Consider the following 109,697-nt stretch of genomic DNA (forward strand, 5'->3'; position numbering starts at 1 on the left):
CTCTCGCATCTGGCGCCGAATTACCTGTCGCTGCTCGATGCGGAAATCCTGCGCGGGTCGCTGGCCCTGTACGACTGGACCGACGGCGAGCTGAATCGCCGCCGGATCGAGGCGATCCTCGACGTGAGGCATGGGCCGCTGCAAAAGCTCGTGAAGGGCGGGTTGATGCGCGGCGTCGAAATTGCCGTGACGATCGACAGCACACACTTCGCGGGTGACGGCGATCTCGAATTGTTTGGTGCCATGCTCAACCGGTTCCTGGGCCTGTATGCGACGGTACAACCTGTACACGAAGCTGGTGATCGTGTCGCAGCCGACCGGCCGGCGCCTCGAATGGCCCGATACGAAGGGTGAAGGAGCGCCGTTTTGAACACCCCCGCGAAAGCGCCCGAGCGCAGCCTGACGACCCTGCCGTCGCCCCGGGCGGACCGTACGTTGCTGCCGGCGCTGCTGAATCAGGCGCACCGGATGAATTTCTATCGCTTCTGCGCGCTGATCGAACTGGCCGCATCGGATGCCGCGCCGCTGGGTACCACCGATTCGCCTGCGACGGATCCGGTCCGCTTCCGGTCCCGTGCGCACGACGTTCCTCGGCCTGTACGGCGTCGATGCGCGCATGCCGGCGTATTTCATTGACGAGGTTGCACAGAACCGCGACGGCGCCGAGCCGCTGTCTGCGTTCCTGGACCTGTTCCACCATCGCCTTGCCACGCAGTTCTACCGGATCTGGCGCAAATACCGGTATCCGGCCGGCTTCCGGCCGGATGGCTTCGATACCGTCTCGCGCGGCGTGCTCAGCCTGGTGGGTCTCGGGTTCCGTTCGCCGGACACGCGTGCGCCGGACTGGGGGCTTCCGCCGGGTGTGGATGCGCGCACGCTGTTGTCGATGCTCGGACTGGCCGCTCAGAAGACGCGCACCGCGGAAGGGCTTGCCGGCGTGCTGCGCCCCGCGATTCCGGACGCCGCCATTGCGGTCGAGGAGTTTCATCCGGTGTGGCGTACCGTCAACGACTTCGAACCGGCGGCGCTCGGCGAGCAATGCTTGCTCGGACGCGGGTTTTACGATCGGGCGAACACGCTGCGTATCGTGATCGCGCCGCACACGCGCGACGCAGTCGCGGCGCTCGTGCCGGGACAACCGACGTACCGCCAGATCACCGCGTTGCTGCGCTTCTACCTCGGCTACGAAAGCGAAGCGCTGCTGGAGATGCGGGTGCCCCCGGACCTGATGCCCGAGCCGCTGTTGGCGTCCGGTCAGGCGAAGCTGGGCCTGACCACGCAACTGGGCTCTCCGCCCAGGGGGCAAAGCGGACGCCCATGCGTGACATCGGTACAGCTGGGCCGCTGGCACGGCGCGACGGAAGCCGTATAAGCCCGATACACCATTCGGCAGGATATGGAATATGGACAAGCACCCAAAGAACCCTTTCAGGACACCGACCGGGCGAAGCCTGGTCGGGGCAGCGGCCGCCTCGGTCATCCTTGCAACCGCTGGCTGCGGCGTCGGGCAAGTCGTGAAGGACAGCACGGTGGGCGCGGCGAAATGGGTCTTCACGACACAAGTGAAGACGATGAATGTAGACCTCGTTGCCCGATCGTCGTTAAACGCAAATGCCGCTGGGCAGCCTTTGTCGACGGTCGTGAGGCTCTACCAGTTGAAGGACGCGAAAACTTTCGACCAACTCGACTACACCCAGTTGCAAACCCATGACCTGGACGCGCTCAAGGCGGATCTGCTCGCCACCAAGGATGTGGTGCTTCGCCCCGGTGCGAATGCCAGCGTGAGCGAACCGATGCACCCGGACGCGCATGTGGTGGGCGTCGTGGCGTTCTTCCGTGAGCCGGGGGAGGGTGCGGTCTGGAAGCTGAGCATGCCGAAAAAGCAATGGAAGCAGATCGATCCGGTCAAGGTCGAAGTGCGCGACAACGTGCTTGTGCTGCTCGATGCCAAGGATCAGCCCGTCACTCGGGCCGAGCCTCGGCAGAGTGCGCCGGGCGTGCCGGCGCCGAAGCCGAAAGCGGTGAGCGCAACCGGGCACACCGGATGAAGGATTTGCGGCAGCGGCGTTTGGAGTGTCCGGAAAGCAACCGCCTGTAGTCGCGTCGAAGTAACGAGGTCCGTGCCCGGAGCATCGGGACGGTTTTATCCGCGCTCACCAGGAACGCAGCAAGTCGAGCGACGCTTGTTCTGGACGCGTTCCGCCAAGCGGGCTGCCCGACGGCTCAGTTCGTAAAATGCCAACATGCTGGCCAGCATCGCGAAAGCGACGCCGCTTGCGTCCCAGCGCAGGCCGAGACTGAACGCCGTTGCCTGGGTCGCGGCCATGCCGGCGGTCATGGCGAGCAGCATCGCTGCAATCTCGATTCCGATCCGGGCCAGGGCCTTGGCGGCAACACGTACCTTGTCGAGTCGAATCATGTCGAGGCGCCCTGCATGGTGCAGGAGCACCACGGCCAGCATCGCGGACGTCGACATCGGGAACCAGCGCAGATGCAGCGTCAGCGTATTCCACACGACGCCCGTATCAAGCGCCCCGCCGCATACATCGAGGATCGTATCGACGGGCGTGCGCATCGCATCGAGCGTCAACCCGACGCAGACGGCGGCAATACACCAGCGCATCGACCGGCGGGCGCACCGGCCGGACGGGCCGCTTCCCGACACATATCCCGCGATGGCGCATGCAATCGCGCCGGCGCAATTCCAGGTCCAGCTGGAATATGAATCATGTAGCCGGGTCGGCAAATCGCAGGCGGCATAACCGAGGAGTGCGAACGACATCATGTCGCGCAGCCGAGCGGATAGCGAAACGACGGCGATTCGCACGACCCGGCCTGCCGGTGGCGCAGTCGGAGGCATCATGGCCGTTCACGCAGGATCGTTCAGGACCGCATACCAGGAGCACACCACGCCGGCCGGCGAGACACCGCCGCCGCCGCTTGCGTGCGGGACGGCGCGCACGATCGAGCCGGTCAGCGCCGGACGCTGGTTGACGCCGTTCGGCCACGGCGCACTCAGGTATCCGACGTAGTCGTATACCCATTCCTCGCCGCTGACGACGCCCTGCCCCTGGAAGCGCACGGTCCAGGGGTCGCCATAGCCGATCGAGCCGCTGAGCTGCAGTTCCCATCCCGGTCCGAAGATGCGTCCCCTGAGTATGCCCATCGGCGCCGGCTCGAGCTCGATAGTGGCGCGGCCGAATTCAAGGTCATTGAATGACGTCGCCAGGTCAGGATCGTTCAGCAAACTGCGATAGGTCCACATGCCGACCAGACTGCCCGTTTCAGGTGCGTAGCTCATGCCAGCTTCTCCCGTCGCTTCGACTGCGCTGAAATCCCCCGCTGAACCGGCGCCGGACCGATGGCGCCGGTTCAGCGCATCACGCGGCTACCGGACCTCGACCCGGAACCGTTGCTGACCCGGCTTGGGCGCTGCGGCGGCGAAGGATTTCCCTTGGCCGAATACATCGTCACGGGTATGGACTTCGACCTCGTAGCTGGCATCCTTCACCGACTCTTCCTTGAATTGGTGCAGCGGGAAGAACGCTTTCACTTCGAGATGGGTCTGGCAGTTGGCGCAGTACTGGACGCTCCAGCGGCTCAGGACGGCCTCCGTGCCGAGGAGGTGCCGCTTGCCGTCCACGACGACGAAGGCGGCCACGACGAAAGACCCGCGGATCGGCGCACGGTTGATCCCGGAGACGCGAAGAACCTTGCTGCTGTTGCCGGCCGGCACGGCCGCCGCAAGCTGGGGTCTCGGCAGGTCTTCCAGCGAGCCGGGGCCATACGTGTAGCCCAGTTGCTCCTCGATGTTGATGCAGTCGAGCGACGTGTACGCGCGTTGCTTGCCGTTCTCGCTTTTCTTGAACGGATCGAGCGGCGACTCCAGCGTCAGCCACGAGTTGGGCACCGTTCCCGGCGTCGGCCCCTGGCTGTCCACGGAGTTGGTTCCGGGATATTCGGCGATGACGTCGAGGTGCTGGGTGAAGCCGTGACGCTTCTGCCACAGCCAGAACACGCGGTCCACGAAGCAGTGGTGGAAATAGAAGATCGGGTCGAGGCCCGCCGTGTCGTTTTCGCCCATGTCGCCGTTGGCGCCGCGGATCGGCGAGTCGTCGCCGGCGTTCGCGCCGGTGGGTACGTCGTAACCGCCGACCGCAAGGTGAATGTGGTTGTGCGGAGATTCGAGCGGAACGATTTGCTCGGTCCCTTTCGGAAGGTCCTCGTTCCACTGTGCCGCGGACGTCGTATTCGAAAACACCGTATAGTTGGGCGCATTCAGGCACGCCTCGTATTGGGCCTTCACGTGAGTCTCGATCTTCTTGCCGTGCACGACGATGAAGGACGTGAGCCAGTTCACCACGTTCCGGTCGAGCAGTTTCACGTTCTCCTGGTAGTGCGGGAATCGGGCGTTGTGCTTTTCGGTAGCGGCCCGGTCTTTTTCGGTGCCGACCAGCCCCGACAACGGATAGCGAACCGTTTCGTAGCCGAGGGGCTTGCTGTAGTTCGGATCGTCGCCGTTGATGTTGTCGGTGATGCCCTTGTTGAACACGAAGGAACGCAGCGGGTTGGGAATCGTTTGTCCGTCGAGCTCGACCTCCTTCTTGGTCAGCGCCCACGGAATGCCGTGCTTGAGCGACTCGTCGCTGGTTTCGTCCCAGTAGGGCAGCATCACTTGTTCGCAGCCCGGGATGCTCTGCAAGGCTTCTTCCAGCTTCAGCAGGTAAACGCGATGCCAGGTCGGGAACAGCACATTGCCGTGATTGCAATAGCCGCCCCAGTAAGAGGACGATCCCCAGCCTGCGCCGCGGAAAGGCTCGCCGTGGAAGCCGCCGATCAGGAAGAACGAGTGCGGATCGTCCGGCGGGAGTTCCTTGATGCCTTTCCACGCGCGCATCAGGTCCTCGAGCGGCTTCTTGTTGCCTTTCAAGTACTCGGCCTGCAGCGATTCGATCGACGGGCGGACCCGGACTCCAGTTGCGCTATTCATGACACGGCCTCTCTCTTTTGTAAGCAGCGTTGCGGTTTGACTGCCGGGGTTTGAGCGCGAGCGGACGATGCGCAGGGCAATCGGAGCTCACGTCCAATCAGATTCGTTTTTGTCAGGATGCCGGTAGGCGTTTTGAAACGTATTACCCGACAGGGCATAGGCGGGCCCTGGCGGTCTTCCACCACCTCCATGTGCAATGCGGACATGCGCGACGGCGCCGCGCGCCTTCGGAAAAAGGCGCGACGCATTCGAATCGCGGGGTAGGCCGCGGCGGATTGGCACCAATCCGCCGCGAGAAATTACAGTGGTAAGGTCTCCGTCATATCCCCGTAGCGTCTAATCATGATTTTGATATGAGTAAATAAAGCAAATCGGATTTGTTTCCGCAAGAAAAATATGGGGGCTTGCGGTGATGCACGGATTGCTCGATTTGTCGAAACGATCATGTCGATTGATGGCGCGGCGGTAACGGCGCGAGTGCATCGAGACGTTTTCGACGGCCGTCGCCGACAGATACGTTGCGGTCCTTGGCGGGAGCCGGCAGGGACCGTTCACGGTGTAGAGTGATGAATTGCAAGACGGCATCGTTTCGCCCTTCCTCGCCGATACGTCGATGAAAGTCGTTTTTTCCCGCAAGGGCTTCGATTCACAGTACGGCGGCATGCCCAGCCCGATCCTGCCGGACGGTCGCCTTCTTCCATTGCCGATTCCGAGCGCCCATGACAGTGCGACATTGGCGGACCTGGATTTCGCGGATGCAACGCTGGATCAGGTTCTTTGCGATCTGTCGGCCGGCAAGCATGGTTTGCAGACGCATGTCCACTTCGATCCGGACCTCGGCGGGAGGCACGTTGCCAACCTTGCGAACTGGCGACCGGCGCTCGGGCAGACGGGTTCCGCGCAAAGCCATCTGAGCCGTCACGGTATCGGGGCGGGCGATGTCTTCCTGTTCTTCGGCTGGTTTCGATCGATCGAGTGCACGGGCGGAAAGTGGCGGTTTGCGCCGGGTGCGCCCGATCTGCACGTGTTTTTCGGATGGCTGGAAATCGATGAGGTGCTGCCGATCGTGACGCAGCGCGCGGAAGCGTTGCGTCGCCATCCATGGATGGCGGCACATCCGCATGTCGCGGCGCCGGATCGGTACACGGATGCTCGGAATACGGTTTACATCGCCCGCCGGCGATCTGCCTATACGCGAACCACAGCGGTGGGAGGCGGCCGCTTTGTGTCGATGCGCCCCGAGTTGCAACTGACACATCCAGGCCATTCGCGCAGCGTCTGGTCGTTGCCTCGATGGTTCGCACCCGACGGACGAGCGCCGATGAGCTATCACGCGAAAGCGCATCGGTGGGAGGTGCGGGAGGATGGCGTCACGCTCCGATCGGTCGCCAAGGGGCAGGAGTTTGTCGTCGATGGCGCTTTCTACCCGGAGCTCGAAAGCTGGGTGGGCGATCTGATCAGAAGGAACGCATGAAACGACTCAAGTATGTGATGACGAGTGACTCGGGGCTGGCGCCGAATCCGTATTTCGGCATCTGCTCGCTCCGAAGAAATCCATTGCTTTTACGCTTGAACCTGACGTTACGTCATGATTTATTGTTCGTTCAAGCGGAGGAATGGCGATGGCATTGAAAATCGGAGCGCTCGCAAAACGGACGGGCCTGACCGTTCGGGCGCTGCACCACTATGACGCAATCGGATTGCTGTCCCCTTCCGCCCGCTCGGATGGCGGCTCCCGGCAATATAGCCATGACGATGTGATTCGCCTTCACCGGATTCAGGCGCTCAAGCATTTTGGCTGCTCGTTGTCGGACATCAAGGCATATCTGGATGGCTCCGGAATTGCACCGGTTGAAATCATCAATCGGCAAATCGGCGTGCTCGACGAACAGGCTCGGCGCGTACAGGCGCTGCGAGATGGTCTTCAGCATTTGGCAAACAAGATCACCAGCGGCAGCGAGACCGGGACGGCAGACTGGCTGAACCTACTGGAAATGATGACCATGTACGAAAGACACCTCACAAGTGAAGACCTCGATCATTTGCGGGCGCGGCAACAGCAATCAGGTGTGCACCTGGACGCATGCAGAAACGAATTGATTGCCGAGACGAGAAGGGCAATCGACATGGGGCTGCTTCCGGAAAATCCGGAAGCGCAGGCACTGGCCTGGCGCTGGATTCAGCATATGAAGGATGCGACAGGGGATAACGCCCGGCTGGCATCCAGCTTGAAGAGCATGCAGGAACAGGAGCCGAGAGCCCGGGAGATCATCGGCTTCACGCCGGACATGCATCGATGGATTTCACTATCGATTACGAACGCCAGGGCAAGACTCTTTGCCAGGTACCTGTCACCCGCTGAATTTGACGAAGTCCGGCAACGCATGATCGCCCATGCAGACGATTGGCCACCCCTTTTCGCGCAGGTGCGAGCCCGGATGGAGGCAGGTGCGGATGTCACCGATCCGGCTGTTCAGGCATTGGCGAGTCGCTGGCAAGATCTCTTTCGTGACTCATACTGCGGCGATGATGCCGCGCTTGAAAGCAAGATTCATATCGCATTCCGAACAGAACCCGATCTGTCGGTTGGCGTCGGCCTGGACATGCCGCTGATTTTGTTTATCCAGAAGGCGATCCTGGCTTTGAACGGGGCCAGGCAGAAATCAATCAACGCAGGCCCCAAGCCAAGCGCGCAGCGCGTCGCGACCTTGAGAGCGGCGCATCAGCTCCTTGATGACCCGTTGATTCTGGAAGACCGGCTTGCGCTGAAAATTCTGGGCAGCACGAATGAAGCTGCCGTCCGAAGCAACCCGGGCCTCTACGATGACCCCTTGTCCAAGGGACTCCGGATGTCCGTTGTGGTGCGTAGCCGCTTTGCCGAAGACGAGTGGCAAAAGGCTGCGCAAAACGACGTCCGTCAATATGTCATTCTGGGTGCCGGGCTGGACACTTATGCATATCGCGGGAATCATCCAACCGGACGAATCTTCGAGGTCGATCTTCCTGCGACACAGCAATGGAAGCGAGCGTGCTTGAGTGCCGCCGATATCGAGATTCCGGCATCCCTGACGTACGTGCCGATGGATTTTGAACACGACACCTTGACGCGAGCGTTATCCGAAGCTGGATTCAGGAAAGGCGAGCCCGCATTTTTCTCATGGCTTGGCGTCTCGGTGTATCTCGAGGAAGACGCGATCCTGGAGACCTTGCGGTTCATCGCATCGTGCGCGGCGGGAAGCGCCGTGGTCTTCGATTATGTCGTAACGCCATCATTGCTCCAACCAATGGAGCGGGTAGGCATGGAATTGGTGCGTGCGAGAGTTGCAGAAAATGGAGAGCCATGGAAATCGGATTTTGATCCGGCATCGCTGGCTGACAAAATTCGCTCGCTTGGATTCAGCGAAGCGATCAGCATCAGCCCGGAAAGCCTGAGCAATATTTACTTGGCAGGACGTAACGATGGTTTTCGGATGGGCGGCTCTTTGCGATTGATGCACGCCATTGTCTGAAAACCGTTATCGGGTGCTTGCGAGCCCCCGTGCGCCGCGCGAGTCCATTCATCTATGTGTGAGGCCGTGTCCGGGGCGACGGGGCAACTCCAGCTACTGACCAGGACGTGTCACACCGCCAGTGGTGCCGGGCGTAACCGTTGTCTCGGTGATTGCGGTGACGCCGGACGAATCAACCGAGCGTGTCGTCGTCACGGACGGAGTGGCCACACGCGCTGTGCCCTGTTGCACGATGGCTCCCGATTGCGCCGCCACTCCTGACGATTGAGTCGCCACACTCGGCCGCGCCTGCTGCGCACCCGGCTCCGTCACCACAACCGACGTCACACGCGGTTGCGCCGCTGCAGCCGGCGGCGCCATAGCGCCGGATTGAGCCGCGCCCGGCCGCGCTGCTGCGGCAGGCTGAGCCTTCGTCGCAGGCTGTTGCGCCTTCGCCACCTGCCCCGACTCCTGCCACCCACCCCCCAACGCCTTATAAAGCGTCACCCGACTCGTCAGCCCAGCGAGCTTATACGTGACGAGCAATTGCTGCGCCTGGAACAACTGCCGCTGCGCATCGAACACCCCGAAGTAATCATCGACCCCATTCTGAAACCGCATCTGCGCGAGCCGCTGGGTTTCGCTGATATCGTGGATCATCTTCTGCTGTGCGTTCACTTCGCGCTCGAAGGTCGTCCGCGCAGCCATGCTGTCCGCGACTTCCCGGAACGCGCTCTGAATCGTGCGCTCGTAATTCGCGACATTCACATCCTTCTCCACCGTCGCGAGATCGAGATTCGCGCTGTTGCGTCCTCCATCGAAGATCGGCATCGTCAGCTGCGGCGCGAACAGCCACGCCGCCCCGCCTGAAAACAACCCGGCGAGCGTCGCACTCGCAACCCCCAGCATCCCGGTCAGCGTGATCCTCGGGAAAAACGCCGCCCGCGCCGCGCCGATATTCGCATTGGCCGCGATCAATCGATGCTCGGCCGCCATGATGTCCGGCCGGCGTTCCAGCAACGTCGACGGCAGCCCCTCGGGAAACTCCGCCAGCACATGCTGGTTGCCGAGCGGCGTCGCATTCGTCACCCCGGCCGGCAGCGGGCCGCCGCCGATCAGCAGCGTCAACGCGTTCTCATCCTGCGCAACCTGCCGCGTGTACTGCTCGACCGCAACCTGCGCGGTTTGCACCTGCGTATCGGCGCGATGCTCGTCGAGCTGCGCCATCCCGCCGGCGAGCTTGCCGCGATGGATCATCGCGGCGACATCCTGCTGGTTCTTGAGCGTGTCCTGCGCGAGCTTGAGCAGCTCGCGATCGGCCATCAGCGTGAGATACGCATTCCCGACCTCGGCCACGAGGCTGATGTGAACGCTGCGCTGCGCTTCCACGGTCGCGAGATATTGCTCCTGCGCGGCGTGACTCATGCTGCGCACGCGCCCGAACAGGTCGATCTCGAAGTTGGTCAGCCCGACACCGGCACTAAACGTATTGATCAACGGCGACTGGCCCGGCGCACGCAACCCCGGGCTCAGACGCTGGCTGTTGAGCCCCAGGTTGGCGTCGATTTCCGGAAACTGGACCGCGCGTTGCAGCCTGTATTGCGCGCGCGCCGCATCGATATTGAGCGTCGCGATGCGCAGGTCGCGGTTATTGGCGAGCGCCCGCGCGATCAGCTGCTGCAGCTGCGGATCGACGAAGAACTGCCGCCAGCCGAGATCGGCCGCCGCCGGACCGCTCTGCTGACCCGCATTGGCGCCCGGCGTCGAATAGGCCGGCCCGCTCGGATAAGCGGACGGGATCGGCGCATCGGGCCGCTGGTATGTCGGCTCCATCGAGCAGGCCGCGAGCGCGACGATGAGCGCGAGCGGCAGCACGCGTATCGGCGGAGAGGGAAACGGAAGGCTACGCATCATCGACGATTCCAGAACGAGAAAAAGAAGGGCGAGGGCGCGGACTCAGTCCGACAGCGCGCGCTGCATGAGGCGCGAGATCGCCAGCTTCGGCTGGCCCTGCGCCGCGATGTTGTGGGGGGGATCGCCGAACAGCATGCGGATCAGTCCGTGGCGCGCCGCCGTATCGACGTGCAGCGCGATGCCGAGCAGGCGGCCCTGGCGGCGCACGATGCGGCACGGGATCCAGCCGATCGGCGCGAGCCACAGCGCACCTTCGGCATCGACCGGCAACGAGCCGGCCTGCGGCGTGAGCACGGCCGCGCCGTTGCACGACAGATCGTGCGTCGTCACCGCGTATTCCTGCTGGCCGATGCGCAGCCGCGCGGATGCGCGATAAGGAAAGCGCTCCTCCTTGCGAGGCCGGGGCAATTCCACGCACACCAGCATCGACGTCAGATAGAGCAGCAGCGATATCCCGGTCCACGCCGAATTGAACACGAGCCCCGGCGCGTCGGGGTCGCTCGACAGCGCATGCCCGAGCCCAAGCGCCGACAGCACGATCAGGCTGCCGTAGAACGCCGCGAACTTGCCGTGGACGATCAGCTTCGAGCGGTCCAGCCCCTTGTTCGTCACCTTGAACGGCCGCCCGAACGGCCGCAGGATCGCACTCGCGAGCGACGCGGTCACCGCCATCGCACAGACGATCTGCGTGACCTCGGTGAAGATCGGCAGCGCGCGCCGTCCGGTGATCCACATGCTGTAGGCCCAGTAGGCGATCAGCGACGGCACGCCGTACGCGAGAAACTGCATCGGCTCGCCGTACAGCGTCGGCACGTTGAAATACCAGTACAGCAGCGGCCCGAGCAGCAGCATCAGCGTGAACGGCCGGCTCAGCCAGTGCAGCAGCCCGTGCACGTAGTGCAGCCGCTGCGTGAACGTATAGCCGCGGCCGCGCAGCGGGCCGTCGGGCGTCAGCGCGACCTGGATCGTGCCGAGCCCCCAGCGGCTGCGCTGGCTGATGTATTCCGGCAGCCCTTCGGCCGACAGCCCGACCGACAGCCGTTCGTTGAGCCAGCGCGTCACATAGCCGTGCGGCATCAGCCGGTAGGTGAGGTGGATGTCCTCGGTGACGGTGCCGGTCGGAAACCCGCCGATGTGGTTGACGAGGTCGCGCCGCACGACGAACGACGTGCCGATGCAGAACGCCGAGCCCCACGCGTCTTTTGCCGGCTGCATGATGTCGAAGAACGCGCGCTGCTCGTCGACCCAGCATTCGGTCGAGCGCAGGTTGTACTGGATGGGATCGGCGTTGTAGTAGAACTGCGGGGTCTGCACGACGCCGACCGTCGGATCGGCGAACAGGCCGATCGTGCGCATCAGGATCTTGCGGTGCGGCGCGAAGTCGGCGTCGAGCACCATGATGTACGGCGCGCCGCCGTCCGGGCCCTGCGCGCTTTTGCGCAGGCCGTTGTTCAGGTTGCCGGCCTTCGCATGCGTGTTGTCGGGGCGGGTCGCGTAGTTCGCGCCGACCTGTTCGCAGAACGCCTTGAGCCAGTCGCGGCGCGTGTCGTCGAGCACCCAGACGCGGAAGTCCGGATAGTCGATCGCGAGCGCCGCGACGATCGTCTTCTCGAGAATCTCGAGCCCTTCGTTGTAGGTCGCGATGAAGATGTCGACGCGCGGCGCCTTCGCGGTGCGCCGCAGCCGGGCTTCGCCGGCGTCGGCGTCGGGCGAGTGATCGCTGGTGCGCGTGAGCACGACGATCGAGATCAGCGTATACGTCAGCGCGATGCACTCGAAGCCATAGAAGACGTGCGCCCACACGCTCGGAAAATCCATGCGCGGGTCGGGCAGCGTCTGGGTCGTGCGCCAATACAGGTACGTCAGCAGCAGCGTCGCGGCAACGCAGCCGAACAGGATGCGATCGACGGCGCGCTCGCGCTTGCCGAGCCGCGTGAGTACGAACACGATCAGCAGCACGCCGCCGTTGATGACGAGCAGGGATCGGCTTGCGAGAAAGAAATCGAACATCGTCACTCCAGAGCATGAGTGGTGCCGCTGCCGGGGCAGCCGCCGCCCGGCAGGCATCCCCCGGGACGGAACGGATTCCACCCGGCCGCCGCGAGCACGGCCCATGCGGTCGCGCCGAGGTGCGGCAGGTGGAAGTAAAAGAAGTCCTCGGTCGTGGACGTCGGCCCGATCGACAACCCGGTGCGAATGCGCGCGTCGGGCGTCGCATAGAGCAGGCCGTCCGGCGCGCGCTGCGCCAGCAGCAGCGCCCACAGCGGCTGGGCCTTGGCGTTCTGCCCGACCGCCTGCAGCGTGAGGGCCGCCTGGCCGGTGCCTTCGGTCCACACCCCGTCGGGATGCGCATTGAAGCCATAGCCGCCGTTGATCCGGTGCGCGCTGTCGACCCACGCGATGCTGCGGCGCCAGTCGGGCGGCGCGTCGGCAATCGCGAGCAGCGGCCACAGCGACGCGTCGAGCGCGGACGGGCCGACGTTCGGGCTATGCCCGTCATCGCGCGTGCCGATCAGGAAGCGGCCTTGCCGTGCATCCCACATCGCCGCGACGAAGCTGCGCGAGCGGTCCGCGGCCGTGCGCCAGCGCGCGTCGCCGGTGCGCTCGGCGAGCCAGCGGAACACCGCGTAGGTATCGACGTTGTGTTCGGTGGATTTCCATCCCTGATGGATCTGCTTCGGCTCGTACCCGAACTCGCCGCCGACGTAGCCGGCCGGCGCCGTCGCATCGAGCCGGCCCGGATCGACCCAGCCCATCAGCGCGGCGGCGCCATCGAGATAGCGTTGGTCGTGCGTCGCCTCGTGGACGGTCAGCAGCGCGAGCGCGGCCCACGCGACGTTGCCGGTTGCGGTGCCGTCCTGATACGCATCCTCGAACCACCGCTTGCTCGGTTCGTCCCACCAGCCCGGCAGCGGCGCGGGCCCGGCCGGCAGCCCGCCGGCGCGGTACGCATTGCGCAGCCGCATGTCGTGGTAATGGCGATCCCGTGCGCTCGCCTGCAGGAGCGCGTCGGCGATGCGGCGCGCGTCGTCGGTGCGGCGGCACGCGACCAGTGCGATGCCGGCGAGCGCGTTGTCGTAGACGAACGCCGCGTGCGTGAGCGCCGGCGCGAGCGGAGGGCCGCCCGGCGCCGCCTCGTAGCTGTCGAGGAAGACAGGCCCCGCGCCCGGCACGGCCGCGACACGCCCGGCCAGCGTCTTGCAGCCCGACGCGAGCAATTCCGCGCGCTGCGGAGATGCGCCGTCGGCGCCATGGGCAGCCGGGGCGGCGAGCATCAGCGGCGCGAGCGGCAGCATCACGAGCGAGGCGATCTTGCGCAGACGGTGCAGGAAGGGCGGCTTCATCGGCATCGGTCCCGGTGCGCGCGGCGTTACGCCAGCTGGCTGCGCAGCCAGTGCAGGCCGCGATCGGCGGCCGATCGCAGCGCATCGAACCACGGTTGCGCGCGATCGGCGATCGAGCGGAAGCCGCCCTGCGCGTTCACGTCGTCCGGAACCAGCCCGGACATGCCGCTGCCGAGCCAGCTCCGGTTGAGGCTGACCTTCGCCCAGCGGCCCATCGCGCAGCGGTCGGCCGGATCGGCGCGCGCGCTGACGGGCAGCGCGGACAGCGGCCGGTCGAGCTTCGCGATCACGTAGATCTCGTTCTTCTCGATCGGCGGGAACGGCACGAAGTAGCGGGCCTGCTCGCCTTCGGACGCGCGCGGCAGCACCTCGGACACGGACGCGGGCACCTTGAACGGCACGCCGTCCATCCGCACGTTCAGGCGCGTGCCGGGCAGCAGGTCGTCGCTCAGGCTGCGCGGGAACACCGCGACGACCCGCGACTGGCTGCAGTTGCTCGCGCGGATCAGCGTCGCGCCGGCCGCGACGCGCGTGCCCGGCGGCGCGAGCACGTCTTCGACGACGCCCGGTTCGCTGGCGCGGATCTCGAGATTGGACAGCCGATCGAGCCGCGCCTTCTCGGCGTCGATCATCTTGCCGACCGACTGGCCGTAAGCGTCGTACTGCGTCATCTGCGCCTTCAACTGCACGATGTCGGCGCCGAGCAGCCGGCTGCGTTGCTCGAGCGTGGAGGTGGCGCCGTCGCTGGCGGACGCGTAGACCTTGTTGCGCGACGCATTGCCGGCGGCCGTCGCGTGATCGAGCTCGGCGGCGGCCGCGGCCTTCGCGTTCGACAGGATCGACAACTGGTAGCGCGACGCATTGGTGTAGGCCTCGCTCACCGCGCCGGCCTCCTGCATCGCCTGGTTGCGGTTGACCACGTCGGCCTGCTGGTCGACCTGCGCCTTCGCGACGTCGAGCCGCGCCTGCAGCGCGCGGATGCTCGCCGAGTGTTCCTGCTGCGACGCGCTCTGATAGCGCTGCAGGTCGCGGCCGGTCGTGGCGAGCTGGCTCTCGTCGCCGGCGAGCTGCGCGCGCGCGGCATCGTAGTGCTGCTGGTTGTCGAGCGCCTTGCCGGTCAGGTCGATCAGCAGCGCGCGGTCGATGTTCGGATTCTGCACCGTCATCAGCGGCTGGTTCGCCGCGAACGGCTTGCCGATCCCCACTTGCTGCTGCGTGACGATCCCTTCGACCGGCGAAGTGACGAGCGTCACCTGGCTGTTGACCACGGCCCGCTCCGACGAACGCGTGAAGATGTTCGGGAACATCACGGTCAGCACGACCCAGGCGACGAACACCACGATGCCGTAGCCGATCGAGCGCACGGCAAAGTGCCACAGTGGCCGCCCCAGGGCGGACTGGCGGCGCGCGACGGGGTCATCGTGCGGCGCGGGCGCGTCGGGGACGGGCTCGGGCGGGCGGTGGTCGAGTCGTTGGTCGGACATTGGGCTCTCTCCTGCATGGCAAACGCACGAACGAGCGGACGAACGTCGTCGCACGCCCGGTGCCGGCGTCAGCTGTGGGCATCGTCGTCGAAGACAAGCCGGCGCCGTTGCGCACGAGCGCGCGCGCCGGTCCCGGCCTGCCTGTGTCGTTTGTTGTCCGCAGTGCACTCGCTCCAAGCTCGCGTTGGATCGACACACTGTCTGAACTGGCCGGCTTGACCGGCCGCCTGATCGGCCCCGCTTGCGCGGTGCCTCGTTGAACGTGGTCTTGCAACAACGTATTGACGACTCGCATTCGTCTGCGCGGCACGTCCGGCAGAGGCGCTGCGAGTCAATTCAGACTAGTGAAGTCGCCGCGGCGGTACTGTAAGTGTGTGTAAAAGATGATTTCTTTGAGACCCTAAAACGCGCGTGTTAAGTGACTGCCTGGTTAACCGTCGATCGTTGTCGGTCGTCTGTAATGCTCGTGACGCAAGCCGGCGCGCAATTGGACGGGGAGCGCGAATCATGGAATCCGACGATATCCGGGGCATTCGGGCCCGCTGCGACGCCCGGCCGAGACCGATGCGGCGCGGGCGTCATGCGTTGCCGCGATTGCGCGTCGATTCGACCGCACGATCCGTACCCGTCGAGCGGTCATTGTGCTGAGGATTGGCGCGGACGACTCGACATCCGCGCACGGATCGGCGACGATCGAGCAAACAACAGCCAGACGTCACGCACATGACCGTCGATCACCAACCGATCTGGATGCCCGTCGCGATGAGAGAGCGTGGCGTGCGTCGTTTCCCCGCGGGCGAGACGAATCCCCGCATCGTCGAGTACAACAACCACACGAACCTCGTCGGCTATGACGACAAGATTTCGTGGTGCTCGTCGTTCCTGAACTGGTGCATGGTGCACGCGGGCTTGCGCGGCACCGGCTCCGCGCTCGCGCGCTCGTGGCTCGCATGGGGCAGGGCGCTGGAGCGGCCGGTGTACGGCTGCGTTGCCGTGCTGACGCGCGACGATCCGGCGAGCTGGAAAGGGCACGTCGGGTTCTATTTGCGTCACGACGACGAGAACGTCTACCTGTTCGGCGGCAACCAGCTCGAAGAAGTACGCGAGCTCGCGTATCCGCTCGACACCGTGATCGGCTACCGGTGGCCCGCATAGCGGGCGTTCAGGTCGCCGACCGTCGCACGCGCTCGCCCGCTTGCTCCATCCGCTGGCTTTTCGCTTGCTCGGGCGCCGCGATCCTCTCCCGCGTCGCTCACTTCGCGGCCACGGCCTCGGCTTTCGAGCCGTCCGCCGCATCGTTCCGGCTCCACCCGCCGCCCAGCGACCGATACAGCGCGACCGCCGACAGCGCGTGCTCGCGCCGCAGCTGATTCAGCGCATCCGAATCGCGCAGATACACCTCCTGCGCCGACAGCACGTCCAGGAAATCCGTCGCGCCGCCCTTGTAAAGCTGGTTCGCGAGACCGAGCGCCTTGTCCGACGCGGCGAGCGCGCTGTTCAGGCGCTGCGTCGCGGCGGTCGTGCCGACGAGATCCGCGCGCGCATCCTCGACCTCGCGCAGCGCCTGCAGCATCGTCTGCCGCAAGCCGAGTTCCGATTCGCGCATGCGACTTTCGCTCTGCGCGATGTCGGCGGTGATGCGCCCGGCGTTGAAGATCGGGCTCGTCGCGCTCAGCGCCGCGCTGAACAGATTGTCGGTCAGCGTCGGCAGGCCGAGATAGGACGCGGCGAGGAGGCCGTCGGTCAGGTTCAGCGAGAACTTCGGATAGCGCTCGGCCTTCGCGACGCCGACCTGGGCCGCGCGCTGCTCGACGCGCGCGTAGGCGCTCAGCACGTCGGGGCGGCGCAGCAGCGCCTGCGACGGCAGCGTGGCGGGCGAGCCGTCCGGCGGCGCGGGGATGTCGCCGGCCTGCGAAAGCACGAGCTTGTCGACCGATTCGGGCGTGCGCCCCGAATACACGGCGATCAGGTTGAGCTGGTGCGAGATCTGCGCCTGCGTCGGCGGAATCCGCGCTTCGAGCGCATCGAGCTGGTTCTGCGCGCGCGTGACGTCGAGCTCGGTCGACAGCCCGAACGCCTGGCGCTTGCGCGTGAGGTCGAGCGCGCGCTGGCGGATTTGCGCGTTGTCCCGCAGGATGCGCAGCTCCTGCTGCGCCCACCGCAGGTCGACGTAGGCCGACGCGGTGTCGGCCGCGAGCGCGAGCCGCATCGCGTCTTCCGCGTGCTTCTGCCCGACGAGTTCGGCTTGCGCGGCGAGCAGGTCGAGCCGTTCGCCGCCGAACACGTCCGGCGACCAGCTCAGCGCGAGGCCCGCGCCGGCCTGCTTCACGTAGCCGAGCGGCGGCGGCGTGTTCTGGCGCGCGTAAGCGCCGTGCGCGTTCGCATCCAGTTCCGGCAGCAGCACCGAGCGCTTCTGCACCGTCAGCGCCTGCGCCTGCTTCACGCGCTCGGCGGCCGCCTGCAGGTCGAGGTTCGCGTCGAGCACGGTGGCGATCAGTTCGTCGAGCACCGGGTCGTGGAACTGCGCCCACCACGTTGCGGCATCGACGTCCGCGCGCGGCACGTCCGTGTCCCACGCGTGCGGCGCGAGCGATTCGACCGATTCATGCAGCGCGGGATGCTGCGCGGGCTGCACCGCGCAGCCGGCAGCGAGCGCGCTGACGGCGAGGGCGACGAGAAGCTTCTTCATGATGATCACCTCAGTGCGCGTCCGGCGGCGGCGCGCTCGTGGAAATGGGTTTGGAAAACAGCACCGCGACCAGCGCGACGAGGAAACACAACGCCAGCGCGTAGAACGCATCCGCGTAAGTGAGCGTCAGCGCCTCGCGATAGATCAGCCGGTGCAGGTTCGCGAGGCCGGCCTGCGCGGCGTTCAGCGTGTCGCCGGCGACGGCCGTCCAGTGCGCGGCCTGCCCGTCGAGCAGCGCCGCGACCTGCGGCTGGCCGGCGCTCACGTGCTCGTTCAGGCGCAGGTAGTGGAAATTCAGCCGGTCGTTGAGCATCGTCGCGCTGACCGCGATGCCGATCGCGCCGCCGAGGTTGCGCATCAGGTTGAACAGGCCGCTCGCCGATTTCAGCCGCGACTGCGGCAGCGAGCCGAGCGCCATCGTCACGATCGGCGGCACGCTGAACTGCTGGCCGATGCCGCGCAGCGCCTGCGGCAGCAGCAGTTCGCGCCAGCCCCAGTCGTGCGTGATCGGCGTGTACAGGTAGACGCCGAGGCCGAAGCAGGCGAGCCCGAACATCAGCAGCACCCGCATGCTGAAGAAGCGCGTCGCGAGCGCGTACGCGCCGAGCGCGAGCATCTGGAACGCGCCGACCGACAGCAGCGCGATGCCGATCTGCAGCGAGCTGAAGCCGCGCACCTGCGCGAGAAAGAGCGGCGTCAGGAACACCGACACGAAGATGCCGATCCCGGTCACGAACGACAGCAGGCTGCCGATCCCGAAGTTGCGCACGACGAGCGCGCGCAGGTCGACGATCGGCTCCTTCGCGGTCAGCGCGTGGACGAGGAACAGGAAGCCGCAGATCGCGGAGATCCACGTGCACAGCACGATGACGTCGTCGCCGAACCAGTTCTTGCGCGGGCCTTCCTCGAGCACGTATTCGAGGCAGCCGAGGAAGCCGGACATCAGCGCGATGCCGAGATAGTCGCCGCGCTTGAGCAGGCCGAGGTCGGGCCGGTCGATATGCACGTAGCGCGGCACCAGCGCGGCCACGACGATGCCCGGCACGAGGTTCAGGTAGAACAGCCAGTGCCACGACCACTGGTCGGTGATCCAGCCGCCGATCACCGGGCCGATCGCCGGCGCGAGCGACGCGAGCGCGCCGATGGTCGTCGACGCGACCAGCCGCTGCTTGCCGGGAAACAGCACGAACGCGGTCGTGAACACGGTCGGGATCATCGCCGCGCCGAGCGCGCCCTGCAGCCCGCGAAACAGGATCATCGAGTTGATGTCCCACGCGAGGCCGCACAGCATGCTGGTGATCGTGAAGCCGACCGCGGACGCGACGAACAGCCAGCGCGTCGACAGCACCTTCGACAGCCAGCCCGACATCGGGATCACGAGGATCTCCGCGATCAGGTACGCGGTCTGCACCCACGACAGTTCGTCCTGGCTCGCGGACAGCCCGCCGCCGATGTCGCGCAGCGACGACGCGACGATCTGGATGTCGAGGGTCGCCATGAAGAACCCGACGCACATCAGCGCGAACGCGAACACGCGCTGCCGCATCGGTTGCGACGCCGGGTCGCCGATAAAGCCTGTAGTCATGATCCGCTCCGTCATTCGCTCGGCATGCCGCTCAGTCCGCGCGCGCCGTATGCACGGTCACGACCGCGGACAGGCCGGGGCGCAGCACGTTCTCGAGGCCCGGCTGCGCATCGAGATGCACGCGCACCGGCACGCGCTGCACGATCTTGGTGAAGTTGCCGGTCGCGTTCTCCGCCGGCAGCACGCTGAAGGTCGCGCCGGTCGCGGGCGCGAGGCTCTCGACGCGGCCGTGCACGCGCAGGCTCGAGGCGTCGAGCGACACGTCGACGCGGTCGCCCGGGCGCATCTTCTTCAGCTGGTCTTCCTTGAAGTTCGCGTCGATCCACAAGCCCGACGCGGGCACGATCGTCAGCAGCGGCACGCCGACGTTCGCGAGCATCCCGACCCGGCCGGTGCGGTTGCCGACGTAGCCGTCGACCGGCGAGCGGATCGTCGTGTATTCGACGTTGAGCGCCGCGACCCGCTGCGCGGCGAGCGCGGTGTTGACGCGTGCGCGGGCGTCGGCGAGCTGCGCGCCGAGCACGTCGAGCTGCCGCTTCGCGGCGAGCAGCGCGGCGTCGCTGCGGTCGACCGCGGCGCTCGCCTTCGAATAGTCGGCGTCGGCGCGCTCGACGATCTGGTTCGATACCGCGTCGGACTTCACGAGCTCGCGGTAGCGCACCTTGTCGGACGCCGCACGCGTCAGTTCGGCAGCCGACGCCCCTTTCTCCGCGGTTTGTTGACCGATCACCGCGTACTGAAGCTGCTGCTTCGCTTCGAGTTCGGTCACCGCGGCGCGCGCGCCGTCGACGTCGGCGCTCGCCTGCGCGAGCTTCGCGTCGTAGTCGCGCGCGTCGAGCCGCACCAGCACGTCGCCGGCCTTCACGCGCTGGTTGTCGGTCACGAGGATCTCGTCGACGAAGCCGTTCACCTTCGGCGCGAGCACCGTGACGTTGCCGCCGACGTATGCATCGTCGGTGCTCTGCTCGAAGCGCAGCACGAGATCCCAGTAGAGCGCCGCCGACGCCACGGCGGCGACGACGGCCAGCACCGCGATGGTCATCCACGGCACGCGCCGGCGCTGCCGCGCGACGGCTTGCGGCGGCGCCGCTTCTCGGGAAACAGGAGTCTGGGTCGTATCCATCGATTCACCTATGCATATACACTTTTTGAAACGACCGACGCGGCGCGTCGATCGGGGGATTGCTTCAACGCTCCGGGATGTTGTGCGTGATCCGGAACAGTTCGTCTCTCAGCCGCGCCGCTTCCGACGGGCCGAACCGTTGTTCGAACGCTTCCTGCGCTGCGAGCCAGTGCGCATGCGCCTGTGCGATCTTCGCTTCGCCGTCGCCGGTCAGCGCGAAGCTCAGCCGCCGGCCGTCGCCCGCGTAGCGGCCCGCGACCAGCGCCGCGCCGACGAGCGGCTTGAGCGCGCGCAGCAGTGCGGTGCGCTCGATGACCAGCACGGCCGACAGCGCCGCCATCGTCAGGCCGGGGCGTTCGCGCAGCAGCGCGAGGATGCTGTACTGCGACGCGGTGACGCCCGCCTGCGACAGGTAACGCTCGTAGAACTGCGAGATCCGGCGGGCGGCCTGCCGGACAGCGAAACAGTCGTCATCGGTGAGCGTGTACTTGTGCATGTGCACATGTTAGTGGGCGGGTGGGCGCGAAGCGATGCGCCGGGCGCGATCAGATTGGTGCGCCGGTTGTATCAATCGGTCGGACGGGTGCTTCCCCGGCGTCGCCGTAGGCCGCCGCATAAGCGATGAACGCCTTCACCTTCGCCGGCAGCAGCGCGCGATTCGCATAGGCGAGCTTGATCTCGACGAACGCGTCGACGAGATCGGCATCCTCCAGCAGCCGGACGAGCGCGCCGGACGCGAGCTCCGTCTCGACCAGCGCGCGCGGCACCACGCCGATTCCGAAGTGGCGCAACACCATCTCCCGATTGAACATGGGACTGTTGGACGCGACGTCGAAGCGGAACGGTACGGTCAGCGTGTCGCCGCCGACGCGGAACGCCAGCGCCGGGCGTCGCAGTGCCGGCGACAGCGACACGAACAGGTGGTCGGCGAGGTCGGCGGGCGTGGCCGGGCGCGGGTGTTGCTCCAGATAGCGCGGCGTCGCGACGATCACGACGGGAATCCGCTCGAGCAGCCGCACGACGGTCGTCTCGCTGGTCAGCATGTAGGGCACGACGATGCCGACGTCGTAGCCTTCGCCGACCAGGTCGACCGGGCGCTCGGTCAGCGTCACGTCGAGGCGCACTTTCGGGTGTGCGGCCTTGAAGCCGGCGATCAGCGGCACGAGGCGGTTCAGCGCGACGGTCGTGTGCGCGACGAGCCGCAGCAGGCCGTCCGGCTCGCGGGTCTGCGTCTGGGCTTCCGCCTCGAGCGCGTCGAGCTCGTCGAGCACGGCCGCGCATCGCTCGTAGAGGCGCTCGGCCGTTTCGGTCAGCGACACCTGCCGCGTGGTCCGGTGCAGCAGGCGGCTGCCGAAGCGCGCCTCCAGCTCGGCGATCGCGCGCGACACGACCGGGCGCGCGAGGCCATGCACGTCGGCGGCGCGGGTGAAGCTGCGCAGTTCCACCACCGACCGGAAAAGCCGCAGCTTGTCGAAGTAGTCCATGTGCGTGTCCTCGACGTCGAAGAAGGGGGCGCGCCGCGTCGCCGGCGTGTACGGCGAAGTATACGTTGACTTTATGCATATGCACATATAGATTGCCACGCATGGACGATATTCAGATTGCCGGTGCGTGCAACTGCTTCGCGCTGCGTCAGGCGACGCGGTTCGTCACGCAGATCTACGAACGCCACCTGAGCCCGCTCGGCGTCACGCCGGCGCAGTTTTCGATCATGGCGATCCTGTCGCGCCGGCCCGACGTGCTGATGAGCGACCTGGCCGATGCGCTGGTGATGGATCGCACGACGCTGCTGCGCGCGCTGAAGCCGCTGCAGCGCGACGGGCTCGTCGAGGCGGGCGCGTCCGAGCAAGACGCGCGCGCGCATGCGCTGAACCTGACGAAACTCGGGAAGCGCACGTTCGGGCACGCAAAGCGGGCATGGCAGGACGCGCAGGACGAGTTCGAGGCGCAATTCGGCGAGGGGCGCGCGAAGGCGCTGCGCGACGAGCTGTTCACCCTGACGGGGAAGCGGTAAGCGGGGCGCGCGACGTGCGCCGAAAGCCGTGCCGGGAAATTTCCGCCGGACGCATTCATACCCCGATCGACTGGAAACAAATCCGAGCCATCCGGGCCGTCCAGCTACCTGAATCCGGCGATTTGGCCGATCGGATCGATGATGTGGTTTGAGATTGAACTGGTCAAGGACCCGTCTGGACGGTTTTTGTTTCCAGTTGTACAGTCCTCCCACGCGTGACGCAGGCCGGTGCCTGTCGAGCGGGTCAGGAGGCGCAACCCGATGTTGCAATTGAGCGATCGCGATCAGGCGATGTTGCATGGGGACTTCGGCGAGGGCGTCGCGCGCGCGATGCGGATCGTCTCGCGCACGGCCGAGGTCATGTCCGCGCCGCATCTCATCGACATCGCGTCCGCGCATATCGACGGCTGCCTGTACCACGGCCAGACGAGTCTCGACTTCGTCGACTATTTCGTCGCGACGGGCGCGAAAGTCGCGGTGCCGACGACGCTGAACGTCGGCTCGCTCGACCTGATCCATCCGGAGCTGTACCACGGCGACCGCGCGATCCAGCGCGATGCGCAGCGCCTGATGGATGCCCATCTGCAGCTCGGGTGCGAATCCAGCTTCACGTGCGCCCCGTATCAACTGAAGAATCGTCCGGCGAAAGGCCAGCAGATCGCGTGGGCCGAGTCCAATGCGATCGTGTTCGCGAATTCGGTGCTCGGTGCGCGCACGAGCCGGTACGGCGACTTTCTCGACCTCGCCGCCGCGATCACGGGCCGTGCGCCGTACGCGGGCCTGCACGTCGACGCGAACCGCGCCGGGCGGATCGTGTTCACGGTGCCCGACTTCAGCCGTCTGCCGTCGCGCGACATCTACTTCGCCGCGCTTGGCCTGCTGGTGGGCAAGGTCGCGGGCGCGATCGTGCCGGTGATCGTCGGCCTGCCGGCGGACACCAGCGAGGACGAGCTGAAGGCGCTCGGCGCGGCAGCCGCGTCGAGCGGGGCCGTTGCGCTGTTCCACGCGGTCGGCGTGACGCCCGAGGCGCCGACGCTGGACGCCGCGCTTCATGGACGTGCGCCGCATCGGACGGTCGACGTGTCGATGGCCGATCTCGACGAGATCCGCCGCACGCTGAACCAGGGCGCGGCGGGCGACGCGCTCGTCGCGGTGGCGCTCGGCACGCCGCATTTCTCGCTGGCGGAATTCCGCCGGCTCGACGAACTGCTCGACCGTTTCGACGGCAAGCCGGCATGCGATTTCTACGTGAATACGAGCCGGTTCATCCTGTGGGAACTGGGCGAGCTTGGCCTCGCGAGCCGCTTCGAGGCGCGCGGCGTCCAGATCGTCGTCGATACGTGCACGTACATCACGCCCGTGATGAGGCAACTGACCGGGCTGGTCATGACCAATTCCGGGAAATGGGCGTCGTATGCACCCGCGAACATCGGCGTGACGGTTGCGTACGGCAGCATGAGCGAATGTGTCAGGTCCGCGTTCGAAGGAAAGGTGCGATTCGATGACTGAAGCATATGGTGGCGGTTCGGCGTCGACGGGCGCGGTGCTGTCGGGCGATACGCTCGTCGCCGGCAACGCATTCGCGGACGTGCTCGTGCTCGACAAGCCGCTCAGTTTCTGGGGCGGCTACGATTCGGCTGCGGGGCGGATCATCGACCGGGGCCATCCGCTCGTCGGCGCAAGCCTCGCCGGCAGGATCATGGTGATGGCGCATGCGAAGGGATCCAGTTCGAGCAGCAGCGTGCTCGCGGAAGCCGTGCGCAACGGTACGGGGCCCGTCGGCATCGTGCTGAAGGAGCGGGACCTGATCATCTCGATCGGCGCGATCGTCGCCGCCGAGCTGTATGCGATCGAGGTGCCTGTCGTGTGTGTCGCGGAGGATGTGTACGACGCGATCGTCAACGCGTCGGGGCCGGTGCGGATCGAGGCGGCCGGCGGAATCGGCGGCGCGACGATCAGCGTCGGCGACGCCGCGCGCCGGGGCTAGCCGGCCGGCGGTTGCCGAGGTCACGGTTCGCGGGCGTCGGCGTCTGTCGATACATCAGTACATCGTATGAATAAAAAACGCCCGCCGGACGCAAGGTCTCACGCGCGTTCACGATGCCGGGCCGTGCCGGCCAGCCCGGCGGTCGCCTCCCGATACGCGCTCGGCGTCTGCCCGGCCCAGCGCCGGAACGCGCGCGTGAAATTCGCCGGGTCGGTGAACTGCAGGCGCTCGGCGATCGTCTTCAGGTCGAGATCCGACGCCGCGAGCAACTGCTTCGCATCCCGATAGCGCGCCTCGTCGAGCAATTGCCGATAGCTCGCGCCGGCTTCCTCGAGCCGCCGCCTGAAGGTGCGCGTCGACACGAGCAGCTGCTGCGCGAGCGTCTCCGGCCCCGGATAGCCGCCTGCCGCGCGCGCCAGCTCCGCCCGCACGCGCTCGACGAGATCGCCTTCCTCCTGCCGGACCTGCGCGTATTCCCGCTCGACCTGCACCAGCGCCTGCCGGTGCGCGACCTCGTCGGCTAGCGGCAGCGGCCAGTCCAGCACGTCGCGCGCGATCCACAGCGCATTGGCCGCGCAGCCGAAGCGCACCGGCGGCAACTGGCTTCGGTAACGGGCGAAGTACGCGGGCTCCGGCCACGCGAACTGCAGCGCGATGTCCGGCGACGCGCGCCCGGACAGTTGCGCGATGTTCTGCGCGAGCCCGGTCAGCACGAATTCGAACATCACGTGATGCTGCAGCACGGGGCTTGCCTGCACGCCGTGCAGTTCGAGCGTCGCGCCGTTTTCGTCCTCGGCGTAGGTCAGGCGATATTGGCGGTTGCGCATCCGGAAGTAGCGGATCGTCACCTGCAGCGACGCGCGGATGTCCCGCGCGGTCAGCGTCGCGTAGCCGAGAAAGCCGTGCACGGTCGGCTTGAGCTGCAGCCCGAACGCGAGACCGATGCCCGGATCGCCGCCGATTTCGATCGCGTTCAGCACGAGCCGCCCCCATTGCGACGGCGCGACGCGCGCGTCCGGCTCGGCCAGCACCGCGTCGCGCAGGCCGGTGCCGGCGCGCACCGCGGCGAGGTCGACGCCGCGCGCGTCGAGCACCTGCAGCAGCAGGCGCGGATAGGCGACCGGAATCGTCGGCCGGCGCAGCCCGAGGCGGTCCTTGGCAAGCGGGGAAGTCATGTCTTTTTGGCCGAAAATGACAAGCATTATGGCTGTTTGCCCCCTCACGTTCAACGTCGCGCGCGCCCTACGATGACGTTCACCGCTTTTCCGGCCACGCCATCATGACGACATCGTTTCCCCACCTGCTTGCCCCGCTCGACCTCGGTTTCACGACGCTGAAGAACCGCGTGCTGATGGGCTCGATGCACACGGGCCTCGAGGACAGCCGCAAGACGCTGCCGCGGCTCGCCGAATACTTCGCGGAACGCGCGCGCGGCGGCGTCGGCCTGATGGTCACCGGCGGCTTCGCGCCGAACGTGGCCGGCTGGACCAAGCCGTTCGGCGGCACGCTGATGACGTCATCGGCCGCGCGCCGGCACCGCGCGATTCCCCGCGCCGTGCACGCCGAGGGCGGCAAGATCGCGCTGCAGATCCTCCACACAGGCCGCTACGGCTATCACCCGTTCGCGGTGGCGCCGTCGAAGATCAAGTCGCCGATCTCGCCGTTCACGCCGCACGAACTGACCGCGCGCGGCGTCGAGCGGCAGATCGGCGCGTTCGTGCGCTGCGCGACGCTGGCGCGCGAAGCGGGCTACGACGGCGTCGAGATCATGGGCTCCGAGGGCTACCTGATCAACCAGTTCATCTCGCTGCATACCAACAAGCGCACCGACCAGTGGGGCGGCGCGTACGAGAACCGCATCCGCCTGCCGATCGAGATCATCGAGCGCACCCGCGAGGCGGTCGGCCGCGACTTCATCCTGATCTACCGGCTGTCGATGCTCGACCTGATCCCGGACGGCAGCGACTGGAACGAGGTCGTGCAGCTCGCGAAGGCCGTCGAGCGCGCGGGTGCGACGATCATCAACACGGGGATCGGCTGGCACGAAGCGCGCGTGCCGACGATCGCGACGTCGGTGCCGCGCGGCGCGTTCGCGTGGGTGACGAAGAAGATGAAGGGCGAGGTCGGCATTCCGCTCGTGACGACCAACCGGATCAACCGGCCGGAAGTCGCCGAGCAGATCCTCGCGGACGGCTGCGCGGACATGGTGTCGATGGCGCGCCCGCTGCTCGCCGATGCCGAGTTCGTGAACAAGGCCGCAGGGGGCCGCGCCGACGAGATCAACACCTGCATCGGCTGCAACCAGGCATGCCTCGATCATGCGTTCAAGAACCGGATCGCATCGTGCCTGCTGAACCCGCGCGCGTGCCATGAGACGGAATTGAAGTACGCGCCGGCGCCGAAGGCGAAGCGCATCGCGGTGGTCGGCGCGGGGCCGGCCGGGCTCGCGTGCTCGACCGTGCTCGCGCAGCGCGGCCATCGCGTCGACCTGTTCGACGCCGCGGCCGACATCGGCGGCCAGTTCAACATGGCGAAGCGGATTCCCGGCAAGGAGGAGTTCCACGAGGCGCTGCGCTATTTCCGTCGCCAGATCGAGCTGACGGGCGTGGCGCTGCACCTGAACCGGCGTGTCGACGCGAACGACCTGATCGCGGGCGGCTATGACGAGATCGTGCTCGCGACGGGCGTCGCGCCGCGCGATCCGAAGATTCCGGGGCAGGACGGGCCGAACGTGCTCAGCTACATCGACGTGCTCGCGGGCAACCAGCCGGTCGGCAAGCGGGTCGCGGTGGTCGGCGCGGGCGGGATCGGCTTCGACGTCGCCGAGTTCCTGGTGCAGGACGGCGTGTCGCCCGCGCTCGACCTCGACGAATGGAAGGCGGAGTGGGGCGTGACCGATCCGGCCGCGACGCGCGGCGGCGTGACGCGTGCGCAGGTCGCGCCGCCGGCCCGCGAGGTCACGCTGCTGCAGCGCAAGGCCGCGCCGCTCGGCAAGGGGCTCGGCAAGACGACCGGCTGGATTCACCGCGCGACGCTGAAGATGAAGCAGGTGAAGATGATCGGCGGCGTGAACTACGAGCGGATCGATGCGCGCGGGCTGCACGTGTCGTACGGCGAGAAGCGCACCGATCCGGAGCTGATCGAGGTCGATACGATCGTGCTGTGTACCGGCCAGGAGCCGCAGCGCGCGCTCGTCGAGCCGCTGCAGGCGGCGGGGCGCGCGGTGCACCTGATCGGCGGCGCGGAACTGGCCGCCGAGCTCGACGCGAAGCGCGCGATCGATCAGGGCGCGCGGCTGGCGGCGCGGCTGTGACCGGAGTGTGACTGCGCGGTGAGCGGGTTACGCGGCTTCGGCCCGTTCTTCCGCTTCAGCATCGATCATGGCCCGCACGATCAGGTAGACGGCCGGCAGGTCGTCGTCGTCGCGGCGCCAGTCGACCGGCTCGTCGACATCCGCGGCCACCATCCGGCTGTCGCGCAGCCGGATGAACGCGTCGACCACCGCCGGGTCGTTCCGGTTCAGAAACCCCGCATTGGAGAACGCCAGGTCCTCGACGTCGAGCAGCGCCTGCCAGCTGAGCGTGCGGACCGCGGCCGGGTGGGTGCGACGGCGCAGGCCGAGCGCGCGCTGCGCGGGTCCGCCGACGACGCGCTGCAGGTCGACGGCCGCCCGCTGCGCGGCGCGCTCGAAGTGGACGGGATTGAAGCCGGGTTGTTCGGGATCGAAAGCGGATGGCTGGAACATGGTCGCCTCACAAAGTCCGTTCGTCGAAAGTGACTGAAATCGGGTCATATGGCCAAAAGCACTGTAAATATATACAGTGATTCGATTGGTTTCAAGCCCTGAATCACACGAATTGGCTGGGGTGACCGGCGACGGCTGCCGGCAACGCGTCCGGCTTCAGACCGACGCCGCGATCGTCTCGCGCAGCCACCGGTGCGCCGGATCGCGATGCGAGCGTTCGTGCCACAGCATCGACATTTCATAGCCGGGCACCTCGACCGGCGCTTCGACGACCCGCAGCGCGGGCGCGTCGCGCACGAGACGCTCGGGCAGCATCGCGACGAGTTCGGTGCTCGCGACGGCCGACATCACGAACAGGAAATGCGGCACCGACAGCACCACGCGGCGCGTGGCGCCGTGCTTCGCGAGCGCGTCATCCGTCACGCCGACGAAGCCGCCGCCGTCGGGCGACACGATCACGTGTTCGAGCGCGCCGAACTGCGCGAGCGTGGGCCGGTGCCTGAGCTTCGGATGCCCGGCGCGGCCGACCAGCACGTAGCGCTCGACGAACAGCGGCAGACGCCGCATGCCCGCCGGCGAACCTTCGGTCGTGTGAAACGCCAGGTCGATTTCGCTGCGTTCCGCCTGTTTCTCGATGCGCGGCGGCGTGAGCTCGACGACCGCGAGCCGCGTGCCGGGCGCGGCGGACCGCAGCGTGGCGAGCGCCGGCAGCACGATCGTCGATTCGCCGTAGTCGGTGGCGGCCACGTTCCAGGTGTGCGTCGCGGTCGCGGGATCGAACGGCGTGGCGGGCAGGACCGCGCGTTCGACCGCATCGAGCGCTTCCCGCAGCGGTTCGCGCAGCGCCTCGGCGCGCGCGGTCGGCCGCATCCCGCGCGGGCCGGGCAGCAGCAGCGGATCGCCGAACACGTCGCGCAGCTTCTGCAACTGCACGCTGACCGACGGCTGCGACATGCTCAGCTTTTCGGCCGCGCGCGTGACGTTGTGCTCGGACAGCAGCACGTCGAGCGTGACGAGCAGGTTCAGGTCCAGTCGTCTGAGATTGTTCATCGCTATACCTGGAATTCCGGAAATTCATTTCCAATATACCTGGCGGCGCGGCATCCTGCGGACATTCAAGCAACGGAGTATCTGGCCATGAATGTGCTGATCGTCTATGCCCATCCCGAACCGCGATCGCTGAACGGCGCGCTGCGGGATTTCGCCGTGCAGCGTCTCGAGGCTGCCGGCCATGCGGTGCAGGTGTCCGACCTGTACGCGATGAACTGGAAGGCGGCGCTCGACGGCGACGATGTCACGGACCGGCCGCCCGCCGCGCGTTTCGATCCGTCGCTCGATTCGAAGCGCGCGTTCGCGCAAGGAACGCAGCGCGACGACATCGCGCGCGAACAGGCGAAGCTGAAGTGGGCCGATGCGGTGATCCTGCAGTTTCCGATGTGGTGGTTCTCGATGCCGGCGATCATGAAGGGGTGGGTGGAGCGCGTGTATGCATACGGGTTCGCGTACGGCGTCGGCGAGCATTCCGACACGCACTGGGGCGATCGTTACGGCGAAGGGTCGCTCGCGGGCAAGCGCGCGATGCTGGTCGTCACGACGGGCGGGTGGGAATCGCACTACGGCCCGCGCGGCATCAACGGGCCGATCGACGACGTGCTGTTTCCGATCCAGCACGGGATCCTGTACTACCCGGGGTTCGACGTGCTGCCGCCGTTCGTGATCTACCGGACGGGGAAGATGGATGACGCGCGGTTTGCGCAGACGCGCGACGCGCTCGGCGAACGTCTCGACAGCTTGTGGGCGACGCCGCCGATTCCGTTCCGAAGGCAGAACGCGGGGGATTACGAGATTCCGGCGCTGACGCTGAAGGAAGATATCGCACCGGAGAGGGTGGGGTTCGCGGCGCATGTGGATGGGGCGGGGCGTTGACGCCCGATCAATGCCCGTCACGCAGGCGCCGCTCGACACGCAGGCGGCCGGGCGGCTCGAAGTACGTGCCGAACCGGACGAGCCCCGCGTTCTTCAGATGGCACGTCATCTCGAAGCTGACCAGGATCCCCGGATCCTGGTTGTCGATGATCTCGACGTCGATCGATCGGATCCGCGGCTCGTATCTCAAGAGCGTCGCTTCCATCTGCTGCTTGAGGACGTGCGCCGATGCCGGGAGCGCCTTGTAGATGTTGGTCAGGTCGGGCAGCCCATAGTCGGGCAGATGCTTGAGTGCGCCGGCCCGCGTATTGAGGATGCGTCGCACGTTCTGCTGGACGCTCAGGCATTCGAGCGTCCTGTCGTCGTACGCGTCGATCGGCTCGCCGCCGATCTGGCCGAGCAGCATGTCGTAGAGAGAGGGGCCGGCGGTCATGCGAAGTTCCGCGATTCAAGATCGGCATCGACCGGCAACGGCGCATCGACGAAATCGATCGTCATCTTGCCGTCCGTGTCCGCGGAAAGGTCGATAGCGTGCGGCGTGATGCCTGACGCCATGCGCGTCAGCAGCTCACGTGAGACGGTCGGCAGAATGCGCTGGTTGATGAACGCATCGACGTTGCGTGCACCGGACTCGCGCGATACGCAATGCTGCGCGATCGAATCGATCAGGTCGTCCGCACACGTCAGCGTCACGGCGTGTTGCCGATGCAGCCGTTCGGCAACCTTGGCAAGCTTGATCCGTACGATCGACGCAAGCGCCGTAGCGTCGAGCGGCCGATAAACCAGCGTCTGGAAGCGCGCGAGCAGCGCGGGCTGGAAGTGTGCAAGCAGTTGCGGATGAATGGCTTCGCCCAGCGCCGCTTGTGTGATTTCGGGATCGACGGCCGTCGCATCGTCGATCTGCGCACTGCCGAGGTTGGACGTCATCACGATCACGCTGTTGCGGAAATCGATTTCGCGCCCTTCGCCGTCGCGCATCATGCCGCGGTCGAACACCTGATAGAACAGGTCGAGCACGTCGCGATGCGCCTTTTCGACCTCGTCGAGCAGGATGACGCTATAAGGCCGCTGACGTACGGCTTCGGTCAGGATGCCGCCGCGCCCGTAGCCGACGTAACCGGGTGGCGAGCCTTTCAGCTGCGATACCGTGTGCGCTTCCTGGTATTCGGACATGTTGATGGTCGTCAGCGCGGCTTCGCCGCCGAACAGCAGGTCGGCCAACGCCAGCGCGGTCTCGGTCTTGCCGACGCCGGACGGGCCGGCGAGCAGAAACACGCCGAGCGGCGCGTGCTCGCTTTTCAGGCCGGCCTTCGCCGTGCGCAGGCTTTCCGCCAGCGCGGCGATCGCATCGTCTTGCGCGACCACGCGCGTAGCCAGCGCGGATTCGAGCGTGAGCAGGCTCCGCAGTTCGTCTTCGACCAGGTTGCCGACCGGCACGCCGGTCCATTCGGCGACGACGCGCGCGATCGCCTGTGCATCGACGTCGGGGAAGATCATCGGCGCCTTGCCTTGAACGGACGACAGTGACTGGAGGGTTGTCGCGATCGGCCCGGGATCGGATTGCGCATTCCCGGCACGGCGGATCGCGCGCAGTGATTCGACGAGTGCTCGCTCGCGCGCGTACTGGCGCTCCAGGTCGTCGGCGCTGGCGTGCATGGCATCGTGCGATGCGTCGATCGATTCGCGGCGGGCCGTCGCGTCCGGGAGTCCGGCGCGTGTGTCGGCGTCGATCGCGGCGCGCTCCAGTGCGAGCGCTGCCAGGGTTGCGCGCGCATGCTGCAGTTCGGCCGGAGGCACGTCGAGACCCATGCGCACGCGTGCCGCCGCCGTGTCGATCAGGTCGACGGCCTTGTCGGGCAGTTGTCGCGCCGGGATATAGCGGCGCGACAACCGGACGGCCGCGACGATCGCCTCATCGCAAATATGGACGTCGTGATGCCGTGCGTATCGGTCGGCAAGCCCGCGCAGCATCAGGCACGCAGTGTCGTCGTCCGGCTCGTCGACCTTGACGACCTGAAAGCGCCGTTCGAGCGCTGCATCGCGTTCGAAGTACTCCTTGTACTCGGCCCACGTGGTGGCCGCGATCGTGCGCAGTTCGCCGCGCGCGAGCGCCGGCTTGAGCAGATTCGCCGCGTCGGCGCCGCCGGCCGCGTTGCCTGCGCCGATCAGCGTGTGCGCTTCGTCGATGAACAGCAGGATCGGCGTGGCGGACGCGCGCACCTCGTCGATCACGTTCTTCAGCCGCTGTTCGAATTCGCCCTTGACGCCTGCGCCGGCCTGCAACAATCCGAGATCCAGCGTCAGGATGCGCGTGTCCCGAATCGTCTCCGGAACGCTGCCTTCGACCACCCGTAGCGCAAGTCCTTCGACGAGGGCTGTCTTGCCGACGCCCGGTTCGCCGACGAGGATCGGATTGTTCTTGCGGCGGCGCGCCAGCACGTCGATCATTTGCCGGATTTCGCGGTCGCGCCCGAATACCGGATCGATGTCGCCCTTCCTGGCCTTTTCCGTCAGGTCGAGTGCAAAGCGTGCGAGTGCGTCGCCGTCGATCGAGCGTTGCGGAACATGCTTGACCGGTGCGTCGGCGGCTGGCGTCTGCTGGCCGGCTACCTGAGCCGCATGGTCAGCATCGCCTTGCGGCGGCGCGGCGTCTTCAGTTTCGTTCTCGCTGGACCGCCGGCCCAAACGCGGCAGCACGCGGCGGATCTGGGTGCTGGAGACCGACAGCAGCGGCCACGCGCGTTGCGTGCGCAGCACATGCGGCGCATCGACGACGGCTTGCAGCAGATGGCCGGAGCGGATCATGCCGTCCGGATCGTCGGACGATGCGTGCGCCCATGCATCCTCGACGACGGCGGCGAGCTGTCGCGACAACGCGGGCTTGCCGCGCAACGTGCGCGGCATGCGATCGATCACCTGGATCAGTGCATCCCAAACGGTGTCGATGTCGAGATCGTAGTGCCGCAGGATGGCGGGAATGTCCCCGTCGTCTGCTTCGATCAGCTTCAGCATCCAGTGCTCGACGGCGATCTCGTCCGCGAGTCGTGTCTGGCAAAGGCTCGCGGCGGCTTCGAGCGCCCGCGTGCAATGGGGATTGAGGCGGCGAAGGAGATGAGTGGCGTCCCGGAGGGCGGGCGTTCGGTCGTCGCGCAGCGTCATGTCGAGGGCTGGAAAAGGAGAGGAAGGGGCGGGCGTCCGTCGGCGCCCGCTTTCGGCGGCCGGGCCGGTGCGAATGTGCCGGCCGGCGCGGCGGAAACCGGTTGCGCCGCAGCCGGTTTCCGCCTGTCGGTCAGGACGTCAGGAACGTTCGTTCCAGGTGTCCTTGTGGATGATGTTGCCGTCCTTGTACGACCACGTGATGGTTTCGTAGCGCAGCTCGACGTCCTCGAGGTGATTGTGCTTTTCGTAGTCGGGGTTCTTGATGTCGAGCATCTTCGGCTTCACCGCGACGATCTTCACGTTGTCGAGCTTGGTGTTGAAGTACTCCTTCTCCTTGCCCGCGTCGTCGATCTTGTACCACTTGATCTCGACCGACTTCAGCGTCTGGCCGCTCGTCACGGCCTTGTACAGGTACGGCGTCGACGCGTCCGTCTCCTTCGTCAGCGTAATCGGCTTGTGGACGCGCGTGCCGGTCAGCTTGCCGGTATTGCCGTCGGTCGGAATGTGGACGCCGTGGTCGAACGCGACGAGTTCGACGCTGCCTTCACGATCCTGTACGGTCACCGAACCCTTGATGTCCGCGCCGCCGTCGTCCTTCAGCCACATGTAGGCGGGAATTGCCATTTTTTCACTCCTTATTCGTACTGCGAATCGCCGGAGCCGGAGCCCGGCGCTGACAAACCCGAGGTGCTCGCCCCGGGAACCAAACTACGCCGTTATCTCGCCGGATTTCCCGAAGACGCCTGCGCCGGAGCATCGGGCACGAGCGTGATTTCCACGCGGCGGTTCCTCGCCCGGCCTTCTGGTGTCGCGTTGTCCGCGACAGGCCGGGTATCGCCGTAGCCCTGGATCGCGAACCGGGTCGGCGCAATGCCGGATGCGTCGACGAGCCAGTCCCGCACGGCGGCCGCGCGATCGACCGAGAGCTTCAGGTTGCGATCCGGCTTGCCGACAGCGTCGGTATGCCCGGCGACGAGAATCCGCTTGCCCGGATGAGCCTTGATCAGTTCGAGTGCGCCCACCATCGCGCGCGTCGAGTCGGGTTTCAGCGCCGCCTTGCCGCTGTCGAACAGCGACATGCTGTCCAGCGTCACGACGGACGGTGGCGGCGAAGGCGGCTCATAGGATGCGATGGCGTCGTTGAGCGGCGCGAGCAGGTTGCGACCGCGATACATCCCGAACGACAGCCGCAGCGGCACGCCGGTACGCGCAAAGCGATCGAGCTGATCGCGATCCGAGACCAGAGCGCGCAGCGCGTCGCGTTTCGCTGCGTCGTGTGTTTGGGGAATTGCGTCGTAGCGTGCGAGGTGCTCGCCGATGCGGGTCAACAGCGCTTCGTTGTTCTTTGCGGCTCCCCAGATGGCGACGGCTGTTGCGCACGCGACGATCGCAAACGCGTGTCCGACGGCTGCGATCCGCGGCGAACGCCGTGCCCGTTGCGGCGCGGCTTCGATCAACGGCTGGGGAAGCGGCCACGGCGCCGTCGAGCCGGGAAGGGCGCGCGGCGCGACGGCGATGCGCGTCCGGACATCGCGCTCCCACGGCTTGCCGGGGCCGGTTTCCGGCCCGCAATCGATCCAGCCCGCACCGAACAGGCGCCACATCGGCGCCGGCTGCCGCCGGTCGGCGAGCACATCGAACACGCTTCGCTGCGTCCAGGCGACGATGGCGGCCAGACCGGCGGCGCGCGCGGCCGTCGCACGGTTGCCGCCGGCATGGACCACTTCCGATTCGGCGGCTTCGATCGCCGCGTCGAAACGCTGCGCGTCGACGATGGGCGACGCGGCCGACGCACCGTACCACTGCGCCGTCATATCGCCGGACTGCGTCGGGCTCGTTGCCGGATCGGCGGTCAGCCGCTGGTAGATCGCGACATAGCCGGGCAATGCCGTGCCCAGCGCCTTCGACGCATCGGCCGCCGCCTGACGGATGACGCGCAGCCTTTGCGCCAGCACATCGCTGTTCGAATGCATCGCGGGGGCGACCGACAGCACGACGCAATCGGGCGCATGTCCATCGCGCCATTGACGGATCGCGACGGCGAGCCGCGACAGCTCCTGAGGTTGATCCACCCGCAACCAGATCGCGCCGTTGCCGACATGCACGCAGCGCGTGATGGCGTCTTCGCGATCGAAGAGCGCAGCCAGACCGTCGCCGACGACCAGCGCGACCGGCATTCTGGTTCTGAGGCCCACCGGGAGGTCGACCGTTGCGGCGCCGAGCTGGGTCAGCACGTGTGCATGTTGCTCACGCAAGCGCGCCAGCTTGCGCATGTGCAGCCAACCGGCCAGAAGCGAAACGGCGACGATGACGGCGGTCGATCCCCATGCCGCACCGCGGTCGATGGACAGGACGAGCCAGATGACCGCGAGCGCCAGCACGGCGGTCAACGTGACGACGGTGCGCAGCGGATATCCGAGCCCCGCAAGCGTCGCCCGAACAGCATGCGACCCCGGGCCTGGCGTGCCGGGCCGAGCGTACAGATCGGAACTCACGGCCGTTTCGCCTGCTGAATGAGGTGCGCCAGTTGCGCATCGAGGATCTGGTGCCAGACGAGCCATGTCAGTGTGGCGGCGGCGCACGCGATGCCCGCGATTGCCCAGGGCGAAAGCCGCTTCAGCCGGTCGATCAGCCGCGTCGTGGAGCGGTCCGTCAGGAACGGCGGAGGCGCTGCCGGACGCAGTCGATCGATCTGCTCGGCGAGCGCTGCGATCAGGGCCTGGCGTTTCGCTTCGCCATCATGTGATGCCGCCGTCGCGCCCGCCGGAGACGCATAGCGGCCCCGGAATCCGACGCCCAGAATAGCGGCGTAGCATTCGAGCAATTCGACATTGGGTGCGGCCTCGCGCATCCGGTATTCGATTCGCTCGTACACACGATCGCCCGCATCATGAATGCCGTACCGCTCCACCTGCAAGGGCGTCTGTTCCCACTGCGCGCGGTCGCTGGGGGGAAGGTGCCGCAGGGCGGCCTCGTCGATCAGGCCGCATTGGGCGATTGCGGCATCGTCACGCACGTCCGGAGCGATGCCAAGTGCATCCAGCGCGGTCGAGAATTGCGCGACGAGCTGAACGCAGCGTTGGCGCAATTCGCCGACGTTCTGGGCCTGCCCTTCACTCGATAAATGCGTAACGAGCAGGGCCGTGTCGCGCAGCAACGCACGAATCGACGTGCCGGTTGCGTGGCGGGAGCCCGGTTCGCGCTCGAGCAGCGCTGCCTGGGTGCGCGTGGAAATGATGGTGTTCATGAGCGCAGCACGGCGTAGAGTTCGATCGATGCATCGGGAATCGACGCGGGCAAATAGATCTGGCAGGCGCGTGCGGCAAGCATTCTCGCCAGTGCCGGCGCCGCCGGATCGAGTGCGAAATAATGATTGTCGAGCCGAACGGGAATGGCGCCAGGCACGCGCTGAACCGCCTTGAGCGGAATGCCCGCAACGGCGGAATTGACGATGTGCTCGACGTCGTCCGGGGCGCCGACCTTGCACAGGCGCGGGAATTGTTCGACGAGTTCGAATGCGGGCAAGACGGCATTGACGGACAGATACCAGTCCGCCGTGCCCTCGGCGAGGCGTTCGTCGAGGACTTGACCGGTCCACGTCGTCGGGCTCGTGTGCGTCAGGCCGATCGAGACGACACGCGACGGAATGATCGCATCGAGCAGGTCGCGGATCAGCAGCTCGAGTTTCGCGAACACGTCGTCGGCATTGGCGTGATCGTAGGTGGGAATGTCGGCGAGCTGTGTACTCGTCGAGAACGTGATCAGCGCGCCCGCGAGCTGAGACAGAATCTGATAAAGACGGTCGGTCGGCTGGCTCGGGTGCGATGCGAGAAAGCGGAGTTGCGGCCACGCGTTGTGGATGCAATGCAGGAGCCAGAAAAGCTGGACGTCCGCGACGCCGTATTCGGCCACTTGTTCGATCCGTTCGCTGCGGCGCGCGCCGAGCGCGGCGCTCTTCGCGCCCAGGATATCGGCGAGGCGATGGATTCGTTCGACGTGAAGCGCATGTGCGGACAGCGTGAGGCAAGGCGGCACGAAGCGGCGATCGACGTGGAACTGTCCATTCGTCGTGCGTGTCAGCCGCGCAATCGCGCACACCGTATCGTCGTCATGCGGTTCGAAATCGAACAGCAGACGCACTGCGTGGCGTTCCGCGGCGATCTCGGATTCGCCGCCGCCGTTGAGATCGATCACCTTGACGAACTCGCGATACGCCCGCTTCGGCCGGGCCAGCGTGGTTTCGTCGAAGCGGCAGTTGCCGCCGTTCGCGTCGGGCAGCGCCAGTGCCGCGAGCACGACGACGCTCTGCACGTCGGAAGATATTCCCTGAGTCAGATCCCGTGCGGGAGGCAACGTGTCGGCGACGGTCGTGTCGATCGGGGTGCCGTCCGGCAGGCGCAACTGGAGCCGCGTCAGCTTCAGACGTCCTGACGATAGTGCGTCTTCGTCGATATCGACGCCAAGCGTTCCCCATGGAGACGAAACGACGGAATTCGCGAGCTGGCGCAATGCGAACGCAGCCCAGCGGTCCTGCTGCTGGAAATGCTGTTGCGTCAGGATCAGCCCTTCATGCCAGAGCGGTTTTTCGATCCGCATGGTGTGGTCTATCGAAATATAGGAATTATGGTTTGGCGATTCTATAGTCTCGATATGGATTTCGTATACCTAATTTTGTGGAAATTCATGTTTTGTTGGAATGGTCTATTTTGAGATATTGCGGGTGGCGAGAATCGAGGTTTGTCTGGGAGATATTTATTGAGATATTGTCGCAATAAGTTTTGAGAATGAGGTGCTGTTTCGTAGCGGGGTGTAAGTGGGAATTTACTTGTAAATCATGATGTTGAGAGTGGTTCGTGCTTGCGTGTCAGTGGGGTTTGTCGGCAGGTGGCTGGTTTGTCAGTGGTTTTTGTGGAAGATTTCTGGTGTGTGTGGTTGATGTTTTGACTTGTCTTAATTGTTGAATGAATGTGAATTGATGGTTTGGTGTTTACTGCATGTAATGTGTCGTGGTAATTTCCTGCTCCGTGAATCGGATGCAGTGCTACGGGGTATCCGAGTCAGTCCTTCGCAATGAGCCCCGTGGGGCCGAGGGCATCGGCGTCGCGAGCGACTGGGCATCTGCTGGCCACGTACCATGGACGTGCATTGCGGAATCTTCAAGCATCCTGAGATAAGGAGAACGAATTGGATAGCTTTCAGAGAGAGATCCCGAAGAGCCGGGTTTCGATCACATTGGACCTGCACACCGGCGGCGCGCAGAAGAAGGTCGAGCTGCCCCTGAAGCTGCTCGTCGCGGGCGACTTCAGCGCCGGACGCGAGCAGGCGCCGCTTGCCGAGCGCAAGAAGGTCAACATCGACAAGAACAACTTCGACGCGGTGCTAGCCGATTATGCGCCGGACCTGAAGATCGCCGCGGACAACACGCTCGCGGGCGACGGATCGGAATTGGCGGCCAACCTGTCGTTCCGCTCGATCAAGGACTTTGAACCCGAGCAGGTCGCACGCCAGATTCCGGAGCTTCAGGCATTGCTGGCGATGCGCAACCTGCTGCGCGACCTGAAATCGAACCTGCTCGACAACGGCACGTTCCGCCGCGAGTTCGAGAAGGTGCTGAAGGACAAGCGCCTGTCCGACAAGCTGCGCGGAGAACTGTCGCAGATCGCCACCGCCGCCACGCAGCCCGAAGGGCATGCGTGAGCGGAGCCGGGCCAAGCGCGCCTTCACCGCATTCCGAAAACAGGTTGCGATTCGATCGCAGACAGGACACGAGATGAAATCCACTGAAACGCAGCAGACCGGCGCGACCGAGACCGTCGTGCTCGACGCCCCGCACGGCGACATCGACAGCGTGTACGCATCGCTGTGCAGCAAGATCAACCTGAAGCCCGTCAGCGAGGCGCGTCCGCTCGAGGCGTTCCGCGACAACGACATGCTGTCCGAGGCGTCCGCCGACGAGCGGATCGCGCGCGGCATGGGCGCGTTCCTCGAGCTCGTGGCCGGCGCGAGCCAGCCGGTCGACCGGCTCGACAAGTCGCTGCTCGACTTCCATATCGGCCAGATCGACCGGCAGATCAGCCGCCAGCTCGACGCCGTGATGCATACGCCGGAGTTCCAGGCGCTCGAAGCGCGCTGGCGCGGCCTGAAGATGCTGGTGAGCCGCACCGATTTCCGCAAGAACGCCAGGATCGAGGTGCTGGACGTGTCGAAGGACGCGCTGCAGCGCGACTTCGAGGATACGCCGGAGCTGATCCAGAGCGGCTTGTACCGTTTGACGTACATCGAGGAGTACGACACGCCGGGCGGTCAGCCGATCAGCGCGATGATCAGCGACTTCGAATTCAACAACTCGCCGATGGACGTTGCGCTGCTGCGCAATATCTCGAAGGTTGCCGCTGCCGCGCACATGCCGTTCATCGGCTCGGTCGGCCCGGCGTTCTTCGGCAAGCAGTCGATGGAAGAAGTCGCGGCGATCCAGGACATCGGCAACTACTTCGATCGCGCCGAGTACATCAAGTGGAAGAGCTTCCGCGATACCGACGATGCGCGTTACGTCGGCCTGACGATGCCGCGCGTGCTCGGCCGTCTGCCGTACGGCAAGGATACGGCGCCGGTGCGGGCGTTCAACTACGAGGAAGCCGTCAAGGGCCCTGATCACGACAAGTACTTGTGGATGAATGCGTCGTTCGCGTTCGCGGCGAACATGGTGCGCAGCTTCGTGAGCAACGGCTGGTGCGTGCAGATTCGCGGGCCGCAGGCAGGCGGCAAGGTCGAAGATTTGCCGGTTCACCTGTACGACCTCGGCACCGGCTATCAGCCGAAGATCCCGACCGAGGTGCTGATTCCGGAAACGCGCGAGTTCGAGTTCGCGAATCTCGGTTTCATCCCGCTGTCGTTCTACAAGAACCACGACTTCGCGTGCTTCTTCTCGGCGAACTCGACGCAGAAGCCTGCGCTGTACGAGACCAAGGAGGCGACCGCGAACAGCCGCATCAATGCGCGCCTGCCGTACATCTTCCTGCTGTCGCGCATCGCGCACTACCTGAAGCTGATCCAGCGCGAAAACATCGGCACGACCAAGGACCGTCGTCTGCTCGAGCTCGAGCTGAACAACTGGATCAAGGGGCTCGTGACCGAGATGAAGGACCCGGGCGACGAGTTGCAGGCGTCGCATCCGCTGCGCGAGGCGAAGGTGACCGTCGAGGACATCGAGGACAACCCGGGCTTCTTCCGCATCAAGCTGTTCATCGTGCCGCACTTCCAGGTCGAAGGGATGGACATCGGGCTGTCGCTCGTTTCGCAGATGCCGAAGGCGAAGAGCTGATCTGACGTCTGTCGCATGCGCCGCCGGGGTGGTGATGGTTGCCCCGGCGGCGCCGTTGTGTCCGTGCACCTGAGAGAAAACCCATGTCGATGATTTTGCCCTCGCAGGCTTATGAATTGAAACTGGCGCCGCACCCGGCGCCGTTCTCGATCCTGAAATTCACTGGGCTCGACCAGGTCAGCCAGCTGTACAGGTACGAGATTGAATTCACAAGCCCGGTGGCCGGCATTCCGATGGATCAGGTGCTTGGGCGACCGGCCAAGTTCATCGTCGATCCGATCGATCCGAACATGGACTATCTGAGGAAGATGTTCGGGGAGAACGCGGCGCAGTTCAGCAAGAAGCCGCCGGCGTATACGGTCCACGGGATCATCACGAAGTTCGACGAGTTCGAAACGTCGGCTGATGAGACGCGCTATCGGGTCGTGTTGGAGCCTACGCTGGCGGACCTCAATCGCGGCGTGACCAGCCGGCTGTTCCAGAAGCAGTCGGTCGAGGAGATCGTTACCGATACGCTGCGGCATTACGAATACCGTGCGGGCGTCGATTTCGTGTTCCAGTTGCGTGGCCAGTACAAGCGGCGCGAGTACGTGACGCAGTATCACGAGACGACGTTTGCCTTCATTCAGCGCATCTGCGCAGAAGAGGGGATCTGGTTCCGCTGGGAGCAGAAGAAGGATCGCGCGGTGGTCGTGTTCGGCGACGATCTGGATGCGTATGCGCGCAAGCAGCGCACTGTTCCGTATCGCCGCGACTCGGGGCTTGAGAGTGCTGGGGCAGATGCGATCAAGACACTCGGGCGGGAAACGCAGCGTGTACCGGAGTCGGTGCGGCTGCATGACTATAACCACCGGCAGGCAGGTGTTTCGCTGCTGGTCGAGGAAAACGCTGCCCGCGACGACAAGACGACCAACGCTGTCGATTACCGATGGGGGGAGCATTACGAGACGCCGGAGGAAGGCAAGCGCGTTGCGCGCTTGAGGCACGACGCGTATCTGGCCAGCCAGATCACCTTCAAGGGTACGGGCAATCCGTTCGCACTCGAAGCAGGCGAGGTGATGCGGATCGATCCGAAACCGGCCGATGCGAAGCATGGGATATTCATTACTTCGGTCGAGTCGCATGGCGGGCGTAACGAGTCGTACTGGGTGTCGTTCGAGGGGATTCCGTCCGATCGTGTCTGGCGGACGCACATTGCGTCGATCCAGCGGCCCTCCATCGACGGCATTCTGCCAGCCCGCATCACGTCTCCTGGGGATTACAAATACGCGTACCTGACGGAGCAGGGCTGGTACGTGATTGTCCTGCCGTTCGATCTCGATCGATGGAGCCCCGGCGGAACCAGCCGGCCGGTGCGGTTCGCCAAGCCGTATAGCGGCGACAACTACGGCCATCATTTCCCGCTGATCGACGGCGCGGAAGTCGCGCTTGTCTTTACTCAAGGGAATCCGGATCGGCCCGTCATCATCGGCGCGATGCATGACAGCCTGCACCCGGATCTCGTCAACAACCTGAATCACACCCGAAACCTGATCCGTACCGCCGCGAAGAACGAGATGCGGATGGAGGACAAGGAAGGTGTCGAACACATCCACCTGACCACGCCGAATCAGACCAGCGAGTTGAATCTGGGGCATATGGTCGATGAAGCTCGCGCAGAGCGAGGTCAGGGAGCCGAACTGCGTACCGACGGGCATCTCGCGGCGCGCGGTCCGAAGGGCATGTTGCTGACGACCGAAGCTCAGCCGGGAGCGTCGGGTCGCCAGCTCGACATGGACGGTGCGCAAGAGCAGCTGCAGCGTGCGATTGATCGCATGGAGTCGCTTTCCGAGGCCGTCCGGGCTGCCGAGGCGACGGTGGCCGAGCTGAAGCAGCAGAAGGCGTTCTATGCGGAAGCGCTCGACGGATTGAAGCGCGCGGCAATCCTCATGAGCGCGCCGTCAGGTATCGGACTCACGTCAGGCGAGCACCTGCAGGTCAACGCGGACCGAAATCTGATCGCGACTGCAGGCGGGAACTTCGACGTCGGAATCATGCGGAATTTCACCGTTGCGGCGGGCAGACAGGTGTCGCTGTTCGCGCAGGCGCAGGGCGTGCGAGTCACTGCGGCCAAGCAGGACGTCGTCGTCCAGGCCCGTACGGGCGCGATGGCGCTGTCGTCGTCGAAGGATATGCGCTTCGCCAGTACCGATGGCTCGATTCTCGCGACCTCCCGCGGCGCGCTTACGCTGACCAGCGGCGGCGCGTACCTCAAGATTGACGGCGGCAACATCGAGCTTGGGTGCCCCGGAGATATCACGCTCAAGTGCGGCAACTTTCACTGGACCGGTCCCGGCAATCTCTCGGTTCCTCTGCCCGCCATGCCGATCGGCCCATGCAAGGAGTGCTTCTTGGACGCGCACCGAGGGGTCGAAGCGATGACGGAGGTTGCGTGATGCTCGAAGCGGATCGCGTCATGCCGGCCGGTGACATGGAGGCTGCGTGGGAGCAGTGGCGCAAGCGCTTGTTGTCGCAATTCGAAGCGTTCGACGCAAGCGATGCTTCGGGGCATCTGTACATACTCGCGGATGCGCGCGCAAATCCGGACCTCGACAAGCTCTTGGCACGGGTGCCCAAGCTCGAGTGGGTGTCGTTATGGCAGGGGACCGTCGTCGAATCCTACACGGATATCGCACCATACCTGATCGCGATCGATCGTTTTGCTTTCGACGATCCGCGCGACCTGCAGAGCCGGCTCGTTCGGCGGCTCTGGAAAGAGTCAACCGGGCTGCACATGCTGACGTGGATATGGTCCCCGTTCCCGACACGGATTCTGACCGAACACTTCCAATCCTTCTGCCGTTATTCGACGCCAGACAAGCGTGCGTTCTTCCTGCATTACTACGACAACCGAATTCTTGCGCGCTTGCGTGCAGTCTGGAGCGCGGAGCAGGCCCAGGCGTTTCTGTCGCCGTGTGTCGAAATCTGGTATCGCGATCGCGAATTGAACGAGATCGCCTGGCGCAATGATGCAGACGCGGTGGATGGCGTTGTCGATGGAGAGCAGGTGCTGACGGTCGAGCAGCACACGGCATTGCTGCGGCTCGGTCGTGCCGACAAACTCGCGATGCAGTTGCGCACGATGTATGGGGCGATGCTTGATGACCTCACGGATTCGGTGCTCTACCGACGCGTTTCGGAACAGATTGAACGTGCTGCGCGGCACCGTGTTACGGGAGATGACGATCTCCTGAACTACGTTTCGAAGGGGGTTGTCGTGTCGCCTCGATTCGACGAACACCCGGTGATTCGGGAGCGGTTGGTGCGCGCGATGAATGGTGAGCAGACGTATCGGGACGCGTTGAGTCAGATCGATGGCGACGTCTTGCGCGAGGCTTCTCGGATGGAGCCGGGCTCAGACGTACATGGGGTGCCTGTGCATGATTAAACGACTCTGTTTGGCAATGGTCGTTGTGCTGATGCTGGCCGGTTGCGATGCGTTTTCATCCGAGCCGACGTACCGTGGCGTCAGCATCATGGGGCTCAACTACACACCGTTCAATCTGAGCCGGTTCACTATCCGCGACAAATATGGCAATCGGGCAAGTGGTGGAGGTGATCTGCCGCCAAGCGCGGGTGCGGGCAGCCTAAGCTGTTGCTACAAACTGAAAGGGACGAGCTTTACGGTCGACTGGGAGGTTTACGACGCGGATGAGGCCATCAAGGATCTATACGCCCCCATCAAGAAGATTCACAAGACGACCGAGGACAAGTTTCCCTCGACCAAGGTCGCTGGCGGAGCCGGGGAAGTCGTGCTTGCGGTGCACTTCTATCCTGACGATCACATCGAGTTCGAGTTTCGAAACGACATGAGCGGAACAAGAATTGACTACACGGAAGTGGATCACTGGCTTCAAACCAAATACGGAAAGGCCGCCAATCCAGATGATGACGACATGGCAGTGGCGTATCGACGTACTGCACGGGTTGCTTCGCAAGGTTGGTCGAAGTACCGCCTGACTGATTCGAGCGATCTGGAGCAGTACGTGTATTTCACGCTGCTCGTCAATCCGAAGTTCGATGAGCATCCAGCCGTGCGGAGGATCTTGCAGGAGACGAACGGCAAACCTGGCGCGTTTGGTGCTGCGATGCAAAGCTTGCCGGATGCCGTTGTTCAGGAAATCAAGGGCAATCGCTTTGATCGCATGTCGAATGAGGGACAGCATGGTTGATCTCGCTCGACCCGATTCCGACGATCAGGCGTGTATGGCTCGCGAGACGGAGCCGGGATGTCGGATTGCTTTCCGGAATTTGGAGTATTCACCAATGCTTAAACGGCTTGTCATCTTGCTGTTCGCCGCGCTGACGCTGGCCGGTTGCGATGCGTTTTCATCCGAGCCGACGTACCGTGGCGTCAGCGTCATGGGGCTCAACTACACACCGTTCAACCTGAGCAGGTTCACTATCCGCGACAAATATGGCAATCGGGCAAGTGGTGGAGGGGATCTGCCTCCGAGCGCGGGTGCGGGCCGGTTGAGTTGTTGCTACAAGTTAAAAGGGACGGAATTTACAGTCGATTGGGAGGTTTACGACGCTGATGAGGCCATCAAGGATCTATACGCACCAATCAAGAAGATCCACAAGACAACCGAGGTCAAGTTCCCGCCGACCAAAGTCGCAGGTGGAGCCGGGGAAGTCGTGCTTGCCGTGCACTTCTATCCCGACGATCACATCGAGTTCGAGTTTCGAAACGACATGAGCGGAACGAGGATCGCTTACACGAAAGTGGACCACTGGTTTCAAACCAAATATGGAAAAGCGGCCAACCCGGATGATGATGATGAGGCAGTGGCGTATCGACGTACTGCTCGCGTTGCGTCGCAGGGGTGGTTGAAGTACCGACTGACTGATACGACAGACCTTGAGCAGTACGTGTATTTCACGCTGCTCGTCAATCCGAAGTTCGATGAGCATCCAGCCGTGCGGAGGGTCTTGCAGGAGACGAACGGCAAACCTGGCGCGTTCGGTGCTGCGATGCAAAGCTTGCCGGATGCCGTTGTACAGGAAATCAAGAGCAATCGCCTTGATCGCGTGTCGAATGAGGGAAAGCACGGCTGATCCGAATCAACTCGATTTTGACGATTGGTGATGCCTTGGATGCGCGGGATTTTTCGCGCATCGATTAGTTTCTTGGAAAATTGAAAATCCAGACCATGCTTAAAAAGATAGTTGCCTTGATGCTGGTTCTATTTGCGTTGGCGGGCTGTGACGCCTTGTCATCGGTGCCAACCTATAGCGGCTTCAGCGTCGAGGGCTTCAATTACATGCCGTTCAATCTCACGAGATTTGTAATTCGAGATCAGTACGGCAACACCGCGAGCGGTGGGGGAGATCTTCCGCCCGGGTCTGGGGAAGGAAGTCTAAGTTGCTGTTACAAGTTGAGGGGAACGGATTTTACGGTTGACTGGGAAATTTACGACCAGGATAAGTTTATGGATCATCCGTATGATCCAATCAAGAAAATAAAGAAGAATTCATCGGTCAAGCTGCCCCCGACAAAAATCTCAGGTGGGGCCGGAGAGGTCGTGCTGGCGGTCCATTTCTATCCGGACGATCATGTCGAATTTGAGTTTAGAAATGATCTGAGTGGAACTCGAATCGAATACGACGAAGTGTGGGACTGGCTGCGGAAAAATCATAAGCAACTGATCGATCCGAAAAACGAGGATGACGCGATCATCTTCAGGCGTGTGGCCAAGCTTGCCGCTCAAGGGTGGTTGAAGTATGGATTCACGAACACGGGAGATCTGCAGCAGTACTGCTATTTCTTCCTGCTCAATCCCATGTTTGACGAACATCCTGACATCCGTCGCATCTTGCAGGAAACCAAAAGAGAGCCGGGGGCCTTCGCATCGGCGATGGGAAAGTTGCCGGACGCGACCATTCGCGAGGTCAAAAGCAATCGTTTCGACCGTTTGGCTACTGAGGGACAGCATGGTTGATCTCGATCGACCCGATTCCGACGATCAGGCGTGTATGGCTCGCGAGACGGAGCCGGGATATCGAATTGTTTTCCAGAATTTGGAGTATTCCACCAATGCTTAAACGGCTTGTCATCTTGTTGTTCGCCGCGCTGACGCTGGCCGGTTGCGACGCGTTTTCGTCTGAGCCGACTTACCGTGGCATCAGCGTCATGGGGCTCAACTACACACCGTTCAACCTGAGCGGGTTCACTATCCGCGACAAATATGGCAATCGGGCAAGTGGTGGAGGGGATCTGCCTCCGAGCGCGGGTGCGGGCCGGTTGAGTTGTTGCTACAAGTTAAAAGGGACGGAATTTACAGTCGACTGGGAGGTGTATGACCAGGACGAGTTCATGAAGGACCCTTACGCACCAATCAAGAAGATCCACAAGACAACCGAGGTCAAGTTTCCACCGACCAAGGTCGCTGGCGGAGCCGGGGAAGTCGTGCTTGCCGTGCACTTCTATCCCGACGATCACATCGAGTTCGAGTTTCGAAACGACATGAGCGGAACGAGGATCGCTTACACGAAAGTAGACCACTGGTTCCAAACCAAATATGGAAAGGTGACCACCCCGGATGATGAAGACATGGCTGTCGAGTTTAGACGTACGGCCCGCGTTGCGTCACAGGGTTGGTTGAAGTACCGCCTGACTGATACGACAGATCTTGAGCAGTACGTGTACTTCACGCGGCTCGTCAATCCGAAGTTTGATGAGCATCCGGCAGTTCAGCGGATCTTGCAGGAGACGAAGGGCAAACCTGGCGCGTTCGGCGCTGCGATGCAGAGTCTTCCTAGCGCTGTCGTTCAGGAAATCAAAAGTAATCGTTTCGAGCATGCCACGATGGAAGGTCGTCATGACTGACAAAAATCGCCTTGACTCCGCGGATCAAACTCCGCTGGAAGTGCGTGCTGCGATTGGAGAGAGTCGTAAAGCGTATCCAAATGACTCATGCATTCCTTGTGGCGCTGTTGTACACATGGGTTTCTTCTTCGACGGGTTTGGTCGTCATCGAGATTACGATGAAAAGACAACTTCGCGATACTCAAACATCTGCCGGCTTTGGGAAGCTCATCGAGATAACGAAGATCGGCGCCGAGAGCGGATGGTGAATCAGTTTTGGTACCCATTCTATTACTCCGGTCTCGGCACGGAGCTGAACAAGGAAGCCACCGATGGCTTGATCGTCTCTGCGATGTTTAAACTTGGAAACGAAGGCGTCAAGGCAGCAGGAGCGACTGCGGCTAGCGTCGGCAAGAACGTCACCGGACTGAACCGGCTCCCCATCAACCCGGAACGCGCCATCACGGATGCGGTCAAGAAGGGATTTGCGGAATTTTCGTTCCGCCCGGTCGTGCAGTCCTTCCACGATCTGGTCGATTCGGTTAAATCCGCGCCGCGCAATATCGGTCGAGTGTTGCGCCTGCAGCGCGACAATCGCTGGCTCCGGCGTGGCCGCGCGGCGACTCGCGCGATGCTCTACGACGCGAAGAAGAACGTACTGTCGATCGGCTGGGGTGCCGCCAAGTCGGTGTTCTTGAATGTCGTCGTCGATTCGGTGCCTTGGTTCCGGGACAATCGTGCGATCGCGCGTGTATTGGGAACAGGTGTCGACGATCGATTGACGGCCGCGATGAACCAGTTTGAAAAGGCGATCGAAGACGTCAAGCTGAAGATGCCGAAGATCCAGCGGATTCAGGTATCCATCTTCGGCGCGGATCGCGGCTGCGTTCTCGCTCGGGCGCTGGCAAACGAACTGACTCGAAAATACAAGCACCCGAGTGACACGAAGCTGGCCTTCGTTGACCCGAAAGACCCCAATCACACGGCTGTTCCGATCGAGATCAAGTTCCTTGGGTTGCTCGATGCCGTTTCTTCGTTGATGGAAGAAAACAAGGTACTGGGTATGGTGCCTGTTCTCGGCATGCTCAAGCAAAACTATGGAGATCGCGATCTATCGGTGCCGGCTTCGGTGCAGCGGTGCGTGCATTTTGCCGCGGCTCATGAACTGCGGTTCTACCAGCGGCTGGACAGTCTTGAGAACACGCGTGGCCTTCAGTACCTCTATCCCGGAACGAGTGAAGACATCACCGGAGGGGCGCCACCCGGAACGCTTGGCGCACGTGCGGAACTGCAACGCGTCGTTCTGCGCGACATGCTCAACGAGGCGGTCTCGCATGGTGTCGTGGTCGATACGATGGAAGACATGTTCAAGTTCAAGGGTGGGACGTTCGCAAAATTCACACTTGCAACCCCCATCTCCGACGGCAACGCAACTTACAAAATCTGGGAACTGATCGGCGCATACCGCCAGATCGTTCCCTACGTCGCGCGTCTGAATTTCGTCGAGCACATGCAGGTATTCCTGCGCTGGATTGCGGTTCGCTATCAGTCTCCTGCGTTCCGCTCAACCGTGACGAGTCACTTCGACGGGCTCGCCGCCCGGCACCGTGAGCTTCTGAAGGAGCGCCGTGACGCCGAGGCGGCCTATCTTGCACTGCGCAACCAGCGGCCGCCGGTGGATGCCGTGACGCTTGGCAAGGCCTATGCGCGCTGGCAAAACGCGACGATGCCGGAGATGCTCGCCGGCCGCGACGCAGGTGTCGAGAAAGCGCGTCCATTCGTAGGTGTCTGGGAGCGTATCAAGGAGGAATCCGAAGAATTGATGCGGCGCGAATCCAGGCAATCCGCGCAGCAGAAATCGGCGGAATACATGCGCAAGGTGGCTCAAGACGGTTCATTGCCTTGGGACGCCGCCCCGGAGCTCAGCGCCACGATGATCGAGGCCATGATGATGACGCCCGAGCAGGAAGCGCTGCTGCAGGCATGGAAGATGGGCGTGAGCGGCAAGCACCCGTTGCCGCCCAAAGTCATGGCGCTATTCGACCTGCTGGTTCACGACACGATGCTGACGAGCTGGCACGACCACGTGCTGTCGTCGAACCTGTATTTCCAGACGCGCGCCATCGACACGTTCGGACGCAGCGATTACGTCGGCGAGGAGGAGAAGCGCAAGCGCGACGAAAAGCACGGAGAGCGTGTAAAGCAGATGAGCGACGCGATGGCGCCCGGCAGCCGATTGCCGGCGCGCTTCTGACCACACTTCTATCGTTCGTCGCCATACCGCGGCGGCGATGCCGGTTTTATTCGGGGGATATCCATGGCAGGCATCATTCGGGTTGGCGATAGCCATACCGGTGGCGGCACCGTAACGGCCGGCTCGGCCACGCGATTTTTCATGAACCGTTCAGTGGCTCGCCTGCACGATCCGGTGACTTGTCCTCGGCACGGCGACAACCGTATCGCAACCGCGACCTCGGGGGCCTTCGATGACGGCCGAGAAGTCGCCCAGCACGACGATTTGTGCGAGTGCGGTTGCCGGCTGATTTCTTCGCTTCCGAACAGCGGGCGCCGCTAAGCCATGGCGCTGGATTTCTCGAAGCTGCCGCCTGAAAAACCGGTTCCTGACAAGCCGCCATCGCGCTTCCTGTGGACCGTGGTTTTCCTGGTTCTGACCTTGCTCGGCGTGTTTGCAGTGCTGCTGCTTTGGCCGGCCGGGGAATCGACACGTACGCCGTGGTTCTGGATCAGCGTCACGCTCTATCCGGCAGGGTTCGCGGCGTTCGTCGTGTCACGGCCCTACAGCATGTACGAGGGGCGGCGTCTCGCTGCGCAGGCCTGGAATGCCGCGTGCAAGCAATGTGCGGAACTTGCCTTCGCCAGGGAAAGTGTCCCGGTACTCGTTCTGGGGGCCACCATTCGCGTAACCGGAAGCGACGTGGAAAACGAGGTTGAAGATATCGTCGACGGAACCTTGGTGCTGGATGCAAAAGCATCCGATCACGAGGAGAGCCAATCGACCACCGCGCGCTGGTTCCAGCCTATCGAGGCGGGCCTTTCTGCGGATGACCCGGAGCGTCAGGCAATCGTTCTCGAATGGCTTTACGACCGCTTGCTGGCCGACCTGAGCGCATCGATTGCGGCACTTCCGGTGGAACTGCCGCTGCGTGTGCTGCTCGATATATCAGGCTACGCCGGAGACGCCGATGCGGTCGAGCTCTGGCGCACGAAATGGAAGAGTCGCAAACTGCGGGCGGCCGATGCCAGCCGGGCGCCGATAGCGCTCGATCTGATGACGATCGATGCATGGCTGGATGATGAGAATGGGCCACTCAGCCGAAGTGCGTTGCTTCTCGTATCCGTGACACTGAGCAATGTGATCGACGAGCCGCCTGTGGACGGCATGTCGGAGGCCGGTGTTGGATTGTTGCTCACTTCAGGCGCGGTCGTATCGCGATTCGAGTTGCAATCCATCGCGGCTTTGCATAGGCCGTTGAACTCGGCTAACGGGAATCTGGATCATGCCCTGACTTATGCGCTTCGCTGGGGAAGCGTTGATCTCAGTGACGTGGGAGCACTCTGGATAAGCGGATTTGATGGGGACTCCATCGGGCCTCTGCATGCATCGCTAAGCCATGTGGATCAAGGCAGGAAGCGCGACGACGCGATACCGGAATTCGATCTGGACCGGACAGCAGGGCACGCAGGCCCCTCATCCGGTTGGCTCGCAGCGGCCTGTGCGTTGCACCAAACCCAACAGTCGTCGACACCGCAGTTGATAGCGCAACGTCTCGAAGACCGTACGTTCGTCGCCGTGACGACTATCGACAGCGAATCAAAGAATGAGCGCGCATTGGCATGAACCGGAAATTCAAAATCGATCTTTTCGGATCCATTCTCGTTGTCGCTCTACCCGGGATGCTGATCTGGAAGCAGCCTCAATGGGTTGGCCTGTCTACATCAGAGCGTGGACCGGCTATAGCCGCGCTGTGCGTTGCATTCGTGATTCTGCTGCTTGTCTTCAGCTACAGTGATTCGTCGCGAGCTGCCGTTGCGTGGCGCGCGGTTCAACAATGGCTGCGTGACCGCGGCCACAGCCCATTTTCCGCTTCGAGCGGCAAACAAGTTGGCGATGCGCGGGATCGAGCGGAGAAGCTCAAGCGTGCGTTGATCGAGCGCCATGGCTGGTTATGGCGCTATCGCGAGCGGTGGGTGCTGATCGCCGGCGACGAGCCTCTCGTCAGGCGGCTGGCGCCGGGCATAGTCGAAACCGGTTATGCGATCACCGGTGACGTGGTTTTGCTGTATGCAAGGCAAATGTCCGACACGCTCGATACCGAGTGGCTTGAGCATATTCGCCGCCTGCGTCGCCATCGTCCGATCGACGCGATCGTAGCCGTGACGCGTAACCGCCGCTCTGCAGGCCGGTCGTTCGACGCCGACGAACTTGCTCAGCGGCTCGCCCGCCACGCGCGCGCCCTGCGTTGGGCCGCGCCCGCCTATCTGCTCAATGTCACGGATTTCGGCGGCGCATCACCGGATTCGGACGAAGCCACCGGTTTCACCTGGTCGAACGCGCAGGTGAACGCAGACGACATCGACGAGTCGCTGCAAGCGCTTTCCGGAAACCTCGCCGAAGCAGGCGTCGTACGCCTCGCCAACAATACACAAGACCGCTATCCCGCTGAACTGTCGCAGCATATTGAAAATATCCGCAGCGCGCTTTCGAATCTCGTGCTGCAAACCACCCAATCCCGTATCTGGAAACACGCAATCCACGGCCTCCTGTTCGCTCCGTTGTTCAAGGAGCGGGAGCTGGCGCCTCCGTCGTCCGGCGAGACGAGCGACGACGAACCGCCTCTCGCCCCTCAACATCGAACGATCTGGCAAACCGTCGCCGAGCACAGCCGCAAGGTTGACGGTCGCCGCGTTGGCTTCTCACTGTCGACCACGGCCGCCTGGGCAACCACCGCGCTGATCGGCTGCTGGATGGCCGGCACGATGCTGTCCGGATTCGTGAACCGCGGAACGATCGAAAGCGCGGCCGACGCGGTCGCAATACTGTCCACCGTGCAGAACCGCACGCAAGCCATGCAAGCGCTTGACGGCCTTGATCGACAGATCGATACGCTGGAAATCCATCGGCGCGACGGCGCACCCTTGACGTCACGTTTCGGCCTGAACCGCGACGGCGCGCTGCTCGACGCGCTATGGCCGAGCTACACCGTGGCCGCGAACCGCATCCTCGTTACGCCGATCCGCGAGAAGCTCGAACAACGCCTGCATCAACTCGCGTCATTGTCGGACGCCGAGATCGCCAGCGGCGGTAATACGCAGGTACAGGCCGCCTACGACACGCTCAAGGCCTACATGATGCTGGCCAAGCCCGAGCGCGCCATGGCCGCCTTCCTGACGCCGGAACTCGTGGCGACGGCCGCGCCCGCTCGTCCGAACGACTCGCCGTTATCGCCGGGCGCTTGGGAAGACCTCCGCCGGCAGACGATCGCATTCTTCGCCAATCACCTGGGCCAACGTAAGTTACCTGCCATTACTCCGGATCTCGGACTCGTCGCTTCAACGCGCCAGACGGTCATCGGTGTGCGTGGCATTCAGAACTCGACCGACGCGGTTTATCAACAAATCCTCGACGACGCGACGCCGAAGTATCCGCCAGTGTCGCTCGCCACGCTGCTAGGCGATACGACCAGTCGGGGGCTGTTCAATACGACGGCGACCGTTCCCGGCGTGTTTACGCGCGCGGCGTGGGATGAGCGGATTTCGAAGGCGATCGACGACGCGAGCGGGCAGCACAACGCGGCAGGCGATTGGGTGCTCTCGGACGCGAAAACCGGCAAGCAGGCTCCGCCGACGCTGAAAGCCGAACTCCGCCAGCGCTACTTCGACGATTACGCACGGGCCTGGGGGCAGTTCCTCAATAGCCTGCGCTGGCAACAGGCGCCGACGCTGTCGGCGACGGCCGATCAGTTGACGCTGCTGGGCGACGCGCAACGCTCGCCGCTCGTCGCGTTGATGAACGCGATCATTTACCAGGCCGGAGCGGGCGCGACGGCGCAATCTTTGTCGGACACCCTGATCAGCAAGGCTCAACAAATCGTCGGCGCCGACGAGAAAGATCCGTCGAAGCAGGTCCAACCTCAGTTCGCGCCGCTGGCGGCCGCATTCGGGCCGATCCTGCGCTTGACCGGCAGCGATCTGGTTTCAGTCACGCCCGCCGCCGGCAAGGCGGCCGTACAGTTGGCCGCAACGGGCGACCTGAGTCTTGCCCGCTATCTCGAGCGGGTGACGGCCATGCGGCTCAAGGCATCCCAGATCGTTTCGAACGCTGATCCGGATGCGATGGCGCGGCTGGCCGCACAATCAGTTCTGCAGGGCAAAACGTCCGACATTGCCGACAGCCGTGACTATGCGAGCCGCCTGGCAGCGAGCCTCGGCGAGCAATGGTCGGGTTTCGGCGAGCTGTTCCGCGCACCGTTCGATCAGGCCTGGCAGGTTGTCGTGCGACCGGCTGCGTCGAGTCTGAACGAAATCTGGAGCACCGCAATCGCGGCCGACTGGAACAAGACGTTCGGCGGCCGGTATCCGTTTGCGGACTCCGACAACGACGCATCGCTTCCTGAAATGGCGCGCTTCATGCGGCCGGACAATGGCGTGATCACGCAATTCGTGGCGACCCAGCTCGCCGGCGTCGTCGAACGGCAAGGCGACCGCTGGGTCGTCGCGCAGGGTGCGAACCACGGCGCGCTGACGATCGATCCGGCGTTCCTGTCCGGACTGAACAAGCTCACGCGCATCGCAACCGTGCTGTTCCCGGCCGGTGACGCGCGCGTGCGTTACGAGTTGCAGGCCGTGCAGACGCCGGGCGTTACCGACATGAAGTTCGTGCTGTCCGGACGCGAACTGCACTATTTCAACCAGAAGCAGGAGTGGGTGCCGTTCGAGTGGCCGGGCCAGTCGCTCGAAAACCTGTCGCACATCGAATGGCAGACCGAGCAGGGCGGCTTGCGTACCGCGCTCGATTCACAGGGCCGGTTCGGCCTGATCCGGCTGCTGGAGCGTGCGAAGGTGTCGCAGCAGGATAACGCGCGCTATTTGCTGACCTGGACGCCGGACACGAGTCAGGGGATTCCGCTCAAGGTTCAACTACGCAGCGAAGCGGGGGCCGGGCCTCTCGACGTGCTTCAGCTGCGCAATTTTTCACTGCCGAAGCGGGTATTCGTGACGGGGGCGGCAACGGGCGGTCCCAATCTCTCCGCTATCAATCCGCCGCCGCTGCCGCCGTCGGCGATCGCGGCGGCGCAACATGCTGCGGTGCCGTTACCGCCGGGCCTTCCCGGCGGATTGGCGGTATCGGGCAACGTGCCGTCGGCCGCGGCAGCCAAGGAAATCGCTCAACCAACCGCGCGCGGTGCTGTCATGGACGCGACGTCACCGAAGAACACACAGCCGCGTGCAACATCATCATTGACGACGACTTCCGCGTCGGCAGAGCCATTGTCCACGCCGTTCGGACACGCGTTGCGGCTGTTGGGCGACGTATTGGTTTATTGAGGTCACCCATGACGCTTGCAAATTTTGTCAAAACGCTCGTCGGCGGGAATCGCGACGATTCCCTAAAAAAAGCGCGGCTCGACGCGTGGGATGCATGGCTGCAACCACTCGCGGGCGACTCCGGCGTCGGTCGCGATCCCGGCTACGAGGACGCGTTCTTCGAACTGCGGGATGAAACGCAAAAGCTCTCCGGCATTGACGACGGACTGATCGTCCGATCTTGCGAGCAGCTGATCAAGGAAACCGGAAAGGATCTGCGCCTGGCCGGCTACTACGCGTTCGCCCGGCTGAGGCAGGATGGGCCCGCCGGTTTTGCGGACGCACTCGAATTGGCTGCCGCGCTCGTCGACCGATTCGGCGAGGCCATGCTGCCCGCTCGCGCCGAGGCGAAGAAGGGCGCACTCGAGATGCTGGCGACGACGCGCATGCTCGATCTGCTCGACAGCCGCGGCGCGTTCGCGCCGGCCGATCTCGAGCGGGCGCTCGCCGCGCTCGATGTGTTGTCGGCCGACATGGCTACCTGGCCTGAAGCCGCGCGCCCGAACCTCCAGCCACTCGTTTCCCGGTTCGCGCGCAACGATGAATCCGCACGGAACACGGCCCCGGAGCCGGTGACGTCGTCTACTGCGACGTCTCACGCTTCGTCGGACGCAATCGCGTCGACGCGCGACCTGCTGGATCAGGCGCGCAGGATGGCGGTGTGGCTACGCGATCAGGAAAACGGCTATCTGCCCTCGGTTCGACTCGTGCGCAGCGTCCGCTGGGACACGCTGCACGAGGTTCCGCCGGCGGATGTCGCGGGCCGGACGCGTCTCGTGCCGCCGCGCAGCGAGTTACGCCAGCAGATGAAGCGGCTCATGCTGCAAAAGCAGTGGCACGAACTGCTCGAACGCGTAGAGGGTGCGTTCATGGAGGGCGTGAATCACTTGTGGTTCGACCTGCAGTACTTCCAGCACGTCGCGCTCGATCACGTCGGCGCGCCGTACAGCACTTGGCGCGAGTTGCTGCGGGCGGATTTCGCGCTGTTCCTCGAACGGTTGCCCGACATCGAGCGGCTGGCATTCAACGACGGCACGCCGTTCGCCGACGACACAACGCTCGAATGGATCGCGCGGCATGCCGTCGTGCGCGACCTCGACGCGGGCGAGGCCGTTGCGCCGCTTCCGGTGTCGGCCGAAAGCGTTGGCGATGCCGCAGGCGACTGGCCGGAAATCGAGGCGCAGGCGCGCGAGCTGGCTGCGCGCGAAGGTGTCGAGGCTGCTTTCGCATGGCTTGAAGCGCTTCCTGGCATGAGGACCGATCGCCATCGCTACCTGCAGCGGCTCGTGATGGCGCGCCTCGCCGATCATTCCGGCCGGCCTGATACGGCGCTCGCGCTGCTTGCGGAACTTGACGTGTCGTCCCGATCGCTGCCGCTGACGCGCTGGGAGCCGGCGCTGGTCTTCGAGGTCAAGCAGCAGCTGGTCCGGGCGTTGAAGGCAACGAGCAACCGCAAGGATGCCGACAAACCGGCGCTCGCACGCCGCATCGTCGAATTGCAGGCCGAACTGACCGTGCTCGATCCTGCCCGCGCGCTGACTCTTTCGTAACGTATTCAATGGACAACAACGATCCCATCCTGCGCTACTACGAAGCGGAAATGCGCTATCTGCGCGAGTCCGGCAAGGAATTCGCGAAAGCGCACCCCGACCGTGCACGCCTGCTCAACCTCGACCGCGTCGGCGATCGCGATCCGTATGTCGAGCGGCTCTTCGAAGGCTTTGCGTTCCTGACCGGCCGGCTTCGCCAGAAGCTCGACGACGAACTGCCGGAACTCACCGAGGGGCTCGTGAGCCTTCTGTGGCCGCACTATCTGCGAATGATTCCGTCGTTGTCGATCGTCGAGCTGATTCCGCCCGCGGAAAAATTGCAGAAAACCGAAATAGTGCCGGCCGGCGTGCCCGTACGCTCGGCGCCGATCAACGTGCCATCCCCGGAGAGGGCGGAAGGCACGACACCGCGAGCGGTCCAGTGCCTGTATCGAACCACGCAAGCCGTCGCGCTACAGCCGGTCGTGATCACGCACGCTGGACCGGCCGTGCGCCACGACGGCCGTTCGGTGATCCGGATCGGCTTCGCGGTCGAAGGATCTGCGCTGCGCACGGAAACGGATCTGTCGCGGCTGCGCCTGCACCTGAACGCGGATTTGCCGACCGCGTTCGCGATGCACCTCGCGCTCACACGACAGATCGATGCAATCCATTGGCGCATTCCGGAAATCCGCGACGGCGAAGCGGTGCCGCTCGCCGGCATCACGATAGAGCCCGCGGGCTTCTCGACCGAAGAACGGTTGTGGCCAAAGGCCGATGCGGCATTCTCCGGATATCAGCTATTGCTCGAGTACTTCACGTTCCGCGAGAAATTCCTGTTCGTCGATCTGTGCGGTCTGGACATCGCGAAACTGCCCGAAAAATCGACCCGTTTCGAGCTGGAGATCGTGCTGAAACATGCGTGGCCGTCCGACCAGCGTTTCAGCGCGGAGAACGTGCGGCTGTTCTGCAGCCCCGTGATCAACCTGTTCGAACTCGATGCCGAACCGATCGAGATCGACCATCACGAAACCGAGTATCGCGTGGTGCCGGCCGGCCATCAGGGCGAGCATGTCGAAACCTATTCGGTCGACGCGATCGCGACGTTCGACCACGACACGGCCGAGCGATACGAGTACGTTCCGTTCGCGACGTTCAGGCACCGCGGCGGCATGCTGCGGCACGAGGCGCCGGAGCGCTATTTCCACACGCGCGTGCGACCGGGCGTGTCCGGGCTGCACGAAACGTGGGTGATTCTCGGCGGCCATGCGTGGGAACGCATGGACACGCTGCCCGAGGAAAGCCTGTCGCTGCGCGTAACGGGCACGAACGGCATGCTGCCGCGCAAGGGGCTTCGGGAGGCGAGCCTCAATGAAATTGCGGTCAGCACGCAGAACGTCGCCGGCGTGCGCAATCTCGTGTCGCCGACGTTGCCGCTGTATCCGCCCACGGGAGACCGGTTCCAGTGGCGCGTGTTGTCGCACCTGGCGCCGAACTTCCTGTCGATGATGGATGCGGAGGTGCTGCGCGGCGCACTCGCGCTCTACGATTGGACGAACGACGAACTGAATCGCCGGCGTCTCGCCGGAATTCTCTGGGTATCGCAGGAGCTGATCGAGGAGGTGTCGGGCGGCTCGGTCGAGCGGGGTGTGCTGATCGAGGTCACGCTCGACAGTCATGCGTTCGCGGGCGAGGGCGACGTCATGCTGTTCGGCGAGCTGCTGCACCGGTTCTTCGCGCTGTATGCCGATATCAACCTGTTCACGAAGCTCGCGATCATCAGCCTGCCGACGCAGGCCCGGATCGAATGGCCGCGCAGCAAGGCGCAGCGGGCCCCGCTATGAAACCGTTCGAATCGCCTAATCTCGATCCGCTGGTCGCGTCGCTGCTGGCGCGCGCGCCGCGCATGAGCTTCATGCAGTTGTGCAGACTGCTCGAACTGCGCGTGTCGGATCGGCCGGTTTTCGGCATGCAAGATGCGGTCGAGCACGAGCCGGTGCGTTTCCGACCGAGGCCGCGCATGGGCTTTCCGGCTGGCGAAGTCGCGTCGGTCGAGTTCGATGACGGGTCCGACACATTCGGCCTCGATGCTCGACCGACCCTGCGCACGACGTTCATGGGGCTGTATGGCGTCGACGCGGCGGTACCGTCGCACATGATCGACGAGATCGCGTTGCGCGAGGAGGGGCACGAGGTCGTCGAGGCATTTCTCGATCAGTTCAATCATCGGTTCGTCACGCTGCTGTATCGCGCATGGAAAAAGTACCGCTATCCGGAGAGCTTCCGGCCGGGTGGCAGCGACGCGCATTCGCGCAACCTGCTGTCGCTGGTCGGGTTCGGTTGGGGCGACAAGCCGAAGCGCGCCGGCTTACCCGATTCGCGGATGCTGGCGCTGCTGGGGTTGTTGATCCAGCGGACCCGCACGCCGGAAGGGCTGGCGGGTGTGGTCGCGCTGGCGATACCGCGTGTCGGCGTTCGGGTCGACGAGTTCTGGCCCGTCGTGACGTCGACGGGGCGGCCGCAGCCGCTCAAGTCGGTGGATAGCATCGCGGGGGCGCAAGTGAATGGCGAGCGCAAGGGGCTGGGTCGCGGCTACGTGCTCGGCAAGCGAATGGCGTATCGCGGCCGCGCGGTTCGTGTGACGCTGCAGCCCGCCGATGCGCAACAGGCTCAGGCACTGCTGCCGGGCGCATCGCTGCATCGCGAGTTGATGGCCTTCATGCAGCTTTATGTCGGCGTCAAGGCAGATGTGCATCTGCGGATGGAGGTGTCGTCACGACTTGCGCCATTGCCGGCAATCGGTCCGACGCATCGCGGCTCGGCGCCACGCCTCGGATGGACCACCGTACTGCCTGCCGATGAAGCGCGCCTGATCAATATCGCGCTCGGGGTCTATCAGGCGTTTCCTGCCCCCGGACCGAATCCGCACCTGACCCAACATGCCTGACCAGGAAACTTTCATGACCATCCGTTTCGCTGTTTCGACCATCGCGGCTGTCGTGCTGCTGTCAGCTTGCGGCGCGTGGCAATCCGTCTCGGATGCTTCGTCAAGCGCCTACCGCGCCGTATTCTTCAAGCAGGTGAAGGTACTGAATGTCGATTTCACGGCACGCGCCGCGTTGAATCCCGATGACATCGGCCGGGCGACGTCGGTTGCCGTACGCGTCTACCAATTGAAGGACCGCAAGATGTTCGACGGCGCCTCCTACGACGACCTATTGAAGAGCGACAGAACCGCACTCGCACAGGATTTGCAGGCGGAAATTTCGACGGTCGTGAATCCCGGTGCGTCGGCCAGTCTGTCCCAGCCGATGCAGCGCGATACGAAATATGTCGCAATCGTCGCGTTCTACCGCAATCCGGGGGACGTCGGTGCCTGGAAGCGTGTAATCGAAAAGAAAAAAATCGATGCCGACAAGCCGCTAAAACTTGAATTGTCGAAGAATGGCATTCGGGAAGGTGGCGATCCGGACGCGAAGGAGACCAGATAACAGGCGTTGGTGCAGTTCAAGTATCGGCCGGAAATGTTCGGAATCCGATTCTAGAGGCATATCGGGCTTCGGCACCGAAAACATGACGAACCGTTGTCGCTACGCAGTCGTACAGCAGCGCCGCGCATCATTTTCAACAGAGAGCAATAGCCATGCAACCAGAACAAACAAGCAATCCTGAGTCGGGGGAGGACGATGCTCGCCTTGGCATGCTTGTCGTGCTCGAGGTTGGCGACTACCTGACGGAGGAGCAGGCCGGACAGGCGCGCCAGCGGCTGAAGGACACGCCGGACGAGATTCCGGTCAGCGACGACATTCGCCACCTGCTCGACTGGCTGATCGTCGAGGGTTACACGACCGCGGAAGCCGAAGCGAAAGCCACGCGCAACCTGATGGAAACACGCTTCGACGATATTCGCGCCCAGCTCGTCCTGCTCCAATTTCTGAAGGACCTCGACCCAACGCAATTTGAACGGCGCTTCGACGAACTGGTCAAGCTCACCCAGAGCGAGCAGAAGAGGAGGCAGGCGTTCATTGGCCTCGGCGGCCTGGCGGTGGCGCTTGCGATCGGCGCGTACCTGATGTGGCCCGCGTCGACTCCCACGTGCGGTGCGTCCGAGACGGTCAAGGCGCTGAACTCGATCATGTTCGACGTCCGCATGGACATGATTCGAAAGAACACGATGGCGACGCGAGACCTGGGTAGCGAGACCTATCCGCGCATCAGCAATCACCGGGAGATCGGTTACGACGAGTCCAATCGTTCTCGCGGTTGTGTCGCCGATATGGGCATAGCCGACCTGCACACGAACATCGGCTATGTCGTTCGGCCAAATGAGAAGGGCAAGGGCGATTTCGTTATGCAGACGTTCCCGCCGGAATACGTAATCGCTCGCTATAACGAACGAGGTCTAAACCCGAAACTGGGCGCGCCCGTTGGCCGGGAAGCCATCAGCACGGCTTTCATGGCGGGTGTTGTCGGATTCGATTCGAAGGTATCGCGCATGTCGCCGAGTTATGGCAAGCCGTTCCCGGGCGACGACACGCCCACGACAATGGAGAGCAGCGTCCTGGGCGTCGTGCCGGCCGCGGATTGCAAGCAGATCGACAGCGATCATGTGTCGTGCCCATTGCTGATCGACTATCGCGACAGGCTACTCGGCGCGTTCGGCGCGCCGTCGATGCTGCAATTGAAAGGGGACTTCACCTTCGTCAAGGATGGCAGCGGCTGGAAAACGGCCGACGATTTCAGCGAGACGCTGACGAAGGCCCTTGTCGAACGACGCATCGCCAAGGTTTATGGAGAGGAAGTCGCCGACAAAATGAACGCGCAGAAGTAACCGGCTTGCATCACGCGAATCGCTTCGGCGATACGAACGATACGAGCGGCAGGTCCGCGCTGCGATGCGGGCCGTGCGAGCCGATACCGCGCGCAACGGGGCTGTCATGAAGCGAAGCGGGCGACCTGAGTGGAATCACAGGTCCCCCGCGCTGCACATCCTCGCAGTCGCACAGCAACGACCGCGATTCACTGCTCACTCACCGATCATCTTCCCGAACCGACGACGGATGCCGGCACAGCGCCCGCACCTCGAGGCTCATATACGGAAACAGCGGCAACTGGCTCAACACGTCATGCAGCTGCTGCACGCTCTCGACGTCGAAAATGCTGACGTTCGCATACTGCCCCGCGATCCGCCACAGATGCCGCCAGACGCCTTCGTGCATCAGGCGCTGACACATCGCCTTTTCTTCGGCCTTCAACGTAGCCGCCTTCACCGGGTCCATGTCGTGCGGCAGGTTGACGGTCATTTCCACATGAAACAGCATCACACGCTCCTTGCGTTATCGTTTTGCCGCGACGCCTGTCACGCCTGCGCGCGCACGCGTTCGACTTCACTCTCAGGCACGTTCGTACGATCCTTGACCAGCGTGAAGTCGAAATCGATCAGCGCGAACTGGCCATCGACGTTGTAAGGCTTGCCTTCCGCGCCTTCGGCCTGCTTGACCTTCGGGATCAGCCCTTCGCGCGTCGCGAATGCGAAATCGTCCCAGATGTGCGGATCGCCTTCGATGTTGATCTGCGTCGTCAGCTTACGATAACCGTCCGCGGAAACGAAGAAGTGAATGTGCGCGGGACGATGGCCGTGGCGCCCGAGCTGGTCGAGCAGCTGCTCGGTCTTGCTGCCCGGCGGCACGCTGTAGCCGACCGGCAGCACGCTGCGGAAGCTGTAGCGGCCGTCGGCGTCGGTGCGGATCGAGCGGCGCAGGTTGAATGCCGGCTGCGACTGATCGAAGTACGAGTAGTTGCCGAGATGGTTCGCGTGCCACACCTCGACGAGCGCGTTCGCGAGCGGCTTGCCGTCGTCACCGAGCACCCGGCCGCGCATGATGAGCGTCTGGCCCGGATCGGTGCCGTCGTCGAGGCGCGCATGGCCGACCGATTCCGGCGCGCCCGCGACATACAGCGGCCCTTCGATCGTGCGCGGCGTGCCGCCGTGGATGCCGGCCTTCGCTTCGGCCTCGTCCATCCGCACGTCGAGGAAACGCTCGAGGCCGAGGCCCGCGGCGATCAGGCCGAATTCCTTGCCGGCCTCGTTCAGGTAGTTGAGCGCGGTCCAGAACTCGCTCGGCTGCACGTCGAAATCCTCGATCGTGTAGCACAGGTCCTTCACGATCCGGTTGACGATCGCGCGCACGCGCGGGTTGCCGGGCTTCTCGGCGGCATCGTCGAAGGTCTTCAGCAGCGCGTCGATGGCGTCCTTGTTCATGCGTGTCTCCAATATCGGGTGGCTTGCGGGGGATCAGCGGGCGCCGCGTCGCATCCGTTCGATGCGGGCCCAGTCGAAGGTGATGCCGAGGCCGGGCGAAGCCGGCAGGTGCAGCTTGAAATCCTCGTAACGCAGCGGCTCGACGAGGATTTCCTCGGTCAGCAGCAGCGGGCCGAACAGCTCGGTGCCCCATTGCAGCGCGCCGAACGTGCTGAACAGCTGCGCGGACGCCATCGTGCCGGCCGCGCCTTCGAGCATCGTGCCGCCGTACAGCGCGATGCCGGCCGCCGCCGCGATCGCCGCGACGCTCGCCGCGCCCTGCAGGCCGCCCGATTGCGCGATCTTCACGGCGAACACGTCGGCGGCTCGATCCTGCGCGAGCGCGAACGCGTCGACGGGGCCGTGCAGCGCCTCGTCGGCCATGATCGGAATCTGCGCGAGCTGCGTGAGGCGCTTCAGGCCCGCGCGGTTGGTCGCGGCGATCGGCTGCTCGACGAGGCTCACGCCGGCTTCCGCGAGTCGCGGGCCGGCCCAGATCGCATCGGTTTCGGTCCACGCCTGGTTCACGTCGATCCGCACGTCGCCGCGCTCGCCGAGCGCGCGCTTGATCGCGATCACGTGCGCGACGTCGTCGGCCACCGGGCTCGAGCCGATCTTCAGCTTGAACGCGCGATGGCGGCGCGCTTCGAGCATCGCCTCGGCTTCCGCGATGTCGCGCTGCGTGTCGCCGCTCGCGAGCGTCCAAGCGACGTCCACCGCGTCGGTCGTGCGGCCGCCGAACAGCTCGGACAGCGGCACGCCGAGGCGGCGCGCCTGCGCGTCGAACAGCGCGGTCTCGAGCGCGCACTTCGCGAAGCGGTTGCCCTGGAACAGCTTGCGTGCGCGCGCCATCGCGGCGCCCGGGCGGGTCGCGTCCATGCCCTGCAGCAGCGGCGCGAAATAGGTGTCGATGTTGACCTTGATGCTCTCCGGGCTTTCCTCGCCGTACGCGAGGCCGCCGATCGTGGTTGCTTCGCCGACGCCTTCGATACCGTCCGAGCATCGAACCCGGACCAGCACGAGGGTCTGGCAATTCATCGTGGCGACCGACAGCTTGTGCGGGCGGATCGTCGGCACGTCGACGAGCAGCGTCTCGACGCGCTCGATGGTGGCGGCAGTTGCTATCATGCGATTCCTCCTGTTGGTGCACATGGTAGGAACATCCGCCCGGCGGCGTCCAACACTCTTTCCGACTACTTCCATACTTTCGAGGTATGCAATGGAATTGCGTCAGCTCCGGTATTTCATTGCCGTCGCCGAGGAAATGAACATCACGCGCGCCGCGGAGCGCCTGCACATGACGCAGCCGCCGTTGAGCCGCCAGCTCCAGGCGATCGAGGACGAAATCGGCCTGCCGCTGTTCGAGCGGGGCGCGCGGCCGCTGAAGCTGACCGAGGCGGGCCGGGTGTTCTACGCGCAGGCGAAGCGCCTCGTCGACCAGGCGGACGAGCTCGGGCCGCTGACGCGGCGGCTCGCGCAGATGTCGGAGCGGATCGTGATCGGCTTCGTGCCGTCGACGCTGTACGGCGCGCTGCCGGACGTGATTCGCGCGTTCCGCGAGACGCGGCCGGACGTCGAGCTGTCGCTGATCGAAATGTTCACGCTCGAGCAGCTCGGCGCGCTGAAGGGCGGGCGGATCGACGTCGGGTTCGGCCGCCTGCGGTTCGACGACGATCAGCTCGTGCGCGAGGCGCTGATCGAGGAGAAGCTGATCGCGGCGCTGCCGGCCGGGCATCCGCTCGCCGATCCGGACCGGCCGCTCGCGCTGGCCGACGTCGCGAACGAGACGCTGATCGTCTATCCGAGCACGCCGCGGCCGAGTTTCGCGGACCAGCAGTTGTCCGCGCTGCGCGACGGCGGGCTCGCGCCGGCCGGCGTGCACGAGGTGCGCGAATTGCAGACGGCGCTCGGGCTCGTCGCCGCGGAAGTCGGCGTGTCGCTGGTGCCGGAAAGTGTCGAGGGCGTGCGGGTGAAGGGCGTCGTCTACCGGCGGCTGCCGGAGCCGGTCGCGACGTCGCCGATCATCATGAGCCGCCGCGTGCATGACGAAAGCCCCGCGACGGCGGCGTTCTGCGCGATCGCCCGCGCGATGATCGTGCCGGCGGGCTGACGGCCGCTGTTGCACTCTATACCGCAACTAACGGTCAATTTCGCAGCCTTCCGCAGGCGTGGGCGCGGAGCAAGCGCAGCCAAGTACGTCGCCACAGTAAAAAGTGATGAAGAACGTGAACGCCGTGGCCGAAAACGCGCAGGAAATTCGCCCCGCACTTCGCCTCAGCGCTTCCCGTCGAGCGTCTCCGACGGCAATTCGCCGAACGTCTCCCGATACGCGATCGCAAACCGGCCGAGGTGCGTGAAGCCGCAATCGAGCGCGATGTCGGCGATCCGCCGCTCGCTGCCCGCGGCGCGCAGCAGGTCGCGCGCATGCTCGAGCCGTGCGTGGCGCAGGTACTGCATCGGACTCATCCCGCGAAACTGGATGAACGCATCGCGCAGCGTGCGCTCCGGCACGCCGGCCGCGCCGACGATGTCGGCAAGCTGCAGCGGCTGCGCGTAGTGGGCCGCGACGAATTCCTGCGCGCGCCGCATGAAGCCGGGCACGGGGTCGTGGCGCGACGGGGGAACGACCGACGGCGGATGCCCTTCGATCAGCAGGTCGATCAGCAGGTGTTCGAGTTGCGATGCAACGCGCGGATTCGCGCTCGCGCGTTCGAGCAGGGCCGGCGAGCCCGCGACCAGCATCAGTTGCTGCCGCCACGCGGTGAGCGCCGCGTCGCTCACGCGCAGCACGGGGTCGAGCGTTGCACGCGGATCGCCGGTCAGCGCGCCGACGGTGGCCGCATCGATGCGCAGCACGAACTGCTCGCAGTCGGCCGACAGCTGCGCATCGAAGCGCTCGCCGGGCGCGCACAGCACGCCGGTCTGCCCGTCGACGCCGACCTGCCGGCCCATCGCACGCACGTCGGCCTGTCCGGACAGGCAGAACATCAGCAGGTAATAGCCGTCGACCGCGTCGACCTGCACGCGCATCGGTTCGCCGAACGCGATCGTGCCGATCCCGAGCCCGCCGATCCGCACGAAATCCATATGCGACGCGCCGTGCACGCGGCCGCTCGGCAGCAGCGCGTGCGGCTGCATCACGCGCGAAATCCGCTCGCGCGTCTCGTCGAGATCGCGGGATTCGAACAGCCGGTGCGCGCGCAGCGCGAGCGGCTCGAACGACGTTGGGGGCATGGGCATCGGTCTGTATGTGGACGCGTGCTTCGATCCGATGAATGGGGCGGGATCGGGGCGCCGGCGTCACGTGTGCCGCCATCCTAGCGCAGAAACCTGCCGGAAGTGGATACTGCGCCGCCGCATTTGCAGATTCCGGATAGACGCCGAATATTAGCGTTTCAAAAATAGGCTCCATCAAGATACCCCCCAACCGGATCGACAAGGAGTCCGACATGGAGCAGACAGAATCGCCAGTCCTGTTCGCGGCGCGCGAAGACGCGTCCGACGTGACGTTTCCGCACGACGACGGCTCGCGCGTGCCATATAAGGTGTTCAGCTCGCGCGCCGTCTACGATCGCGAGCAGGAACGCATCTTTCGCGGCCCGACGTGGAATTTCGTCGCGCTGGAAGCCGAGATCCCGAACCCGGGCGACTTCAAGAGCACGTTCGTCGGCGACACGCCGGTCGTCGTCACGCGCGCCGAGGACGGCGCGCTCGCCGCGTGGGTGAACCGCTGCGCGCACCGCGGCGCGCAGGTGTGCCGCAAGGCGCGCGGCAATGCGAGCTCGCACACGTGCGTCTATCACCAGTGGAGCTTCGACAACACCGGCAACCTGCTCGGCGTGCCGTTCCGGCGCGGCCAGAAAGGGATGACCGGGATGCCGGCCGATTTCGATCCGAAGCAGCACGGGCTGCGCAAGCTGCGCGTCGACAGCTATCGCGGGCTCGTGTTCGCGACCTTCAGCGACGACGTCGCGCCGCTGCCCGACTACCTCGGCGAGCAGATGCGCCCGTGGATCGACCGGATCTTCCACAAGCCGGTCGAATATCTCGGCTGCACGCGCCAGTATTCGAAATCGAACTGGAAGCTGTACCTGGAGAACGTGAAGGACCCGTATCACGCGAGCATGCTGCATCTGTTCCATACGACCTTCAACATCTTCCGCGTCGGCATGAAGGCGCGCTCGATTCCCGACGCGACCCACGGGCTGCACAGCATCATCACGGTGACGAAGACCGGCGACGACACGTCGGCCGCCTACAAGCAGCAGAACATCCGCTCGTTCGACGAAGGCTTCCATCTGGAGGACGAATCGATTCTCGATCTCGTGTCCGAATACGACGAGGACTGCACGAACCACATCCAGCCGATCTTTCCGCAGCTCGTGATCCAGCAGATCCACAACACGCTGGTCGCGCGGCAGGTCCTGCCGAAGGGGCCGGACAACTTCGAGCTGATCTTCCACTTCTTCGGCTATGCGGACGACACGCCCGAGCTGCGCGCGCTGCGCATCAAGCAGGCGAACCTCGTCGGGCCGGCCGGCTACATCTCGATGGAGGACACCGAGGCGACCGAGCTCGTGCAGCGCGGCACGGTGCGAGACGGTGACGCGACATCGGTGATCGAGATGTCGCGCGGCAATCCGGACCAGCAGGACACGGTGATCACCGAAAGCCTGATCCGCAAGTTCTGGGTCGGCTACCAGAAGCTGATGGGCTATTGAAGCGGGAGCGCGAAATGACGGAAGACATGAAGACGTGGTTCGAGATCGCCATGCTGCAGAACCGCTATATCAGCCACCTCGACAACGACCGGCTCGAACAGTGGCCGGAGCTGTTCACCGAGGACTGCACGTACGAGATCGTGCCGAAGGAGAACGCGGACCTCGGGCTGCCGGTCGGGATCGTGCATTGCACGAACCGGCGGATGCTGCGCGATCGCGTCGTGTCGCTGCGGCACGCGAACATCTTCGAGGAGCACACGTACCGGCACATGACGTCGGGGCTGATGGTCGTCGCCGAGCGCGACGGCGAGATCGACACCGAGAGCAGCTACGTCGTCGTGCAGACGCGCAGCAACGGCGAATCGAACGTGTACCAGGCCGGCAAGTATTACGACACGGTGGTGCGCACGCCCGACGGCCTGCGCTACAAGACCAAGCGCGTGATCTACGACACGTCGCGCGTGCAGACGCTGCTGGCCACCCCGATCTGAGTGGAATGTGAGGAACGACATGACTGAAGCAACGCTGACCGAGTGGCACCCGCTCGGCGCCATCGACGAATTCTCCGAAGACGAACCGGCGGCGCGCGTCGCCGGACAGAAGCCGATCGCGGTGTTCCGGATCGGCGACGAATTGTTCGCGATGCACGACCTCTGCACGCACGGCCACGCGCGGCTGTCGGAAGGCTATGTCGAGGACGGCTGCGTCGAATGCCCGCTGCATCAGGGGCTGATCGACATTCGCACCGGCGCGCCGAAATGCGCGCCGATCACCGAGCCGGTGCGGACTTATCCGATCCGGATCGTCGACGGGCAGGTGGAAGTCAATGTCGGCTGATCCTGTCCTGATCGTCGGCGCCGGCCATGCTGCGCGCCGCACCGCCGAAGCGCTGCGCGCGCGCGACGCCCACGTGCGCATCGTGATGATCGGCGCGGAGCGCGAGCTGCCTTACGACCGGCCCGCGCTGTCGAAGGATGCGCTGCTGAGCGACGGCGGCGAAGCGCGCGCGTTCGTGCGCGACGCCGCGTGGTACGACGCGCAGCGGATCGCGCTGCGGCTCGGCACGCGGGTCGACGCGATCGAGCGGGACGTGCAGCGCGTGCGGCTCGACGACGGCGCGACGCTGCCGTACCGGCGGCTCGTGCTTGCGACCGGCTCGCGGGTCCGCAGGTTCGGCGGGCCGGCGGACGCGGGCGTGCCGCTGCATTACGTGCGCACGGTCGCCGATGCGCGGGCGCTGCGTGCGGCGCTCGCGCCGGGCAAGCACGTCGCGGTGCTCGGCGGCGGCTTCATCGGCCTCGAAGTCGCGGCGGCCGCGCGTCAGCTCGGCTGCGCGGTGACGGTGATCGACCCCGCCGCGCGCCTGCTGCAACGCGCGCTGCCGGACGTGGTCGGCGCGTTCGCACGGCGCCTGCACGACGGGCGCGGCGTCGAATTCCGGCTGTCGGCGCTGCCGCGCGCGATCCGGCGCGGCGCGTCGGGCAGCGCGGTGGTCGAGACGGATGGCGGGGACGTGACGGCCGATATCGTGGTCGTCGGGATCGGCGTCGTGCCGAATGTCGAGCTCGCGCAGGCGGCGGGCCTCGACGTCGACAACGGTGTGCGCGTCGACGCGGGCTGCCGCACGAGCGATCCGGCGATCTTCGCGGCGGGCGAGGTGACGATGCACTTCAATCCGCTGCTCGGCCGCCATGTGCGGATCGAGTCGTGGCAGGTCGCGGAGAACCAGCCGGCCGTCGCGGCGGCGAACGCGCTCGGCGCGGACGAGACCTATGCCGAGCTGCCGTGGCTGTGGTCCGATCAGTACGACTGCAACCTGCAGATGCTCGGGCTGTTCGGCGGCGAGCGGACGGCGGTCGTGCGCGGCGATCCGTCGAAGGGCGCGTTCGCGGTGTTCGGGCTGGGCGACGACGGCAGGCTCGTCGCGGCCGCCGCGGTGAACGCAGGGCGCGACATCGGCGCGTGCCGCCGGATGATCGCGGCGGGCGCCGTGCCCGATCCGGAGCGGCTGGCCGACCCGGCGGTGAACCTGAAGGCGTTTCTCTGACGGCGGGGTGGGGGCGGCGCGGGCATGTCGCGTTTGTCGGCAGCCGCGAATTCGGGGATATTAGCGGCAACGCCGATTCACCCGCCTCCCATGACCCCTGACAAAGCCCTTGAACTGAACCGCAGCAAGCGACGCGCGCTGTCGCTGCTGCTCGTCGCCGTCGCGGTGTTCGTGACGACGATCTTCCTGCCGCGCGGCGTCTGGATCGACGGGATCAAGGCGGTGGCCGAGGCCGCGATGGTCGGCGCGCTCGCCGACTGGTTCGCGGTCGTCGCGCTGTTCCGGCGCGTGCCGATCCCGTTCGTGTCGCGTCACACCGAGATCATTCCGCAGAACAAGGACAAGATCGCCGACAACCTCGCGGTGTTCGTCCGCGAGAAATTCCTCGGCCCCGACGCGCTCGCCGCGCAGATCCGCCAGCACGATCCCGCGCAGAAGCTCGGCGCATGGCTCGGCGAGCCCGCGAACACCGACGCGCTCGGCGGCTACGCGACGAAGCTGATGAGCTTCGCGCTCGACATGACCGACGATGCGCGGATCCAGTCGTTCGTGCACGACGCGTTCCGCGCGCTGGTCGACAAGGTGGACCTGTCGCAATCGGCCGGCGCGATTCTCGATACGCTGACGAAGGACGGTCGCCACCAGGCGCTGCTCGACGACGCGATCGGGCAGGTGACGAACCTGCTCGACCAGCCGGAAAACCGCGCGGTGATCGCCGCGTACATCGTCGACTGGCTGAAGAGCCAGTACCCGACCGTCGAGAAGATCCTGCCGACGAACTGGCTCGGCGAGAACGGCGCCGAGCTGATCGCGAACGCGGTGAACCGTGTGCTCGAACAGGTCGCCGCGGACCCGGAGCACGAGCTGCGGCAGCGCTTCGACGCGACGGTCGTCAAGCTGGTCGAGCGCCTGAAGTACGACCCCGTGTTCATCGAGAAGGGCGAGGAGATCAAGCGCTACATTCGCGACGGCGATGCGTTCAACACTTACCTGTTGGATCTGTGGGGCCAGTTGCGCGCATGGCTGAAGGCCGATCTCGCGCGCGCCGACTCGACGCTGCACCGGCAGGCCGCGACGCTCGGCGGCTGGCTCGGCGCGCGGCTCGCGGAAAGCCCCGCGTTGCGCGCGTCGCTGAACGAGCACGTCGAGAAAGCCGTGTACGAGATGGCGCCGGATTTCGCCGACTTCCTGATGCGCCACATCCGCGACACGGTGCGCAACTGGGACGCGCGCGAGATGTCGCGGCAGATCGAGCTGAACATCGGCAAGGACCTGCAGTACATCCGCATCAACGGCACGCTGGTCGGCGGGCTGATCGGGCTCGGGCTGTATCTCGTGTCGCTCGCGCCGCGCTGGGCGGGCGGCTGGCTGCATTGACGCGGCCGGCGCCGGCGGGGAAAGGGCGCGACGTCGCGCGCGCCCGAATCAGGCGTGTGCTTTCGAGCCGTGCAGTTGCAGGCCGAGCGCCTTGATGACCTTCAGGATCGTGCCGAAGCTCGGGTTGCCGTCGTGCGACAGCGCCTTGTACAGACCTTCGCGCGACAGGCCCGCATCGCGCGCGACCTGCGACATGCCGCGCGCACGCGCAATCACGCCGAGCGCGTGCGCGATGAAGGCCGGATCGTCGCCGGCCTCCTGCAGGCAGGCTTCGAAGTACTCGGCCATGTCGTCTTCGGTCTTCAGGTGTTCGGCCGAATCCCATGGCCGGGTCTTGATCTTGTCCATCGACTACTCCGTATCGAGATGCCCGAGCATCGCGTGCGCGGCGCGTATGTCCGCCTGTTGCGTCGACTTGTCGCCGCCGCACAGCAGGATCACCCATGCCGATTCCCGCTGCACGTAGTAGACGCGATAGCCCGGGCCGTGGTCGATGCGCATTTCGACGACCGGCGCGCCGACGGACTTCCAGTCGCCCGGGTTGCCCGTTGCCAGCCGGTCGATGCGCGCCTAGATGCGGCGTTTCGCGACGCGATCCTGCAGCGCGTCGAACCATGCGTCGAAGAACTCGGTGGTTCGGATGGTGAATACAGGGGGAATCTAGGGCATCGATAGCAGTGTGTCAACCACGGTTCACAGATTGCCGGTGAAGCGTCGCGTCGCCTTTCCATCGGACGGATGGCGGCGCGATGTCTGACTATAGAGCCGCCCCCCTCGCCTGACGGTCCGATTGGCCGTTCGGACGATCCTTCCGCGACGATCGGACGGGGCGGCGACGGAAGTCGGGAATATCCGATTCCGTCTACAATCAAAAGCGTCTTTGCCGCCGGTGCGCGCTCGTTGCGCGCCGGCGGATCCGTTCGTCCTCCGGATTCCGGAGACGCCGCCGTGCGCTGCGCGGCGGGCAAATGCAGTGTGGTCAGTGTCTCGGGTCTGCTTACATATGGAACGCAGACCCTTAGGTAAAGCGTCCGCGCGCCGTAGGCCGGCGTGCGTCCCGAGTACCGCACGCCCGTAGGCCGGGCAGGCGGCATCAACCGAGAGTCCCCCATGAAAGCATCGGATCTGTTCGTGAAGGCGCTGGAAGCCGAAGGCGTCGAGTATGTGTTCGGCATTCCCGGCGAGGAAAACCTCGATCTGCTCGAATCGCTGCGGCGATCGCGGATCAAGCTCGTGCTGACCCGGCACGAGCAGGCGGCCGGTTTCATGGCCGCCACTTACGGACGCCTGACGGGCCGCACGGGCGTCTGCCTGGCGACGCTCGGCCCCGGCGCGACCAACTTCGTGACGGCGGCCGCGTATGCGCAGCTCGGCGGCATGCCGATGCTGATGATCACCGGGCAGAAGCCGATCAAGTCCAGCAAGCAGGGCCACTTCCAGATCGTCGACGTCGTCGACATGATGCAGCCGCTCACGAAGTTTACGCGGCAGATCGTGTCGATCGGCAATATCCCGGCGGCCGTGCGCGAGGCGTTCCGGCGCGCGGAAGAGGAGCGGCCGGGCGCGACGCACCTCGAGCTGCCGGAGGACATCGCGCACGAGGAGGGCGACGGCAAGCCGATCCCGGCGAGCTACAGCCGGCGCCCGGTCGCCGAGGAGAAGGCGGTCGCGCACGCGGTCGACGCGATCCAGGCCGCGCGCCATCCGCTGTTGATGATCGGCGCGGGCGGCAACCGCAAGACGACCTGCAAGATGCTGCTCGAATTCGTCGACAAGACGGGCATCCCGTTCTTCACGACGCAGATGGGCAAGGGTGTGATCGACGAAACGCACCCGCTGTGGCTCGGCAACGCGACGCTGTCGGACGGCGATTTCGTGCACCGCGCGATCGAGCACGCGGACTGCATCATCAACGTCGGCCACGACGTGATCGAGAAGCCGCCGTTCTTCATGCGCGCCGACGACAAGACCGTGATCCACGTGAACTTCCTCGGCGCGCAGGTCGACCCGGTCTATTTCCCGCAGATCGAGGTGGTCGGCGACATCGCGAACGCGGTGTGGCAGATGAAGGAGGCGCTCGCGCCGCAGCCGCACTGGGATTTCACGCGCTTCGCGATGATCAAGGAGCATTTCGACGCGCATCTGCAGAAGGGGCAGAACGATCCGCGCTTCCCGATGTATCCGGTGCGGATCGTCAACGACCTGTACCGCGCGCTGCCGGCCGACGGGATCGTGTGTCTCGACAACGGCATGTACAAGATCTGGTTCGCGCGCTACTGGCGCGCGCACGAGCCGAACTCGCTGCTGCTCGACAACGCGCTCGCGTCGATGGGCGCGGGCCTGCCGTCGGCGATCGCGACGAAGATCGTGCATCCGCAGCGCAAGGTGATCGCCGTGTGCGGCGACGGCGGCTTCATGATGAACTCGCAGGAGCTCGAAACGGCGGTGCGGCTGAAGCTCGACATCGTCGTGATGATCCTGCGCGACGACGCGTTCGGGATGATCCGCTGGAAGCAGGAGAACATGAATTTCCCCGACTTCGCGATGACGCTGCAGAACCCCGATTTCGTGTCGTATGCGCAGAGCTACGGCGCGCACGGCCACCGGGTCGAGGCGGCCGACGATCTCGAGCCGCTGCTGCGCGAGTGCTTCGCGTCGCCGGGCGTGCACCTGATCGACGTGCCGATCGACTACTCGGACAACGAGCGCGTGCTGAACCGCGAGATCAAGCGTCTGTCGGCACAGCTCTGAATTCAACGTTCACCGGAAGGAGGCGTTCCATGCTGAAGGAAACCTATCCGTATTACCTCGCCAACGTTGCCGTATACGCGAACACCGATCTCGAGGTGACCGACAAGTACAGCGGCGAAGTCGCGACGCGCGTCGCGCTGGCCGACGCGAAGGCGATCGATGCGGCGATCGGCGCGGCGGTCGCCGCCGCGAAGCCGATGCGCGAGCTGCCCGCATACAAGCGCCAGGCCGTGCTCGACCACTGCGTCGCGCGGTTTCGCGAGCGCTTCGACGAGCTGGCCGAGGCGCTGTGCATCGAGGCCGGCAAGCCGATCAACGATTCGAAGGGCGAAGTGACGCGGCTGATCGACACGTTCCGCGTCGCGTCCGAGGAGTCGGTGCGGATCGACGGCGAAGTGATCAACCTGGAGATTTCCGCGCGCGCGCAGGGCTACACGGGCTACACGAAGCGCGTGCCGATCGGCCCGTGCTCGTTCATCTCGCCGTTCAACTTCCCGCTGAACCTCACCGCGCACAAGGTCGCGCCGGCGCTCGCGACCGGCTGCCCGTTCGTGCTGAAGCCCGCGAGCCGCACGCCGATCGGCGCGCTGATCATCGGCGAAGTCCTCGCGGAAACCGACCTGCCGAAGGGCGCGTTCTCGGTGCTGCCCGCGCATCGCGACGGCGCGGACCTGTTCACGACCGACGAGCGCTTCAAGCTGCTGTCGTTCACGGGCTCGCCCGCGGTCGGCTGGGCGCTGAAGGAGAAGGCCGGCAAGAAGAAAGTCGTGCTGGAGCTGGGCGGCAACGCGGCGGCGATCGTCGACGCGGACCAGCGCGACCGGCTCGACTACGTGGTCGAGCGGCTCGCGTTCGGCGCGTACTACCAGTCGGGGCAGAGCTGCATCGGCGTGCAGCGGATCCTCGTGCACGCCGGTCTCTACGACGCGCTGCGCGAGAAGCTGATCGCGAAAACCCGCTCGCTGAAGATGGGCGATCCGAAGGACCCGGCGACCTTCGTCGGCCCGATGATCTCCGAATCCGAATCGCGCCGGCTCGCGGGCTGGATGGATGCGGCCGTCGCGGCGGGCGCGCGGATCGTCGCGGGCGGCAAGGTCGACGGCGCGATGTTCGAGGCGACGCTGCTCGAGAACGTCGGCCGCGAGCAGGACCTGTACCGGAAGGAGGCGTTCGGCCCGGTCGCGATCCTCGAGAAGTTCGACGACTTCGACGACGCGCTCGCGCGCGTGAACGACAGCGATTTCGGGCTGCAGGCCGGCGTGTTCACCGATTCGCTCGCGCACGCGCAGCGCGCGTGGGACGAGCTCGACGTGGGCGGCGTCGTGATCAACGACGTGCCGTCGTTCCGCGTCGACAACATGCCGTACGGCGGCGTGAAGGACTCGGGCCTCGGCCGCGAAGGAATCCGCTATGCGATCGACGACATGACGGAGCCGCGCCTGATGGTGGTGCGGCGCAGGTAGCGCGGCGCGGCGGAAATCGGGCGGCGCGCGAATGCGCCGCCCATTCGCTGAACGGTCTCGACCGCACGCACGGCATCGTGATGTAATCGCGCGACACGGCGCGCCGGGGCATGACTCCGGCCACCGGCGGATTATTTCTTCACGAGGTCGATTCATGTCCCCCGTATCGGCATTCAAGCTGGTTCTGCTGTCTTTCCTCGCGATCGTCGCGCTTGAATGCATCGCCAAGCGGTTGCGCTTGCCGCCCGCCGCGGCGCTGCTCGTCGGCGGCGTCGCCATCGCGTTCATTCCCGGCCTGCCGCCGATCAACCTCGACCCCGATCTCGTGCTGGTGGTGTTCCTGCCGCCGCTGCTGATGGACGGCGCGTATTTCTCCGTGTGGGAGGAGTTCAAGCGCAACCTCGGCGGCATCCTGCTGCTCGCGATCGGCGCGGTCGCGTTCACGACGCTCGCGGTCGGGCTCGCCGTGCACTGGGTCGTGCCGTCGCTGCCGTGGGCGGCCTGCTTCGCACTCGGCGCGATCGTGTCGCCGCCCGACGCGGTCGCGGCGAAGGCCGTGCTCGAACGCGTCGCGCTGCCGCGCCGGCTGATGGTGCTGCTCGAAGGCGAGAGCCTGCTGAACGACGCGGCGGGCCTCGTGCTGTTCCGCTTCGCGGTCGTCGCCGCGCTGACCGGCGCGTTCAGCTTCCAGCACGCGCTCGTCGGCTTCGCGGAGCTGGGCGTGGGCGGCGTCGTGGTCGGCTTCGTGATCGGCTGGCTCGTCGTGCGATTCCTGAAGCTGCTCGACGACGACTACCTCGTGATCACCGTCGCGGTGCTTTCCGGCTGGATCGGCTATATCGCCGGCGAAATGCTCGAAGTGTCGGGCGTGATCGCGACCGTGGTGGTCGGCATGATGCTCGGCTGGCACCAGCACGAGGTGTTCTCGGCGGCGGTGCGCACGCGCGCCACCGCGTTCTGGCAGGTCGTCGTGTTCCTGCTCGAGGCGCTCGTATTCGTGCTGATCGGGCTGTCGCTGCGCGGCGTGATTCAACGGCTCGGCGGTTTCGAGCCGGTGATCGGCACGATGATGCCGGCCGTGCTCGCGGTGCTGGCCGCGGTGGTCGTGTCGCGCTTCCTGTGGATCTATGCGGTCGAGGTGCTGAAAGGGCCGGCGCGCCGGCTCACGCGCAGTGCGTGCCGGCCGGACTGGCGGGCCGCGACCGTGATGAGCTGGGCCGGGATGCGCGGCGTCGTCACGCTCGCGATCGCGCTGTCGCTGCCCGACGCGATGCCGGGCCGCGACCTGATCCTCGTCGCCGCGTTCGCGGTGATTCTCGTCACCGTGCTGCTGCAGGGCACGACGATCGGTCCGCTGATCCGGCTGCTGCGCCTGCGGCAGCAGCACGCGCACGCCGAGCATCACCTGACCGAGCCGCAGGCGTGGGCGCGCGTCGAGGCCGCGCAGCTCGCGGCGATCCAGCCGCTCGTGCGCGACGCGAACGGCGTCGTGATCCATCCGCGCCTGCTCGAGCAGTACACATATCGCGCGGAATTGACGCAGCGCCTGCAGCACGAGCCTGCGTTCCCGGACAGCGATCGCGCCGCGCACTACGACGTCGTGCTCGCCGCGATCGCGGCCGGCCGCGCGGAATTGTTGCGCCTGCATCGTTCCGGGCAGATCCACGACGAAATGCTGCACGCGCTCGAACGCGATCTCGACTTGCAGGAAGTGTCCGCACGGCACGCGCGCGGATGAATGCCGGGCGGGCGCCGCGCGCGAGCATGCACGCGCCTGCTGCATTCGCATGCGCCATTTCAATTTGGTAAATGATCGGATTTAATCCGACGCGGGGGGATTTTTGCCTGCTTGGCTTAAACAAACAGGACGAAGATAGATGCTGTGTTCTAATTTCATTTAGAATCAGCTGCTTATGTTTATTGAGAGAAATCGTGCGGGGCGAGCGCCGGGTGTCGACGGGGAAAATCGGCACCCGATGGCCTTGCACGTCAGCGTCGATGGGCCCGATCGGCGTCAGCAAGCGGATCATTCCTCCGCAAGAATAAGTTCGTGTTTAAGTCGGATAATCAACTCTCATGAAAGAATCGATTGGGGATTCCGCGTTTGAAACAACATTTATGAACGAATCGAGTGGTGAAAAGGTATCGGATTACCTCGAATCCGGTTTATCGGTCCTGCTTGTCGACGATCAAGCTTTCGTCGGTGAAGTGATTCGCCGCGCGTTGCGCAGTGAACATGACATCGATCTGCATGTTTGCAACGACGCACAGCAGGCGATGGCCGTCGCGCGCGACGTGAAGCCGACGGTCATCCTGCAGGACCTGGTGATGCCGGACATCGACGGCCTCGACCTCGTGCGCGCGTGGCGCGCGGACCCGGCCACCGCACGCGTGCCGATCATCGTGCTGTCCGCGAAGGAGGAGCCGGTCGTCAAGCGCGAGGCGTTCATCGCCGGCGCGAACGACTATCTCGTCAAGCTGCCCGACGCGATGGAGCTGACGGCACGCATTCGCTACCATTCGAATTCCTACCTGATGTCGCGCCAGCGCGACGAAGCGCTCGATTTCCTGTCGCACGACATGCGTTCGCCGCAGACGTCGATCCTCGCGCTGCTCGACGTATACCGGGCCGAGCACGGCGATATGCCGCCGATCATGGAGCGCATCGCGGGCCACGCGCGGCGCGCGCTCGCGCTGGCCGACGGCTTCATCCACCTGACCCGCGCGCAGTCGGAGCGCCGCGCGCACGAGGTCGTCAGCCTCAACGAGATCGTGCTCGACGCAGCCGACCAGCTATGGGAAAAGGCCGCCGGGTTCGGCAGCCGGGTCGTCACGCAGGTGCCGGACGCCGAATGCGTGACGATGGGCGACCGGCTGATGCTGACGCGCGCGGTCGCCAACCTGATCGACAACGGGCTCAAGTACGGCCCGGCCGGAACGGACGTGCATTGCACGCTGGCCGGCGACGACGGCGCATGGCTGATCGGCGTCGAGGACGGCGGCGCCGGCATCGCGCCGGCGCAGCGCGCGTCGGCGACCGAGACGTTCGTGAGGCTCGAGTCCGCGCACGGCGCGGCGCGCAGCGGCTTCGGGCTCGGGCTCGCGTTCGTCCGCGCGACGGCCGCGCGGCATCGGGGCCAGATACTGATGCGCAATACCGCGCGCGGCTTCATGGTCGCGCTTCGGCTGCCCGCACAAGTGGAGCGGTGAACCCGCGGGCCGTGCGGCGTCGCCCGGCGTGCGGGCGGCGCCCGCAGGCCCTGCCGCGCGCATGCGCGCCCGCTCCCCACGCACACCGGTCGCGCCGCCTCCGGCGGGCGCCGGCCGGCGCGGACCTTTTCTCAACGCAGACTTTGAAAGCCCACAACGAACATGGCCACCGTGACGCAACGCGCGACCAATGAAAGCTTGCATCCGACGATCGGCGCCACCCGGCTGACCCTCGGCAACCGCATCCTGCTCAGCTTCGGCGTGCTGTTCGTGCTGATGCTGCTGACGGCCGGACTGTCCTACGAGCGCCTGCGCGCGATCAACGGCGAAGCCGTCAGCATCGAGCGCGATTCGCTGCCCGGCGTGTATCTCGCGTCGTCGCTGCGCGGCGCGGTCAACGAGTCGTTCCTGCTGCTGCAGCAGGCGACCTTCGTCGAGACCGATCCGGACGCCGCGCGCCGCGACCTCGCGAAGATCGCCGACACAACGAAGGAGATCGACAAGCTGTCGATCGACTATCAGAACACGACGTTCCGTGAAGACGACCGCGCGCGCTTCCTGTCGTTCCGCGCCGCGTACGACCGCTATCTGCCGCTCCTGAACGAGGCCGTGCAGAAGAGCCGCGGGTCGCGCGGCGACGCGCCCGCCGCGTATGCGGCCGTGCTGCCCGCGTGGGCGGAGGTGGTGCGCCACGCGAATACGATGGTCCAGGAGAACCGCACGTTCGCGGACCAGTCCGCGAAGCTGATCCGCGAATCGGTGCAGGGCACCGAGGTGGTGCTGGCGGTCGCGCTGACCGTCGTGCTGCTGGCCGCGCTCGCGCTCGGCTACGTGCTGTATCGCGCGATCACGGTGCCGATGGCGCGGCTCGTCGAAGTGCACGACGTGATGCGCACCGGCAATCTCACGCGCCGCCTCGCGCTGAACCGCCATGACGAATTCGGCACGCTGGAGACGGGCTTCAACCGGATGGCCGACGAGCTGACCGAACTGGTCGGGCGCGCGCAGCAGTCGTCGCTGCAGGTGACGACGTCGGTCGCCGAGATCGCGGCGACGTCGCGCGAGCAGCAGGCGACCGCGAACGAGACCGCCGCGACGACGACCGAGATCGGCGCGACCTCGCGCGAGATCTTCGCGACGTCGCGCGACCTGCTGCGCACGATGAACGAGGTGGCGGGCGTGGCCGAGCAGTCGGCGACGCTCGCGGGCGTGAGCCAGAGCGGCCTCACGCGGATGGGCGAGACGATGCGCAGCGTGATGGACGCGGCCGGCTCGGTGAACGCGAAGCTCGCGATCCTCAACGAGAAGGCGCTCAACATCAACCAGGTCGTCGCGACCATCACGAAGGTCGCGGACCAGACCAACCTGCTGTCGCTGAACGCGGCGATCGAGGCGGAGAAGGCCGGCGAATACGGGCGCGGCTTCGCGGTCGTGGCGACCGAGATCCGCCGGCTTGCGGACCAGACGGCGGTGGCGACCTACGACATCGAGCAGACGGTGAAGGAGATCCAGTCGGCGGTGTCGGCGGGCGTGATGGGGATGGACAAGTTCTCCGAGGAAGTGCGCCGCGGCATGCTCGACGTGCAGCAGGTCGGCGGGCAGCTGTCGCAGATCATCGCCGAGGTGCAGACGCTCGCGCCGCGCTTCCAGATGGTCAATGAAGGAATGCAGACGCAGGCGAGCGGCGCCGAGCAGATCACGCAGGCGCTGTCGCAGCTGTCGGAAGCCGCGCAGCAGACGGCCGAATCGCTGCGCCAGTCGTCGCAGGCGATCGACGACCTGACGCTGGTCGCGAACCAGCTGCGCACCAGCGTGTCGCGCTTCAAGGTGGACGCGTGACGCGCGCGGACGCCCTGCACGGCGCGCCGGCGCTGTTCCTGCTGTTCGAGCTGGACGGCGAACGCTATGCGCTCGACGCCGCCGCGATCGACGCGGTGCTGCCGCTCGCGACCGCGAAGGCGGTGCCCGGCGCGCCCGCGTGGGTCGCCGGGCTGCTGATGCGCGACGGCGCGCCGGTGCCGGTCGTCGACGTGCCGATGCTGGCGCTCGGACGGCCCGCGCATGCGCTGCGCTCGACGCGGCTCGTGATGGTCCGATGCAGGGTGCGGGATTGCGCGAACGAAGCGGACGCCGGCGAGCGGATGCTCGGCCTGATCGTCGAGCGCGCGACGCAGACGATGCGGATCGAGCGCGGCGCGTTCCGCGCGAGCGGCGTCGCGACACCGCGCACGCGCTGGCTCGGCCCGGTCGCGAGCACGCCGGACGGCATCGTGCAGCAGGTGTCGGTGCGCGACATCGTCGATTCGGTCGCGTGCCTGCAGCTGTTCGACGACGCATCGGCCAACGGAGGGGCGCCGGCATGACATCCATCGCATCGAATTTTCGCGCGTGGCTCCTGCGCGAGACCGGCATCGATCCCGAGTCGCTCGGCCACGACTTCCTGATGCGCGCGGTGACCGAGCGCATCTACGCGACCCAGGCGGCGGACGGCGAGCGGATGCCCTGCGCCGCGCGGCCGCCGGTCTCGCCTGATGCGCTCGACGCGTACTGGCAGCGGCTGAATGCCAGCGCCGACGAGCGGCGCGCGCTGATCGAGCGGTTCGTCGTGCCGGAAACCTGGTTCTTCCGCGAGCGCGAGGCGTTCGCGACGCTCGTGCGGCTCGCGGTCGAACGCCTCGCCGCGCATCCGGGCCGCGTGGTGCGCGTGCTGAGCGCGCCGTGCTCGACCGGCGAGGAGCCGTTTTCGGCGGCGATGGCGCTGCTCGACGCGGGGCTCGATCCCGCCCGCTTCACGATCGACGCGATCGATCTCAGCGACAACGCGATCGAGCAGGCGCGGCTCGGCCGCTACGGACGCAATGCGTTCCGCGGGCACGCGCTGGAGTTTCGCGCGCGGCATTTCACGCCGGCGGCGGACGGCTGGCAGCTCGACGAGCGCGTGCGCGCGTGCGTGCGGTTCCGGCAGGGGAACCTGCTCGAGCCGGTCGGCGACGCGCTCGCCCACTACGATTTCGTGTTCTGCCGCAACGTGCTGATCTATTTCGAGCGCGATGCGCAGGATCGCGCGATCCGGTCGCTGCAGCGCTGCCTGACCGACGACGGGATGCTGTTCGTCGGCCCGGCCGAGACCGGTGTCGCGATGCGCCACGGGATGCGTTCCGCGCGGATTCCGCTCGCGTTCGCGTTCCAGCGCGCGAGCGTCGCCGAACGGCTGGCCGACGGGTTCGCCGCCGCGCTGCCGCCGGCCGTGCGGCCGTGGCGCGCCGACCGCTTCACGGCGGCGCGCGTCGCTACGCCGCGCGCGGCGCCGTCCGGGTGGTTCGCCGGTGCGGCGGCGCGCCCGCTCGCGCCGCAACGGCCGGCGGACGACGGCCATGGCAGCCATGGCGGAGAGGTGCAGGCGCAGGCGTCCGGGGGCGATCCGCCGACGCTGGAGCATGCGCAGGCGCTCGCGAACGCGGGCGCGTTCGACGAAGCCGAGCGCGTGCTTGCGCGGTTTACGGCCCGCGCCGGGCTGCATGCCGACGCGTTCTACCTGCGCGGGCTGATCGCGGACGCGCGCGGCCGGGCCGCGGAGGCGGGCGACTTCTACCGCAAGGCGCTGTACCTGCGGCCGACGCACCACGAGGCGCTGACGCATCTCGCGACGCTGCTCGACGTCGGCGGCGACCGCGCGGGCGCGCAACGGATGCTCGAGCGCGCGCGGCGCTCGGCGGGATAATACGAACCCGGCATGACCAGGGTCTGTTTTCATATGGAACGCGCATGCGAATGCTCGAAATCGCCCGCAGGGCAAGGAGAAAGGAGCGCCGTTCGGCCGAGCCAAACAAGCGACGCGCGACGCCGCCATGCGGGCGATTTCGGGCATTCCCGTGGAATGTCTTTTTTAAATTTGGGGTTGCCACGAGAACGGACCCTAGAGGACATGATGAACCGCGAGGCCGCTGACCCAACCGACGACACGGCGATCGACGTCAACGACTGCTGGAACCGCATCGGCACGCGCGGCGACCGGTCGTGCGAGCGGCTGACCGAGTACCAGCGCTGCCTGAACTGCCCCGTCTACGCGCGTCACGCGGCGAAGCTGCTCGAGCGGCCGGTCGGCCGCGCCGAGATGGCCGACGCCGCGCGCCGCATGGGCACGAACGGCGCGTATGGCGCACACGGCGCCGCGCGCGAGCGCAGCGACGCCGGCGCCGATGCGCGCCACGCGGCGCTCGCGTTCCGCGTCGCCGACGAATGGCTCGCGTTGTCGATCGGCATGCTGCGCGAGATCGCCGACACGCGCCCGATCCATTCGCTGCCGCACCGCCGCCACCCGGCGGTGCGCGGTGTCGTCAACATCCGCGGCACGCTGCGCATCGCGATCTCGCTCGGCGCGCTGCTCGGGCTCGGCGCGGCCGGCGGCGGCGCCGACGGCGGCTTCACGCGGCTGCTGGTGGTCGCGCATCACGGTGAGCCGGTCGTGTTTCCGGTCGACGAAGTGGAGGGCGTGGTGCGCTTCGGCGCGTCGGAGTGGGTGCCGGTGCCCGCGACGGGCGGGCGCGCGAGCGCCGGCCTGTCGCGCGGCGTGCTGGCGTGGCGCGGCAAGTCGATCGGCCTGCTCGACGACGACCGCCTGTTCGAAGCCGTGACACGGAGCATGCGATGAGCGCCGATGACGACCTGAGCCGCCTGTCGCTGCTCGAACTGTATCGAGAGGAGACGCGCACGCAGACCCAGGCGCTGTCCGAGCGCCTGCTCGCGCTCGAATCCGGCGCGCCCGACGCGGCGGCGCTCGAAGCCTGCATGCGCGCCGCGCATTCGCTGAAGGGGGCCGCGCGCATCGTCGGCGTGCCGCAGGGCGTCGACATCGCGGGGCGGATGGAGGAGTGCTTCGTCGCCGCGCAGGGCGGCGCGTTGGCGCTGACGGCCGCGCACGTCGACGCACTGCTGGCGGGCGTCGATCTGCTCGTACGGGTCGGTGACCCGCAGGCGCAGCCGGTCGCGCCGGCCGAGATCGAGACCTTCGCCGTGGCGCTGGCCGTGGCCGGCGATCCGGGCACGGCGCAAACGTTTACGGCGGTGTCGCCGCCGCACGACGACGTTCCGCGCGAATCCGGCCAGCCGGCGCGCGAGGCGGCGCAATTCGGCGGAGAAGCCGCGCCGCCCGAGGCCGCGAGCGCCGCCGATCCGGCCCAGTCCGCGCGCGGCGCGGGCGCAAACACAAGCGCAAACACAAGCGCAAACACCGGCGCAAACACCGGCGCAAACACCGGCGCAAACACCGGCGCAAACACCGGCGCAAACACCGGCGCAAACACCGGCGCAATCCGCCGGGTGCGCGCGGACAGCCTGAACCGGCTGTTGAGCCTGTCCGGCGAATCGCTCGTCGAGTCGCGCTGGCTCAAGCCGTTCGCCGAATCGATGCTGCGCGTGAAGCGCGCGCAGCGCGACGCCGCGCGTTCGCTCGACACGCTGGTCGAGCGCTTCGCCGGCGAGCTCGACGCGGGCGCGCTCGCGTCGCTCGGCGAAGTGCGGCACATGCTCAACGACCTGCAGCGCTCGTTCGCGGAGCGGATGGACGCGCTCGACCGCTTCGAGCGGCGCAGCACGCATATCGCCGAGCAGCTGTACGACGAGGCGCTGCAATGCCGGATGCGGCCGTTCGGCGACGCGACGCGCGCGTACCCGCGCATCGTGCGCGACCTCGCGCGCTCGCTCGGCCGGCAGGTGCGGTTTTCGATCGTCGGCGAGGGGACCCAGGTCGATCGCGACATCCTCGACCTGCTCGACGCGCCGCTCGGCCACCTGCTGCGCAACGCGATCGACCACGGCGTCGAGCCGCCCGACGTGCGGCGCGCGCGCGGCAAGCCGGCCGCCGCGAGCGTGACGCTCGAGGCGCGCCACAGCGCCGGGTCGCTGCTCGTCAGCGTCAGCGACGACGGGCCGGGCGTCGATCTCGACGCGTTGCGCGCGGCGGTGGTGCGCCAGCACCTGACCGACGACGAGACGGCCGCGCGGCTGTCCGACCAGGAGCTGATGGAATTCCTGCTGCTGCCCGGCTTCTCGATGCGCGATGCGGTGACCGACGTGTCGGGGCGCGGCGTCGGCCTCGACGCGGTGCAGGAAATGGTGCGCGGCGTGCGCGGCGCGGTGCGGATCTTCAACGAGCCGGGCGCGGGCATGCGCTTCGTGCTGCAGTTGCCGCTCACGCTGTCGGTGATCCGCAGCCTGCTCGTCGAGGTCGGCGGCGAGCCCTACGCGTTCCCGCTCGCGCACGTGCGCCGCACGCTCGAGCTCGAGCGCGCCGACATCGACGTGCTCGAAGGGCAGCCGCATTTCCCGTTCGACGGCCGGCGCGTCGGGCTCGTCGCCGCGCACCAGCTGCTCGACGCGGGCGAGCCCGATGCGCGGCGCGCGCGCACCGCGGTGGTGGTGGTCGGCGGCGAGCCGGAGCCGGTGGGCGTCGCGGTCGACCGCTTCCTCGGCGAGCGGATGCTCGTCGTGCAGCCGCTCGACAGCCGCCTGCACAAGATCCAGAACATCGCGGCCGGCGCGCTGCTCGAGAACGGCGACCCGGTGCTGATCGTCGACGTCGAGGACCTGATCCGCTCGGTCGACAAGCTCGTGCGCGGCGGGCAGCTCGCGACGCTCGTGCGCGGCCCGCAGCATGCGCTCGCGGACCGGCGGCGGCGCGTGCTCGTCGTCGACGATTCGCTGACCGTGCGCGAGCTCGAACGGAAACTGCTGGAGAAGCGCGGCTACGACGTGACGATCGCGGTCGACGGGATGGACGGCTGGAACGCGGTGCGCGGCGAGGCGTTCGACCTGGTCGTCACCGACGTCGACATGCCGCGCATGGACGGCATCGAGCTCGTCACGCTGATCAAGAACGATCCGCAGCTCAAGCGCGTGCCGGTGATGATCGTGTCGTACAAGGATCGCGACGAGGACCGCCGCCGCGGGCTCGACGCCGGCGCCGACTACTACCTCGCGAAGGGCAGCTTCCACGACGAGGCGCTGCTCGACGCCGTGCACGACCTGATCGGGGACGCACGCGGATGAACATCGGCATCGTCAACGACCTGCCGCTCGCCGTGGAGGCGCTGCGGCGCGCGATCGCGCAGCGGCCGGAGCATCGCGTGCTGTGGGTCGCGACCGACGGCGACGAGGCGGTGGATTTCTGCGTCGCGCAGCCGCCCGACCTCGTGCTGATGGATCTGGTGATGCCGAAGCTCGACGGCGTCGCCGCGACGCGCCGCATCATGGCGCGCGCGCCGTGCGCGATCCTGATCGTGACGGCGAGCGTCAGCGCGAGCACGTCGTCCGTCTACGACGCGATGGGCGCGGGCGCGCTCGACGCGGTCGACACGCCGACGCTGGCGCTCGGCCTGAGCGTCGACGCGGCGCAGCCGCTGCTCGCGAAGATCGACCAGATCGGCCGGCTGCTCGACAGCCGCGCGGCGGCGCTCGCGCCGCCCGTAGCCGCGCCGGTGCGCGGCGCGCCGACGCTGGTGGCGATCGGCGCGTCGGCGGGCGGGCCGACCGCGCTCACCGCGCTGCTGCGCGCGCTGCCGGACGCGTTTCCGGCGGCGATCGTGATCGTCCAGCACGTCGACCAGGCGTTCGCGGTCGGGATGGCGCAGTGGCTCGACGGCTATACGCGCCTGCCGGTGCGCGTCGCGCGCCAGGGCAGCGTGCCGCAGCCGGGCGAGGTGCTGCTCGCGGCGACCAACGACCATCTGTGCCTGTCGCCGCGCGGCGTGCTCGGCTATACGCGGCATCCGGCGGAAACGCCGTACCGGCCGTCGATCGACGTGTTCTTCAACAGCGTCGCCGACGGCTGGCGCGGCGACGCGATCGGCGTGCTGCTCACCGGCATGGGGCGCGACGGCGCGCTCGGCCTGAAGGCGATGCGCGCGAAGGGCTGCCATACGATCGCGCAGGACGCGGCGACGAGCGCGGTCTACGGGATGCCGAAGGCCGCCGCCGCGATCGGCGCGGCGAGCGTGATCCTGCCGCTCGACCGGATCGCGCCGCAACTGATCGCGCGCGTGATGGGCCCGTCGCGCGGCTGATTTCGCGGCCGGCTTCGCGCGTTGCGCGGGGCGTCGGCCGTCGCGTAAAATGCGCGCTTCGGAGATGGCATGCCTCCCCGGGGTCCGGGCTTGCTCGCCACGAGCACGCACAGGCCCTCAACCGCCGGTCGTCCGGCTGATGATGCCTGCGCGTTCCTGGGTTTCGGGAGGTCGCAGGCCGTTCATGCACCGTCCATGCGGTATCCCGCCGCCCAGGTTTGATGTTCCGTCGAATCTGGAATCACCTGATGTTCAACACTTCTGCCGACTTCCTCGCGACCGTGCGCTACGTGTGCCGCTGGCTCGCGCTTTCGGCGCTGCTCGGCGCGCTCGCCGGGTCGGCGTCCGCGCTGTTCCTGATCGCGCTCGACTGGGCGACCGGCACGCGCGTCGCGCATCCGTGGCTGCTGTGGGGGCTGCCCGCCGCGGGTTTCGCGACCGGCTGGATCTATCACCGCTTCGGCCAGTCGGTCGCGCGCGGCAACAACCTGCTGATCGACGAAATCCATGATCCGAAGGCGCTCGTGCCGAAGCGGATGGCGCCGCTCGTGCTGGTCGCGACCGTCGTCACGCACCTGTTCGGCGGCTCGGCGGGGCGCGAAGGCACCGCCGTGCAGATGGGCGGCGCGCTCGCCGATCGCGTCACGCACGCGTTGCGGCTCGACCGCGAGCACCGGCGCGTGCTGCTGATGGCCGGCATCGCGGCCGGCTTCGCGTCGGTGTTCGGCACGCCGCTCGCGGGCGCAGTGTTCGGGCTCGAAGTGCTCGCGATCGGGCGCGTGCGCTACGACGCGCTGCTCGCGTGCGTCGCGTCGGCGATCGTCGCGGACGTCGTGTGCCGGCTGTGGGGCGTGCATCACACCGCGTATGCGGTCGCGTTCGTGCCGCCCGTTAGCGCGGCGGGGCTCGGCGCGACGGTCGTCGCGGGCATCGCGTTCGGCGTGGTCGGCCGGCTGTTCGCGCATGCGACGCATGCGCTGTCGGCGCTGTTTCGCCGGCGCATCCGCTACGCGCCGCTGCAGCCGGTGGTCGGCGGCCTGCTCGTGGCGGTCGCGGCGACCGCGCTGAACGTGCCGCAGTATCTCGGCCTCGGCATCCCGACGATCGAGGCGGCGTTCCACGGCCCGCTGCCGGTCTACGATTTCGCGGGGAAATTCGCGTTCACCGTCGTCACGCTCGCATCGGGCTTCAAGGGCGGCGAGGTGACGCCGCTGTTCTACATCGGCGCGACGCTCGGCAATGCGCTCGGCCAGGTGCTCGCGCTGCCGGTGCCGGTGCTGGCCGGGCTCGGCTTCGTCGCGGTGTTCGCGGGCGCGGCCAACACGCCGGTCGCGTCGACGATCATGGCGATCGAGCTGTTCGGCGCAGATATCGGCGTGTATGCGATCGTCGCGTGTGTCGTTGCGTATCTGTTTTCGGGGCACGCGGGGATTTATCGCGCGCAGCGCGTGGCCGTCGAAAAGGGCGTGCACGGGCCGGGCGAGTGACGCGTGAGCGGCGGGGCGGCATCCTGCATTGCCGCCCCGCGTCCGGCTTGCCGTCAGGCTTCGGCCGGCTGCCCGCGCGGTTCGGCGCCGTCGGACGCATGGCCGCGCGGCGTGTCGGCGAGCCCCTTCGCCAGCTCCAGCGCCTGCCGCTCGAACAGCCGCCGGTAGAGGCCGCCGTCGATCCGGATCAGCGCGTCGTGGCTGCCTTCCTCGATCACCTTGCCGCGATCGAGCACGAGCAGCCGGTCGAGCGCGCGCACGGTCGACAGCCGGTGCGCGACGACGAGCGTCGTGCGGCCTTCCATCAACCGCTCCATCGCCTGCTGGATCAGCACTTCGCTTTCGCTGTCGAGGCTCGACGTCGCTTCGTCGAGGATCAGGATCGGCGCATCCGCGAGGAACGCCCGCGCGATCGCGACGCGCTGCCGCTCGCCGCCCGACAGCTTGACCCCGCGCTCGCCGACCAGCGTGTCGTAGCCGTCCGGCAGCGCCGCGATGAACTCGTGCGCGCTCGCCTGCCGCGCGGCGCGCTCGATGTCGGCGCGGCTCGCGCCGGGGCGCGCGTACGCGATGTTCTCCGCGAGCGTGCGGTGGAACAGCACCGGCTCCTGCTGGACGATCGCGATCTGGCTGCGCAGCGAATCCTGGCGAGCATCGGCGATGTCCTGGCCGTCGATCGTGATGCGGCCGCCCGACACGTCGTACAGGCGCTGGATCAGCTTGATGAACGTCGTCTTGCCGGACCCCGAATGGCCGACCAGGCCGACCCGCTCGCCGGGCGCGATGCGCATCGAGAAGTCGTCGTAAAGCGCGACCGGATGGCTGCCGTAGCGGAACGTCACGTGCTCGAAGCGGATCTCGCCGCGCGTGATCCGGATCGGCTGCGCGTCGGGCTTGTCGTCGATGCCGAGCGGCTGGCGCTCGAGCGCGACGAGTTCTTCCATGTCGTTCACCGAGCGCTGCAGGTTGCGGATATGAAAGCCGATGTCGCGCAGGTAGCCCTGCAGCATGAAGAACATCGTCAACGCGAACGCGATGTCGCCGACGCTCGCCGCGCCGCTGGCCCACAGCTTCAGCGCGACGCCGATCATCGCCGCCTGGATCGCGACGAGCATCGCGCCCTGCAGGCCGCCGTTGAAGGTGCCGCGCATCCACGAGCGCCGGGTGCGCTTCTGCCACTTGCCGATCACGCGCGACAGCCGCGCTTCCTCGCGCACTTCCGCGCCGAACGCCTTGACGACCGCGTTGCAGCTGACCGCGTCCGCGAGCGCGCCGCCCATGCGCGTATCCCACAGGTTGCCGAGCCGCGCGGCGGGCGCGACGAAGCCGAGCGACATCGCGACCGTCACGGCGATGTACAGCAGCGAGCCGAGACCGACCACGAGCCCCATCATCGGCCAGTGCGAGCCGAGCAGCACGGTTGCGCCGACCAGGATCGTCAGCGACGGCAGCAGCGCGATCAGCAGCGTGTCGTTCAGCAGGTCGAGCGCCCACATCCCCCGCGTGATCTTGCGCACCGTCGAGCCGGCGAAGCTGTTCGCGTGCCAGTCGGTCGAGAAGCGCTGCACGCGCTGGAACGATGCGGTCGCGATCTCGCCCATCATCTTCAGCGTGAGCGCGATGATGTTCAGATAGACGCCCTGCCGCAGCAGCGTCGCGCCGATGCCGAGCGCGGCGAGCATGCCGAACGCCGACAGCGCCGCGTGCCAGGCGGCCGACCGGTCGGTGAGGCCGAGCGTCAGCGCATCGACGAGGCGGCCCGCGAACAGCGGGGTGAGCACGTCGGCGAGCGCGGCGAGCAGCGAGAACGCCACGACGGCGGCGATGCGCGCCGGTTGCCGGCGCCAGTAGTGCAATGTGAAGCCGAAGACGGCCTGGAACGCATGGCCGCCCGATTGGGTGGTTTTTCGGGTCATGTGTCATTGCCCGGCGCGTCGCGCGACGGGACTTTCCGGATCAGAGAACGTCGAAACGCAACAGCCGGACCCGCGTGCGAGACGCGGATCGAGAGAATGGGCTGTCGGGAACGTGCGCGGGCCTTCAGGTGCCGGCGCGGACGGCTGGCTGGATCAGCTGAGCCGTGGGACCACGTTCGGGAAGGCGGACTGCATTCGGAACATCAGCACCTCCCTGAAGTGAATGGTTGAAAAGGCGTCGAAAAGACGTGGGGCGATTCTATCAGCAGTCGCAAGGCGGTTGCAATGTCTGACGAATGCCGCGTTGCCGCGCCGATACGGCGCCGTGCGCAGCTCCGGCGCCGGTTCGCCCTGCCGGACCGGGGGCTCGGGCCGGCGGGCGTCCGCATCGATTAAACTGCTCGGCTGCGCGCGGTGCGAAGGCCTGACGCCGGCCCGGCGCGCGCCGGCCCAAGCGGCCAAACGCAGATTCACGACACATTCCTGGGGAAACGATGAGCGACGTTCAGCAAGGCATTCTGGCTCCGATCGATGCGGCGGCCCGATACCTCACTTTCACGATTTCCAGCAAAGACAACGTCGCGGCGGCGCTTGCCGCGCTGCGCGAGGTCGTCGACGGGCGCGACACGGTCGTCGGCTTCGGCCATTCGCTCGTGTCGGGCCTGGGCCGCTCGATCGCGGGCCTGACCGAGTTTCCGGCCTTCACGGTGCAGGACCGGCCGCTGCCGGCGACGCCGGCCGACGTGTGGGTCTGGCTGCGTTCCGACGATCGCGGCGAGATCACGCTGCGCGCGCGGGCGATCGAGCGGCTGCTCGCGCCCGCGTTCGCGCTGCAGGACGCGGTCGATGCGTTCCGCTACGCGAACGATCGCGACCTGTCCGGCTATGAGGACGGCACCGAGAACCCGACCGGCGACGACGCGCTTGCCGCGGCGATCGTGTCCGGGCAGGGCGCGGGGCTCGACGGCGCGAGCTTCGTCGCGGTCCAGCAGTGGCTGCACGACTTCGACCGGATGGAGCGCATTGCATCCGACGACATGGACGACATCATCGGGCGCCGCCGGTCGGACAACGAGGAGCTCGACGACGCGCCGGAATTCGCGCATGTGAAGCGCACCGCGCAGGAGAGCTTCGAGCCGGAAGCGTTCATGCTGCGCCGCTCGGCGCCGTGGTCGGATGCGCGCCGCGCGGGGCTGTACTTCGTCGCGTTCGGCCATTCGTTCCGCGCGTTCGACGTGCAGATGCGCCGGATGAGCGGCGCGGACGACGGGATCGTCGACGGGCTGTTCCGCTTCACGCACCCGCTGACCGGCGCGTATTTCTGGTGCCCGCCGATGAAGGGCGGCAAGCTGGACCTGTCCGCGCTCGGCCTGTAAGCGCCGCACGACGCGGTTGACGGGCGGGCCGCGCGCGCTGCGCAGCCCGCCCGTTTCATTGGGGCGGCGCGTCAGCTCAGCGCAGCGTGGTCTCGATGCGCGTGCCGCGTTTGATGAACAGCGTCACCGGCGTCTTTTCGCTGATCTCGGCGAGACGCTGCCGCTGCGCGTCGTCGAGCGGGCCGTCGACGGTCACGACGCGGCGCACGTACTGCTGCCCGTCGCGGTCGGCGTGCAGCTCGGTGCGCACGTCGATGCGCGCGGCCGGCCACGCCTTGCGCTGCAGGTACATCCGCAGCGTCGCGGCCGTGCATTGCGCGAGCCCGGCCAGCACGAACTCATACGGGGCCGGCCCGCGGTTGCGGCCGCCTTCGCGTTCCGCTTCGTCGCCGGTCAGCGCATGCGAGCCGGCTTGCAGGTTGACGACGTAATCGGGCGCGTCGGCTTCGAGGACGGCGGCGGCGTGAATCAGCGACATGGCGGGGCTCCGGTGGCAAGAAACGAACAGCCGCCAGCATACCCGTTCATGCGCGCGGCGTACCGGTGCGCGCGGGCCGCGCCTGCGGGACGCAGCCGCGTACGAGCGCGTTCACGCGTTCGCGGAACCACTGATGCGCGCGATCCGCATCGCGCGATTCATGCCAGTACGCAAGGATCGGAAACGGCTGCAGCCGCAGCGGCAGCGGCCGCACCGCGATCGGCAGCAGGTCCGTCATTCGCAGCGCGTACGAATGCGGCAGCGTGAGCAGCAGGTCGCCCGCCGCGGCGATCTGGCAGGCCGCGAAGTAGTGCTGGCAGACGAGCTGGATGTGCCGCAAGCGCCCGTCGTTGCCGAGCAGCACGTCGATCGCGGGGGGCTCGCCGTGCGACGACACGGCGACGTGCCGCGCCGCGAAGTAGTCGTTGCGCCGTAGCGGGCCGTTCGCGAGCGGATGATCGCGCCGCATCGCGACGACGAGCGATTCGTCGAGCAGGTATTCGCTCGCGATGCGCGGGCCGACCGGCAGGCGGCGCTCGACGACGAGATCGAGATCGCCCGCCGCGAGCTCGCGCTCGACGTCGCGGATCGGCACGCGCCGGCTCACGAGCCGCAAGCCCGGCGCTTCCTGCGCGAACGCGGCGACGAGCCGTGGCAGCGCGATCGATTCGAGCACGTCGCGCAGGCCCACGACGACGCTCAGGTCGAGCGTCGCCGGGTCGAACGCCGGCTGCGCGCGCGCCGTGTCCTGCAGTCCCTTCAGGTGGCGCTGGACGTCGGCGATGACCGCTCGGGTGCGCTCGGTCGGCACGACGCGGTTGCCCTGGCGGACGAACAGCGGATCGTCGAACTGGGCGCGCAGGCGATTGAGCGCATGCGTGATCGCGGGTTGCGTCAGGTGCAGCGCGCGGGCCGCGGCGCTGATCCCGCCATGCACGTAGACGGCATCGAGCACGCGGAACAGGTTGAGGTCGAGGCGGTGATCGACGGGCACGGGACGCGGGAGTGGTGGATCGCGGAGGTCGATTCTAATGGATGCGCGTCGGGGCGGCGCGCGGCGCGAGGGCGTTCGATGCGTGCGGCGCAGGCTCGGCGGACGAAAAAAAGCCGACCGGCGGCCGGTCGGCGCAATGGGGCCAGACCGCACGAGGGACGAGCCGGAACCCAGGCCAGATATCCGTAGGATATGTGTCCGATCCAGATGGGGCTGGATCGGCGCAGCGAGTATAAGAGGCACGCGCGCGCACGGATATGCCGGCGTCCTGTCGAGTTCCGACAAATGCATGGACGGATTCGCGGGCAATATGTATTCGAAGGACTTTCAATTTTTGAGGCGACAACGTTTGCGATTGCATCGTTGGTTTAATTGATCAATTTTGATTGATTTAAATGAAGGATGCTTTCGGATGGATTGTGTTTAAGAAATGTCGAGATTGTTGAGTCGAATTGAAAGGATTTGTCCATGCGCCGCCGGGCCTCGTTTGCATCGATATTAAGCGGCGATCGGGCGGAATATAGGATCGCGCCTTGTTCCGCGCCATAGTGGAATGGCGGAAATCAGGTGGCGGGGCGGCTTGTTTCAATCCGCCATAACCCTGTCCGGGTCGGACAATACTGTCAAGAAACGTACCTCAGAAGATATGATGCGAACGCTTTGGAACAGGTGGCTGTCGCGCGCAAGCTTCGAAAAATAAACAAGCGTGTCTGAGAGAGAAGGCAGTAAGAGTCGGGGGCTCGGCAAGTGGATGCAAATGAACAACGCATAGTCGTCATTTTTTTGAGCGCGGGGTTTTCGATGGCACAGGCCGCGCGTCTGGTCGAGGCCTTCAATCTCGCCAACCGCTTGCAGACCGTCTGCGCGGCGTATCAATTGAGATTCGTGTCCGCGAACGGCGGATTGCTCCAGTCTTCATCGGGCGTGCAGGTCGCGACCGATGCGCTGGACGACGATCATGGCAGGTACGCCTATGCATTCTTTCACCTGCACGGCGATCACGCGCTCGTGGCGTGGAACGAGGACCTGCTGCGCCGGCTGCGGGACCTTCACGCGAATGCCCGCTGGGTCGCGGACGGGATGAAGCTCGCGACGATCGCGGCGTCGAAGTGGGCGAGCGCGCGCGACGACGCCGCGTCGATGACCATCGCGAGCCTCGTATCCGCGGCGAAGGAAGCCGAGCCGTCGGGGCAGGCGGCGGATGTGTTGGCGGCGGTCATGGGCATGTTCCGGCACGATCTCGGCGAAGGCGCGGTGGAGGAGATCACCCGCCACATCTCGCGGCCGGTCGACGAGCGCTTCGTCCAGTCGATGTGGGCGATCCGGGAACTGAGCGCCAGCCCGTCGATTCGCACGTCGATGCAGCAATTGCGCGCGCAGAGCATCAACCGCATCTCGATCGCGGGCGCCGCGCAGGCGGTGGCCATGAGCGAGCGCAATTTCCTGCGGCGCTTCAAGAAGGAAGTCGGCGTGACGCCGACGGAATTCGTCCTGCACGTGCGCCTCGAGCGTGCGTGCCACATGCTCGTTCATACGACCCTGCCGGCCGACAAGGTCGCCCGGCGCATCGGGCTGGGCAGCGGCGAGCGCATGGCGAAGCTGTTTCGTCAGCGCCTGTCGATGTCGCCGACCGAATACCGTGCCAACGAGCGCGCGCGGATCTCGAAGGTCGGCATCGCGCTGCCGTATGCGCCGTCGATGCAACGGTCCTGCGGGCTCGCGCCTTGAAGGGGGCGAAGCGGTTCGCGGCATGATCGAGGTCAGGCCGCGCGGATTTCACGGCGTTCTCCCCGAGACGGCAAGGATCTCGAAGCATTGCGGTTGACGCTCGCCCAGAGGGGCGAAGGGAGTGCCGTGTTGGCGCAGGGCGGGCCGGCTTTCGTACAATCACGGCGTTCCGGTCTCAGTGACGCTGCGCCATGCCTTTTTTTCCCACCACCGCCACCGCCCCGTTCTGCCCGTCGGAAGTGAAGGGCAGCATTACGATCGACGCCCGCGCGTCGCGGCTGACGAAGCTCAGGCGCTTCTTCGGCCCCGGCCTGCTCGTCGCGATCGGCTACATGGACCCCGGCAACTGGGCCACCGACATCCAGGCAGGCTCCCAGTTCGGCTATTCGCTGCTGTGGGTCGTCGCGTTCTCCAGCCTCGCCGCGATCTTCCTGCAGATGCTCGCCGCGCGCCTCGGCCTCGTCGCCGGCAAGGATCTCGCGCAGGCCAGCTACGACCGCTACGGTCCGTTCGGCCGCGCCGTCCAGTGGGTGACCGCCGAGGTGTCGATCGTCGCGTGCGACATTGCCGAGGTGCTCGGCTGCGCGCTCGCGTTCAAGCTGCTGCTCGGCGTGCCGGTCGCGTGGGGGATCGTGCTGACCGCGCTCGACACGATGATCGTGCTCGGCCTGCAGGGCAAGGGCTTCCGCCAGATCGAGGCGATCGTGCTCGGGCTGATCGGCACGATGGCGTTCTGCTTCGTCGCGCAGGTCACGATGGTGCCGCCCGACTGGCACGCGGTGTTCAACGGGCTCGTGCCCGGCGATCCGGGCCACGACCGCAAGGACGCGATCGTGCTCGCGCTCGGCATCGTCGGCGCGACGATCATGCCGCACAACCTGTACCTGCATTCGTCGGTCGTGCAGACGCGGCGCGTGGTCGGCGGCGCGCGCGGCATGATCCGCGACACGCTCGCGCTCGTGCGCATCGATACCTGCGTGTCGCTGTTCGTCGCGATGCTCGTCAACGCGGCGATCCTGATCCTCGCGGGCGCGGCGTTCCATGCGACCGGCCGCACCGACGTCGCCGACATCGAGCAGGCGTACCGGCTCATCACGCCGATCGTCGGCGGGGCGGCCGCGCTGCTGTTCGGCATCGCGCTGCTCGCGTCCGGGCAAAGCTCGACGCTCACGGGCACGATCGCGGGCCAGGTGATCATGGACGGCTTCCTGCACATGAAGATCCCGTGCTACCAGCGCCGGCTGATCACGCGCGGGCTCGCGCTGATTCCCGCGCTGATCGGCGTGCTGTGGCTCGGCGACGGCTCGGTCGGCCGGCTGCTCGTCTGGAGCCAGGTGCTGCTGAGCCTGCAGCTGCCGTTCGCGATGTGGCCGCTGATCCGCTCGGTCAGCGATCGCGCGGCGATGGGCGAGCACGCGATCGGGCGCGGGATGCAGGTGGCCGCGTGGGCGCTGTTCGCGGTCATCACCGGCACGAACCTGCTGCTGATCACGGGTGTCGCCGGGTGAGCGCCGGCGGCGCGCCCGGGGTGCGCGCCGCTTCGCCGATCATGAATGTGGCCTATGACTGGCCATAACGAATATTCATTTCATCGATCTGCGGCATTCGCGTACGCTGGCCGTGCGTTTGTCGCCGGGCGCACGCTGCGCAGGGCTGCGGCGGCGCCGGATCATTTACGGGAGTCGGACAGATGACTGTGGTTTCTTCACGCCTCGCAGGCAAGTGCGCGTACATCACCGGCGCGGCAGGCGGCCTCGGCCGCGCGATCGCGCGGCGCATGGTCGAGCAGGGCGCACGGGTGTTCCTGACGGACGTCGCCGACGCGGCGGTGCTCGACGCGTTCGCGCAGGAGCTCAACGCCGGGCATGCCGCGCCGGTCGCGTTCGCCGCGACGCAGGACGTGCGCGACGACGCGCGCTGGCAGGCGCTGCTCGCGCAGGCGAACGACGCGATGGGCGGCCTGTCGGTGCTCGTCAACAACGCGGGCGTCGGCTCGATCGGCGCGCTCGACCAGCTCGAGCTGAAGGAGTGGCGGCGTGTGATGGAGATCAACGTCGAAAGCATCGTGCTCGGCTGCAAGTACGCGCTGCCGTATCTGAGCGCAAGCCGCCCGGCGTCGATCATCAACATCTCGTCGGTCGCCGCGTTCAAGGTCGAGCCCGAATTCACCGCATACAACGCGTCGAAGGCGGCGGTCGCGAGCCTCACGAAGTCGGTCGCGATCGATTGCGCGCGCAAGGAGCTCGACGTGCGCTGCAACTCGATCCATCCGGCGTTCATCCGCACGGGGATCGTCGAGCCGCTGTTCCGCCAACTCGGCGAACGCGACGCGACGCGCCGGCTCGCACGCGGCATTCCGATGCGGCGGCTCGGCGAGCCCGACGACGTCGCGCATGCGGCCGTGTATCTCGCGTCCGACGAGAGCCGCTTCGTGACCGCCGCCGAGCTCGTGATCGACGGCGGCATGTGCGCGGTCTGACGCGCGCGATCCGAACCCAACACCCAGGAGGAGAACATCGTGTCGACGCTCGTCAACCGCCAATTGCTGCTGAAGGCTCGTCCGGAAGGGCGCGTCGGCCGCGAACACTTCTCGTTCGTCGACGCGCCGGTGCCGGCGCTCGCCGACGGCGAGGTGCTCGTGCGCGTGTTGGTTCTGTCGATGGACCCGACCAACCGCGTATGGATGAGCGACGTCCCGCAGTACCTGCCGCCCGTCGCGATCGGCGAGGTGATGCGCGCGCTCGGCATCGGGCGCGTCGTCGCGTCGCGCGCCGCGGCGTTCGCGGAAGGCGATCTCGTGCAGGGGCTCGTCGGCTGGCAGGACTACGCGGTCGTGTCGGCCGGTGAGGCCGCGCAGCTCGTCAAGCTGCCCGCGCAGGCGGGCCTGCCGCTGCCGACGCTGCTCGGCGCATGCGGGATGAGCGGGCTGACCGCGTACTACGGCCTCACCGAGATCGCGCCGGTGCAGCCGGGCGAGACGCTCGTCGTATCGGCCGCGGCCGGCTCGGTCGGGTCGATCGCCGGGCAGATCGGCAAGATCCACGGTGCGCGCGTGGTCGGGATCGCGGGCGGGCCGGACAAGTGCCGCTACCTGACGGAGACGCTCGGCTTCGACGCGGCGGTCGACTACAAGGCCGACGACTTCCGGCAGCAGCTGAAGGCGGCGACGCCGGACGGCGTGCACGTGAACTTCGAGAACGTCGGCGGCGACGTGATGCGCGCGGTGCTGTCGCGGATGGTGATCGGCGGGCGCATCGCGCTGTGCGGCACGATCGCGAATTACAACAGCGGACGCGCGGCCGATGACGTCAGCGTGCTGATCTCTAAGCGCCTGACGATGCGCGGCTTCCTGATCCTCGACTATCGCAACAGCCGCGAAGCCGTGCAGACGCTCGCCGGCTGGCTGCGTGACGGCCGGCTCAAGGCCGAGGAAACCGTCGCCGACGGTCTCGAAAATGCGCCCGACGTGCTGAACCGCCTGTTCGACGGCGATCATCGCGGCAAGCTCGTGCTGCGGGTCGATCCGCACGCGTGAGCCGCATGAGCCGAGTGCAGCGCGCGCGATCGCGTGCTGCCGCGACGGCCAGATTGTCATGAAACGTCATATTTGGACGTTGTCTGTATTGTCCGATCTCGTTTTCGGACTGGTCTGATATGTTGTCCCGACGCTTCTCCCTAAAGTGAATGCCGACATGCAAGGCGGCATGACCCGTGCGTCACGCCGCCGTTTCCGGATGAACGGCACAGGGAGAGGCGACAGATGCAGGCAGCGCGGCAGCGGGAAGCAACAACAATCACGAACGCAACGGGCGCAACGGGCGTGGCGTCGCGCAACCGCACGCTGTGCGCGCTGCTGGCGGGCGTGTGTGCCGCGCTGTTCGCATCGGGAGCGGATGCGGCAGGGCAGGTGAGCTTCTCCGGCGCGCTCGTCGCGCAATACGACGTTACGCTCGCGGCGCCGTCCGTCGCCGTGAGCGAACGGGCAGCCGATGTCGATGCACGGGCCGCTTCAGTGGCGGTGACTTTCGATGCGCACGACCGGCGCTTGCCGGGCGCACGCATCGTGCTGGCCGATGTGCTTGGCGCGCCGTTGGGGCAGCCGGAAGTGTCCGGCGTACGCGCGACGTGGCGCGATGCGGTGAGCCGGCGGATTGTGCCGCCGCGCGCCGACGGCGCGTATCGGGTCGGGCCGCATGGCGGAACGATGACGGTCGCAGCGCCCGATGCCGGCGCGGCGGGGCCGATCGTGATGAAGATTCTCCATCCATGACGGGCGGAACTCGTCCGTATTTCCCGGCCCTGATGTGGATATTGCATTGCGCAGCCGGTGATTCGAAACCGGCCGGCGATAATGTGCTGCAAGCCGCGCCCGTGGGCGCGGCTTGCGTCACTCGCCTTGTTCGGCGCGCGCGAAGAGGTCCCAGCTTGCCATGAACAGCGCGGCAATGAGCGGCCCGATCACGAAGCCGTTGATGCCGAACAGCGCCATTCCGCCGAGTGTCGAGAGCAGCACGACCCAGTCGGGCATCTTGGTGTCCTTGCCGACGAGGATCGGCCGCAGCAGGTTGTCGACGAGCCCGATCACGCCGCCGCAGAACGCGACGAGGATCACGCATTTCCAGATCTCGTCGATCATCAGCAAATAGATGGCGGCCGGCACCCAGACGAGGCCCGCGCCGATCGCGGGCAGCAGCGACAGGAACGCCATCAGCGCGCCCCACAGCACGACGCCCTCGATCCCGAGAATCCAGAAGATCAGCCCGCCCAGCGCGCCCTGCACGAGCGCGACCGCGATGTTGCCCTTCACGGTTGCGCGCACAACCGTCGTGAACTTCGACAGCAGCAGGTGCTTGTGCTCGTCGTCGAGCGGCAGCGCGCGGCGCACGCGGCGGCCGATCTCGCCGCCGTCGCGCAGCAGGAAGAACACCATGTACAGCATCACGCCGAAGCTGATCACGAACTGGAACGTGTTCTGGCCGATGACGAGCGCCTGGGCCGCGACGAACTGGCTGATCTGCGCGGCGCCGTCGGTCAGCTTCTTCTGGATGCCGGTGAGGTTGGTCACCCCGTATTTCGCGAGCAGCCGCTGGATCGACGTCGGCAGCGCATGGATGATGTCCTGGTAGTACTGCGTGTAGTTCGGCTGCGCGGTCTTGATCTCCTGGTACACATACGCGATTTCCTGCACGAGCGTCGCGGCGACGAACACGAGCGGCAGGATCACGATCAGGATGATCAGGGTCAACGTCAGGAGTGCGGCGAGATTGCGCCGCTTGCCGAAGCGGGCCGCGAGCCAGCGCTGGACCGGCTGGAACAGGATCGCCAGGATGGTGCCCCAGAAGACCGCGCCGAAGAACGGCGTGAGAATCCAGCAGAGTCCGACGGTGACGACGAACAGGAGCAGATAGAAGAATTTTTGGTGGTCGTTTCCGCTAACCATGGTGGCAACCGCGTGAGGGTGAAATCCGTCGGCCCGGCGCGTGTCCGGGACGGCCCGAACCGGAGTATGCCCGCAAAGGCGCGGAAGTCATAGTTGCCGCGGACGGCGTGCGCATGAAAACGCCGCGGGCGAAGCCACGCGGCGCTGGAGGAACGACGCGGGTGCGGCGCACGGCCGCCCGGCGTCAGAGGTTGAGCTTCGTGACCTTCGTGCCGTTCACCGACAGGTCGCCCATCAGGCCGGCGTTGGTCAGCACCAGCACCTGGACCGGCGCGGTGGCCGTATTGGTGTCGACCGCGCCGTTCGCGCCGACCTTGACGACCGCGACCGACGCGTCGGCGCCTGCCGACCAGCCGTCCGTCTTGCGGAACGAATCGAGCGCGTCCTGCGTCATGAACAGGAACACGATCGCCTTCGACTGCGCGCCGGCCTGCAGGCCGACCGACAGCGACGACGTATTGTAGTAGCCGATCGTGCTGCCGCCGACGCGCAGCGCGCCGTTGCCGGACTGACCGCCGACGATGAGGCCCGCCTGCAGCACGTTCGGGAACACGAGGATGCCGCGCGATTTCGCGACGAGTTCACGCGAGCCCGGCACCGTCGAATAGAGGCGCGACAGCGTCGCGTTGACGCTCGCGTCGATCGATTCGCGCTTCGACGCGCTCGCCGCGGCGGGCGGGTTCTTGTCGGGGGTGGTGGTGCAGCCGGCGAGGGTGAGGCTGCCGAGCATGACGGCCGCGGCGGCTTGAATCACGAGAGTCTTTCGCATGTTTGTTCTCCTTCGTTGTCGGGTTGGGAACGGCGCAATGGCCGATCGGGATCAACGACGAGCAAGTAGCAGGCCCGCCACGAACGCGAGGCCGGCGACGACGCCCGCGGTTTGCCACGGGTTGTCGTGCACGACCTGCGACACGCGCTCGGCGGAATCGCGCAGCCGGGCGGCCGCGGAATGTGATGCGACGTCGAGCGTGCTGCGCGCTTCGTCGAGACGGGACTGCACGCGCTTGCGCAACGCTGCGATGTCGCCGTCTCCATCGTTCTTCAACAAATCCTCGAGTTCGTCGAAGAGTTCGCGCAGATCGTCCTGCGTATCCGCGTTCAGGTTACGCGCAGCGGAACGGGTGCTGCGCCCCATGCGGCGTCCGGTGCGGCGGATGTCGGACAGGCCGCGGTCAAGCTTGTGTTCGATCGAGTCGGTGAGCGCCATGATGTTCATCCTCCTTGAACCAAGCAGAATTGAAGACACGAAAAAGCCGCTCCAATTTGTGTGATTCGCACGATGCGGGGGAGTTTCGTCACACGCTTTCAGTTTTGTCGGTGCACGGCGCGCAAAGCCCCGCCAGGCATGGCGCGACGGGAGGAGAATTTTTTTTCGCCCGCAAGGTCGGCGTGCAGTCAACGACGCGCGGCCGATTCGGGCGAATCCGTCGCGCAGGTAAAAGTGACGGAATTTGTAAGGGATGCAGGTAAATTGCGCCGGCGATGGCCGCAGGCGCGATCCTCGAGCGCGAGATCGATCACGACCGGATCGTGGTCCGACGAGCGGTAGGGGTCGGGCGCGTAGTAGCGCGATTGCTGCTCGCGCGTCTTGTAGCCCGGCGTGTATTGCAGCGCGACCGGTTCGTCGGCGTTGATGTGCCAGACGTGCACGGCTTTCACGCGCGCGGCGAGCGTCGATGTCGCGAGCGCGTGGTCGAGGTAGCCCGCTTCGCCGCCGAACACGTAGCTGTACGCGTCGTCGCCGTGAAAACGCGCGACGAGGTTCGCAAAGCCACGCGCTTCGAGCGCACGGATCGGATCTTCCTTCGCGTAGCTGTTGAGGTCGCCGATCAGCAGCACGCCTTCGGCGGTCGCGCCGGTGGGATTGCCCGCAAGCCAGCCGGCGATGCGTTCGGCCGCGCGCGTGCGGGTCGCGTTCCAGCAGCCCTGGCCGTCCGCCTGATCGAGATCGGCGCCCGCCGCGTTCGGGCAGTTCTTCGACTTCAGGTGATTGACCGCAACCGTGACGGCGCGCGTGCCGCCGATGCGTGTGAAGGTCCGTGCGAGCGGCGGACGGTTCAGGTTGCCGATCGCGAGCGTCGCCGCGCGCCCGGCCGGTTCGACCGTACGGCTGTCGTAGAGCAGCGCGACCGCGATCGCGTCGCCGCCAAGGCGCGCGGCGCCCGGTTCGACCACGCGCCAGCCGTCGCCGAGCTGCGCGGCCAGGCGGCGCACCGCGCTGGCGTCGCCGTAGCCGTTGTTCGCGATCTCCATCAGGCCGATCACGTCCGCGCGCAGCGCCCGCAGCGTCGCGACGATCTTCGCTTCCTGCCGTGCGAAATCGGCCGGCGTTTTCGCGCCGCGGTTGGCGGGCGCGTCGAAGCCGCCGCCGCGGCCGTCGCCGTTGAAGTAATTGAACACATTGAACGACGCGATCCGCACGTCGGCGTCCGGATGCCGCACGGGCGCGCCGGTGCGAGGATTCGCCGCGCGCTCGAATACCGGCGCGGCCGCACCCGGCACCGGCTGCAGCCGCCACGTGTCGTAGCGCCGCTCGAGCACGCCCTCGACGCCGCGCACCGTGTAGCCGGCGCGCAGCGTGTTCGCGGCGCTCAGCGCGGGCGGCGGGTAGCGCACGGTCGCGGGGTTCTGCCTGGTCGAGCCGTCGTCGAGAACGATGCGGTTGCGCGCGTTCGCGTCCGCCTGCGCGGCGGCCCGGGCCGGATCGACGAGATGCGTCGGCGCGCGCAGCCGGCCGTTGCTGAGCACGATGCTGCCGTAGCGGCCCAGTTCGTAGGTATCGCTGACCGTCAGCGTCTGCGGCAGCCGCACGAGCATGCCCGCGTGAGCCGCGAACACGGACGCGGCGTCGACCGGCAGCGTGAGCGTCGCCGGCGTGACCGTCCGCCCGCGTGCGCAGACGGCGATTCCGCCCGACAGCGTGAGTTGCGTCTGGCCGTATTTGTCCTCGATCCTGCCGGTCACGTGGACGACGTCGCCGGCCGTCGCGCGCACCTTCGGTGCATAGACGAACAGGCCTTCCGACACGCCCGGCCGGCGCAGGCGCTCCGCGTCCGCCTGCTGGACGAAGAACCCGCCGAAGCCGTCGGCGCCGCCGAAGTCAGCGGTGACGACGGCTTCGATCGACGTCGTCTGCCCGGCCAGCGGCGACGGACCGGCGCCGTTCTGAATCGCGGCGATGGGCGTCGTCGCGCCGCCGCAGCCGGCGCTGACCGGCGGCGCGGCCGCGAGCGCCGGGGCGGATGAGACGACGAAGGCGGCAAGAGCGTATGACGGCAATGAGTGATGCATGGCGCGACTCGCTGAAGAAATCGAACAGTCAGGGCCGCATGGTGACAGGAAAATGTAAGAAAGTGGTCGGAACAGGCCGTTCGGACAGGTGTCGGGCGGCGACCGTCAGGCGGAGAATGTCGCAATGCGCTCGCGTGAAGGCGTTCGGGCGTTCGCGCCGGGCTTGTCGCATGGACCGCCGGGCGGCGCCGGCCCAGAATGGCGGGCCGTCGACGAAGCGGGCCATGCGGCGTGCCCGGCGTCCGCAGCCGCACCACCGGACTATTCAGAGGAGAATTTCATGGCGTACATGCTGTTGATTGTCGAACCGACCGGCCAGCGCGCCGGGCGCACGCTCGCGGAAGGGCAGTCGCTCTACGCGCGGATGCAGGATTTCGCCCAGGGCCTGAAGGCGCGCGGCGTGCTGCGCGCGGTCGAATCGCTCGAAACGTCGGAGCGCGGCACGCGCGTGCAGGTGCGCGACGGCGAGACGCGCCTGATCGACGGGCCGTTCGCGGAGGCGAAGGAGATGGTCGGCGGCTTCTTCCTCGTCGACGTCGATACGCACGCGGAAGCGGTCGAGATCGCGCGCCAGTGCCCCGCCGCGCAGTGGTGCACGGTCGAGGTGCGCGCGGTCGGCCCGTGTTTCCTTTGACACCGAGCGGATCGCCTTGGTGTTTACCCTGATTCGTCGTGCCGCGCGTCGATCCGCCCGCGACTCGCGCGTCGTTCGGATAGGGCGCCGACGCGCGGTGCCTCCGACCATCGAAACAAGGAGCGAACGATGCGATTCATGATCATGATCCGGGCGAACGCTGTCAGCGAATCCGACGCATTGCCGGACAACCGGCTGGTCGAGGCGATGACGGTCTATCACGAGGAACTGGCGAAGGCCGGCGTGCTGCTCGATGCGAACGGCCTGCGGCCGAGCGCGCGCGGCTGGCGTGTGCGTTACACCGGCGGCAAGGGCACGGTGGTCGACGGCCCGTTCGCGGAAACGAAGGAGCTGATCGCCGGCTACACGCTGATCGAGGTGCGCTCGCGCGACGAGGCGCTCGAATGGACGCGCCGGTTCCCCGCGCCGTTCGGCGCGGAGATGGACTGCGAGATCGAGGTGCGCCAGCTGTTCGAGCTGGACGATCTCACGCCGAGCGACGCGGTCGAGCGGTTCCGCGAGCTTCAGGCCGCCCGCGGCTTCGGCCGCTGAACGCAACGTCACGAGGAGCGCAAGCGATGCACAAGCAGATCTTCATCAACCTGCCGGTGGCCGACCTGCCGCGCGCGCAGGCATTCTATGCGGCGCTCGGCTTCGAGCCGGTGCCCGCCTATACGAACGACAAGGGCGCCTGCATCCGGATCAGCGACGCGATCTTCGCGATGCTGCTCGTCAGGCCGTTCTTCCAGACCTTCACCGACAAGACCATCGTCGATCCGGCCACCCATGTGCAGGTGCTGCCGTGCCTGTCGTGCGAGAGCCGCGCCGAGGTCGATGCGGTCGTCGCGAAGGCGCGCGCGGCGGGCGGCACGACGCCGCGTCCGCCGCTGGAGTATCCGGGCATGTACGGCCACGCGTTCGCCGATCCGGACGGCCACGTGTGGGAGCTGACGCATATCGCGCAGGACGCTACCGCGCCGGGGCCGGCGTCGTGACGCAGGCGGCTACGCACCGGGCGATCGAGGCCGTCTGGCGGATCGAGGCGCCGAAGATCATCGCGCGGGCCGCGCGCGTGGTGCGCGACGTGGGCGTTGCGGAGGAGCTGGCGCAGGATACGCTCGTCGCGGCGCTCGAGCACTGGCCCGTCGACGGCGTGCCCGACAACCCGGCTGCGTGGCTGATGACGGCCGTGAAGCGCCGCGCGCTCGACCGGGTTCGCCAGGAATCGCTGCACGCGGCGAAGCGCGATCAGCTGGGCCGCGAGTTCGACGCGCTCGGCGCGCACGTGGTGCCCGACATCGCGGAGGCGCTCGCCGATGCGCAGGACGACGACATCGGCGACGACCTGCTGCGGCTGATCTTCACCGCATGCCATCCGGTGCTGTCGACCGACGCGCGCGTCGCGTTGACGCTGCGGCTGCTCGGCGGGCTGACGACGGACGAGATCGCGCGCGCGTTCCTCGCGCCGGAGCCGACGATCGCGCAGCGGATCGTGCGCGCGAAGCGCACGCTCGCGGCGGCGCACGTGCCGTTCGAGGTGCCGGCGGCCGACGCGCGGCCGGCGCGGCTCGCGTCGGTGCTCGAGGTGATCTACCTGATCTTCAACGAAGGCTACGCGGCGACCGCCGGCGACGACTGGATGCGTCCCGCGCTGTGCGACGAAGCGCTGCGGCTCGGCCGCGTGCTCGCGGGGCTCGCGCCGGACGACAGCGAGGTGTTCGGCCTCGTCGCGCTGATGGAGCTGCAGGCGTCGCGCACGCATGCGCGCACCGACACGCAGGGCCGCCCGGTGCTGCTGCTCGAGCAGGATCGCAGCCGCTGGGATCCGCTGCTGATCCGGCGCGGCCTCGCGGCGCTCGAACGCGCGACGAAGCTCGGCGGCGTGCGCGGGCCGTATGCGCTGCAGGCGGCGCTGGCGGCTTGTCATGCCCGTGCGCGGCAGGCGTCGGAAACCGACTGGGCGCAGATCGTCGCGCTGTACGACGCGCTCGCGGAGGTCGCGCCGTCGCCCGTCGTCGAATTGAACCGCGCGGTGGCGGTGGGCATGGCGTTCGGGCCGGCCGCGGCGCTCGAGCTCGTCGACGCGCTGCGCGACGACCCGGCGCTCGCGCGCTATCACTGGCTGCCGAGCGTGCGCGGCGACCTGCTCGCGAAGCTCGGGCGCACCGACGAGGCGAAGGCCGAATTCCGCCGCGCGGCGGAATTGACCCGCAACGCGCGCGAACGCGAGTTGCTGCTCAAGCGTGCGACAGATGCGTGAAATGAAGCGCGCGCCGTCGCGGCGCGCCGGCGGTGGAAATGCTGACGAGCCAGAGCGGGCCGGGTGCGACGACGAGCGGCAGCTTGCCGGCCCACGCGGGGCCGGACGTGCGGCGAGTCGATGCGCACGAGTCGAGTCATCTTGATGTGATTAGCCAATATTTTGATAATTTCAATGAAATGTCCTAATCGGATGGTTAAAAAAACATGAGACAAGTACGAATTTGATTTCAATAAAATGCTTTTGATTGAAATTGGATAATTCGATTCCGCATAATCTGCGCGTGATTGACGTATTGCGAGATTGGCGGTGTCGGGGTGTTAAGGATAATTAACAAAAAAGATGACGAGCAGATCCGGCTCGCCGATGTGCGGCGCGCAACTGCATTCGCGGGTCGCGCGCTGTGCGCCGCGCATCTGCTGGCGTTTGCCGTTGCCGCGTCTGCGCAGACGCCCGGGCCCGGTGCGCCGCCGCTGAATGCGCAGCGCCACCAGGCTCAACAGCTCGACGAGATCCGGCAGCAGATGCTCGACCGGCCGGACGTGCTGTCCGCGAAGCCGTCGGGCGAGTCCCACGCACTGCGCTTGCCGGCCGAAACACCGTGTTTCGCCATTCACACGATCGATTGGCGCGGCGTCGACGCATTCCCGTGGCTGCGCGACGCATTCCCGCTGGAGCGCGCATGCATCGGCCGGAACGGATTGAGCCTGCTGCGCGAATGGGTCGGTCGCCGTCTCATCGAACGCGGCTACATCACGTCGCTCGTCAGCATTCCGTCGCAGGACCTGTCGACCGGACGCTTGATCATCGAGGTGCTCCCGGGCCGCATCGGCGCGATCGACGATGCGCGCGGCCGGATCGGCTGGGCGCCGATGCTGTTTCCGCGTGGCGGGCACGCGCTGCTGAACGTGCGCGATCTCGATCAGGCGCTCGAGAACGTACGCCGTCTGCCCGGTCAGGCGGCCACCGCGTTTGATCTGGTTCCGGGCGCGTCGCTTGGCGAGACCGACATCGTCGTCCGGCATCCGGACGATGCGCGCCGCGTTCGCTTCGTCGCGACGGCCGACAACGGCGGGCTCGATGCGACCGGCCGCAACCAGCTCGGCGCGATCGTCGCGATCGATTCGCCGCTGCGGCTCTACGATCAACTGATCGTCACCTACAACACCGACGCCGCGCTGCGCAACAAGTCGCTCGGCTCGCAGGCGAAGAGCGTCGCATGGAACGTGCCGATCGGCTATGCGTCGTTCTCGCTCGGCGTCAGCGAGTGGACGAACCGGCAGACGCTGGTGGCCGACCTGCCCGACGAGGCCATGCCGCCGCTCCGCCAGCGTACCCGTCGCTATGAGGCCAGCGTCGGCTACGTGCCGTATCGCTCCGGTCACGGCAAAACCACGCTCCGCTTCAGGCTCGCGCGCCGCGAGGACCGCTCGTGGTTCGGCATGACCGAACTCGATGTGTTTCGCCATGACATCGTCAGCTACGAAGTGAGCGCAGCACATCGCGAGAAGCTCGGGCGCGGAACCGTCGACGCGAGCATCGGCATGCGCTCGAGCCTCGCCGGGCTGAGCGCCTTCTCCGGGCGCGTCAACGGGCAGCCCGCATGGGACGGCCGCTATCGCGTGTACACCGCGGCGCTCGGCGCCGACGCGCCGTTCCGGATCGGCGCACGTCCGTTCGGCTATCGCGGATTCCTTCAGCTTCAGTACGCGCCCGGCGCGCTGCCGTCGACCGAATACCTGCAGATCGGCGGCCGCTACACGGTGCGCGGTTTCGACGGCAACCAGACGCTCGCCGGCGACAGCGGCTGGTTCTGGCGCAACGAACTGGCGACGCCGTGGTTCGGCTCGCACGAAGCCTATGTCGCGCTCGACGCCGGCCTGGTCACGGGCGCGGGCTCGCGCGAAGGCGCGGGTCGGGAAGGGCGCACGCTGGTCGGCGCCGCGCTCGGCGTGCGCGGCGGCTATCGGATGCTCGGCTACGACGTCGCGCTCGGCGTGCCGCTTTGCAAGCCCGGTGCACTGAAAACCGCGCAACCCACGCTTGCCTTGTCGCTCACCAGCCGCTTCTGATCGTTGCAGGCGCGTTCGCGCCCGCCGTACGTCACGGAGGGAATCGCCATGTAAGCACGCTCGCTCGCCCATCGGCCGATCGACGGACCGGCCCGGTCCGGTGTGGCCTGTGCCACGCCCGTCCTTTCATCTTCAGGAAACCGAGAAGACCATGAAACATCAACAACAACACCCTCGCCAGCGCGCGGCGACGCCATTCGCGCGTACCGCGCTTGCCGCGGCGCTGACGCTCGCGATGCCGATTCTCGCGGCGCAGCCCGCGTACGCGCAACCGGGGCTCGTCGTGGATCCGGGCGCGGCCAACCGCCCAGGCCTCGGCACCGCGCCGAACGGCACGCCGATCGTCGACATCAACGCACCGGATGCCGCCGGCATTTCGACCAACCGCTTCACCGACTACAACGTTGGCCAGAATAACCTCGTGCTGAACAACAGCGTGACCCGCACGAACACGCAACTGGCGGGCAGCATCGACGGCAACGCGCGGCTCGGCGGCCGGGCGGCGCAGGTGATCCTGAACCAGGTGGTGGGCGGTAACGCATCGGTGCTCGCGGGCACGACGGAAGTCGCGGGGCAGCAGGCGCGCGTGATCGTCGCGAACCCGAACGGGATCAGCGTGAACGGCGCGAGCTTCATCAATGCGAGCCGCGTGTCGCTCGTCGCGGGCACGACGGAATTCGACGAGGAGGGCCACGTCGCGCGGTTCCGGACCGAGGATGGCCGCATCACGATCGACGGCGCCGGGCTCGACGCACGCAATATGGATCAGCTCGATCTCGTGTCGCGCAGCCTGAAGGTGAACGCCGCGTTGCACGCGAAGAAACTGGTCGCGGTCGCACAGCAGGGGACGGCGGCGATCGAGGATCCGCAGGCGATGTCGTTCGATGCGTCGACGAGCGGAGAATTGCCGCGCGTCGCGATCGACGTGTCGCGACTCGGCAGCGTGCATGGCGAGGAATCGATCGTCATGCGTGGCACGTCGGCCGGCGTCGGCATCAATATCTCGGGGAAGGTCGAGGCGGTAACGGGCTCGATCACGTTGTTGTCGGACGGCAAGGTCCGGCTCTCGAACGGCGGGTCGCTGGGCGCGAAGAAGCTGTCGGTTCCGTCCGGCCTGCAGATTGGCGGGAACTGGACGGACGATGACGAGGTGGCAAAGCCGCCGGTCGATCCGGAGCCGCCGGTTGCGGAAACGAAGCCGCCGGTCGATCCGGAGCCGCCGGTTGCGGAAACGAAGCCGCCGGTCGATCCGGAACCGCCGGTCGCGGAAACGAAGCCGCCGGTCGATCCGGAACCGCCGGTCGCGGAAACGAAGCCGCCGGTCGATCCGGAACCGCCGGT

General features: G+C 66.2%; 89 protein-coding genes, 5 pseudogenes and 1 riboswitch. Of the genes and pseudogenes, 59 read left to right on the top strand and 35 right to left on the bottom strand.

Features of this window, described 5'->3' with window-relative positions:
- The 3 genes and pseudogenes from HWX31_RS22215 to tssJ (HWX31_RS22225) all read left to right on the top strand — a co-directional run.
- Positions 1 to 370: pseudogene (locus HWX31_RS22215) on the top strand (type VI secretion system baseplate subunit TssF); the annotation flags it as partial.
- Positions 371 to 468: 98 nt separating this feature from the next.
- A pseudogene (gene tssG / locus HWX31_RS22220) lies at positions 469 to 1,372 on the top strand (type VI secretion system baseplate subunit TssG).
- A 31-nt stretch (positions 1,373 to 1,403) separates the two neighbouring features.
- The gene (gene tssJ, locus HWX31_RS22225) at positions 1,404 to 2,048 is read left to right on the top strand and encodes a type VI secretion system lipoprotein TssJ (RefSeq protein ID WP_175933963.1); all 645 of its coding nucleotides are present in this window, start codon (positions 1,404 to 1,406) and stop codon (positions 2,046 to 2,048) included.
- A 95-nt stretch (positions 2,049 to 2,143) separates the two neighbouring features.
- Here the strand turns inward: tssJ (HWX31_RS22225) and HWX31_RS22230 are convergent, their stop codons facing one another.
- The 3 genes from HWX31_RS22230 to HWX31_RS22240 form a co-directional block, all read right to left on the bottom strand.
- Positions 2,144 to 2,785, bottom strand: coding sequence for a hypothetical protein (locus HWX31_RS22230; protein WP_174964055.1), 642 nt, complete (start codon positions 2,783 to 2,785; stop codon positions 2,144 to 2,146).
- A gap of 84 nt (positions 2,786 to 2,869) precedes the next feature.
- A complete protein-coding gene (locus HWX31_RS22235) occupies positions 2,870 to 3,301 on the bottom strand; it encodes a hypothetical protein (protein ID WP_059967241.1) in 432 nt (143 codons plus the stop codon).
- Between the two features lie 87 nt (positions 3,302 to 3,388).
- The gene (locus HWX31_RS22240) at positions 3,389 to 4,990 is read right to left on the bottom strand and encodes a tyrosinase family protein (protein WP_174964054.1); all 1,602 of its coding nucleotides are present in this window, start codon (positions 4,988 to 4,990) and stop codon (positions 3,389 to 3,391) included.
- Positions 4,991 to 5,561: 571 nt separating this feature from the next.
- On the opposite strand from HWX31_RS22240, the gene HWX31_RS22245 reads away from it, so the two are divergent.
- Genes HWX31_RS22245 through HWX31_RS22255 form a run of 3 tightly spaced genes read left to right on the top strand, consistent with a single transcriptional unit; the run spans position 5,562 to position 8,499 of the window.
- Positions 5,562 to 6,464, top strand: coding sequence for an Nmad3 family putative nucleotide modification protein (locus HWX31_RS22245; protein ID WP_244143805.1), 903 nt, complete (start codon positions 5,562 to 5,564; stop codon positions 6,462 to 6,464).
- On the top strand, positions 6,461 to 6,622 hold the full coding sequence (locus tag HWX31_RS22250; RefSeq protein WP_174964053.1) for a hypothetical protein: 162 nt from the start codon (positions 6,461 to 6,463) through the stop codon (positions 6,620 to 6,622). The genes HWX31_RS22245 and HWX31_RS22250 overlap by 4 nt, the downstream gene beginning before the upstream one ends.
- Positions 6,613 to 8,499, top strand: coding sequence for an SAM-dependent methyltransferase (locus HWX31_RS22255; RefSeq protein WP_174964052.1), 1,887 nt, complete (start codon positions 6,613 to 6,615; stop codon positions 8,497 to 8,499). Before HWX31_RS22250 ends, HWX31_RS22255 begins: the two co-directional genes overlap by 10 nt.
- Before the next feature lie 93 nt (positions 8,500 to 8,592).
- On the opposite strand, the gene HWX31_RS22260 is transcribed toward HWX31_RS22255, so the two are convergent.
- The 4 genes from HWX31_RS22260 to HWX31_RS22275 are packed head-to-tail and all read right to left on the bottom strand — an operon-like array spanning position 8,593 to position 15,220.
- A complete protein-coding gene (locus HWX31_RS22260) occupies positions 8,593 to 10,389 on the bottom strand; it encodes an efflux transporter outer membrane subunit (protein WP_174964063.1) in 1,797 nt (598 codons plus the stop codon).
- Positions 10,390 to 10,434: 45 nt separating this feature from the next.
- A complete protein-coding gene (locus tag HWX31_RS22265; protein WP_174964051.1) occupies positions 10,435 to 12,402 on the bottom strand; it encodes a glycosyltransferase in 1,968 nt (655 codons plus the stop codon).
- Positions 12,403 to 12,404: 2 nt separating this feature from the next.
- Positions 12,405 to 13,742: a hypothetical protein gene (locus HWX31_RS22270; protein ID WP_174964050.1), complete on the bottom strand. Its 1,338-nt coding sequence runs from the start codon at positions 13,740 to 13,742 to the stop codon at positions 12,405 to 12,407.
- A 20-nt stretch (positions 13,743 to 13,762) separates the two neighbouring features.
- Positions 13,763 to 15,220 (bottom strand): HlyD family secretion protein, encoded by a 1,458-nt coding sequence (locus HWX31_RS22275; RefSeq protein WP_174964049.1) that lies wholly within the window; start codon positions 15,218 to 15,220, stop codon positions 13,763 to 13,765.
- A gap of 723 nt (positions 15,221 to 15,943) precedes the next feature.
- Here HWX31_RS22275 and HWX31_RS22280 point away from each other — a divergent pair.
- Positions 15,944 to 16,375: a TIGR02594 family protein gene (locus HWX31_RS22280; protein ID WP_244143806.1), complete on the top strand. Its 432-nt coding sequence runs from the start codon at positions 15,944 to 15,946 to the stop codon at positions 16,373 to 16,375.
- Between the two features lie 97 nt (positions 16,376 to 16,472).
- On the opposite strand, the gene HWX31_RS22285 is transcribed toward HWX31_RS22280, so the two are convergent.
- From HWX31_RS22285 to HWX31_RS22305, 5 genes are all read right to left on the bottom strand, one after another.
- Positions 16,473 to 17,909: an efflux transporter outer membrane subunit gene (locus HWX31_RS22285; RefSeq protein WP_174964048.1), complete on the bottom strand. Its 1,437-nt coding sequence runs from the start codon at positions 17,907 to 17,909 to the stop codon at positions 16,473 to 16,475.
- 10 nt (positions 17,910 to 17,919) lie between these two features.
- Complete coding sequence (locus HWX31_RS22290) at positions 17,920 to 19,494, bottom strand: DHA2 family efflux MFS transporter permease subunit (protein WP_174964047.1); 1,575 nt, start codon at positions 19,492 to 19,494, stop codon at positions 17,920 to 17,922.
- 31 nt (positions 19,495 to 19,525) lie between these two features.
- The gene (locus tag HWX31_RS22295; protein ID WP_174964046.1) at positions 19,526 to 20,617 is read right to left on the bottom strand and encodes an HlyD family secretion protein; all 1,092 of its coding nucleotides are present in this window, start codon (positions 20,615 to 20,617) and stop codon (positions 19,526 to 19,528) included.
- A 64-nt stretch (positions 20,618 to 20,681) separates the two neighbouring features.
- The gene (locus tag HWX31_RS22300) at positions 20,682 to 21,113 is read right to left on the bottom strand and encodes a MarR family winged helix-turn-helix transcriptional regulator (RefSeq protein WP_059618115.1); all 432 of its coding nucleotides are present in this window, start codon (positions 21,111 to 21,113) and stop codon (positions 20,682 to 20,684) included.
- A 49-nt stretch (positions 21,114 to 21,162) separates the two neighbouring features.
- A complete protein-coding gene (locus HWX31_RS22305) occupies positions 21,163 to 22,101 on the bottom strand; it encodes a LysR family transcriptional regulator (RefSeq protein WP_059619419.1) in 939 nt (312 codons plus the stop codon).
- A gap of 101 nt (positions 22,102 to 22,202) precedes the next feature.
- Between HWX31_RS22305 and HWX31_RS22310 the strand changes: the two genes are divergently transcribed.
- The 3 genes from HWX31_RS22310 to HWX31_RS22320 all read left to right on the top strand — a co-directional run bounded on the left by HWX31_RS22310 (position 22,203) and on the right by HWX31_RS22320 (position 24,618).
- A complete protein-coding gene (locus HWX31_RS22310; RefSeq protein WP_059713113.1) occupies positions 22,203 to 22,631 on the top strand; it encodes a MarR family winged helix-turn-helix transcriptional regulator in 429 nt (142 codons plus the stop codon).
- Positions 22,632 to 22,892: 261 nt separating this feature from the next.
- A complete protein-coding gene (locus HWX31_RS22315; protein WP_174964045.1) occupies positions 22,893 to 24,140 on the top strand; it encodes an aconitase X in 1,248 nt (415 codons plus the stop codon).
- Positions 24,133 to 24,618, top strand: coding sequence for an aconitase X swivel domain-containing protein (locus HWX31_RS22320; protein ID WP_174964044.1), 486 nt, complete (start codon positions 24,133 to 24,135; stop codon positions 24,616 to 24,618). Before HWX31_RS22315 ends, HWX31_RS22320 begins: the two co-directional genes overlap by 8 nt.
- A gap of 98 nt (positions 24,619 to 24,716) precedes the next feature.
- Here the strand turns inward: HWX31_RS22320 and HWX31_RS22325 are convergent, their stop codons facing one another.
- Complete coding sequence (locus tag HWX31_RS22325) at positions 24,717 to 25,820, bottom strand: AraC family transcriptional regulator (RefSeq protein WP_174964043.1); 1,104 nt, start codon at positions 25,818 to 25,820, stop codon at positions 24,717 to 24,719.
- 77 nt (positions 25,821 to 25,897) lie between these two features.
- Here HWX31_RS22325 and HWX31_RS22330 point away from each other — a divergent pair, with 77 nt between their 5' ends.
- Positions 25,898 to 27,931, top strand: coding sequence for an NADPH-dependent 2,4-dienoyl-CoA reductase (locus HWX31_RS22330; RefSeq protein WP_174964042.1), 2,034 nt, complete (start codon positions 25,898 to 25,900; stop codon positions 27,929 to 27,931).
- Between the two features lie 27 nt (positions 27,932 to 27,958).
- Here HWX31_RS22330 and HWX31_RS22335 read toward each other — a convergent pair whose 3' ends face one another.
- Both HWX31_RS22335 and HWX31_RS22340 read right to left on the bottom strand, forming a co-directional pair.
- The gene (locus HWX31_RS22335) at positions 27,959 to 28,363 is read right to left on the bottom strand and encodes a DUF2471 family protein (protein WP_174964041.1); all 405 of its coding nucleotides are present in this window, start codon (positions 28,361 to 28,363) and stop codon (positions 27,959 to 27,961) included.
- 156 nt (positions 28,364 to 28,519) lie between these two features.
- The gene (locus HWX31_RS22340; RefSeq protein ID WP_174964040.1) at positions 28,520 to 29,413 is read right to left on the bottom strand and encodes a LysR family transcriptional regulator; all 894 of its coding nucleotides are present in this window, start codon (positions 29,411 to 29,413) and stop codon (positions 28,520 to 28,522) included.
- Positions 29,414 to 29,500: 87 nt separating this feature from the next.
- Here HWX31_RS22340 and HWX31_RS22345 point away from each other — a divergent pair, with 87 nt between their 5' ends.
- A complete protein-coding gene (locus tag HWX31_RS22345; RefSeq protein ID WP_174964039.1) occupies positions 29,501 to 30,289 on the top strand; it encodes an NAD(P)H-dependent oxidoreductase in 789 nt (262 codons plus the stop codon).
- Between the two features lie 7 nt (positions 30,290 to 30,296).
- Here HWX31_RS22345 and tssE read toward each other — a convergent pair whose 3' ends face one another.
- From tssE to tssK, 6 genes are all read right to left on the bottom strand, one after another.
- Complete coding sequence (gene tssE, locus HWX31_RS22350; protein ID WP_059618134.1) at positions 30,297 to 30,722, bottom strand: type VI secretion system baseplate subunit TssE; 426 nt, start codon at positions 30,720 to 30,722, stop codon at positions 30,297 to 30,299.
- Positions 30,719 to 33,448 (bottom strand): type VI secretion system ATPase TssH, encoded by a 2,730-nt coding sequence (tssH, locus tag HWX31_RS22355; protein WP_174964038.1) that lies wholly within the window; start codon positions 33,446 to 33,448, stop codon positions 30,719 to 30,721. Before tssH ends, tssE begins: the two co-directional genes overlap by 4 nt.
- Before the next feature lie 138 nt (positions 33,449 to 33,586).
- Positions 33,587 to 34,072, bottom strand: coding sequence for an Hcp family type VI secretion system effector (locus HWX31_RS22360; RefSeq protein ID WP_006479553.1), 486 nt, complete (start codon positions 34,070 to 34,072; stop codon positions 33,587 to 33,589).
- 92 nt (positions 34,073 to 34,164) lie between these two features.
- Positions 34,165 to 35,943, bottom strand: a complete 1,779-nt coding sequence (locus HWX31_RS22365; RefSeq protein ID WP_174964037.1) for an OmpA family protein — start codon at positions 35,941 to 35,943, stop codon at positions 34,165 to 34,167.
- Complete coding sequence (locus HWX31_RS22370; RefSeq protein WP_174964036.1) at positions 35,940 to 36,695, bottom strand: DotU family type IV/VI secretion system protein; 756 nt, start codon at positions 36,693 to 36,695, stop codon at positions 35,940 to 35,942. The genes HWX31_RS22365 and HWX31_RS22370 overlap by 4 nt, the downstream gene beginning before the upstream one ends.
- On the bottom strand, positions 36,692 to 38,044 hold the full coding sequence (gene tssK, locus HWX31_RS22375; RefSeq protein WP_174964035.1) for a type VI secretion system baseplate subunit TssK: 1,353 nt from the start codon (positions 38,042 to 38,044) through the stop codon (positions 36,692 to 36,694). The genes HWX31_RS22370 and tssK overlap by 4 nt, the downstream gene beginning before the upstream one ends.
- A 588-nt stretch (positions 38,045 to 38,632) precedes the next feature.
- Here tssK and tssB point away from each other — a divergent pair.
- The 17 genes from tssB to HWX31_RS22460 all read left to right on the top strand — a co-directional run bounded on the left by tssB (position 38,633) and on the right by HWX31_RS22460 (position 61,581).
- Positions 38,633 to 39,145, top strand: a complete 513-nt coding sequence (tssB, locus tag HWX31_RS22380; protein ID WP_010093655.1) for a type VI secretion system contractile sheath small subunit — start codon at positions 38,633 to 38,635, stop codon at positions 39,143 to 39,145.
- Between the two features lie 73 nt (positions 39,146 to 39,218).
- The gene (gene tssC, locus HWX31_RS22385) at positions 39,219 to 40,769 is read left to right on the top strand and encodes a type VI secretion system contractile sheath large subunit (RefSeq protein WP_042587270.1); all 1,551 of its coding nucleotides are present in this window, start codon (positions 39,219 to 39,221) and stop codon (positions 40,767 to 40,769) included.
- A gap of 83 nt (positions 40,770 to 40,852) precedes the next feature.
- The gene (locus HWX31_RS22390) at positions 40,853 to 43,204 is read left to right on the top strand and encodes a type VI secretion system Vgr family protein (RefSeq protein ID WP_174964034.1); all 2,352 of its coding nucleotides are present in this window, start codon (positions 40,853 to 40,855) and stop codon (positions 43,202 to 43,204) included.
- On the top strand, positions 43,204 to 44,196 hold the full coding sequence (locus tag HWX31_RS22395; protein WP_174964033.1) for a DUF4123 domain-containing protein: 993 nt from the start codon (positions 43,204 to 43,206) through the stop codon (positions 44,194 to 44,196). Before HWX31_RS22390 ends, HWX31_RS22395 begins: the two co-directional genes overlap by 1 nt.
- Positions 44,189 to 44,980 carry a DUF3304 domain-containing protein gene (locus HWX31_RS22400; RefSeq protein WP_174964032.1) on the top strand — a complete coding sequence of 264 codons (792 nt, stop codon included), beginning with the start codon at positions 44,189 to 44,191 and terminating at the stop codon, positions 44,978 to 44,980. The genes HWX31_RS22395 and HWX31_RS22400 overlap by 8 nt, the downstream gene beginning before the upstream one ends.
- A gap of 94 nt (positions 44,981 to 45,074) precedes the next feature.
- Positions 45,075 to 45,866, top strand: a complete 792-nt coding sequence (locus HWX31_RS22405) for a DUF3304 domain-containing protein (RefSeq protein ID WP_174964061.1) — start codon at positions 45,075 to 45,077, stop codon at positions 45,864 to 45,866.
- Between the two features lie 80 nt (positions 45,867 to 45,946).
- Positions 45,947 to 46,750: a DUF3304 domain-containing protein gene (locus HWX31_RS22410; protein WP_341829965.1), complete on the top strand. Its 804-nt coding sequence runs from the start codon at positions 45,947 to 45,949 to the stop codon at positions 46,748 to 46,750.
- A gap of 95 nt (positions 46,751 to 46,845) precedes the next feature.
- Positions 46,846 to 47,637, top strand: coding sequence for a DUF3304 domain-containing protein (locus HWX31_RS22415; protein WP_174964059.1), 792 nt, complete (start codon positions 46,846 to 46,848; stop codon positions 47,635 to 47,637).
- Positions 47,630 to 49,870 carry a DUF2235 domain-containing protein gene (locus HWX31_RS22420; RefSeq protein WP_174964031.1) on the top strand — a complete coding sequence of 747 codons (2,241 nt, stop codon included), beginning with the start codon at positions 47,630 to 47,632 and terminating at the stop codon, positions 49,868 to 49,870. The genes HWX31_RS22415 and HWX31_RS22420 overlap by 8 nt, the downstream gene beginning before the upstream one ends.
- A 63-nt stretch (positions 49,871 to 49,933) precedes the next feature.
- Positions 49,934 to 50,191 (top strand): PAAR domain-containing protein, encoded by a 258-nt coding sequence (locus HWX31_RS22425; RefSeq protein WP_080401392.1) that lies wholly within the window; start codon positions 49,934 to 49,936, stop codon positions 50,189 to 50,191.
- Between the two features lie 3 nt (positions 50,192 to 50,194).
- The gene (locus HWX31_RS22430) at positions 50,195 to 51,475 is read left to right on the top strand and encodes a hypothetical protein (RefSeq protein ID WP_174964030.1); all 1,281 of its coding nucleotides are present in this window, start codon (positions 50,195 to 50,197) and stop codon (positions 51,473 to 51,475) included.
- Positions 51,472 to 55,182 carry an ImcF-related family protein gene (locus HWX31_RS22435; protein ID WP_174964029.1) on the top strand — a complete coding sequence of 1,237 codons (3,711 nt, stop codon included), beginning with the start codon at positions 51,472 to 51,474 and terminating at the stop codon, positions 55,180 to 55,182. Before HWX31_RS22430 ends, HWX31_RS22435 begins: the two co-directional genes overlap by 4 nt.
- Before the next feature lie 8 nt (positions 55,183 to 55,190).
- On the top strand, positions 55,191 to 56,771 hold the full coding sequence (gene tssA, locus HWX31_RS22440) for a type VI secretion system protein TssA (protein ID WP_174964028.1): 1,581 nt from the start codon (positions 55,191 to 55,193) through the stop codon (positions 56,769 to 56,771).
- 8 nt (positions 56,772 to 56,779) lie between these two features.
- Positions 56,780 to 58,594 carry a type VI secretion system baseplate subunit TssF gene (gene tssF / locus HWX31_RS22445; protein WP_174964027.1) on the top strand — a complete coding sequence of 605 codons (1,815 nt, stop codon included), beginning with the start codon at positions 56,780 to 56,782 and terminating at the stop codon, positions 58,592 to 58,594.
- Complete coding sequence (gene tssG, locus HWX31_RS22450) at positions 58,591 to 59,697, top strand: type VI secretion system baseplate subunit TssG (protein WP_244143807.1); 1,107 nt, start codon at positions 58,591 to 58,593, stop codon at positions 59,695 to 59,697. Before tssF ends, tssG (HWX31_RS22450) begins: the two co-directional genes overlap by 4 nt.
- Before the next feature lie 13 nt (positions 59,698 to 59,710).
- Entirely contained in the window at positions 59,711 to 60,241 is a 531-nt protein-coding gene (gene tssJ / locus HWX31_RS22455) for a type VI secretion system lipoprotein TssJ (protein ID WP_174964025.1), read from the top strand.
- 152 nt (positions 60,242 to 60,393) lie between these two features.
- Complete coding sequence (locus HWX31_RS22460) at positions 60,394 to 61,581, top strand: hypothetical protein (protein WP_244143808.1); 1,188 nt, start codon at positions 60,394 to 60,396, stop codon at positions 61,579 to 61,581.
- A gap of 199 nt (positions 61,582 to 61,780) precedes the next feature.
- On the opposite strand, the gene catC is transcribed toward HWX31_RS22460, so the two are convergent.
- Genes catC through HWX31_RS22475 form a run of 3 tightly spaced genes read right to left on the bottom strand, consistent with a single transcriptional unit; the run spans position 61,781 to position 64,179 of the window.
- Positions 61,781 to 62,071 carry a muconolactone Delta-isomerase gene (gene catC / locus HWX31_RS22465; RefSeq protein ID WP_059618164.1) on the bottom strand — a complete coding sequence of 97 codons (291 nt, stop codon included), beginning with the start codon at positions 62,069 to 62,071 and terminating at the stop codon, positions 61,781 to 61,783.
- Positions 62,072 to 62,109: 38 nt separating this feature from the next.
- Complete coding sequence (gene catA / locus HWX31_RS22470; RefSeq protein ID WP_059658532.1) at positions 62,110 to 63,012, bottom strand: catechol 1,2-dioxygenase; 903 nt, start codon at positions 63,010 to 63,012, stop codon at positions 62,110 to 62,112.
- Positions 63,013 to 63,045: 33 nt separating this feature from the next.
- Positions 63,046 to 64,179 (bottom strand): muconate/chloromuconate family cycloisomerase, encoded by a 1,134-nt coding sequence (locus tag HWX31_RS22475; protein WP_174964024.1) that lies wholly within the window; start codon positions 64,177 to 64,179, stop codon positions 63,046 to 63,048.
- Positions 64,180 to 64,270: 91 nt separating this feature from the next.
- On the opposite strand from HWX31_RS22475, the gene HWX31_RS22480 reads away from it, so the two are divergent.
- Positions 64,271 to 65,161: a LysR family transcriptional regulator gene (locus HWX31_RS22480; protein ID WP_174964023.1), complete on the top strand. Its 891-nt coding sequence runs from the start codon at positions 64,271 to 64,273 to the stop codon at positions 65,159 to 65,161.
- A gap of 164 nt (positions 65,162 to 65,325) precedes the next feature.
- On the opposite strand, the gene andR is transcribed toward HWX31_RS22480, so the two are convergent.
- Positions 65,326 to 66,285: an anthranilate 1,2-dioxygenase regulatory protein AndR gene (gene andR / locus HWX31_RS22485; RefSeq protein ID WP_174964057.1), complete on the bottom strand. Its 960-nt coding sequence runs from the start codon at positions 66,283 to 66,285 to the stop codon at positions 65,326 to 65,328.
- 215 nt (positions 66,286 to 66,500) lie between these two features.
- Between andR and andAc the strand changes: the two genes are divergently transcribed.
- The 5 genes from andAc (at position 66,501) to HWX31_RS22510 (ending at position 71,196) form a co-directional block, all read left to right on the top strand.
- Positions 66,501 to 67,772, top strand: coding sequence for an anthranilate 1,2-dioxygenase large subunit AndAc (andAc, locus tag HWX31_RS22490; RefSeq protein ID WP_174964022.1), 1,272 nt, complete (start codon positions 66,501 to 66,503; stop codon positions 67,770 to 67,772).
- Positions 67,773 to 67,786: 14 nt separating this feature from the next.
- Entirely contained in the window at positions 67,787 to 68,263 is a 477-nt protein-coding gene (andAd, locus tag HWX31_RS22495; protein ID WP_059618175.1) for an anthranilate 1,2-dioxygenase small subunit AndAd, read from the top strand.
- A gap of 19 nt (positions 68,264 to 68,282) precedes the next feature.
- Complete coding sequence (gene andAb / locus HWX31_RS22500) at positions 68,283 to 68,609, top strand: anthranilate 1,2-dioxygenase ferredoxin subunit AndAb (RefSeq protein WP_045564530.1); 327 nt, start codon at positions 68,283 to 68,285, stop codon at positions 68,607 to 68,609.
- A complete protein-coding gene (gene andAa, locus HWX31_RS22505; protein WP_174964021.1) occupies positions 68,599 to 69,819 on the top strand; it encodes an anthranilate 1,2-dioxygenase system ferredoxin--NAD(+) reductase in 1,221 nt (406 codons plus the stop codon). Before andAb ends, andAa begins: the two co-directional genes overlap by 11 nt.
- Before the next feature lie 90 nt (positions 69,820 to 69,909).
- Entirely contained in the window at positions 69,910 to 71,196 is a 1,287-nt protein-coding gene (locus HWX31_RS22510; protein WP_174964020.1) for a DUF445 domain-containing protein, read from the top strand.
- Between the two features lie 48 nt (positions 71,197 to 71,244).
- Here HWX31_RS22510 and HWX31_RS22515 read toward each other — a convergent pair whose 3' ends face one another.
- Both HWX31_RS22515 and HWX31_RS22520 read right to left on the bottom strand, forming a co-directional pair.
- Positions 71,245 to 71,544, bottom strand: a complete 300-nt coding sequence (locus tag HWX31_RS22515; RefSeq protein WP_010089041.1) for an addiction module antidote protein — start codon at positions 71,542 to 71,544, stop codon at positions 71,245 to 71,247.
- A 3-nt stretch (positions 71,545 to 71,547) separates the two neighbouring features.
- Positions 71,548 to 71,856 (bottom strand): annotated as a pseudogene (locus tag HWX31_RS22520) (type II toxin-antitoxin system RelE/ParE family toxin).
- Between the two features lie 450 nt (positions 71,857 to 72,306).
- Between HWX31_RS22520 and HWX31_RS22525 the strand changes: the two are divergent.
- The 12 genes and pseudogenes from HWX31_RS22525 (at position 72,307) to HWX31_RS22575 (ending at position 88,167) form a co-directional block, all read left to right on the top strand.
- Complete coding sequence (locus HWX31_RS22525) at positions 72,307 to 73,947, top strand: acetolactate synthase large subunit (RefSeq protein ID WP_174964019.1); 1,641 nt, start codon at positions 72,307 to 72,309, stop codon at positions 73,945 to 73,947.
- A gap of 29 nt (positions 73,948 to 73,976) precedes the next feature.
- Positions 73,977 to 75,410, top strand: coding sequence for an aldehyde dehydrogenase family protein (locus tag HWX31_RS22530; protein ID WP_174964018.1), 1,434 nt, complete (start codon positions 73,977 to 73,979; stop codon positions 75,408 to 75,410).
- A 154-nt stretch (positions 75,411 to 75,564) separates the two neighbouring features.
- A complete protein-coding gene (locus HWX31_RS22535; RefSeq protein WP_174964017.1) occupies positions 75,565 to 77,148 on the top strand; it encodes a Na+/H+ antiporter in 1,584 nt (527 codons plus the stop codon).
- Positions 77,149 to 77,486: 338 nt separating this feature from the next.
- On the top strand, positions 77,487 to 78,620 hold the full coding sequence (locus HWX31_RS22540) for a hybrid sensor histidine kinase/response regulator (protein ID WP_174964016.1): 1,134 nt from the start codon (positions 77,487 to 77,489) through the stop codon (positions 78,618 to 78,620).
- A 162-nt stretch (positions 78,621 to 78,782) separates the two neighbouring features.
- Positions 78,783 to 80,459, top strand: a complete 1,677-nt coding sequence (locus HWX31_RS22545; RefSeq protein ID WP_174964015.1) for a methyl-accepting chemotaxis protein — start codon at positions 78,783 to 78,785, stop codon at positions 80,457 to 80,459.
- A complete protein-coding gene (locus tag HWX31_RS22550) occupies positions 80,456 to 80,983 on the top strand; it encodes a chemotaxis protein CheW (RefSeq protein WP_174964014.1) in 528 nt (175 codons plus the stop codon). The genes HWX31_RS22545 and HWX31_RS22550 overlap by 4 nt, the downstream gene beginning before the upstream one ends.
- Positions 80,980 to 82,341 carry a CheR family methyltransferase gene (locus HWX31_RS22555; protein WP_175933964.1) on the top strand — a complete coding sequence of 454 codons (1,362 nt, stop codon included), beginning with the start codon at positions 80,980 to 80,982 and terminating at the stop codon, positions 82,339 to 82,341. The genes HWX31_RS22550 and HWX31_RS22555 overlap by 4 nt, the downstream gene beginning before the upstream one ends.
- Before the next feature lie 207 nt (positions 82,342 to 82,548).
- Positions 82,549 to 83,271: a chemotaxis protein CheW gene (locus HWX31_RS22560; protein ID WP_174964581.1), complete on the top strand. Its 723-nt coding sequence runs from the start codon at positions 82,549 to 82,551 to the stop codon at positions 83,269 to 83,271.
- A pseudogene (locus tag HWX31_RS35395) lies at positions 83,268 to 83,825 on the top strand (Hpt domain-containing protein); the annotation flags it as partial. The gene HWX31_RS22560 and the pseudogene HWX31_RS35395, both read left to right, overlap by 4 nt.
- Before the next feature lie 105 nt (positions 83,826 to 83,930).
- Positions 83,931 to 85,667: pseudogene (locus HWX31_RS22565) on the top strand (response regulator); the annotation flags it as partial.
- A complete protein-coding gene (gene cheB / locus HWX31_RS22570) occupies positions 85,664 to 86,680 on the top strand; it encodes a chemotaxis response regulator protein-glutamate methylesterase (RefSeq protein WP_174964539.1) in 1,017 nt (338 codons plus the stop codon). The pseudogene HWX31_RS22565 and the gene cheB, both read left to right, overlap by 4 nt.
- Before the next feature lie 51 nt (positions 86,681 to 86,731).
- Positions 86,732 to 86,836, top strand: a riboswitch (Fluoride riboswitch).
- 89 nt (positions 86,837 to 86,925) lie between these two features.
- On the top strand, positions 86,926 to 88,167 hold the full coding sequence (locus HWX31_RS22575) for a voltage-gated chloride channel family protein (protein ID WP_174964582.1): 1,242 nt from the start codon (positions 86,926 to 86,928) through the stop codon (positions 88,165 to 88,167).
- 53 nt (positions 88,168 to 88,220) lie between these two features.
- Here the strand turns inward: HWX31_RS22575 and HWX31_RS22580 are convergent, their stop codons facing one another.
- Both HWX31_RS22580 and HWX31_RS22585 read right to left on the bottom strand, forming a co-directional pair.
- A complete protein-coding gene (locus HWX31_RS22580; RefSeq protein WP_174964540.1) occupies positions 88,221 to 90,083 on the bottom strand; it encodes an ABC transporter ATP-binding protein in 1,863 nt (620 codons plus the stop codon).
- A gap of 153 nt (positions 90,084 to 90,236) precedes the next feature.
- Positions 90,237 to 90,557, bottom strand: a complete 321-nt coding sequence (locus tag HWX31_RS22585) for a hypothetical protein (RefSeq protein ID WP_174964541.1) — start codon at positions 90,555 to 90,557, stop codon at positions 90,237 to 90,239.
- A gap of 20 nt (positions 90,558 to 90,577) precedes the next feature.
- Here HWX31_RS22585 and HWX31_RS22590 point away from each other — a divergent pair, with 20 nt between their 5' ends.
- Positions 90,578 to 91,459 (top strand): Dyp-type peroxidase, encoded by an 882-nt coding sequence (locus tag HWX31_RS22590; RefSeq protein WP_059618203.1) that lies wholly within the window; start codon positions 90,578 to 90,580, stop codon positions 91,457 to 91,459.
- A gap of 76 nt (positions 91,460 to 91,535) precedes the next feature.
- Here HWX31_RS22590 and HWX31_RS22595 read toward each other — a convergent pair whose 3' ends face one another.
- Together HWX31_RS22595 and HWX31_RS22600 are read right to left on the bottom strand one after the other, a co-directional pair.
- Entirely contained in the window at positions 91,536 to 91,937 is a 402-nt protein-coding gene (locus tag HWX31_RS22595) for an OsmC family protein (RefSeq protein WP_059618206.1), read from the bottom strand.
- A 46-nt stretch (positions 91,938 to 91,983) separates the two neighbouring features.
- Entirely contained in the window at positions 91,984 to 92,931 is a 948-nt protein-coding gene (locus HWX31_RS22600; protein ID WP_174964542.1) for a LysR family transcriptional regulator, read from the bottom strand.
- An 801-nt stretch (positions 92,932 to 93,732) separates the two neighbouring features.
- Here HWX31_RS22600 and HWX31_RS22605 point away from each other — a divergent pair.
- From HWX31_RS22605 to HWX31_RS22625, 5 genes are all read left to right on the top strand, one after another.
- Positions 93,733 to 94,659: a helix-turn-helix domain-containing protein gene (locus tag HWX31_RS22605; protein WP_174964543.1), complete on the top strand. Its 927-nt coding sequence runs from the start codon at positions 93,733 to 93,735 to the stop codon at positions 94,657 to 94,659.
- A 191-nt stretch (positions 94,660 to 94,850) separates the two neighbouring features.
- Complete coding sequence (locus tag HWX31_RS22610) at positions 94,851 to 96,167, top strand: Nramp family divalent metal transporter (protein ID WP_174964544.1); 1,317 nt, start codon at positions 94,851 to 94,853, stop codon at positions 96,165 to 96,167.
- 182 nt (positions 96,168 to 96,349) lie between these two features.
- Entirely contained in the window at positions 96,350 to 97,138 is a 789-nt protein-coding gene (locus tag HWX31_RS22615; RefSeq protein WP_045564547.1) for an SDR family oxidoreductase, read from the top strand.
- 39 nt (positions 97,139 to 97,177) lie between these two features.
- Positions 97,178 to 98,194, top strand: coding sequence for an NADP-dependent oxidoreductase (locus HWX31_RS22620; RefSeq protein WP_174964545.1), 1,017 nt, complete (start codon positions 97,178 to 97,180; stop codon positions 98,192 to 98,194).
- Positions 98,195 to 98,419: 225 nt separating this feature from the next.
- Positions 98,420 to 98,929: a hypothetical protein gene (locus HWX31_RS22625; RefSeq protein ID WP_174964546.1), complete on the top strand. Its 510-nt coding sequence runs from the start codon at positions 98,420 to 98,422 to the stop codon at positions 98,927 to 98,929.
- A 117-nt stretch (positions 98,930 to 99,046) separates the two neighbouring features.
- On the opposite strand, the gene HWX31_RS22630 is transcribed toward HWX31_RS22625, so the two are convergent.
- The 4 genes from HWX31_RS22630 to HWX31_RS22645 form a co-directional block, all read right to left on the bottom strand.
- Positions 99,047 to 100,099 carry an AI-2E family transporter gene (locus tag HWX31_RS22630; RefSeq protein ID WP_174964547.1) on the bottom strand — a complete coding sequence of 351 codons (1,053 nt, stop codon included), beginning with the start codon at positions 100,097 to 100,099 and terminating at the stop codon, positions 99,047 to 99,049.
- A gap of 184 nt (positions 100,100 to 100,283) precedes the next feature.
- The gene (locus HWX31_RS22635; RefSeq protein ID WP_059618223.1) at positions 100,284 to 100,868 is read right to left on the bottom strand and encodes a BPSL1445 family SYLF domain-containing lipoprotein; all 585 of its coding nucleotides are present in this window, start codon (positions 100,866 to 100,868) and stop codon (positions 100,284 to 100,286) included.
- Between the two features lie 51 nt (positions 100,869 to 100,919).
- Positions 100,920 to 101,306, bottom strand: a complete 387-nt coding sequence (locus HWX31_RS22640) for an ElaB/YgaM/YqjD family protein (protein ID WP_174964548.1) — start codon at positions 101,304 to 101,306, stop codon at positions 100,920 to 100,922.
- A gap of 188 nt (positions 101,307 to 101,494) precedes the next feature.
- Positions 101,495 to 103,390 (bottom strand): ExeM/NucH family extracellular endonuclease, encoded by a 1,896-nt coding sequence (locus HWX31_RS22645; protein ID WP_174964549.1) that lies wholly within the window; start codon positions 103,388 to 103,390, stop codon positions 101,495 to 101,497.
- Between the two features lie 280 nt (positions 103,391 to 103,670).
- Here HWX31_RS22645 and HWX31_RS22650 point away from each other — a divergent pair, with 280 nt between their 5' ends.
- From HWX31_RS22650 to HWX31_RS22675, 6 genes are all read left to right on the top strand, one after another.
- Positions 103,671 to 104,024: a YciI family protein gene (locus tag HWX31_RS22650; RefSeq protein WP_010089082.1), complete on the top strand. Its 354-nt coding sequence runs from the start codon at positions 103,671 to 103,673 to the stop codon at positions 104,022 to 104,024.
- A 129-nt stretch (positions 104,025 to 104,153) separates the two neighbouring features.
- Positions 104,154 to 104,576, top strand: a complete 423-nt coding sequence (locus HWX31_RS22655; RefSeq protein ID WP_174964550.1) for a YciI family protein — start codon at positions 104,154 to 104,156, stop codon at positions 104,574 to 104,576.
- Between the two features lie 26 nt (positions 104,577 to 104,602).
- The gene (locus HWX31_RS22660; RefSeq protein ID WP_174964551.1) at positions 104,603 to 105,019 is read left to right on the top strand and encodes a VOC family protein; all 417 of its coding nucleotides are present in this window, start codon (positions 104,603 to 104,605) and stop codon (positions 105,017 to 105,019) included.
- Positions 105,016 to 106,284 carry an RNA polymerase sigma factor gene (locus HWX31_RS22665; protein ID WP_174964583.1) on the top strand — a complete coding sequence of 423 codons (1,269 nt, stop codon included), beginning with the start codon at positions 105,016 to 105,018 and terminating at the stop codon, positions 106,282 to 106,284. The genes HWX31_RS22660 and HWX31_RS22665 overlap by 4 nt, the downstream gene beginning before the upstream one ends.
- 368 nt (positions 106,285 to 106,652) lie before the next feature.
- Positions 106,653 to 108,356 (top strand): ShlB/FhaC/HecB family hemolysin secretion/activation protein, encoded by a 1,704-nt coding sequence (locus tag HWX31_RS22670; protein WP_244143810.1) that lies wholly within the window; start codon positions 106,653 to 106,655, stop codon positions 108,354 to 108,356.
- A 151-nt stretch (positions 108,357 to 108,507) separates the two neighbouring features.
- The coding region (locus HWX31_RS22675) for a filamentous hemagglutinin N-terminal domain-containing protein (RefSeq protein ID WP_208456088.1) at positions 108,508 to 109,697 on the top strand (1,190 nt) is incomplete at its 3' end.

This window comes from Burkholderia ubonensis, from assembly GCF_902833085.1.
In the GTDB taxonomy this organism is placed as follows: Bacteria; Pseudomonadota; Gammaproteobacteria; order Burkholderiales; family Burkholderiaceae; genus Burkholderia; species Burkholderia ubonensis.

Bases quoted from the DNA above. Each gene is read 5' to 3' on its own strand.
- tssJ (WP_175933963.1), top strand. From the start codon at position 1,404: ATGGACAAGCACCCAAAGAACCCTTTCAGGACACCGACCGGGCGAAGC.
- HWX31_RS22230 (WP_174964055.1), bottom strand. From the start codon at position 2,785: ATGATGTCGTTCGCACTCCTCGGTTATGCCGCCTGCGATTTGCCGACC.
- HWX31_RS22235 (WP_059967241.1), bottom strand. From the start codon at position 3,301: ATGAGCTACGCACCTGAAACGGGCAGTCTGGTCGGCATGTGGACCTAT.
- HWX31_RS22240 (WP_174964054.1), bottom strand. From the start codon at position 4,990: ATGAATAGCGCAACTGGAGTCCGGGTCCGCCCGTCGATCGAATCGCTG.
- HWX31_RS22250 (WP_174964053.1), top strand. From the start codon at position 6,461: ATGAAACGACTCAAGTATGTGATGACGAGTGACTCGGGGCTGGCGCCG.
- HWX31_RS22255 (WP_174964052.1), top strand. From the start codon at position 6,613: ATGGCATTGAAAATCGGAGCGCTCGCAAAACGGACGGGCCTGACCGTT.
- HWX31_RS22260 (WP_174964063.1), bottom strand. From the start codon at position 10,389: ATGCGTAGCCTTCCGTTTCCCTCTCCGCCGATACGCGTGCTGCCGCTC.
- HWX31_RS22265 (WP_174964051.1), bottom strand. From the start codon at position 12,402: ATGTTCGATTTCTTTCTCGCAAGCCGATCCCTGCTCGTCATCAACGGC.
- HWX31_RS22270 (WP_174964050.1), bottom strand. From the start codon at position 13,742: ATGCCGATGAAGCCGCCCTTCCTGCACCGTCTGCGCAAGATCGCCTCG.
- HWX31_RS22275 (WP_174964049.1), bottom strand. From the start codon at position 15,220: ATGTCCGACCAACGACTCGACCACCGCCCGCCCGAGCCCGTCCCCGAC.
- HWX31_RS22280 (WP_244143806.1), top strand. From the start codon at position 15,944: ATGACCGTCGATCACCAACCGATCTGGATGCCCGTCGCGATGAGAGAG.
- HWX31_RS22285 (WP_174964048.1), bottom strand. From the start codon at position 17,909: ATGAAGAAGCTTCTCGTCGCCCTCGCCGTCAGCGCGCTCGCTGCCGGC.
- HWX31_RS22290 (WP_174964047.1), bottom strand. From the start codon at position 19,494: ATGACTACAGGCTTTATCGGCGACCCGGCGTCGCAACCGATGCGGCAG.
- HWX31_RS22295 (WP_174964046.1), bottom strand. From the start codon at position 20,617: ATGGATACGACCCAGACTCCTGTTTCCCGAGAAGCGGCGCCGCCGCAA.
- HWX31_RS22300 (WP_059618115.1), bottom strand. From the start codon at position 21,113: ATGCACAAGTACACGCTCACCGATGACGACTGTTTCGCTGTCCGGCAG.
- HWX31_RS22305 (WP_059619419.1), bottom strand. From the start codon at position 22,101: ATGGACTACTTCGACAAGCTGCGGCTTTTCCGGTCGGTGGTGGAACTG.
- HWX31_RS22310 (WP_059713113.1), top strand. From the start codon at position 22,203: ATGGACGATATTCAGATTGCCGGTGCGTGCAACTGCTTCGCGCTGCGT.
- HWX31_RS22315 (WP_174964045.1), top strand. From the start codon at position 22,893: ATGTTGCAATTGAGCGATCGCGATCAGGCGATGTTGCATGGGGACTTC.
- HWX31_RS22320 (WP_174964044.1), top strand. From the start codon at position 24,133: ATGACTGAAGCATATGGTGGCGGTTCGGCGTCGACGGGCGCGGTGCTG.
- HWX31_RS22325 (WP_174964043.1), bottom strand. From the start codon at position 25,820: ATGCTTGTCATTTTCGGCCAAAAAGACATGACTTCCCCGCTTGCCAAG.
- HWX31_RS22330 (WP_174964042.1), top strand. From the start codon at position 25,898: ATGACGACATCGTTTCCCCACCTGCTTGCCCCGCTCGACCTCGGTTTC.
- HWX31_RS22335 (WP_174964041.1), bottom strand. From the start codon at position 28,363: ATGTTCCAGCCATCCGCTTTCGATCCCGAACAACCCGGCTTCAATCCC.
- HWX31_RS22340 (WP_174964040.1), bottom strand. From the start codon at position 29,413: ATGAACAATCTCAGACGACTGGACCTGAACCTGCTCGTCACGCTCGAC.
- HWX31_RS22345 (WP_174964039.1), top strand. From the start codon at position 29,501: ATGAATGTGCTGATCGTCTATGCCCATCCCGAACCGCGATCGCTGAAC.
- tssE (WP_059618134.1), bottom strand. From the start codon at position 30,722: ATGACCGCCGGCCCCTCTCTCTACGACATGCTGCTCGGCCAGATCGGC.
- tssH (WP_174964038.1), bottom strand. From the start codon at position 33,448: ATGACGCTGCGCGACGACCGAACGCCCGCCCTCCGGGACGCCACTCAT.
- HWX31_RS22360 (WP_006479553.1), bottom strand. From the start codon at position 34,072: ATGGCAATTCCCGCCTACATGTGGCTGAAGGACGACGGCGGCGCGGAC.
- HWX31_RS22370 (WP_174964036.1), bottom strand. From the start codon at position 36,695: ATGAACACCATCATTTCCACGCGCACCCAGGCAGCGCTGCTCGAGCGC.
- tssK (WP_174964035.1), bottom strand. From the start codon at position 38,044: ATGCGGATCGAAAAACCGCTCTGGCATGAAGGGCTGATCCTGACGCAA.
- tssC (WP_042587270.1), top strand. From the start codon at position 39,219: ATGAAATCCACTGAAACGCAGCAGACCGGCGCGACCGAGACCGTCGTG.
- HWX31_RS22390 (WP_174964034.1), top strand. From the start codon at position 40,853: ATGTCGATGATTTTGCCCTCGCAGGCTTATGAATTGAAACTGGCGCCG.
- HWX31_RS22395 (WP_174964033.1), top strand. From the start codon at position 43,204: ATGCTCGAAGCGGATCGCGTCATGCCGGCCGGTGACATGGAGGCTGCG.
- HWX31_RS22400 (WP_174964032.1), top strand. From the start codon at position 44,189: ATGATTAAACGACTCTGTTTGGCAATGGTCGTTGTGCTGATGCTGGCC.
- HWX31_RS22405 (WP_174964061.1), top strand. From the start codon at position 45,075: ATGCTTAAACGGCTTGTCATCTTGCTGTTCGCCGCGCTGACGCTGGCC.
- HWX31_RS22415 (WP_174964059.1), top strand. From the start codon at position 46,846: ATGCTTAAACGGCTTGTCATCTTGTTGTTCGCCGCGCTGACGCTGGCC.
- HWX31_RS22420 (WP_174964031.1), top strand. From the start codon at position 47,630: ATGACTGACAAAAATCGCCTTGACTCCGCGGATCAAACTCCGCTGGAA.
- HWX31_RS22425 (WP_080401392.1), top strand. From the start codon at position 49,934: ATGGCAGGCATCATTCGGGTTGGCGATAGCCATACCGGTGGCGGCACC.
- HWX31_RS22430 (WP_174964030.1), top strand. From the start codon at position 50,195: ATGGCGCTGGATTTCTCGAAGCTGCCGCCTGAAAAACCGGTTCCTGAC.
- HWX31_RS22435 (WP_174964029.1), top strand. From the start codon at position 51,472: ATGAACCGGAAATTCAAAATCGATCTTTTCGGATCCATTCTCGTTGTC.
- tssA (WP_174964028.1), top strand. From the start codon at position 55,191: ATGACGCTTGCAAATTTTGTCAAAACGCTCGTCGGCGGGAATCGCGAC.
- tssF (WP_174964027.1), top strand. From the start codon at position 56,780: ATGGACAACAACGATCCCATCCTGCGCTACTACGAAGCGGAAATGCGC.
- tssG (WP_244143807.1), top strand. From the start codon at position 58,591: ATGAAACCGTTCGAATCGCCTAATCTCGATCCGCTGGTCGCGTCGCTG.
- tssJ (WP_174964025.1), top strand. From the start codon at position 59,711: ATGACCATCCGTTTCGCTGTTTCGACCATCGCGGCTGTCGTGCTGCTG.
- HWX31_RS22460 (WP_244143808.1), top strand. From the start codon at position 60,394: ATGCAACCAGAACAAACAAGCAATCCTGAGTCGGGGGAGGACGATGCT.
- catC (WP_059618164.1), bottom strand. From the start codon at position 62,071: ATGCTGTTTCATGTGGAAATGACCGTCAACCTGCCGCACGACATGGAC.
- catA (WP_059658532.1), bottom strand. From the start codon at position 63,012: ATGAACAAGGACGCCATCGACGCGCTGCTGAAGACCTTCGACGATGCC.
- HWX31_RS22475 (WP_174964024.1), bottom strand. From the start codon at position 64,179: ATGATAGCAACTGCCGCCACCATCGAGCGCGTCGAGACGCTGCTCGTC.
- HWX31_RS22480 (WP_174964023.1), top strand. From the start codon at position 64,271: ATGGAATTGCGTCAGCTCCGGTATTTCATTGCCGTCGCCGAGGAAATG.
- andR (WP_174964057.1), bottom strand. From the start codon at position 66,285: ATGCCCCCAACGTCGTTCGAGCCGCTCGCGCTGCGCGCGCACCGGCTG.
- andAc (WP_174964022.1), top strand. From the start codon at position 66,501: ATGGAGCAGACAGAATCGCCAGTCCTGTTCGCGGCGCGCGAAGACGCG.
- andAd (WP_059618175.1), top strand. From the start codon at position 67,787: ATGACGGAAGACATGAAGACGTGGTTCGAGATCGCCATGCTGCAGAAC.
- andAb (WP_045564530.1), top strand. From the start codon at position 68,283: ATGACTGAAGCAACGCTGACCGAGTGGCACCCGCTCGGCGCCATCGAC.
- andAa (WP_174964021.1), top strand. From the start codon at position 68,599: ATGTCGGCTGATCCTGTCCTGATCGTCGGCGCCGGCCATGCTGCGCGC.
- HWX31_RS22510 (WP_174964020.1), top strand. From the start codon at position 69,910: ATGACCCCTGACAAAGCCCTTGAACTGAACCGCAGCAAGCGACGCGCG.
- HWX31_RS22515 (WP_010089041.1), bottom strand. From the start codon at position 71,544: ATGGACAAGATCAAGACCCGGCCATGGGATTCGGCCGAACACCTGAAG.
- HWX31_RS22525 (WP_174964019.1), top strand. From the start codon at position 72,307: ATGAAAGCATCGGATCTGTTCGTGAAGGCGCTGGAAGCCGAAGGCGTC.
- HWX31_RS22530 (WP_174964018.1), top strand. From the start codon at position 73,977: ATGCTGAAGGAAACCTATCCGTATTACCTCGCCAACGTTGCCGTATAC.
- HWX31_RS22535 (WP_174964017.1), top strand. From the start codon at position 75,565: ATGTCCCCCGTATCGGCATTCAAGCTGGTTCTGCTGTCTTTCCTCGCG.
- HWX31_RS22540 (WP_174964016.1), top strand. From the start codon at position 77,487: ATGAAAGAATCGATTGGGGATTCCGCGTTTGAAACAACATTTATGAAC.
- HWX31_RS22545 (WP_174964015.1), top strand. From the start codon at position 78,783: ATGGCCACCGTGACGCAACGCGCGACCAATGAAAGCTTGCATCCGACG.
- HWX31_RS22555 (WP_175933964.1), top strand. From the start codon at position 80,980: ATGACATCCATCGCATCGAATTTTCGCGCGTGGCTCCTGCGCGAGACC.
- HWX31_RS22560 (WP_174964581.1), top strand. From the start codon at position 82,549: ATGAACCGCGAGGCCGCTGACCCAACCGACGACACGGCGATCGACGTC.
- cheB (WP_174964539.1), top strand. From the start codon at position 85,664: ATGAACATCGGCATCGTCAACGACCTGCCGCTCGCCGTGGAGGCGCTG.
- HWX31_RS22580 (WP_174964540.1), bottom strand. From the start codon at position 90,083: ATGACCCGAAAAACCACCCAATCGGGCGGCCATGCGTTCCAGGCCGTC.
- HWX31_RS22590 (WP_059618203.1), top strand. From the start codon at position 90,578: ATGAGCGACGTTCAGCAAGGCATTCTGGCTCCGATCGATGCGGCGGCC.
- HWX31_RS22595 (WP_059618206.1), bottom strand. From the start codon at position 91,937: ATGTCGCTGATTCACGCCGCCGCCGTCCTCGAAGCCGACGCGCCCGAT.
- HWX31_RS22605 (WP_174964543.1), top strand. From the start codon at position 93,733: ATGGCACAGGCCGCGCGTCTGGTCGAGGCCTTCAATCTCGCCAACCGC.
- HWX31_RS22610 (WP_174964544.1), top strand. From the start codon at position 94,851: ATGCCTTTTTTTCCCACCACCGCCACCGCCCCGTTCTGCCCGTCGGAA.
- HWX31_RS22615 (WP_045564547.1), top strand. From the start codon at position 96,350: ATGACTGTGGTTTCTTCACGCCTCGCAGGCAAGTGCGCGTACATCACC.
- HWX31_RS22625 (WP_174964546.1), top strand. From the start codon at position 98,420: ATGCAGGCAGCGCGGCAGCGGGAAGCAACAACAATCACGAACGCAACG.
- HWX31_RS22630 (WP_174964547.1), bottom strand. From the start codon at position 100,099: ATGGTTAGCGGAAACGACCACCAAAAATTCTTCTATCTGCTCCTGTTC.
- HWX31_RS22635 (WP_059618223.1), bottom strand. From the start codon at position 100,868: ATGCGAAAGACTCTCGTGATTCAAGCCGCCGCGGCCGTCATGCTCGGC.
- HWX31_RS22640 (WP_174964548.1), bottom strand. From the start codon at position 101,306: ATGGCGCTCACCGACTCGATCGAACACAAGCTTGACCGCGGCCTGTCC.
- HWX31_RS22645 (WP_174964549.1), bottom strand. From the start codon at position 103,390: ATGCATCACTCATTGCCGTCATACGCTCTTGCCGCCTTCGTCGTCTCA.
- HWX31_RS22650 (WP_010089082.1), top strand. From the start codon at position 103,671: ATGGCGTACATGCTGTTGATTGTCGAACCGACCGGCCAGCGCGCCGGG.
- HWX31_RS22655 (WP_174964550.1), top strand. From the start codon at position 104,154: ATGCGATTCATGATCATGATCCGGGCGAACGCTGTCAGCGAATCCGAC.
- HWX31_RS22660 (WP_174964551.1), top strand. From the start codon at position 104,603: ATGCACAAGCAGATCTTCATCAACCTGCCGGTGGCCGACCTGCCGCGC.